Genomic DNA, 112,005 nt, shown 5'->3' on the forward strand with positions numbered 1-112,005 from the left:
CTTCTATAACCGCCAGCGGCGTCACTCGCGCCTTGGCTACGTATCACCAGCATCGTTTGCCGCTGATTTCAGCAAACAGGCGCTGGCGGCTTGAAACGGAAGTGTCCACTATTGACAGTACACCTCACCTGGAAAACCCGGGCGGCATGGTGACGTTTCAGGCTTCAGGCGAAATATTACGAAGTTGGAGATAGACGGCGGAGCTCGGATTACAACGCTCATGCTTGCCGAGATGATCCGGGTGAAGAATAACTTGGTTACGATCCTGGACGGAGGTTGGGGTACATACACAGTTCCAAATCTTCCGTTTAAGGTGGAGTGGCCGGTATTTGCAGTATTTCATACAACCGGCCTTAGAGCCCCTTCGGTTATTGGTTGCGTGATAAGAATCAAAGATCCATCTGGGCATATCGTGCTTCAGCATGACTTCCAATTTGAAAAGTTGGACGACGGAGTCGTTCGAGCTCTATATTCACAGGTTTTGTCGTTTGATGCTAACGTGCTTGGCGCTTGGAATTTGGAGGTCGTTAGTGGCGAGTACGTGCTCGCGACGATGCCGGTTCACGTCTTGCTTGCAGAGTCCATGGATTGAAAGTTCGAATTTGAAATGACGCTCAGGACCAGACGGGGCACTCATCGCTTCAGGAAGTGGCCTGCTAAGCGTAGCGCTTACTCGGCAGAGGTTTTAATGCGCTTTCCGACCATAACTATTGACAATCCCACAGGCTAAGCCATTCGGCTGGTGTGATGACCCTGACACCGCACACCTCTTTGAGTTCGTCCCTCTTGTCATTGATGCGACCATCCGTGGTGATGAAATAGCCGTGACGCGCACCAGCTTCGACAACATGGGTGGCATCTGCAAGGTACTTATCACGATTGCCGTTCCCTATGATGATTTCTTCGACCAACACTCTTTTTCTTTCCTCGTCCGTCGATGGATTTATGGGGAAGGTGAACAGCATGCCGCTTGCCTTGTCCCTCGCCGGTATTGGAGTACCAGGGGCGTCAACTTCGTCTTTGACTGACTTGGGCATGACGAACACCGCTTTACCAGCCTTGTGGAGCGCAGGATGCGGTTTCTATCGAGGTCGTTATCATGCGCAACGAACATGCAGTTATCGAGGTAGTGGACGGTATTCCGCATGTCACCGTGCTTCCCGCGTAGGTCGTGAACGTTCGGATTGCTGATCGGGTCCATTGCGGAGTCCTGGCGGGTTTAAAGGGGTGCTCAATTATGACGCAGATCTGGGCCCATATACGGCGACGGCACCAAGCGGAAAATATCTTGTGGGCATCGCTGGCGCTGCGGTGCTCGGTAGGTGTACGCTGCCTCATTAGATCGAAGGAGGGACTGTGGCGACCTACAAACAAATTCAAGATGATGTACGCGCAAGGAACGGGCGAGTAATCAAGACTTGCTGGATTGCGCATGTGAAGGAGCAGAACGGGATGCACATGCGAGCAGCCCCAAACCGACTCTCCCCGGATGCGAGGGCGCATCCTTGCCCTGCGGAAGTGAGGCCCATGATTGAGGCGTCTATGCGCCGATTGGGTGTGCTGCCTTCAAAATAGCGTACAGAGTAGCGCGACTGATACCGAATTCTGCTGCAAGAGCGGTCTTGTTTTCGCCTGCTCTAGCACGTTCACGCACTGCCGTGGCCTGTACTGGCGACAGCTTGGCACTTCGGCCCATATGCGTACCTGCTGCGCGTGCCTTGGCTTGGCCTTCTACCCTTCGTTCGTTAATCATCGCCAGCTCAAAGGCAGACACAGCACCCAGCATGGTTAGCAGCATCTTGTTCATGGCGTTGTCCTTGTCGCCAGTGAAGGTAAGCTGTTCCTTCTTGAAAGTGATGGCTACACCCTTGTCGGTCAACTGCTGCACCAGTGCCAGCAAATCGGAGGTGTTACGGGCCAGTCGGCTGATTTCGTGAACCACTACGGTGTCGCCGTCGCGGACGTGTGACAGCATCGCCTGCAGGGCTGGACGGTTGGTGTCGCCACCACTGCACTTGTCCGTGAATACCTTGTCCAGTTCGATACCGTCCAACTGACGCACAGTGTTCTGACCTACCGAGCTAACCCGCACATAACCGACCGTCTGACCCTTGCCCATAACTTGCCTCATGTGTGAATGTGTAAGAGAAGTATAAAGAGCTTATCGGAATATGTAAAGAAACTGCAAGATATATACTTTCTGGACACGGTATTATGCGGGTTTGCAGGGAGGCAGCCGAAGTGAATGGAAAGTATGCCTTGTTGGATGCTTGAACGATCTATCAGCACCGATCAGTTCGGGAATTTTTTACGATATGATGGTTGACAATTATATGATTGTCGCTGTAAGATATGATTGCAGTAGATGATATCATGGTTGAGTAAGTTTGATTCGTTAGTCTTGTTAGTCTTTTGTAGTGAGTTTGTTTTATTAGTGAGAGCCTATTCTTATTTATATGATGTTTATACACAGGAGAAAATTATGACTGCCAATAAACTACTTGATGATCGTAAGGCCAGCTTATGAGTTGGCAGAAATGCTAGCTGGATACCTTTTGTAATACTTCAAGGAGTTAAAGATGAATTTATCAAAAAATGAGGCCGTAATTCTTGGGTTACTGGTTGCAGGCGAGCGAGAAATGTACGGTTTGGAAATGGTTAAGAAATCGGATGGGAAATTAAAGCTGGGCACCATATATGTAACACTTAGCAGACTGGAGGATAAGGGATTCTTGAAATCTCGAAAAGAAATGAATGATTCAGTAGTGCCGAGAAGGCTCTATGAGATTACTGGAAGCGGCACGCGTGAAATTCGAGCGTGGACAGCAGCAATGTCTGAATACCAAAACCAACTTTGTGGAGTAGAAAATGACGCAAGGATCGCCCAAGGATGTTGAAGGAAAAAAAGAAATTAATACTGAGTCATTGGACGTTGAACACTATTTTCCAAAAGAAAGGAACGAAAAAGACTCTAGGACGGAAATTTTAAATAGGTATGAAAATTACGTCGTATGGAGCAGCGAAAATTCTAAGCGGGCTGCAAAGGTTTCTAATGAAGCAGCGAAACGTGCTGCGCTGGAATCAGAACTTATCCTACGAAGATATATAAGAAACGTCTTATTTGCACGTAAAAAAGGTGGGGAGGCACCTAAAATTGAGTCGGCTCCGGGCTATCAAATTTTCAAGATGCTCGAAATGGTTTGTAGTAAAAAGACGGTCGAACATGTGATTGAGCCTTTGCATGCGGAGTTCTTGCACGAATATTATCAAGCGTTAGAAGAAAAAAGAAAGTACAAGGCTGCAATTATTAATGTAAAAATGAAGATTTCGCTTGTTTACTGTGTTGTTAGTAGCAAATTCTTCGAAATTGTAGGAAAATGTATCCAAGCTGCTTTTAAAGCAAAGATCGGGAAGTAAAAATTATCTTTCCCGACTATTGTTCCAGTAACCATATTGGAAAACAGCTGATTATAATTAGCGTTATTACAGTCAACAGTCTTTAATTTGACGATATAGATTACTATGTGAAAGGGGCTACATTTTGAGCCCCTTTTGTACATTTGGATTTGGATTTGGATTTGGATTTGGATTTGGATTTGGATTTGGATTTGGATTTGGATTTGGATTTGGATTTGGATTTTTAGATTATGGCGATTTCTTTGTTTATCTCAAAGGCTTACAAGTTTAAATTAATCCCTGGCTCCTTCCAAATCGCCGTATCTATTTTTTCACAAGTCAGCCGTTGTTTGTTGCATATTCGTTTGGATTGCGTTACGCGTCCCGATCAACTTGCAGACGGCACATGGAGCTCAGAGCGAAGGTCACTTCCATCCTTCTGGGTGTTATTTGCTGGAAGTTGATCTCGAAGCCGGCTCGTGCCATCTTGTACGCGTTGTTCAGGTCTTCCAGTACTGAGATATGGCATAACAGGATGCCAAGCTTCACAGGCATGCCTTTCTGGACGCAAAGACAACTTTGAAAGTCAATCGCATGCACCAAAAATTCTTGACAAGTGGAAATTTTTAAGAAATAATGCGCACCTCGCTGACGTTCTCCGATGTTGGCAAGCCTACCTTCCTATAGATCCCCCTTTATGAGCCACTCCCTTTTCGAAGGGATATTTGCGCTTTCAATCGATCAATGCTCCTTCGCACTACCGATTCCGGTCGAGTACGTGTTTTATTCATTTCGAATATGGAGTCACTAATGCAAACGAATCAAAGTCATACTCAAATCCCCCATCAACCAATGCGATGCCTGAAGGTTGGTGACGTAGCTCAGAAATTAGGCATCGGCGTATCCACTGTTTGGCAAAAGCTTAAAGATGATCCAACTTTCCCTCGGAGCTTCCCGCTCTTTGGAAGTGGCAAGGCAACACGCTGGCGAGAAACTGACATTGATAATTTCATCATCTCGCGATTGCAGAGTGCAGCCTTATCTCGCTAAAGATCAAGGAAAGGAAATATCTTGCAAATATCAAAACGAGACAGAGATGCAGATAGGACGCTAGTTAAATGGGCAGTGGAAACGTTCATGGAGGAGTCTAACGGGCAAAAAATTCTGGCCGTGGTTCAAACTCTCAAACAGTGGCGAAAACGCGAAGATAATACGTTGCAGGCACTTACCGAATCCGAAGTCGTCAAGCTGATCCAAGTCGTCAAAAAAGAAATCAATCGAGCAATTTACGATACTGCATATAGGCGCTACAAGAAAATGGCACCACTGCTTTGCAGTCTTGAAGGCCAGGAAAAATACAAATTGCTTCATCTGAATTTGGCCATCGCACTACCTGGCTGGATGACTGAAAAAGAAGGAATGCAGATAGTGGAAGCCACTCTGGGAAATAAGGAATGGTGTAGGCCACGGAGCACGATAAAGAAGGCTTGGACCCCAGAAAAATGGTTCAAATATATGACGAAGGAGCATGGCACTCTTTTACTGGAAGTGTGCCATTTTCCATCTCGCTTGACCCCTTCCAGTTATATCTCACCTAAGTACCTCCAAAACCCCAATCCACAGTACATGCTAGAGCGCTTTAGCAACCCACCATCACGCGAGCAAAAGAGTAAATCGAAGCTTGCGTCTCCACCCACAATACCGGAATCAGCTTGTAGACGCGGTCAGTTGTCCTTGTCTTGATTCCGCACGCAAACATCTGCTGTTGTGCTACGAGTTTAATCCAAAGCAAAGCCGACTCGGCTTGCTTTGGATTTTTGTTGCCTTTTGCTTTGCAATTGCAAGCTCGGGAACGACTTTTCCTTGTTGTAGAGAGATGTTTATTGAGTAGGGCACAATGGCGGTGCTGTCGAAAAACGCCTTGCAAACCGAGTGGAATTTCGGCCTTACCAAACTACGTGAGGACACTTTGTTAGTATGCTACCGCGCCCATATTTATCACCCCCTTCAATCGCTCCGGATAATCAAGCTTTTGCTTTTTACATTCCTTCATGAACAACTGATATTGTTTAAAATTTGGCAAAAGAACAATCGCCTCCTCAATATCGAAATTGAAATCCTGAGGATGCCTCCATTCTCGCTCGTGTGTCCAATCAATGAAATTATCCGTCTTGCCCAACTCCAGGTTTACAATTCTCCAGTACTCTGATTCAGGAAGAATCTTTTTTGCTGCTGTCGTTGGTTCGTACACTACTGGGCGAGCCCCCTTTTCAAAGGCATATGGCTTTGGAAACATCACCCCAGCGCCGTTATAGCGGACCTTCGAATCAGGATTCTGTTTTTTGTACTTTTGTTCATATAGGATGTTTTGCGCAATACCAGTCAATGGTGCATCTTGAAAACAAACTGCTGGGGTTTTTCCCACAATGAATCCGCTAGTGGTTGTACTGGCAATGATCTTTCTATCATTCAGAATTTTAATCAAAAGAATTGCCAAGGAAAGCTTCTCATCTTTTACATTTTTGTTATTTTCGACCCTTGTCAAATGTACGACACATGTCGACAAGTCAGACCGTTCCGCGATTCTGTTCTTCCAAGTATCTTCTTTGATTCCCATCAGTGTATTCCTTTTAGTATGGGGATTCTGAGCGTGGCTGTTGATGTTGGGCAATGATAACTATAACTCAACCATTGCTCGGTGTCAGGAAAAATCCAAGCTGCAACCTCATGAAATTTGTGCGCTTGGGTTGAGCCTGCCTGCTTTCTAGCAATTTATGCAAAAAATATGAATGCAAATAAAAAACGGTGAGCATTTCTGCTCACCGTTTTTCTTTTTAGGGTTCCCCGAACTGCTAGAACTTGTTTAATTCGACTAGGCGCTGTTCAGTAAACTGAATGGTGCATTTCAAGTCTTGTTTGCATGTGGCTTCCTTTTTTCGAATCCAGGCAATTTCAGACTGTTTGAGTTCTGCTCGCCTTTCTGCGGGCAAGCCTTTGATGAGGCCTGCATAGACCCTATTCAATTCCGCATCTACGATATACAGACGCTTATGGTCAGGTTCAGCAGGATCGTCCATTGGTTGAGCATTTCGGGCTGAAAGAATGGCATCCTTCTCCTCGGCTTCGCTGTGGGGTGTTTCTTGAACTGAGGGACGTATCTCTGATATTGGTGCCGGAACTTCGCTGCTTCCTGCAATTTTGACGTCATGAGCATCGTAGCCGCCTGCTTTAACAATGATGGCGGGATTTAACTGGACTTTTTTGGTGTTGGCATCGAAGCCTGCGACGACCGCTTTAACTTTGATCACGCTGCACCCTGGCAGGCTTTCGATCACTTTGCTTTCATCTGGGGTGCGCGACGACAGCAGCACATTGGTATCCGGCTGCGCCATCTGCACCTGTGCTGGTGGCGTTACTCGGTTTGCTAGTTCGTCGCACTTCGTAGAAATATGAAAAGCGCCAGCACCAGCAGGCTTGATGTTATCAACCACCAGATCCCATATGATTACAGTGCCTTTCGCCTTAGTCATAGCATCTAGCACTGCTTTGCTTCGCGCCGCCTGTGGTGCTTCCGTGACTTTTTCAGTACCCGAAAGGCGCATGAAGGCGGCCATTTGATTGTCGGGCGGGGCTGCCCCTAGTTCAGTCAGTTTATTCGCTTCTGGGCCTGTTACGTCGGCTTGTACTAACTTAGCCAATGCTTCCGCACTGGCTCCAGCAGCCACAGTTGCTTGCGGAGCGCCAACGCCGACTGGCGCTTCCACGACAGGCTCGGATGCTTGGTCCTTGGTGCCAAGCATAGAAACTACGCCACCACTACCAATGACCACCAGAACAGCCACGATGGCTATAAGCCATCCCTTACCTCCACCCTTGTGCAAAGTTGCGGATACATCGGTTGTCGCACTTATAGATGGATTCGGCTTCGCACTGGTCAACACCAAAATGCCCCCGATGAACGCCAGTGCCATGAAGATTGCTACAAACGTGCCGCCCAACACTGCACCAAGTACAGCCGAAATTATGAGCCCCCATCCAGCCGGTTTCGCCTTCGAAAACGAAATGGCGGCAAATACGATCACCAAAAATGAAAAGATCACGCCCCCCCAGCCAAGCCCTACTACGGTGCTTGCACGCTCAGCTTGAAATGCCGATGCCACGCCACCGAAGACTAAAGTGACTAGCGCCGCTATGACGGCGAATATACCTGCGATGATGCCGATCACTCCACCCGTTTTGTTCATGTATGACCTCTGTTTCCTGTTGAAAAAATTAGTGTTAATTTCTTCAATTATACGCGGAACATCACCTAATTGAAATTTAGGTGACGTTTGTGCGGTTCTCACTTTGCCTGCCGTCTGGTGAAGTGGCCATTTTTCAGGCCACATCGTTATGACGACAACAAACGCGGTTCTTGGTGACAGGATTAAGCAAATTCGTAAGCAAAAAGGGGTTAGCCAGATCGAAGCAGCAGAAGCCGCTGGTATCGACCCAAAATCATTAAGCCGAATTGAATCGGGAGTCTTCAATCCCTCTGTCGAGACATTGCACGGGCTTGCCGTGGCGCTGGAAGTCGGAATGCAAGACTTCTTCATTACGGAAGAAGCCTGGGCGCGTCTACAGCGAGGTTATGCCCTGGAGTGCATCGCAAAGGCCACGGACATCGAAATCGTGCAGATGGCTGCGGCCCTGGAAGAAATACTGAAGCGTCGTCGATCCAAGAAGCCAAAGACGCAAAAAAATTAGCAAGGTGAACTCAGCCTCACTCTCCCACCCACTTTTACGGATACACATATAAAAATTGATATGAGCAAGCCAGAGTTGAAGACCAGTTTCGTCATCTCGCCATTTGGAGAGCCGTTTGACACATATTTTTCGCACATCATCAAGCCAGCACTGGAGGATTGCGGATTATTTGCGGTTCGCGGCGACAGTCTTTACCGACCAACCACTATTGTTGACGACATATGGCAAGGCATCCGCGACGCCGATCTCTTAGTTGCTGAGCTTACCGATCGGAATCCGAACGTGTTCTATGAACTAGGACTCGCGCACGCAATTTCTAAACCCGTGATCCTGATCTCAAAATCGATCGAAGACGTTCCTTTCGATCTTCGCTCGATTCGGGTTTTGCTCTATGACAAAGACCATCCTGATTGGGGGAACAAACTGCGGGCGGCCTTAACAAAGGCAATCCAAGAAGTGATGACGAATCCTCTGAGTGCAATTCCAACCACTTTTAAATCTCCAATCAAGACCAACGCACCAGAAGAGTCAGAGACGCTCCTTAGACTTGAGACACTGGAGTCGCTAGTTCACAGAATAGCTGACTCCGGTGGGGCGACATACAAGGACGGAGACGTGCTCAATGATGGCCAAGGCGTGAAGCCTTTCAGCCCCAAATTCAAGGCTGGCCAAGAGGTCTACCATCAAAGGTTCGGAACAGGCAAAATCTTGAGAATTGAAGGTGGAAAGAACCCTCGCGCGCAAGTGAACTTCGATCATGCGGGAATGAAAGTACTGGATATGGCCATTGCCAAGATGGAGGCCCTTTCCTAAGAAAGGCCTTTGGCGCTGCAAAGTAAGCCAGGTCACTTTGAATGCAGAATGCTTTGATGTTTGCAACAAACAACAAATGAAAGGACCTCCAGTCTTGTCTAGCAGCATCCCGTACGAATAGGGGTATTACAGGGGGTATTATGGAAAATCGAACTCCATTAATGATCATCAACCATATGATTTTAAAGAACAATTTCACTTAGATTCGGTAGACGCCGTCTCCACCACCGAACAAAATCAAAGGGCTCCAAGCTACGCTTGGGGCCCTTTGTTTTTGTTCGGAGTGTTCGACGAGCGGGAATCGAATCCGCGGACGGCGCAGCCGGACGCGGGGTGGAGCTGGGGTTTCGGGTCGCATGCGGCCCGCCAGCGGAACGACGCCCGCTTGCAAGCGGGCGGCTCTCCGATTCATCTGACTCCAAAATCGCCTTTGGCGATTTTGCGCCAGCGTCATCTATCCAGCAAAAATTCGCCAAGAAAGTTACTTTTCGAAAAATTCTGATTGAATTCTGATTTATCTACAGCCATCCGCAGTTTAGGTCAAAAAACCGGATCGGCCCCACCATGCAGGTCAGTACAGCCCGCACGCTCTCCAATCTAGCAATCTGATCCCCCCTTGCGACCCGTTCAACACCCGACGTCCTAGCACATCCGCATGTTGCCATATCGCTTCCTTTACCAATGAATTCTAAGGGTTGGGAAAAAATAAAAATAGAATCAGAGATGACCACTACTGATAGGAAAACGTGCAGCAACGGGTGCTGCCACTAGCCCCTGCTCATCTGGTAACGTGGTAATGTTGCCTAGGTGTTTCACCAGGTGAAATGCTGAACTTCCGCAATTTAGATGGCTTAGCCAATGAGAACGACTCGGTTATTTGAACGGGATTCTGCTGCAGAACCTCAGCTTCCAAGTTGAAACTATTGCTAAAAAGTACCAATATGTTGCTGGATGAAGTAAGATGGGGCGCTTAGCCATGTAGCGTGAATTTCAACAACGTCCGCCCTTGGCCCACGAACCTACCCCCCCCATGACTGCAACTGCCATCACTCAAGCTTCCACGCCATCGCATCTTCCTTTCCTCAAGTGGGCTGGTGGCAAACGCTGGCTGGCCGAGCATGTACTGAACCTTATTCCTGCGAACTTTTCGACGTACTACGAACCCTTCCTAGGTAGTGGAGCCATCTTTTTCTCCTTGCAGCCGAAGGCCGCAGTGTTGTCCGACTTGAACAGCGAGCTGATTAACGCCTACGTAAGCATTCGGGACGATGCTGAAAAAGTTAGCACCGTTTTGCGTCAACATCATCGGCAACATTCAAAAGATTACTACTACGAAGTCCGAGGCAAGGTCCTCCGAGCGCAGCACACCCGCGCCGCACAATTTATTTATTTGAACAGGACCTGCTGGAACGGACTCTACCGAGTTAATTTAACTGGCAATTTTAATGTTCCGATTGGGACAAAAACTAAAGTCATTTTAGATACGGACAATTTCCCAGCTACAGCTGAACTGTTAAGTCGTGCTGAACTATACTGCCGAGATTTTGAGGAAACTATTAATCTTGCAGGTCAGAACGATGTGATTTTCGCGGATCCTCCCTATACAATTCACCATAATCACAACGGCTTTATAAAATACAACGAAAATATTTTTTCGTGGCAAGACCAAATTCGCCTTCGTGATGCACTTGTAAGAGCGGCCGCACGCGGGGCGAAAATTATCATGACCAATGCCAACCATGAAAGTGTTAGATCGCTTTATGAAATAGGTTTTACGCTTAGCCCTGTATCGAGAATGAGTGTTATTGCTGGTTCTTCTTCAGCCAGAAAGGCTTACGAGGAACTCCTTATCGTCTCGGAATAAAAGCATGAATTTAACAAATTGTCTAAAGATGATATCTAATTTATTTAGGGCAATATTAAGACCGTTTCCACTAATAGGTGGTCTTGCAGATTGCAGCCGAAAAGATCACGCTTCCGCGATAAAGGATTTCTTTTTAACAATTACTTTCTCAACACTGACCTTCTGGGTCACTGTTGTCATCATGAGCGTGCTAGCACTTTACTCGACAGCAACCACGTCGGACATGATTCTGAAAACGGTATCGAACGGCGAACTTTTGACTTTTTCGGTATCGTTTGCTGGCCCCATTCTTCTCGCCGCGATGCAGGATCGAAATGGTAAAAGCCCATTCCCTGGGGCAATTTGGCACGTTTATGCACTATGGGCGTTCGCGATCATCGCGGCAGTAATCTTTGGCCTTTTGAAATTACAAGTGGTAGCCAACCTCAACATTGGCTTAAACATGGACAGAGTACGAAATTGGTCATACTTCGTTTTTGGCCTTGCACTAGTCTTACGCTATACAGCCATCGTGTACCAGAAGATGCTAGGCGCAGCGGATGCTTTAATGCCGAAGCAAGACAAAGAGTTCTCCGATGAGTGGGCTGCACACGCGAAGAAAAAAGGACAAGAATCGTGAAACAACAAAGCATATTGGTGGAAAATTTTGAGGAATCCATCCCTTGCCTCAAGTTGCGACAACCTATTGGTGATTTCTTTATTGCTACTATAGATTCAAAGATTCTGTGCCAAATCACGTACTCAGATGTGCGGCGAATGGCTGATGATCGGCAATTTGAACAATATTTAGGCATTCAACGCCCGCTATCCTTAACACGCGTTAAGGAAATTGGGCAGTATGTAAATACTGTGGATGCATGCTTCCCAACTGCAATTATCCTCGCTATTGACGGACGATACGTTGAGTATATTGAGGCCGAGAATAGGTTGATATTGCGCAATTTTACCGATAGTGAAGAAGAAAATATTGAACTAACACGCATTGCCCAAGTTCTTGATGGCCAACATCGTATCGCCGGCTTGCAAGAATTCACGGGTGAGCAATTTGATGTAAATGTCAGCATATTCGTTGACATGGATGTTGAAAGCCAGGCATACATCTTCTCAACTGTAAATTTAGCGCAGACCAAGGTCAATAAAAGCTTGGTATATGACCTCTTTGAATTATCAAAAGCTCGCAGCCCACAAAAAACATGCCATCAAATTGCAGTTGCGTTGAATGCGTATGAAGAAAGTCCATTTTATTCAAAAATAAAACGCCTGGGCACTGCGACGCAAGGGAAGTTTAAAGAAACCCTTACGCAGGCCACATTCGTAGAGGCTTTAATAGGGTATCTTACGGAGGACAAAGTAGCTGACCGAGATTTGTATCGTAGGCGTGGCACGCCAAAATTTGATGAATCGAAAGCCAATAAACTAATTTTCAGATCTTTTTTTATTAAAAACAAAGATCTAGAAATCACCGACATACTTGCGAACTATTTCGGGGCTGTAGCAGAACGTTGGCCAACGGCTTGGGTTAATGGTGGTGACGGTTTAATTTTGAATAAAACAAATGGATTCCGTGCCTTGATGAGATTCCTTAAGCCGTCTTATATAAGTTTGCGCTGGAAAAATGAAATTCCTTCGAAATCTGATTTTTTATCCATCTTTAAAAAAATAGATATCAACGATGAGGAATTTACTACTACGCGCTTTAATCCAGGAACTAGCGGCGAGTCGAATCTTTATAGAACATTCATGTCTCATTCCGGTTTTGAAGCTAACCACAAACTTTTATAGACCTCATGGATAACTATGACTAACTGTCCGGGCGAGCATTGCTCGGACAGTTATGGTACCCCGAAAAACCACCCCAGCTCTGGCATGATGTCAATGACCCGATTCTGACTTGATTCCGATGATCACACACAGCTTGTTTGCCGAGCAGGAGCGTGAAGCGAAGCTCAACGAGCTTGGCGATACGCTGCGGGTGTTGGAGCAGCATGTCGACTTTACTGCGCTGGCCGCAGCGGTCGATGCGGCCGCGCCACGCCCCGGGCGTGAGCGTGGTGGCCGCCCACCGTTCCCGACAGAACAGATGGTGCGCGTGTTGCTGATTCAGCAGCTCTTCGATTTAAGCGATGAGCAAATGGAATTCCAATTGCTCGACCGCCTCAGCTTTCAACGCTTTGTCGGGCTGCTGCGCCACAGCAGCCCGATTCCCGACCGGACCACGATCTGGACTTTTAAGGAGCGGTTGATTCAAGCTGGCGCCAGCGAAAGCATTTTTGACGCGGTCAACCGCCAGTGGTCGAAATACGGCTATATGGCGCGCGGCGGGCAGATGATCGACGCGAGCATCGTACAGACACCCAAGGAGTCGATCAGCAAGGGGGGGGAAGCCATCGTGAGCGAGAACGCGATGCCGGCCGACTTGCAGCCTGCGAAGCGGCGCCAGAAAGACATTGAGGCCCGCTCGGCCAAGAAACAAGGCAAGTCCTACTCCGGCTACAAGCTCTCGGCCAATGCCGACAAGCACCACAAGTTCATTCGCAAGATCAAGGTCAGCACCGCCAGCGAGCACGACACCCAGCACTTTGAGGCAGTGATTGATCCGGGCAACACCAGCCGCGAAATCTATGCTGACAAGGGCTATGTTGCCGGCGAGCGTGAAGCACGGCTCAAGGGCCGAGGCTGGCGCATGTATATCCAGCGCAAAGGCAGCAAGGACAAACCGCTGTCCGAGGCGCAGGAACGGCATAACAAGCGTATCGCCAAACCGCGTGCCCGTGTCGAGCACGTCTTCGCTGGCCTGGCGCAATTGGGCGGCAAGGTACTACGCACGATTGGCCTGGCGCACGCCACGTTGCACCTGAACTGGAAAACCGCTACCGACAACTTGCAGCGCTTTACCTACCTAAAGGAGGCCGGAATCGTGGCGTTTTGACGCCCGAGGTCCGCCCGAACCGCAGAAAATGGCCAGCGCGGGCCGTCGAACGGCCGTAAAGCTGGCACGCCCAAGAGCTGAAACACCGCTTACGCCGAGACTTTTTCAGCACGCGCTCTCGAATCTCCGGCTATTCGAGGTGCCCCTTAGATCAGCGTGCCACTTCTCTAACAATCCAGTACATAACTGCAAGTACTCTGTATGGCTGGCGATGTCGCAGGCCAAAAAATCGAGAAACTGACCAAGTACCGGGTCGTGTTCGTCAACCGGCTCGGCGCGCGACAGCACGACCTCGGTTTCCGGTATCGTGGTTTGGTAGCGGTCAGTCAGCGTGGATTCGACTTGGAGAATGGCAGCCATGGCGCATTCCGGTAAAATGGGTGGGGATGCCTCATGTGGTAATTCAATCACCTTGCTCCATCAATACAAGTGCATTGCCTGCAATGGTTGCCATCCTGTTCAAGAACTCGGATGGCGAATGATCGAAGTGCTGGCAACGGGCAGGAGAAATGCATGTATCACTATACCGATGGCGGCCTGCGCAACGTTTGGCTCAAGAACGGCTACACCGAGCACAACACGCCCTATGGACAAGGTGTTTCCTTCCACAACCTGGACGGCTTGGCGGCGGCGATCTGCCGCGCCTTGTGCGACAAGCCGGGAAAGCTGACTGGTACGGAATTCCGCTTCATCCGCACAACGCTGCTCTTATCTCAAAAATCGCTGGGCAAGCTGTTCGGCTACACCGAACAGGCCGTAGCCAAATGGGAAAAATATGGAAAAGTACCCAAGCTGGTGGACGCCGCGCTACGGCTGGTTTTCATCGAGCGACATGATGGAACCAGCAAGAGCGCGACGGCGGTTGGCTTGTTGACCGCCATAGACCGCATCGCGAAAGCCAGAATCATTGTCACGGAATCGAATTCCAAATGGACATCAACCATTGAGCTGGAAGCGGATGAGCGGGATCTGGCCTACGCATGAAACTCAATCTTCACGCGCCTGGAAACTGCGCGTCAAGCTAACCGACAAGGTACGTCCCAAGCCCGACCGACGAGCCGACACATACGCCCGTCCCTGACCGTCCGCAAAAAAACTCATACTGAATGCGTTACACTATCCCTCAATCGATATCGCACCAGGAGAGCACCATGAGCGAGCACGTCATCGACGTGATCCCCATCAGTGAAGCTCAGGTCAGGCTTACCGAACTCGCTGCGGACATAGTCAACCACGGCACGGAAAAGTTACTGACCAAGAACGGTAACGCCTACGTGGCGTTGGTTGATGCCCGCAAGCTCGACTACTACCATGCGCTTGAAGCCGAGCACGCGGGGTTGGTCCTTGTCCAAGGCGCCCTTGAGGGTCTGGAGGATCTGGCAGCTGGCCGTGTACTTGATGAAGCTGAGCTTGACCAGATCCTTTCGGTCCAGCCGCGCAAGATGGCCTAAGCCAGCGTGTCGCTACCGGCCAACGCGCGCTTCTACGACCTCGCCTAGAAACTGCGCGTCAAGCTAACCGACAAAGTCCGCCCCCGCCCCGCGAAGTACGACGTCGCATCCTTGTAGCTGGCCGATTGCGGATAGTAGCCGACGTACTGGCGGTCGCCCAGGTTCTCGATCCCCACACCCAGCTTGCCCCATTCAAAATCGTAGCTGCCCGCCAGGTCCGCCAGCGTATAGCCCTTGAAATGCTCCTCCAGGTTGCTGGTGCCGACCGTGCGGCCGATATTGATATCGCGGTCGAACAGCGTGGTCGCCTGCAGGCGCAGATTCGCCTTGGGCAAGAAGCGCCAGTTGGCGCCGGCCACCAGCTTGTCCGGGCCTTGCGAGCGCGCCCCCAGTGCCACGTCCATCGGTGCGCCAGCGGCGGTGGCGGTCTTGCCCATGGTGCGGGCGTACGAACCAAACGCCGACAACTGCTTCGACGTGCGCAGCTCGCCCGACACTTCCCAGCCGCGCACCGTGGTCGGCACGCGATCGAGCTGGCCGATGCCGGCGGCATTCACGCGCAGCACGCCACCCAGCTTGGAACGCGAATCGTAGACCGACGCGCTCAGGCTGCCCATGGCACCGCGCCAGTTCACGCCAATCTCATTGTTGCGGGTGACGATAGGTTCCATGTCGAACAGCGTCGCGACCGACTGGCCGGGCAGTTTCACGGCGCGCAGCACCAGGCCCACGTCCGGCAAGCCGAAGCCTTCCGCGCTGGAAACGAAGGCCGACCAGTTCGGACTGAAACGCCACACCGCGCCGATATTCTTCACGTTCTTGGTGAACGAACGCTGGCCGCCTTGCACCACGCGGCTGTTGTAGGCGGCCAGCGTGGTGTAGGTATCGACATCCAGTTTCGCATCTTCATGGCGGACGCCGCCGCGCACGGTCAGCGGCCCGATTTCATATTCGAGCTGCGTGAACGGGGCGATAGACGTGAAGTCCAGGGTCGGCACCCAGGTACGTCCCGTGCCGGCCAGCCACTGCTTGGTGCGATCGCGCAGGTAATCCAGGCCGGCCGTGAATTCCAGGCCCGTGACCAGGGTATCGGGCCGCACGTAGGTCAGCTTGGCGCCGTATTTGTCGGCCACCACTTCGGACTGGTCGTACAGGGTGTCTTTCGGCGCGATCGCGATGTCCTGGAATGTCGACGTGTTGGTGGCACCATACAAGGAGGCGAAGTCCTGCTTGAAAATCTGCGCGTTGAAGCTGCCGCCCAGCAAGTCGCTGTGCCGGTATTCGAGGCTGCTGGTTTCCACCTTGTTGCGCGGCGGCGCGCCCGGCGGCGTGCCCGCCGTGGAACTGGTGGGTATGCCTGCGGCAAAGTCGGCCTTGACCGGCGCATAGTCGCCATCGCCTTCCATGCGGAAACGGTTGATGGTCAGCTGCAGGCGCTGGTCGCCAAAATTCCGGCCGACCTTGAGGAACAGGTCGCTGCCCTGGGAATCCATGGTGTCGCCCTGCACCGTTTCGATGCCGAGCGCGCGGCCACTGCCGTCGTAGCCCAGGCCACGCTGCTGGATGCCGCCGAAAGCCAGCAAGTCGAAATCGCCCGCTTTGTGCTGCAAGGTGTAGCCGGTCTTCCAGTCCAGGCTGTCGCCGCGCAACTGGGAGGACATGCGCATGTTGACCGACTGGGTGGTGCCATCCGTTTTCGGCGACTTGGTGATGTAGTTGATAATGCCGCCAGTGGCGCCCATGCCCTGCATGGCCGAGGCGCCATTGATCACTTCCACCCGCTCGATGATGGCGGTATCGGCCACATAGCCTTCGCGCATGCCGCCGCGCAGTGGGTTGGTTTGCGGTACGCCGTCCAGCAGGATCAGCGCGTTGCGGCCGCGCAGCGATTCGCCGGTCGAGCTCATTTTCTGGCGGCTGGGCGCGTAGCCGGGGATGTAGGTGGCCAGCGCCGCCGACGGATCATCCGCCAGCAGGTATTGCGCTTCCAGTTCTTTTTGCGAAATCACGCTGATGGCGCCGGGTATCCTGTCCACGCTCTTGCTGTTACGGGTCGCCGTCACGACCACTTCCTTGATCGGCTCGTCGGCGCTTTGCGCCAGCGCCGCGCCACCGGACAAGGCGAGACAAGCCAGTGCCACGGCACGGGCCAGGGGATTCAGCGTGGTCATACAGTCACTCCTAAACAATAAGATACAAAATGGAACGCAAATGATAATCATTATCATTTATAATAACAAGCACTTTTCATTACTTCCAAGAAAATATGTTGACTGGTTTGCTGCGTGCGCGGCTGCGCACTATTCACCTGTATGTGTCCCTGCTCTTCGGCGCGATCTTCGTCACGGCCGGCCTGACCGGCGTGCTGATCGCCTGGACCGATGAACTTGATGGCGCGCTGAACCCTGGCCTGCTGCGCTCGCGCGGCGCGGCCGGCAACCATGACGTGGCGCCTACGCCGGCCCAGGCGCAGGCCGCCGTCGAACGCCTGATGGATGCGCCCGGCTACGGCAAGCCCACGATGCTCAAGCTGCCTTATGCGGCGGACGACGTCTACGTGGCCTGGTACCGCAAGCCCAACAAGGACAAGGGCAGCTTAGCCACCAGCACATCGCGCCAGGTCATGCTGGACCGCTACACGCTGGACATCCTGGGCGAACGCAACTACGGCGAATTCGGCCTGTCGCGCGAACTGTTGATGCCGTCCCTGTTCCACCTGCACCGCTACCTGTACGCGGGAGACGTCGGCAAGACCGTGACCGGCATCAGCGGCCTGCTGCTGACAATCACATCGCTGCTGGGCCTGGTGCTGTGGTGGCCGAAGCACACGCTGGCCAGCCTGCGCAAGGCCTTGAGCGTACGGGGCGCGCCCACTTCGCGCCAGTTCCACTTCAGCTTGCACCGCACGGCCGGTTTTTTCATGACGCCCGTACTGGCCGTGCTGGGCTTTACCGGCTTGGCAATGAACCTGCCCGATTGGGTGCGCCCGGCGGTGGCCGCGGTGGCGACGCTGGAACATGAAGGCAAGGCCGCCAATGGGCCGGCCGAGGGCCGCAAGACGATCAGCGTGGCAGAAGCAATGGACATCGCCCAGCAGCGCGTGCCGCAAGGCCGCCTGACACGCCTGTCGCTCGGCTCGGCCAAGGCACCCTACGAAATCCGCCTGCGCCAGCCGGACGAAATCCGCGAGGGCGACGGCAGCACCCGCGTCAGCGTGGACGCCTACAGTGGCGCGGTACTGCGGGTGCGCGACCCGCTGAAGGCCGCGTCCGGCGACACCTTCTTCAACTGGCAATTTCCGCTACATACCGGCGAAGCCTTCGGCTTGGTGGGGCGGTTGCTGGTGTCCTTCTGCGGACTGGCGCCGCTCGCCTTCATGATCACCGGTCTGGTGCTGTGGCTGGGGCGCCGCAAGCAACGCCCCAGCGGCGCCACCTTGAGAAACAATGCACCGCAGCCGACACCCAAGCGCATATAATCTTGCAACGTTGCACCAGTCATTTCCGCAACCTGTACCGTCTGGAAGAACCGCATGCATGCCACCGCCCGCGCCCTGCCCGCCCGCCGCCATTCACGTCTGCCTCTGGAGCTCCGTCCATGATTCACCCAAAATTATTCGAACGCGTGCTGGGCCTGGCCAACCTGGGGTTGGTGGTGCTCGATTCCAGCCAGAACATCGTGCTGTGGAACCAGTGGATGGCCAGTCACTCGGGCTGGTCCGCCAGCCGCGTGCAAGGCAATGAACTGTTCGACCTGATCCCGGAACTGCGCGGCCAGCGCCTGGAACAAGCCGTGCACACGGCCCTGGTCAACAACCTGCCCACCCAGTTGCCGCAGGCGCTGAACCGCACCCCGTTCGCGCTCTACCCCACCGGTACCTGGGGCGGCGAACGCATGGAACAAGGCGTGTCCGTCACGCCCTTCACGGAAGGCAAGGAGCGCTATTGCCTGATCGAAGTGAGCGACGTCAGCACCACCGTGGGCCGCGAGCGCCAGTTGCGCGGCCAGGCTGAAGCCTTGCGCGCCCAATCCTATGTGGACGGACTGACGGGCATCGCCAACCGCCGCCATTTCGACGTGGCGCTGGACCGCGAACTGCGGCGCGCCCACCGCAACGGTAATGAACTGTCGCTGCTGCTGATGGACATCGATTCCTTCAAGGCCTACAACGACCACTTTGGCCACCAGCAGGGCGACGCCTGCCTGAGCCTCGTGGCCGAAGCGTTCGCCGGCATGCTGCAGCGCCCGGCCGACCTGGCGGCCCGCTACGGCGGCGAGGAATTCGCGGCCGTGCTGCCGGACACGGGGCTGGTGCAAGCCCAGCAGCACGCGGAAGCCATCCGCGCTTGCATCGCCGCGCTGGCCATTACGCACGCGCCGGCAGCCGTGCGTAACCACGTGACCATGAGCATCGGCGTGGCCAGCTTCGACAAGACCCGCCTGGCCGACGCGGAAAGCCTGCTGGGCGCGGCTGACCGGGCGCTGTACGCGGCCAAGCACGCCGGCCGCGATTGTGTGGTGGTGGACAGCGTACAAGACGCGGCCGCCTGACGCGGCACGCAACCGCCTGCGGCGGCACAACAACCTGCCGCACGCAGCCGCCCCCACCACGCCAGTCCTGAGTCACTTGGGATATCAGGGTCAGGTGGAAATGAATGCCACCTCCGGTATCGCGCTCTCGTAGCGCGCGGTGGCGTCCTTGAGCGTCAACTGGCGCAGTTCGACCAACAATTCCAGTCCTTCCAGCCGGGCGTCCACGGCCTGCGCCTTGGCCAGCCGGGCGGCGATATCATGCGTCCGCAATAAATTGGTGGCGATGGCGGCCGCCAGCGAGCACAGGCTGGCCACCGCGCACAGGATGCGCCAGCTGGGACTGTTCTCACCGGCCGAGCCCAACGCTTGCGTCAGCCGCAAACCGCCCACGGCCGGCGCGGCCGTCAGCATGGCGGCCAGCGCGCTGGCGATGATGCCCGTGTTGGTGAGCCCGGCGCCGCGCGCGCTGGCCTTGTGATTGAACGCGGCGATCTGGGCCCGCTTCTCGTGCAACCGCTTGGCCAGCGCGTCCCAGCCATCCCGCTCCGTCGCCGTCGCCATGTGCCCTCCCGTCGCCGCCATGCGGCACTTGAGGATTAGACCGGCGAACCGGGTCGACGTTCCGCGCCGTGACGCTGGATGCGGCGTTATGCGGCCGCCTGCACAGCCAGCCGGTACACCGTCGTTTGCTGGTACAGCTGGCCCGGCCGCAGCACCACCGCGCGCGCGGCCGGGCTGTTGATCTGGTTGGGAAACGCTTGCGCCTCCAGGCAAAAGCCGTCGTGGATCGCATACGGCCGCCCCGCCCGGCCCGGCACGCCAGCCAGGAAATTACCGGTATAGAACTGCAAGCCCGCCTCGGTGGTGCTGACCGTCAATTCACGGCCCGACGCCGGGTCGCACACCCAGGCCACCTCGCGCAAATCACCCGCCGGCCCCAGGCAATAACAATGATCGAAGCCGCCACCTTGCGCCAGTTGCGGCTCAGGCCACCCCAGCCGCGCACCGATGGGCGCGGCCCGGCGGAAATCGAAGGCGCTGCCCGCCACCGGCGCCGGCTGGCCCAACGGTATGCGCTGGCCATCGACGGGCAGATAGCGGTCGGCGGCGATGCGCATCAAATGATCGCCGATGCCGGCCACGCCGCCATTCAAGTTGAAATAGCCGTGCGAGCTCAGGCTCACCGGCGTGGGTGCGTCGGTACTGGCCTGGTAATCGATGCGCAGACTGCCATCGTCGTCCAGCCGGTAGCGCACCCGCAGCTCCAGGTTGCCCGGATAGCCACCCTCGCCGTCCGGCGACACATGGCGCAGCAGCAAGCCGCCGTCCTCCGGCTCGGCCTGCCAACGGGCCAGATGCAGGCCGATCCGGCCGCCGTGCAAATGATGCTCTCCCTCGTTGCGCTCAAGCTGGTGGCGCACGCCGTCGAGCGTGAAGCCGGCGCCGGCGATCCGGTTGGCGCAGCGTCCGATCAAGGCGCCGAAATACGGTGCGTTGGCGGCGTAACCCTGCTCGTCGGGAAAGCCCAGCAACACGTCGGCGACCTTGTGGTAGCGGTCGGGCGCGCGCCAGGAACGCAGCGTGCCGCCGAGCGCACTGATGGTCACGCGCATGCCGGCCGCGTTGCGCAAGGTGTACAGGTGGGGAGAAGAAGTCATGGGCATGCGCTCAGGAAGGCGTGGTGACTAAAGCGACGGGCGCGACGGCGGCATCGATGGCGGGCGCTGCTGCGGCGGCAGCGACGGCGGCGGCAGATGCTGCTGCGGCATCGGCCGCAGCGCGCTCCTGGTACTCGCGCGGCGTGCAGCCCAGCTCACGCTTGAACACGGCGTGCAGATACTGCACCGTGGTGAAGCCGCAGCGGACGGCCACGTCGGCGATATTGCCCGGTTCGCGCGCCAGGATGGCCTTGGCCGCGTCGAGCTTGAAATGGAGGATCTCATCGTGCACGCTGCGTCCCAGCTCCTGGCGGAAACGTGCCTCCAGTGACGAGCGCGACACGCCCACGTAATCGGCCACCTGGTCAGTCTTGATGCCCTGACAGGCGTACTGGCGGATGAAATGGCGCGCCTGCATCACCTGCGGGTGGTGGCCAGGCTGGTGGCTGCTCGATGCCAGCACGTTCAGGCCGGCCGGCGGCACCAGGATGCGGGTACCGTCCAGCCGCGCGCCGTTCAGCATCTGGTGCAGCAGGTGGGCGGCGGTGCGGCCCATTTCGTGGGTGCCCTGGATCACCGAACTGAGCGGGATACGGGTGAGCATCCGGGCCAGCGGGTCGTTGTCGATGCCGATCAGGGCCACCTGCTCGGGCACGGCGATGCCGGCGCGCATGCACGCCTGCATCAGCTGGCGCGCCCGCGCGTCGCTGACGGCGATGATGCCGATCGGTTTGGGCAGGCTGTGCAGCCAGGCGATCTGCTGCTCGACCGCCTCGTCCCACGACGGCGCGCTGGTGCTCACGCCACGGTACACCAGCGGCGTGATGTGGTCGCGCCGCATCAGCGCGCAAAACGCTTGCTCGCGCTGCTGGGCCCAGCGGTTGACGTCCGCCTCCGGCAGGCTGAAGCAGGCGAAGCGGCTCAAGCCGGCCTCGATCAGGTGGTCGTAGGCCAGCTTGATCAGCTTGAAATTATCGGTCGCCACATACGGCACCCGCGCCGGATAGCCTGCCTCGTCCTGGTAGGAGCCGCCCACCGCCACCACCGGCAGCGTGCTGCGCGCCAGCGCCTCGCACACGGCCGGATCGTCGAAGTCGGCGATGATGCCGTCGCCGCGCCAGCGCTCGATACCAGGCAGGCGGCAGCGGAAATCCTCCTCCAGGTACAAGTCCCAGGACACCCGCGTGCTGTTCAGGTAAGCGCCGATGCCGGCGATAATCTCGCGGTCATAGATCTTGTTGCCGTTAAACAGCAAGGCGATCTTGTGCTCGGTCGGCAGCTTCATCTTCCTCTCCCGGTGACGCCTGGCGGCGGGTCAGCGGCGGGCCGTCCGCGTACTGACGTCGACCCATACCGCGAGCGTGAGAATACCGCCTTTGACGATCATCTGCCAGTAAGTGTCAACGTCGAGCATCGACATGCCGTTGTCGAGGCTGGCCATGACCAGCGCCCCGATCAGCGCGCCATACACGGTGCCGGCGCCGCCGCGCATCGAGGTGCCGCCGATGAAGCAGGCGGCGATCGCATCCAGTTCGCTGAACGTGCCGGCGGACGGCGAACCGGCCGCCAGCCGTCCCGTGTTGATCAGCCCGGCCAGTGCGCACATCAGGCCCATGATGCCGAAAATCCACAGCTTGACGGCGCGCACGTCGACACCGGACAAGCGGGTCGCCTCCATATTGCTGCCCACGGCGTAGATGCGGCGCCCGAACACGGTTTGCGTGGTCACATAGGTGAACAGGCCCAGCAGCGCCAGCAACAGCAGCACCGGCAGCGGTATCCCCTCGTAACGGTTAAGGGTGCGCACGAACACGAACAGCAATGCGCCCGCCAGCAACACGCGGGCCACGTCGCGCCACAGCGGCGTTTGCGCCAGCCCGTGCAGCGCGCGGCCGGCCCGCTGATGCCACGCCAGTACGGCGGCCAGCGCGAACAAGGCCCAACCCAGCAACACCCCCGGCAAGGCCGGCAGGTACGCCTGGCCCAGTTGCACCAGGCCGTTCGACACGGGCGCCACCGTGATGCCGCCCGTCACGCCCAACAGCACGCCACGGTAGACCAGCATGCCGCCCAGGCCGACGATGAACGAAGGGATGCCACGGTAGGCGCTCAGGTAGCCATTGAACAGCCCCAGCAGCAAGCCGCAGCCCAGCACCAGCGCCAGGTTCAGCGGCAGCGGCCAATGGCGGCCCACGTCGAGCACGGCGGCCACCCCGCCAAGCAGCCCCAGCAGGGAACCCACCGACAGGTCGATCTCGCCGGCGATAATCACCAGCACCATGCCGCAGGCCAGCACGCCAGTGACCGACATCTGCCGCAGCAGATTGGACAGATTGCGCGGCGAGACGAAGCCGCCCTCCGTCTGCCAGTAGAAAAAGCCCCAGATCACGGCGATCGCGATCCCCAGCGCCAGCATCTTGTACTGGCTGAATAACTGCTTGATATTGACATTGCTCATGCCGCCACTCCCCTTGCCTCGTCGCCCTGCGCCTGGTCCAGCGCGGCGGCCAGTACCATTTCCTGCGTCAAGTCCTGATTGATAAATTCGCCGCGCAAGCGGCCTTCGCCCATCACCAGCACGCGGTCCGACACGCCCAGCACCTCGGCCAGCTCGGACGACACCATGATGATCGCCACGCCCTGCGCGGCCAGTTCCAGCATCAGCTTGTAAATTTCGTATTTGGCCCCCACGTCCACCCCGCGCGTGGGCTCATCGAGGATCAGCACCCGTGGGCGGGTCAGCAGCATCTTGGCCAGCACCGCCTTTTGCTGGTTGCCGCCGGACAGGCTGGTGATCGGCAAGGCCGGACTGGCCGTCTTCAGCGCCAGCCGGGAAATCTGATCGCGCACGGCGCCGCCCTCGGCGTTGGCGTCGATCCGGCTGGCACGGGCGTAGCGTCCCAGCACCGCCAGCGTGATGTTCTGGCCCACTTCCAGGTCGGGCACGATGCCGTGCTGCTTGCGGTCCTCCGGCACCAGCGCCAGGCCGGCGCGGATCGCCTTCAGCGGCGTGCCGCAATCGATAGCCTGGCCGTCCAGCCACACCTGCGCCTCGCAGCGCCCCGGATAGGCGCCGAACAGCGCCGACACCAGCTCGGTGCGGCCGGCGCCGACCAGCCCGGCCACGCCCAGGATTTCGCCGCGGCGCAGCGTGAACGACACGTCATCGACGCGCTTGCGGCGCGGATTATCGACGTCGTAGCAAGTCACGTTGCGTGCCTCGAACACCGTTTCACCGGGCGTGTGGTGCGCCGGTGGATACATCTGGCTCATCTCGCGCCCCACCATCTGGGCGATGATGCGCTCCACGTTCATGTCGCGCATGGGCGTGGTGGCGATATGCTGGCCGTCGCGGATGACGACGATGGTGTCGCAGATGGCCGCCACCTCGTCGAGCTTGTGCGAGATGTAGATGCAGGTGACGCCCTTGGCCTTGAGCGCGGCGATGATATCGAGCAGCACGGCGATTTCCGCCGCCGTCAGCGACGACGATGGTTCGTCCAGGATCAGCAGGCTGGCGTTCTTGTTCAGGGCCTTGGCGATCTCCACCAATTGCTGGTGGCCACCGCCGTACTGCATCACCGGCAGCGCCACGTTGATGTCGGGGATGCGCAGTTCGCGCAGCAGCTCGTCGGCGCGGCGGTACATGGCCGGATAGTTCATCCGTCCGCCCGGCAGCGTCAGCTCGCGGCCCATGAAGATATTCTCGGCCACCGACAGCTGCGGCACCAGCATCAACTCCTGGTGGATGATGACGATGCCGGCCGCCTCGGTGTCGCGGATCGATTTGGCGCGCAGCGGCTGGCCGCGCCACAATATCTCGCCGTCCCAGCTGCCATACGGGTAGACGCCGGACAGCACTTTCATCAGGGTCGACTTGCCGGCGCCGTTCTCGCCGCACAAGCCGATGCACTCGCCGGGCTTGACCTTGATGTCTATGCCATTGAGCGCGCGGACACCGCCAAACTGCTTGACGATGCCCTTCATTTCAAGCAAATAATCGGACATGCTGACTCTCGTGGAATGCTTGGAATTCGTGGAATTCGAGGACGCGCGGACGTGAGCACGCGTGGGCGTGAGCACGCGCGGATGCGGGCACGCGGCGGCGGCGCACGCCACTGCTCACGCCCGCCCGCGCGGCGGCGCGGCGGCCATTGGCACGCCGGCGCCTCCCGCAACTTCGCTTATTGCGCGCTGATCTGGTCCTTGGTATAGAAACCGTCTTCCACCAGCAGGTTGATATTGGCCTTGGTCAGCGGGGTGGGCTTGAGCAGCACGGTGCTGACCTGCTTCAGGCCATTGTCGTAATGGGCGTTGTAGCCCGGCTTCTCGCTGCGCGCCAGTTGCACGGCCAGCTTGGCCGCTTCCGCCGCGATGGTCTTCAGTGGCTTGTAGACCGTCATCGCCTGGGTGCCGGCGATGACGCGCTTGACCGCCGCCAGGTCGGCGTCCTGGCCCGACACCGGCACCTTGCCGCTCAGTTTTTGCGCGGCCAACGCCTGGATCGCGCCGCCGGCCGTGCCGTCGTTGGAGGCGACGATGGCGTCGATCTTGTTGTCGTTGGCCGTCAGCGCGTTCTCGACGATGGACAACGCTTCCGACGCGCTCCAGTCCTTCACCCATTGCTGGCCGACGATCTTGATGTCGCCCTTGTCGATCAACGGTTTCAGCACCTTCATCTGGCCTTCCCGCAGCATCTTGGCGTTGTTGTCGGTCGGCGCTCCGCCCAACAGATAGTAATTACCCTTAGGCCGCACTTTGCTCACGCCCTCGGCCTGCATTTCGCCGACCTTCTCGTTGTCGAAGGAGATATAGGCGTCGATGTCGGCGTTGAGGATCAAGCGGTCATACGACAGCACCTTGATGCCGGCTTTCTTGGCTTCCTTGACGGTGTTGTTGAGCACCGTGGCATTGAACGGCACGATCACCAGCACGTCCACGCCGCGCGAGATCAGGTTCTCGATCTGCGCGATCTGGCGCTGTTCGCTGGCGTCGGCCGATTGCACGTACACCTTGGCGCCCAGCTTCTCGGCCGAGGCGATGAAGAAGTCGCGGTCGCGCGTCCAGCGCTCCACACGCAGGTCGTCGATCGAAAAGCCGATCTTCGGATGTTGGGCGTCGGCGCTGGCGCCACCGCTGGCGCAGGCCATCAGGATGGTCATGGCGGACATGATGGCGGTGCTGAGTATCTTCTTCATTGCAGGTCTCCTTTAGGTTTTTTTTGGAACTACGGATGCGACGGGTGAAGCAAGAAAATAGTGGCTGACGTCGGCGGTATCTAACGTCAGCGGTGGCTGACATCGGCGGTGGACGACATCAATGGTTATGCCGCGGCAGGGTCTGCCCCACCGCGCGGTACTGCAAGGCCAGCTCAAGGCAGGCCCCGCTGTCGAGCTGCCCCACCGTGGCGCGGTAGATCTCCTGCCACGGGGTCTGGCTGGCGGGCGGCGGCGGCGCCGGTTCGCTGCGGCGGCGGGCCAGTTCGGCCTCGTCGACCAGCATGTCGCAACGGCCCTGGTTCAGGTCGACCCGGATGCGGTCGCCCGTGCGCAGCAAGGCCAGGCCGCCGCCGGCCGCGCTCTCGGGCGAAGCGTTCAGGATCGACGGACTGTCCGAGGTGCCGGACTGGCGGCCATCGCCCAGGGTGGGCAAATTCATCACGCCGCGCCTGACCAGCGCATCCGGCGGCTGCATGTTGACCACCTCGGCCGAGCCGGGCCAGCCGAGCGGGCCGGCGCCGCGCATCACCAGCATGCAATGCTCATCGATGGCCAGCGCCGGATCGTTGATGCGGGCGTGGTAGTCGGCCGAGCCGTCGAACACCACGGCGCGCGCCTCGAATACCCCCTCGCTACCCGGTGTGCTCAGGTAACGGGCGCGGAACTCGCCGGAAATGACACTGGTCTTCATGATCGCGAAATCAAACAGATTGCCGCGCAGCGCCAGGAAACCGGCCCGTTGCCGCAGCGGCTCCGCGTACGGCCGCACCATCTCACGGTCGCCGCTGGCGCGGCCGGCCAGGTTGTCGGCCATGCTGGCGCCGGTGACCGTGGGGCGCGCGGCGCGCAATCGGCCCGCCTGCAACAGCTCCCACATCACGGCCGGCACGCCGCCGGCGCGGTGGAAGCGCTCGCCCAGGTATTTGCCGGCCGGCTGCATGTTCAGCAGCAGCGGCACGTCATAGCCATATTCCATCCAGTCGTCCGCATGCAGTTCCACGCCGGCGTGGCGCGCCATGGCCGTCAAATGGGGCTGCGCGTTGGTGGAGCCGCCGATGGCGGCGTTGACGACGATGGCGTCGAGGAAGGCGTCGCGCGTCAGGATCGCCGACGGACGCAGGTCGATGCGCGCCATCTCGACGATGCGCCGCCCCGTCTCGTAGGCGATCTGGCCCCGTTCGCGGTAAGGCGCGGGGATGGCCGCGCAACCGGTCAGCGACATGCCCAGCGCCTCGGCCAGCGCGTTCATCGTGGAGGCCGTGCCCATGGTGTTGCAGTGGCCGGCCGAGGGCGCCGACGCGGCCGCGATGTCGAGGAATTGTTCCCCATCGATGGCGCCGGCCGCCAACTGCCGCCGGCCCTTCCAGATGGCCGCGCCCGAGCCCACCAGTTCGCCGTCCAGCCAGCCGTCCAGCATCGGTCCGCCCGACAGCACGATGGCCGGCAGGTCAACCGTGGCGGCGGCCATCAACTGGGCCGGCGTGGTCTTGTCGCAACCGGTGGTCAGCACCACGGCGTCGATCGGATAGCCGTGCAGGATTTCCACCAGCCCCAGGTAGGCCAGGTTGCGGTCCAGCGCGGCCGTCGGCCGGCGGCAATTCTCGAAGATCGGATGCAACGGGAATTCCATCGGAATGCCGCCCGCGTCGCGGATGCCGTCGCGCACCCGCTTGGCCAGCTCCAGGTGGATGCGATTGCAGGGACTGAGGTCGCTGCCGCTCTGGGCGATGCCGATGATGGGCCGGCCCGAGCGCAGTTCCGCCGCCGTGACACCATAATTCATGAACCGTTCCAGATACAGCGCGGTCAGGTCGATATGGTCCGGATTGTCGAACCAGTCCTGCGAGCGGTAGCGCCGCGGGGCGGGGCTGTCGGCGCGCATGGCCTGGTCCTGGTTCGGGTCCTGCTTGTCGTCGCTACGCATGGCGTGGTCCTTGTGATCAGGCGCCATACCAGCCGGCATCGACAAAATAATTGCGGCCGGTGCAGCGGGCGGCATTGTCCGAGGCGAGGAACAGCGCCAGCGCCGCCACGTCCTCCGGCTCGACCCGCTGGGGCAGGCACTGGCCGGCCAGGATCAGTTGTTCGGCCTCCGGCGTGTGCCACAACTCGGTCTGGCGCGGGGTGCGCACGGCGCCCGGGATGATGCAATTGACGCGCACATTGTGTGGCCCCAGGTCGCGCGCCAGGCCGTGGGTCAGGCCCTCGATGCCGGCCTTGGCCGTCATGTACAGCGCCAGCCGCGCCTGCGCCAGGTGCCAGGAGATCGAGCCGAGATTGATGATCGCCCCGCCGCCCGCCTCACGCATGCCCGGCGCCACCGCCTGGGCGCAAAAGAACTGGTGGCGCAGGTTGACGGCCATGCGCTGGTCCCAGTAGGCCGGCGTGACGTCGCTGATCTGGTGGCGATCGTCGTTGGCGGCGTTGTTGATCAACACATCGATCGGGCCGATGGCGCTTTCGATGGCACCGAAGGTGCGGGACAGCTCGTCGAGGTCGGTCAGGTCGCAATGCATGAACTGCGGCGCGCAGGCCGCGTTGGCCAGGCGCGCGGCCAGCGCGCGCGCGGGGGCGTCGGCGATATCGAGGAACACCACCTGGGCGCCCTGCCCGGCGAACGCTTCGACGATGGCAGAACCGATGCCGGTGCCGCCACCGGTGATGACGACGCGCTTGCGCGCCAGGCTGGGGTAAGTTGCGTAAATCATTGCACTCTTTCGTGTCGGGTTACTGATCGGCTTACCGATCTGATTATTGGGAGGGGGAGACGGGCAAGCCGCGCCGCGCCAGGCTGGCGTACAGCGCGCGCACGCCCTCGGTCCACGGCGGAATGGCGTCGCTGCGTTGCACGTGGTTGACCAGCGCGCCCAGCGAGGCGGTGGCGATGGTGACCCGGTCGCCCAGGTGATGAGTGAAACCGCCGCCTTGGGCGTCGCGGTCCTGGATCGGCGAGAACATGGTGCCGAGGAACAGCATGAAGCCGTCCGGGTATTGATGGTGGCGGCCCAGCACCTGGTTCACCAGGTCCAGTGGATCGCGGCTGATCTCGCGCATGTGGCTGGCGCCGGCGAGGCGGAAATCATCGTCGGCCCCTTCGATGAGCAGGCTCACTTCGGCGGCCCGGATGGTGTCGAGCGTGAACTGCTCGTCGAACAGGCGGATGAAGGGACCGATGGCGCAGGAACCGTTATTGTCCTTGGCTTTGCCCAGCAACAGCGCGCTGCGGCCCTCGATGTCGCGCAGGTTGACGTCGTTGCCCAGCGTCGCGCCCAGCACGCGGCCATCGCCGCTCACCGCCAGCACGATCTCCGGTTCCGGGTTGTTCCACTGCGAATCCGGATGCAGGCCCACGTCCGCGCCGCAGCCCACCGCCGACATGGGCTGTGCCTTGGTGAACACCTCGGCGTCGGGGCCGATCCCCACTTCCATGTACTGCGACCAGGCGCCGCGCCGCTGCAGCTCACTTTTCAATCGCAGCGCCGCGTCCGAGCCCGGCCGCAGCGCCGACAGGTCGCTGCCCAAGGTCTGGCGCAGCGCGGCCCGCAACGCGGTGGCACGGGCCGGGTCGCCGCCGGCCTGCTCTTCGATCACCCGTTCCAGCAGGCTGACGGCGAAGGTGACGCCGCACGCCTTGACCGCCTGCAGGTCGCACGGCGCCAGCAAGCGCGGCACTCCTGCCGCGGGCGACGCCTGCAACGTGGCGTCGAGCAGCGCCAGTACCGGGCCGAGCGCTTCGCCAGGAGCGTGCCTGGCCAATGCCAGCGGATCCGGGCTGGCCAGCAGGTCGGCCATGGTGGGCGCCGCCGCCGTGATGTCGAACACCTCGCCGCCGCGCACCGCCACCACACAAGGCCCCTGCACGGCGCCACCACGCCAGACCCGGCCAACCAGGACGGCATCATGGGCATCGACAGGGAGCAAGGCGGTGGCGGCGAGTGTTTTCATAATCTTTCGCGGATGCGGATAAGGGGGAAAAGGCACCTGTTGGTGCAAGGAACTGGAGCGATTCTGCCCGCCAGCCACACCCGCCGCAATTATGAAATTCACCAATCCTGCTCATGATTATTGGGGGCGCGAAGCGCATGGCAAGGCATGCCCTGCCCCCGTCCCGGCGCCGCCGCGCGGCACGCCGGGGTGAGCCCAGCCGAGCGGCCGGGCCGATGTTGCATACCGTTACGCAGGATGCGGCGCGTGGGTGTCCGACACGTACAGGCCGTTGGCGGAGATGCGGTTGCGCCCGGCCGACTTGGCCACGTACAGGGCCTTGTCAGCCGCCTCCACCAGCAGCGTGGGCGGCGGTTGCTCCTGCTCAGCCAGGCCGGCTTCCGGCTCGGCCGCGCGGCAACTGGCCGACACCACGCCGATGCTCACCGTCACCAGCGGCCAGCCGGGCGTGCCGTGATGGGGAATGCCCAGGTCGGCCACCGCCAGCCGCATGCGCTGGGCCAGCAGTTCGGCGTCCGCCAGGCTGGTCTGCGGCAGCAGCGCGACGAATTCCTCGCCGCCATAGCGCGCCACCATGTCGCCAGCCCGGTGCGAGGCGCCAGCCAGCGCCCGGGCCACCGCGCGCAAACAACTGTCGCCGGCCACATGGCCATGGGTATCGTTGTAGGTCTTGAAGTAATCGACATCGATCATGAGCAGCGCCAGCGGCGCATGGCCGCGCAGGGCACGGCGCCATTCCTGCTGCAGCTCGGCGTCGAAGGCGCGCCGGTTGGTGATGCCCGTCAGGCCATCGGTGAGGTTGATGCGGCGCAGCCGTTCCATCATGTCCAGCAGGCTGCTGTACATCATGCCACTCTCGGCCAGCAACACCATGAGCACGAAACTGGCCGCCAGCAGGCCATAGAGCCGGCCCACATAAAAACCCACGTCGAAGCGCCCACCGTTGAGCATGGCCGACAACGCCACATCGACCACCCACACCCACATCACCACCATCAGCCATAAGTCCAGCAGCGAGCGCGCGCCGCAGCACCACAGCACCACCAGCGCCAGCAGGCTCAAACACCAGACCACGCCCACCACGGACAGCATGACGGGCGTGTAATGGTCGGCCACCATGAGCGGCGGCAGGATCGCATGGAAGCGCGTCACCACCAGCGCCAGCGCGGCCACGGTGGCCAGCACCAGCAGCGCGCCCAGCACGATCAGCAGGCTGGTGCAGCGGGTGGGCACCACTTCGTCCAGCGTGCTGCGCCGGAGCAGCGCATAGGCGATCACGAACAGGGGAAAGCCGCCGTGCCACAGCATGTACAGCCAGGCCGTCGTCTGGGGCCCGGCGCCCAGCATGCCGCCGGTATCGAACACGCCCGGGAAGGTCAGCAGGTGGATACTGGCGATCAAGGCCGTAAACAGGTAGCCGCACGCCAGCACGTAGAGCGAGCGGACGTGGAAGGAATGGAACTGGCCAAACAGCAGCGAGGCCGTGATGAGGTCGCAGATCACCAGCGCCGACTCATAGGCGGGAATGAAGGCCCATACGCGCGGCAACTGCATTTTCGCGAACGGCACCGCTGCCAGGAAGATCAGTACCGACAGGATCACCACCCCGTAGGCCAGGCGCCGCTGGTGCGGTCCGGCCGCGATCGTGGACAGGAAAACCTGTTGTTCTCGTTGTAGTCGGTCCGCCATGAGCCACCCCGCCTAGCCGTCGCGGCTGTCGCCAGCCTGAGCAACAAGTCGCCACTAGCAACTTGCATGCGACAAGTGTAACAAGGTCGATGGGGTTTGCGGCAAACCTTTTGCTGCGGGGCGGATCAAGCCGCCACAACGCACAACAAGTTCAGTTCTGGCGGCTGTGGAAAGCCTTGTTGGCGATCTTCCAGCCATCGGCTGTTTTCAGCAGCACAAAGTAGTCGGTGAAGGTCGCGGCGCCATGCGCCAGCGTGACGCGGGCACAGGCCGACAGGCCGGCCACGTCGATCCAGTCCACCGTGCGGCGGCGTAGCGCCTCGTCAGCCGCCGGCACGCCCTTGAAGCGTTCGCAATAGACGTCCAGCGGCCAGGACGTAAACACGCCCTCGCGCATAGCCTCGATGTGGGCGCTGGGCAGGAACGCTTGCCGCATGTGAGCGGCGTCGTCACGCGCATGGCCGAGGAAATACTGTTCAATAGGAGCCAGCACTTCGGCTTGTTCTGCGGTCAACGCGGCCATGGCGGCAGGTGGAATCAAAGTCATTGTTGCGGTTTTGACGCGCCCAACGGCGGCGGTGGCGAGATATCCCTCTCACCATCTTTGCTTTACATCAAGCCATCGCCTGATGTCGTCTGGCACATTTACCTTTCTGTTTTACAGGTGATGCGCATGAAGATGCTTTACCCGATTCTGTCTGACAAAAAACGCTTTCTTTGCTATCCGGAAAGCTATATGCGGTTACTTATACGGTGCATCGGGACCGGTCGCTATGGTCTGCCATTTCCCCTCTTGAGACCATGCCCATCGCCCAATAAGCACTATAAGCGTATAGAAATGAAATTTTCGCGCCGAACATACGCAAAAAAACCGTGCCGCGGTGCTTCATGTTAAATCAATTGAATATAGGAATTTTAAATAGTCATCAGGAAATAAACCAGCCAACACCAGGGAAGATGGGTTATTGAGAATACTCAATCAAGATGGCGGTACGATTACAAAAAACAAGCTCTGCGTCTCTATTCACATGATAGTATTTACAGCATAAGTTTAAGCTATTAATAATAAAAACAATCAACAAAATTAACGTAACTAAATAAAAATTATAAAATACATCAGACATGCGTTTGTTTAATGGAATAACAATTACCTATGATGAACATAGGCGAAGGCTGTCGCGCACATTGAAGCAGGCAATAAAGATGAAAGGAGGATATAGCCACCAGACTATCTAATAAAGATACTCGATAGCCAGTTTATCTCAAGAAACTTAAATGATGAAAATAATACTTTAATTCGTATTATTTTTTGCTAAATTGAATTGTCGAGCTCGATTTGCGGCGCATGCTTTCCGTATCGCAATTTAGCTTGGTTGTTGACCAGTAATATATTAAAAATAAGAGGGAACTAAAATGCACAAGATGATTTTCCAGAAAACGGCCGGCAGCCTGCTGCTTGCAGCCGGATTGATCGCCGCACCGTTGAGCGCCCACGCTTCCCTGACGTTCCAGGGCGTGACTTTCACCTTCACGCAATCAGCGGCCAACGTGCTGACGTTGGAAATCGACGCCGCCGGTCGTACGGGTGATTGGGCCACGGCAACGAATATCGGTTTGATCCAAGTGAAGGATATTGGCTCGTTCACCACCGCCGCCCTGTCGGGCGAAGCTGGACCACCAAACACCACAGCGGCCTCGCTGTGGACTTTCTCGCCGAATGAACTGAATGCCAACGGTTGCGATGGCGGCAGCAGCGGCGCGCAGCGCGCCTGCTTCTTCGCCCCCGATACGTCCAAACGGATCGGACTGGCCGACGACATGATCTTCCACTTCACCTACACCGGCGGCACGCAGAACTTCAGCGATCCGCATCTGAAGCTGGGCTTCTACAATGGCAATGGGGAAGACAAGGTCGGCAGCCTGCTGTCGATGAACATCCCGCTCAACCCAGTTCCGGAACCAGAAACCTGGGGCATGTTCATGATGGGCCTGGGCATCCTGGCCTTCCTGGCACGGCCGAGGAAAACTTGACAGGCGCGGCGGGCTGCCAGCCTGGCGACTTCCAACCCGTCCAGCAACCTACAGCCCGGGCCGACAACCCGGGCTTGCTTTTGCGCTCTTCCAACATGACGGCCGGCGTGGACGGTTGATTGGCGGCCCGGGCATGGACTGCATTAAAATGCTGTCCATCTTTGATTTCAACGCCGCCGCCATGCAGACTGTTCCCGCCTCCGATCCCGCCAGCCCGAAGAAACGGGGCCGTCCGCTCAAAGGGACGGGTGGCAACCTGCGGGCCGAGCTGATCGAAAAGTCGGCCCAGTTGTTCCGCGAACGCGGTTACGACAACACCACCGTGCGCGACATCGCCGCCGCCACCGGCATCCAGGCCGGCAGCTGGTTCTACCACTTCAAATCCAAGCAGGAAATCCTGGCCGCCATCATGGAACAGGGCGTGGCGCAATCGCTGGCCCAGATCGAGGCGATCGCGGCCCAGGAACTGCCGCCGCGCGCCATGCTGCGGCAACTGGTGGAAGTGCACCTGCACACGCTGCTGGCGCCGGACCACCATTTCATCCCCGTGCTGCTGTATGAGGCACGCTCGCTGGACGAGTCATCGCGCGCCCGCATCCTGGCGCTCACGGACCGTTACGAAGCCGTGTGGGATGACGCGATCGCGCGGCTGCACCAGTCGGGCGAATGGACATTGCCAACGCGCTTCGACCGCTTGTTCATGTTCGGCGCGCTGAACTGGACCGTGCAGTGGTACAAGGCCGATGGCGCGGCCGACATCGCGCAACTGGCCGACGCGGCCATCCAATTCATCCTGCGCACGCCGGAAAGTTAATCCTCGCGCAGCACCCTGGGCGTCTGCGCCAGGTGGAAGCCATCGAACGGCGTGTTGGGATTGCGCAGGGCCGGCATCGGCATGCCCGGCCGCACATTGGGGCGGCCGCCGTCCACCCGCAAGGTGGTGCCCGTGATGAACGCGGCCGCCTCCGACAGCAGGAACACGATGGCGGCCGAGATTTCCGCCTCCGTGCCGAAGCGCTTGAGCGGCACCGTCTGCGGGAAGGCCAGGATGGTCTGTTTCATCGAGGGCGGATAGGCGTCCATGCCGGATGAAGCCACGTAGCCGGGCGCCACCGCGTTCACCCGCACCCCGTATTGCGCCCATTCGAAGGCGGCCGTTTCCGTGAAATTGACCATGCCGGCCCGCGCCGCGCCGGAGTGGCCCATATTGGGCATGCCGCCCCACATGTCGGCCACGATGTTGACCACCGCCCCGCCGCGCGCCTGCATGGCCTGGTTCAGGCATTCGCGCGCCATCAGGAAGCCGCCCGTCAAATTGGTCTGCAGCACGGCTTCCCAGCCCTTGAGCGAAATATCCTTGAGCGGGGCCGGGAACTGGCCGCCGGCGTTGTTGACCAGGCCGTCGATGCGGCCATGGGCCGCCACGATGGCCGCCACCAGCGCCTGCACGGCCGCCTCGTCGCGGATGTTGCAGGGCCAGGCCTGCGCCACGCCGCCCACCGCCGCGATCTCCCCGCACACCCGCGCCAGCTTGTCCGGATCGCGCCCCACCAGCGCCACCGTGGCGCCCAGCGCCGCCAATTCGTGCGCCGTGCAGCGGCCGATGCCGCTGCCGCCGCCCGTCACGATGATGAGCTGATCCTTGAACAGGCCGGGCTGGAAGACGGAACGGTACATGGCGACTCCTGGAGGGTGGATCATGAATAATAAAGCAATTGATTGATTTAATGCAAGATGGCAACGCAAGCAACGGCGGTTTCAGGCAAAATGGCCACATTCTGACCAAAGGACGCATCACCATGATCTATGAAATCGCCGAGCTGTACATCAAACCCGAAGCCCACGCCGCGTTCCAGGCCGCCGTGGCCCAGGCCGTCCCCATCTTCCAGGCCGCCAAAGGCTGTGTGTCGATGCGGCTGGACCGCGACATCGAAGTGCCCGACACCTATCACCTGGTGGTGGGCTGGACCACGCTGGACAACCACACGGTCGATTTCCGCGGCAGCCAGGGTTTCCTGGACTGGCGCGGCCTGGTCGGCGGCCATTTCGCGCTGCCCCCCAAGGTCGAGCATTTCGAAACCGTCGTCGCGGGTTTCAGCAAGTAAGCCGACCTATAGCGCCGGATGGTGAAACACCTGGCGCAGGTAGGCCAGGAACGTCTCATCCTTGCACAAGGTCTTGCCAGGCGCATCGGATAACTTGGCCACCGACTGGCCATTGCAGGCCACCAGCTTCATGACGATGTTCAACGGCGTGAGTCCCACGTCGTTGGTCAAATGGGTGCCGATGCCAAAGCCCGTCATGATGCGGTCGGCGAAATGCCGGTACAGGCCCAGCGCCTTGTCCAGGTCCAGCGCGTCCGAGAACACGAGACGCTTGCTGTTGCTGTCGATGCGCAGCGCCCCATAGTGGGCCAGCGCCTTCTCGCCCCACACGACGGGGTCGCCCGAATCGTGGCGCAGGCCGTCGAACAACTTGGCGAAATACAGGTCGAAATCGTCCAGGAAGGCATCCATGCCCACCACGTCCGTCAGCGCGATGCCCAGGTCGCCCCGGTATTCCTGCACCCAATCCTCCAGCGCCGCCTTCTGGAAATCGCGCAGCCGCACGCCGAACGCCTGGAACGATTGCATGTATTCGCGGGCCATGGTGCCGATCGGCACCAGCCCGAATTTCCTGGCCTGGTAGACGTTGGAGGTGCCCTTGAAATACTGCGGCACTTCCGTGGCCAGCTTGAACACCACCTCGTCATGCCAGGCGGCCGAAAAACGGCGCCGCAGGCCGAAGTCGGAAAACTCGAACGGATGGCGCAGCGCCGGCTGCTGGCTGAACGCCTTGAGCCGCGCGATCTTGGCGGCCAGCCGCTGCCGGCCCTCCACCAGGGCGTCGTCGCGCTCGAAGCGGCGGAAATACAATTCGTTGACGATGTAGAGCACGAAGATCTCGAACGCCATCACGTGCACTTGCGGCCCGGCCGCGTGGATCAGCAGCCGGTCGCCCTCCGTGCTCACCTGAATGAATTTGCGCTGGAAGCGGAACACGGTGAGGAAGTCGACGAAGTCGCTTTTCATGTAGCGCAGCGTGCGCAGGAAATCGAGCTCGTCCGGCGCGAACGCCAGCGTGCACAGATGATCCAGTTCGCGCTCCACCTCTTCCTTCAATTCGGCCAGCGGGAACACGGGCGTATTGCGGCAGACGAATTCGTACTCGGTGTGGGAATTCGGATGGCCATGCAGCAGCGCCTGCCACATGGTGAATTTATACAGGTCGGTTTCCAGCAGACTGCGGACGATGGGCATCATCGGGTGTTTCCAAAAAGAAGATCTCCCTGCATCTTACGCCACGCAGGACGCCTGCCCCAGCGCCCCGCGTTAAACGGCAAGGCGGCGCATGCGATGGACAAGGCGGGTCCGCGCGGTTAGCATCGACGGATTCGTACACTCAACGTCGATAGCATCGACTTCCTGGATATGCGCGACCCTGGCCTCCCCTCGCTTGAACAACTGCGCGTTTTCATCGCCGTCATCGACCATGGCGGCTTCGCCCATGCGGCGCGGGCGCTGCACCGTACCCAGTCGGTGATCAGCTACACCATCGCCAACCTGGAGGAACAGTTGAACGTGGTGCTGCTCGACCGCAGCAAGCGCAAGCCGGTGCTGACGGAAGCGGGCAAGGCGCTGCTGGCCGACGCGCGCGCCGTCTCGTTCAAGGTCGACAGCATGCGCTCGCGCGCCAAGGCGTTGTCGTCCGGGCTGGAGGCGGAAGTGTCGCTGGCGGTGGAAGTGGTGTTCCCCACCTGCACGCTGGTGCAGATCTTGCACGCCTTCCAGCGTGAATTCCCGACCGTGGCGCTGCGGCTGCGCATGGAAGCGCTGGGCGCCATCGCGGAACTGGTGCTGAACGGCGAGTGCCACGTGGGCATCAGCGGCTGGATGCCCAACCTGCCCGACACCATCGAGCGCCAGCACCTGGGCCATGTGACCATGGTGCCGGTAGCCTCGCCGTTGCATCCGCTGGGCCAGCTCAAGGGCAAGATCAGCAGCGCCGAATTGCGCGAACACACGCAGCTGGTGGTGACGGACCGCAGCCAGCTCACCAAGGGCCAGGACTTCGGCGTGGTCGCGCTGCGCGACTGGCGCCTGGGCGACCTGGGCGCCAAGCACGCGCTGCTGCGCAGTGGCATAGGCTGGGGCAATCTGCCGGAACACCTGGTCCAGGACGAACTGGCGTCGGGGCAGCTGGTGCGGCTGGACGTGGCCGAAGGCGGCGCCCACCAGTTCCCCCTGTTCGTGATCCATCGCGGCGACCGCGAGCCGGGGCCGGCCGGCAAATGGCTGATGCGGCAATTCCTGGCGGCCCAGCCGTCCGACGCGCCCATCACCGACAGCGACTGGCGGCCCGGACCGGCGCCCACCTGAGCGGCCGCTAGCGCAGCCCGGCCGTGCGCATCCTGGCCCGCAGGCGCCGGATCTCGTCGGACAGGTCGACCACCAGCGCGGCCACGTCGTCGTTGGCGTCGAAATCGCACTCGACCTGGCGCAGCCGGCGCGCCCGCACCAGATCCACGCTGGTGAAGCGCCAGGCCGCGCTTTCCTCGGGCGCGCCTTCGAGCAGGATGCCGGTGCGCACCCGCTGCACCACCCAGTCCGGCTCCACGGCGCACGCCTGCGCCAGTTCGTCCAGCGTCAGCGCCACGTCATCGAGCAGCACGCCGCTGAGGTTGTTGTTCTGCCCCATCGCCTATCCTCCCCGTGGATTGAATGCCAGTTCGCGCGCCATCGCCTGGTACAGCTCGCGCGCTTTGGCGCTGTCGGCCGGCGGCAGCACCACTTCCAGCAGCAGATACAGGTCGCCGGCCGGATTGCCGGGAATGCCGCGCCCGCGCAGGCGCAGCTTGCGCCCCGCCTGCGAACCGGCCGGCACCGTCACCGTCACCTTGCCCGACGGCGTGGGCAGGTTGATCTCCGCCCCCAGCGCCGCCTCCCACGGCGCCACCGGCACCGTCTCGTACACGTCGCGCCCATCGACCCGGTAGCGCGCGTCGGGCGTGAACTGCAGCTCCAGGTACAGGTCGCCCGGCCCCGCCACGCCCGGCTGGCCCTGGCCGCTCAGCCGCAGTTGCTGGCCGGCCGTCACGCCCTTGGGTATGTTGACGCTCAGCGTGCGCTCGCGCGTGACGATGCGGTTGTGCGCGTCATGCTCCTGGACGGTCAGCGTGATGTGGCGGGTGGCGCCCTGATAGCTGTCGGCCAGGTCGATGGCGATGCTGGCGTGGCTATCCTCGCCCCGGGACGGCGCGGCACGCCGGCGGCCGCCCAGGTGGGCGAACAGGTCGGCGAAGAAGTCGCTCGTGCCCGCGCCCGCGCCGCCGTTGCCGAATCCGTTGCCGCTGAAATCGCCGGCGCCGTAGGTGCGGCTCCAGTCCGGCGGCGGCCGGAATTCCTGGCCGGCGCGGTAATGGTGGCCCTGGCCCAGCTCGTCGTAGGCGGCGCGTTTTTCCGTATCGCCCAACACGCCGTAGGCTTCGTTCAGTTCCTGGGTTTTCTTCTGCGCATCGGGCTCCTTGCTGACGTCGGGATGGTATTTGCGCACCAGCTTGCGGTACGCCTTCTTGATCTCATCCTCGGTGGCCGTCTTCTTCACGCCCAGCGTCTGATAGTAATCCTTGTATTCCACGGTTCACACTCCCGGTGGTTGGCAGCAGCACAGGCTAGCATACTCCAATCGCTGGCGATTTCGCTCGGCCGTATCAAGCCGCGATGCAGATCAATGCGGCGCAGGCAAGACCCTGGCTTTCCCAGTAAAATCGATGGTTTCCCCATTTTGGTGCATCCATGCCTTATTCCTTCACCCTGCCCAACATCCGCACCGAAGCGGCCGCCCTGTGGCGCCTGGCCTGGCCGGTCCTGGTGGGGCAGTTGGCCTCGGTGGGCATGGGCGTGGCCGACGTGGCCATGACGGGCCACGCCAGCGCCGACGAACTGGCCGCCGTGTCGCTGGGCGCCTCGGTCTGGTCGATCGTCATCGTCACCGTGATGGGCATCATGATGGCCATTAACAGCATCGTGGCCCACGACGTGGGTGGCGATGAACTGGGCAAGATTCCGCACGTGGTGCGCCAGTCCCTGTGGAAGGCGCTGGGCGTGGGCTTACTGGCGGCCGCACTGGCCAACCTGGCCACGCTGCTGTTCGACCACCTGTACCTGACGCCGCATGTGCAGGCGCAGGCGTCGCGCTTCGTGCATGTGATCAGCATCGGCCTGCCGGCGTTCGCCGCCTACCGCGCGCTGTACGGCTACAGCACCAGCATCAACAACACCAAGCCGGTGATGGTGATCGCCATCCTGGGCCTGTGCTTCAACGTGCTGGTCAACTGGCTGCTCATCTTCGGCAACCTGGGCTTCCCGGCGCTGGGCGGCGTGGGCTGCGCCGTGGCCACGGGCCTGTGCATGTGGCTGATGCTGGGCGCCATGCTGCTGTGGATGCGCTTCGCCCCCGCCTACCGCGCCACCTATCCGTTCACCCATTGGGAATGGCCGCACTGGCCGGAGATCCGCCACATGCTGCGTCTGGGCCTGCCGATCGGCATCACCCACTTCGCGGAAGTGAGCGTGTTCGGCTCGGTCAGCCTGCTGATCGCCCGCTACGGCGTGGTGCAGGTGTCGGCGCACCAGATCGCGCTCAATTTCGCCTCGCTGGTGTTCATGGTGCCGCTCAGCTTCGGCATCGGCCTGATCACGCGCGTCGGCCACGCCATGGGCGAAGGCAATCCCGAACGGGCCCGCTTCGTGGCGTGGGTCGGGGTGGCGATGTCGCTTTCGTTCGCCATCGTGTCGGCGCTGTTCATCACGGTATTCCGCCAGCAGATCGCGCAAGCCTACACCTCCGATCCGGAGGTGCAGCAACTGTGCGCCCACCTGCTGCTGTTCGCCGCCCTGTTCCAGTTGTCCGACGCCACCCAGGTGGCCACCTCGTGCGCCATCCGCGGCTACAAGGTGACCCGTTCCCCCATGCAGATACAACTGCTGTCATTCTGGGGCTTCGCGCTGCCGCTCGGCTATGTGCTGGGCATGGCGCCGGCCGGACTGCCATGGGTACCGGCCGCGCCGATGGCGGCCGACGGTTTCTGGATCGGGCTGGTGGTGGGGCTGACCATCGCGGCCGCGCTGCTGAGCTGGTCGCTGAACCGGCTGTCGCTGCAGCGCGCGCGCCAGGCGCTGCGCTAGCGGCGGGCTAGCTCCACTGCTTGCCGAGCGCATCCAGCCCGGCCTGCTGCAAATCGGCCGGCGTCATGGCGATGCGGAACTGGCAGGCAGCCTGGAATTGCAGGAACCACGGCTCGGCCAGGGCGGGAATCTGCGATTCGCGCTCGACCTGCACCACCAGCACGGCGCCCCGGTGTCCGTTCTGCTCCGTGAAATACACGGTTTCCGGCTTGCACTGCTCCAGTATCCGGCCGATGATGCGGCCGGCTGTGCCCTCGCGCACGGCCGTATTGAAGGGTTCCAGCGGCAATTCGACGTTCATCAGCATACGCATGATTGTTCTCCCTCGTGGTCTATCGGGGTACCAGGAGCGGCCCGCTGCGGGCGGCCGCGGATGTCGTGCTACAGGCCGTGGCGGGCGGCCGTGTTGAGAAAGCCGCGCCAGCGGCTGACCTTGCCATCATGGACCGTGAACACGTGCGCCCATTCCGTGGCGAACTCGCGCCCGGTCTCGACGGCCGTCGAACGCTCCCACCCCAGCACGGTGACATGCTCGCCCGCCTCGATGAACTCGCGCGGCTCGAAGGCGTGGATGGTATCCGTTTGCGGGATGGCGGCGAAAAAGGCCCCCACCTCCTCGCGGTTGCGGCGCTTGCCCGCGACGGGCATGCCCGGCGATGCCACATATTCCCAGTCCACCGTATCGGCCACCAGGGCCAGGATGGCGGGCACGTCGGCCCGTCCGAACGCGGCATAGATTTGTTGCACCACTTCGACGGCTTTGCCCATGACAATCTCCTTGCGCGGGGTGTGCTGCAATCCAGTCTAGCAGCAGCGCGCGCAAAAGCCAGCAGTCAGTACCAGCAGCCAGTACTGCTGGCTCGCTATCGCCGCCGTACTCTGGTATCGTCTTGCGCTAAGCAAATCACCATGAGACTCCCATGCGTTTTATCCTGTGCTTCCTCGCCGCCCTCGCAGCCGTGCCGGCCACCGCCGAACAGCTGACGCTGGACCGCATCCACGCCGATCCGGCGTTGAGCGGGCCTGGCGTGCGCAATTTGAAAGTGTCGCCCGACGGCGCCCGTGTCACCTTCCTGCGCGGCCGCGCCGACAACCAGTTCCAGCTCGACCTGTGGGAATACAACCTGAAGGACAAGAGCGCCCACCGGCTGGTCGACTCCCAGATCCTGGTGCCCGAGGAAAACCTGTCGGCCGCCGAGAAGGCCCGCCGCGAGCGCGAGCGCGTGGCCAGTCTGAAGGGCATCCTCAACTACAGCTGGTCGCCCGATGGCAAGCAGTTGCTGGTGCCCATCGCCGGCAACCTGTACCTGATCGACGTCAGCCAGCCTGACCAGGCACGCCTGGTCGCCTCGGGCAATGTGTTCGATCCCAAGATTTCGCCGCGCGGGCGCTATGTGTCCTTCGTGCGCGACCAGAATCTGTTCGTGATCGAGCTGGCCACCGGCAAGGAACGCCAACTGACCATCGATGGTGGTGGCACCCTCCACAACGGCGAGGCTGAATTCGTGGCGCAGGAAGAAATGGGCCAGACCACCGGCTACTACTGGGCGCCGGACGACAGCGCCATCGCCTACAAGCGCTACGACGAATCGCCCGTGCCCGTGGCGCGCCGCTTCGAAATCTTCGCCGACCGCACCGACGTGGTCGAGCAGCGCTACCCGGCCGCCGGCAATCCCAACGTGCTGGTGCAGCTGATGATCGTGTCGCCCGCCACGGGTGAGCAGCGCAAGGTGGAGCTGGGCGCCAATCCCGACATCTACCTGGTGCGCGCCGACTGGAGCGCAAGCGCCAAGACCTTGCTGTACCAGCGCCAGAGCCGCGACCAGAAGACGCTGGAACTGGTGTCGGTCGACGCGGCCACGCTGGACCAGCGCGTGCTGGTGACGGAAACCTCGGCCACCTGGGTCGGCATCCACGACGACCTGCGCTTCCTGGCCAACGACGCCGGCTTCATCTGGTCGTCCGAACGCAGCGGCCGCAATCACCTGTACCTGTACGACATGGCGGGCAAGCTGCTGCACCCGATTTCCAGCGGTGCCTGGGGCATCGACAACCTGCTGGCGGTGGACGAAAAAGCGGGCAAGGTCTACGTGTCGTCCAACCGCGACGCCGTGATCGACCGCCAGACCTACGCGCTGGCCCTGGACGGCAGCACGGCCGACCATCCGCAACGCATCACCCAGGCCGATGGCTGGCACGACGCCGCCTTCTCGCGCAACGGCGAAGTATTCGTCGACACCTGGTCGGACCCGGACACGCCGCCGCAAGTGAGCATCCGCCGTCCCGACGGCAGCATGCTGGCCTGGCTGGAACACAATGAGCTGAACGCCAGCCATCCGTACGCACGCTACAGAGGCGCCCACTTGCGCACGGAATACGGCACGCTCAAGGCCAAGGATGGCCAGACTCTGCACTATTCGCTGGTCAAGCCGGCCAACTTCAACCAGTTCAAGAAATACCCGGTCTACCTGTCCACCTACGGCGGCCCGCACGCCCAGCATGTGGCGCGCAAGTGGGGCAACCTGTTCGACCAGTACATGGCGCAGCAAGGCTTCGTCGTGTTCCGGCTCGATAACCGCGGCTCGTTCCGGCGCGAGCGCGCGTTCACGGACGCCATCTACCGCCAACTGGGCAAGGTCGAAGTGGAAGACCAGCTGACGGGCATCGCCTGGCTGGGCCAGCAAGGCTATGTGGACGCCAAGCGCATCGGCGTATTCGGCTGGAGCTACGGCGGCTTCATGACGCTGCGCCTGCTGGCGGCCGCGTCGGACAAGATCGCGCTGGGCGTGTCGGTGGCGCCGGTGACGGACTGGTCGCTGTACGACACCCACTACACGGAACAGTTCATGAGCACGCCCAAGGATAACGCCGACGGTTATCGCGACAGCGGCGTGTATGCGCATCTGGACGGCTTGAAATCGCCGCTGCTGCTGATGCACGGCATGGCCGACGACAATGTGCTGTTCACCAACACCACGCGCATGATCGACGCGCTGGTCAACCGCAATGTGCACTTCGAACTGATGACCTATCCGGGCGGCAAACACGGCATGTCCAGCCGCGCCCAGCAACGCCACGTGTATGGCAACATCGAAGCGTTCTTCAAGAAGCACCTGCTGAACGGCAAATAAGCCGTCCTGCGCCGCCCGGCCAACGCTGTTCAGGCCGGGTGGCTATCCCCTCCCCCGCCCCGCCCCCGTCTGAACGGGCTCTTCAGACATACAGTTTGATAGTCCACAAATGCCATTTCATCAATTCCATGAATAATGCGGACAGCGGGACGATTCCGTCCCGCCTCATTCATTGTCTGGAGGAATTATGGCTATCGACGTATATCTGCACATAGACGGCATCCGTGGCGAATCGGCGGACGACCGGCACAAGGACTGGATCGAATGCAAGTCGGTCAACTGGGGCGTGACCCAACCCAAGTCGGCCACCGCATCGACCGGCGGCGGCCACACGGCCGAGCGCTGCGAACACCAGGACATCGTGCTGTCCAAGCTGGCCGACCTGGCCTCGCCCGTGCTGCTGCAAACCTGCGCGTCCGGCAAGACCATCCCGAAAGCGAAATTCGAATTCATGCGCGCCGACGGCCAGGGCGAGCGCGTCAAGTATTACGAGATCGAACTGGAGAACGTGCTGATCGGTGCCGTCACCCCCAGCGTGCACGAAGGCGACATCCTGGGCGAGAGCGTGGCGCTCAAGTTCTCCAAGGTCAAGTGGCGCTACATGCAGCAAAAAATCACCGGCGGGGCCGGCGGCAATACGGCCGGTGGCTGGGACTTGTCCACCAACCGCATCGCCGCCTGAGCCACGGCCACCCCTGATGTGCGAACAGCCGCGAGCGCGGCTGTTTTTTATGCGGGGGCCAGCGTTATTGCCGGTTGCCGCGGTCCTTCATCATGTCGTCCGCAGCCTGGCGGGCATCACCCACACTCTTTTCCAGCTTGCCTTCAGCCTGTTTGTTCAAGCCTTTGACCTGCTGCTGAGTACTGCCGACCACCTTGCCGACTTCCTGCTGGATCTTGCCAGTGACTTCCTTGGCTTTCCCTTTGACCTGGTCCTTGTTCATCGTGCACTCCTTGGTTGTGGATAGGCGCTAAACACGTGCTCGTGTCTTAGAAGTCGTTCCAACAAGCCCATGGCGTCGTTGTGGCGCCTTGCCGTGCAGGCGCACTGTCTTCGGCGCCACGCCTGGCCATGGTTATTTTGAAACGACTTCTTAGCGGTCCCCATGCTATGCCCGCCATGCGGGCAACTCGGTGCGCTGGCGTACAGAAGCGGGCAATTCCTCAGGACGCCGGTTTGCGCCACACGCTGGCCAGCCACGGCTGCTGCTCGCGCGGCAGTCCGGGCGGGCGGTAGTAATGCTCGACAGGAAGGAAGCCAGCCGCCGTCAGGTGCCGTTCCCAGGTGGGGTAGTCGTAGTAGCTGCCGTAGCGGGGGCCGTTCCAGCCTTCCTCGTTGTGGCCGCGCGGGTTGGAACTGAACAGCACGCCGCCCGGTTTGAGCCCGTCGAACAAGGTCCGCAGCACGGATGCCAAGGCCGCACTGGGCACGTGGAACAAGGAGGCGTTGGCGTACACGCCATCGAAATAACTGGCCGGCAAATCGAGCGCAAGAAAATCCTGCTGCCACACGGTGCAGCCACTCCACGCGCGCGCCATCTCGGCGAAGCGGGGGCAACCATCGATACCGATGGCTTCATGGCCCAGCTCGGTAAAAGTCTTGAGGTCGCGGCCCGGTCCGCAGCCGAGATCGAGAATGCGTAACGGCGCGGTGGCGGCGATGGCGCGCAACAGGGCGCCGATGTTCTGGCTGACATCGTGATCGATGGTGCCGGCGAAGAATTGCTCGGCGGTGCTCTCGTAGTGCTGCAGCGTGCGCTGCGTGATCTGCTCCAGCTGCGCGCGTTGCCCTGCCTGATTCTCCATGCCGTCCCCGTAGGCGCGGGCGCCACACCGCGTGGCGCCCTGCCGTGCTACTTTACCAGACCCGGACTTACCAGACCCGGGCTTACCAGACCTGGGCTTACCAGACCCTTACCCGCTGTTCCGGCGCCAGGTACAGCGTCTGCCCCGGCTGCACGTTGAAGGCTTTGTACCACGCGTCCATATTGCGCACGGTGGCGGTGCGCCACTTGTCGGGCGCATGGCCGTCGGTCAGGATGGCGCGGCGCAAGGCCGGTTCGCGCTCCTTCTCGCGCCAGCTCATCGCGTAGCCGGTGAAGAATTGCTGCTCGGCGTCGGCCACGGGCGCCTTGCCCGCCATCGAGGCCAGGTAGGCGTCATGCGCCGCCGCCAGGCCGGCCAGGTCGGCCAGGTTTTCACTCAGCGTCTGCTGGCCGTTGATGGCCAGGTCGGGGAACGGTTTGTAGGCCGAGTACTGGGCCGCCAATGCCGCCGAGGCCGTCTTGAAGTGGGCGCCATCGGCCGCCGTCCACCAGTCGCGCAGCAAGCCCTTGGCATCGAATTGCGCGCCCTGGTCGTCGAAGCTGTGGCTGATCTCGTGGCCGATGGTGGCGCCAATGCCGCCGTAGTTCATGGCGTCGCTGGCGTTCGGGTCGAAGTATGGCGGTTGCAGGATGGCGGCCGGGAAGTTGATCGCGTTCTGCATCGGCATGTTGACCGCGTTCACCAACTGGGCCGGCATGCACCATTCGGCGCGGTCGACCGGCTGCTTGAGCTTGGCCAACTGGCGCTGCGTCTCCGCCAGTTCGGCGCGCTGCATATTGCCCAGCGCATCGCCGGGCGTCACTTGCAGGCTGTCGTAGCTGGCCCATTTTTCCGGATAGCCCACACCCACGTACAAGGTCTTGAGCTTGGCGTGCGCTTCCCGCTTGGTGGCGGGCGCCATCCAGTCCAGCTGGTCAATGCGGGCGTGGAAGGCGTCCACGATCTTGACCACCATCTGCTGCAGGCGTTGCTTGGATTCAGGCGGGAAATACCGCGCCACATAGACTTTACCCAGCGCATCGGGCATGGCCGCGTTGACGGCTGCCAGGCTGCGCTTCCAGCGGACGGACTGCTGCGGCGTGCCGTTCAGCGTGCGGCCGTAGAAATCGAAATGCTGCTCGGCCAGCGCCTTGGGCAAGGCGCTGTGCGCGTGGTTGATGCGGTGGAAGGCGAGGAAATCCTTCCACGTTTCCAACGGCATGCCCTGCACCAGCTTGGCCGTGCCGGTAATGGCGGTCGGATGCCAGACGATAAACTTCTGCTGGCCGCCCAGGCCCGCGCTCTGGAAATACGCCTTCCAGTCCAGACCCGGCGCCTTGCGCGCGAAGTCGGCCGCGCGCCACTGGTTGTTGGCTTTCAAGACGTCGGCCGAATCCTCGCGGTTGGCGTGCGACTGGGCGATCTTGCGCTCCAGGTCGAACACGCGGGCCGCGCGCGCGTCCGCATCGTCCATGCCGGCCAGGCGCAGGGTGGCGGCGATGTGGGCCAGGTATTTGCCGCGCAGCGCCGCCATCGACGGCGTGTCGTCCAGGTAGTAGGCGCGGTCGGGCATGCCCAGGCCGCCTTGCAGCAGGTATGGCGTGTAGTGGGTGGCGTCCGTCAAGCCCTGGGCCACCCACAGGCCGAACAGGTTCTCGGTGAAGAAGTTGGTGGCGTTGAGCGGATCGACGTCGGCCCGCAGCGTGGCGCCCAGCGCGCGGGTGAGCGCGGCCTTGTCCTTGATGGCGGCGATCTCCTTGAGCTGGGCTTGCAGCGGCGCCAGGCCGCGCGCTTCGATGCCGTCCTCATCCATGAAGGTGCGGTAGTAGGCCACGATCTTTTTCGCCTCGGCGCTGGCGGCCGGATCGGCGGCCAGGCCATCGATCAGCGTGACGATGCGCGCGTTGGTGTCCTCGACCAGCGCCGCACCCACGCCCCAGCTGCTGCGGTCGGCGGGAATCTCGACCGACTTGAGCCAGTCGCCGTTGACGTAATCGAAGAAGTCGTCGCCGGGCAGCGTGGCCACCGGGGCGGCGGCCGCGGCGGCGACCGGCGCAGTATCGTCCGGCGCGTCCGGCGCGGCGTGGGCGGGCGCCAGCGCGAAGGCGGCGCCGCACAGGGCCAGGCTGAGGGCGGTCTTGCGGGCGGCGAGGCGCAGCGGTCGGGAATGAGCTTGCATGGTTGTCCTTTTATGGTGGATCTGGATGTGGAGTCGGCGTGATGGGCCAGCGTCCACTGTAGCGCCAGCGCCATGCCAGCGCGCCCGGAATGCGACGAACTGCAGGATCGCCGGCATGGATGGTAAAAAAACACAGCCACACAGCATCAGCACAAAAGATACGCTAGAGCATCAAAATGTCTTTTTTGATCGGGGGAATCGCTATATAGTGCACTGGTAGCGCGAAACCAATGAGGAGAAGAAAATGAAGCTTGATGCCCTGTTCCAGAATCCGACTGCATTGCCCACCGCGCCCAAGGTCGTGGAAGAGCTGATCAGCAGTTTTGACAAAGCCAGCGTCTCGACCGAAGAGATCGCGAAAAAACTGTCCACGGATCCTGTGTTGAGCGCCAAGCTGCTGCGTCTGGCCAACTCGGCCTACTACCACGTGTCGCGCAGCATCGGCACGGTGGAGGACGCGGTGCTGATGCTGGGCTTTGTGACCGTGCGTACACTGGTCATCAGCTCCGGCCTGGTCAGCGGGTTCAAGACCGTGCCCGGCCTGGACCTCAAGCAATTCTGGCGTTACAGCCTGCACACGGCCGTGTCGGCCAAATGGATCGCCAAGCAGACCGGCGAAAACACCGACCTGGCCTTCACCATCGGCATGATGCACGCCATCGGCCAACTGGTGATCCACTCGGCCATGCCGGAACAGGCGCTGGCGCTGGACAAGGTGGCCGGCCCCATGGACGCGCGCCGCCTCGACGCGGAACAGGCCTCGCTGGGCTACACCTTCGCCGATGTGGGCGCGGAACTGGCGCGGCGCTGGAAATTCCCCAACACGTTCTCGGAAACCATCAGCGCCTTCCCCGACCCGCTCAACCACACGCCGCCCAACCGCCTGGCCGCCGTGGTGCACCTGGCCGCCTGGCGTGCCCGTGTCGACCAGAACAAGCTCAGCGATGACGAAATCGCCAGCTGCTATCCGACCGAGATGGCCGAGGCCCTGGGCCTGGACGACGGCGACCTGATCGACAAGATGCCGCCGCCCGACGAGCTGAGCGCCGGCCTGGAAGAACTGGTCAAGTAAGCAAAAAAGCAAGATCGCCAGCAGAATCACCCGCGGCCGCCGTCCATTTCTTGGGCAGGCGGCCGTTTTTCATGGTGCCCCGCCCCAGTTTTGAGAATATTTTCGATTTTTCGCAAAATATTTTCAAAAAACCCTAAAGTTATTTCCAGGGCTGACGTTACCCAAGACAAGCGGTAGTCTTTTTCCACTTTTCAGGGTACGCCATGACCTCCTCCGAAGTCCTCTCGATGTACGAAAATATTGCCGGACTGAGCAACCAGATGGTGGCCGCCGCCCGTACCAGCGACTGGGATAGCCTGAACCGCCTGGAAAGCCAGTGCGCCGTGGCCGCCCGCCCCGCCGCCAGCGACATGCCCGCCCTGAGCGGTGCACCGCGCCAGCGCAAGATCGACCTGCTCAAGCAAATCCTGGCCAACGACCGCGCCATCCGCGACGTGACGGAACCATGGATGAACCAGATGCCCGGCATGAGCGCCCCGCGCCAGTAAGCACGCCGACCGGCATTCTTGCCCAAATTGAAATAAAGCGCCTGCGGGCGCTTTTTTTATGCCGAAAACTGAAATCGGGGGTACGTCCCCAACTTCCGATTGCCGAATTGGGGACGTACCCCGATTTTGCAGGACGTAAAAAAAACCCGGCTGCGCGGTGGCGGCAAGCCGGGTTTTTCGGGAATTGGTGGAGAGCGAACACCAGGTATCTCCTGGCGTCGCCCCGCTTCCGGTTGCATCCGGAGTCCGCGCACACATTGCCGGGGCGCGGACCGCTTCCAAGCCAAGTCGTTTCATCAACGCTCATTCTGGGTGCGCGCCACACTATCGTTGGTGGCTGCGCCAGATCATGGCCTGTTTTTTTGTAGTATTTACACTACGGGATTAGTATAGCTCAGTTCTCCCAAGCATGTATACGGGGATCCGACTTTCGCTGTTAGGCTTGATCTAAAGCATCTTTTTCCGGCTGTGCGTCTTCCGGGACGGCTGCTTCCCCCTTCTTCCTGCGCCAGCCCTGCCAGATTTTCAGTGGTCCGCGTGCCTGGCCGCCCTGCTTGCGGCGGCGCAGCCAGTAATAGCCACCGCCCGCCAGCGCCAGCAGCACGGCGCCCCCGGCGGCGGCCAGGGTCGTCACGTCCGGCCCCGTTTCCACCGGTGCTTCCTTCTTGTACTTGAGCTTGGTCGACGCGGGACGGCTGGCGCCGGCCCTGGGCGGCACATGGGCGCGCAAGGGCTTGGTGTCGGACCCGAGCTGGCTGTCAGGCGCCGATTTGCCGTCGGGCGCCGATTTTCCATCCAGCGCGGTCTGCAATACTTTGACCTTGTTCTCCAGCGCCACCAGTTTTTCCGTCAGGGCGGTGCTGCGACGATCGAGCACTGCGCATTCCCTGGCGCTGACGCGGGCGGCCTGGGGCGCGCAGGCCGCCTCGGACCGCCCGTGCACCGCCGGCGGCACGGCGGGCGAACGGTGCCGGGCGTTGGACGATGCACTTGCGTCGCCGTGCGTGCCCGCCGCCGTGCCGCTCTCGGTCGCCTCGACCGCCTCGGCGGCACTGGCCGTGCGCGGCGGCCGGGCGGCAGCAGGAGCAGAACCAACAGCGGCAGCGGCGGACGGACGGGCGGCGCGCGGCCTGGCCGTCCGCAGCGCCGTTTCGGCCGCCGCCTCCAGTTCCGCGACCGTTGTGCCAGCCGGCGGCGTGGCGGCCACCACAGGCGCCGGCGGCGGCGCGGGATGCGGATCGGGCTGCAGCCACAGCGTGGCGGCGCGCACATCGGTGCGCCCCGGCACGCCCAGCTCCAGGAACAGGTGGACGTAATTGGCGTCGATCGCCTTGAGCGTGGTGATGTGCAGGAACTGGCGCTGGTCGCGCCGCACCACGGACAGGTGGACGGTGGCCAGCGCGGGATTCATGGTGATGCTGGCGCCCTGGTAGACATCCACCGGCGCCAGCCGCACCTGCAGGCCATGCAGCTCATCCGGCGTGAGCGACACCAGCTCGATATCGGCCGCCAGTTGCTGGCCGATGTAGGAGCGCACGCTCGCCTCGCCCAGTTCCGCCGCCTGGGCGTCCGGTGCCAGCGACGCCGCACAGGCGAGCGCGCACAAGGTGGATACGAGTCGGGATTTGCGCTGCATGTTCAAGTCGGTGATGGCCTATGCTGAAGTGTAATGACTATAACGGCTGAAATTCGCCGATTTGTAGCCCTGCATCAATTTTGCCATTCCGCGCTACACTTTTGTCATCCCATCCCAACGGAGCACAGACCATGAGCAGCCGAACCGAACGCGACAGCTTTGGCCCCATCGATGTGCCGGCCGAGCACTTGTGGGGCGCCCAGACCCAACGCTCGCTGGAGCATTTCCGCATTTCCAGCGAACGCATGCCGCCCGAACTGATCGCGGCGCTGGCCAGCGTCAAGCGCGCCGCCGCCCGCGTCAACGTGGCGCTGGGCCAGCTGGACCCGGCCATGGCCGACGCCATCGTGGCCGCCGCCGAGGAAGTACTGGCCGGCCGCCACGCCACGGAATTCCCGCTGGCCGTCTGGCAGACGGGCTCGGGCACCCAGACCAATATGAACATGAACGAAGTGCTGGCCAACCGCGGCTCGGAACTGATGGGCGGCACGCGGGGCGAACAGCGCCTGCTGCACCCGAACGACGACGTCAACCGTGGCCAGTCCTCGAACGATATCTTCCCCACCGCCATCCATGTGGCGGCGGCGCAAGCCCTGGTGCACGCCGTGCAGCCAGCCCTGCGCCAGTTGCGCGCCACGCTGCACGCCAAGGCGGGCGATTTCGACGGCATCGTCAAGATCGGCCGCACCCACTTGCAGGACGCCACCCCGCTCACGTTGGGCCAGGAGTTTTCCGGCTACGTGGCACAGCTCGACTTCGCGGAACAGGCCATCGCCGCCGCCCTGCCCGGCCTGCTGCAACTGGCGGCCGGCGGCACGGCCGTGGGCACCGGCTTGAACGCCCATCCCGAGTATGCCGTGCGCATCGCGGCCGAACTGGAACAGGCGCTGGGCCTGCCATTCCGCACGGCCGGCAACAAGTTCGCCGCGCTGGCCGGCCATGAGGCGCTGGTCTCGGCCCACGGCGCGCTCAAGACATTGGCCACGGCCTTGATGAAAATCGCCAACGACGTGCGCTGGATGGCGTCCGGCCCCCGTTCCGGCCTGGGCGAGCTCACCATTCCGGAAAACGAACCGGGCAGCTCCATCATGCCGGGCAAGGTCAATCCCACCCAATGCGAAGCGCTCACCATGCTGTGCTGCCAGGTGTTTGGCAACGACGTGGCGATCACGCTGGGCGGCGCGTCGGGCAATTTCGAACTGAATGTGTACAAGCCGTTAATCGCGCATAACTTCCTGCAAAGCGCACGATTGCTGGCCGACGGCATGGCCAGCTTCGAGCAGCACTGCGCGCGCGGCATCGCGCCGGACCGGGCCCGTATCGCGGAACTGATGGAACGCTCCCTGATGCTGGTGACGGCGCTGGCGCCCCACATCGGCTATGACCGCGCGGCCCAGATCGCCAAGCAAGCCCAGCACGAAGGAACCACGCTCAGGCAAGCGGCGCTGGCGCTGGGCTATGTGACGGCGCAGCAATTCGACCAGTGGATCGTGCCGCTGGACATGACGCACCCCGGCGCCACCGGATAATCACGCGCTAGAAACCGCGCACATAGCGCACGCCCAGCATCCAGTCGGGCTTGGCCGTGGCGTCATGACCGGGGTTGACGCGCAACATCATCGCGCCCGTCACCCGGCCCTGGCGGGCATCCGGCCCCACGCCCGTGCTGTAGGTCATTTCCAGGTCGCGTTCGGTGGCCGTTGGATGCAGGTTCAAGGGCTGGGTCACGTCGCCCAGCGCGCCCGTCAGCGGCGATTGCAGGGCCGGCCCGCCCAGCGCCATGGCGCCCGAGCGCACCTTGGCCGGCATCGAGAAGGTCAGGCCGAAGCGGTCATCCTTGCGCCACAATCGCTTGGCCGAATAGCCGAAGCTGTAGGCCACGGTGCGCACTTCCGACACTTGCGCCAGCAGGCTGTCGGTCGCGCCCAGCCCCGCCGTGCGGCCGGATGAGGCCATCGCAACCAGCGAACTGGAGGGCGAGAGCGCATAACCGACCGACAGCGAAGTGAAGGTGGTAGTGGGATTGGTGGTGAACGCCAGCGCCTGCACCAGCTGGCTGCCCAGCATGGAGCCGTTCTCGCGCAGCACACCGACGCTGACGATACCGACCGCCCGCCCCATCTTCTGCTCGAATTCGGCACTGCTGAGGAAACGCTTGCTGCGGTCGTTGATGGCCTGGCCGAACGGGTCCGTCAGCACGGTGCCCTGGCCCGACAATGCGCCGAAACGCAAGCGCCCGCCATCGCCGGCCACGATGCTGACGCCGGCATGGCTGGCGTCACGCACCATGCCGTAATACGGCGCGTTGAAGCGGTCGGCGGCGGCGATTTCCAGCGGCGTCAGGCCGGACGCTTCCAGCCCGAAAAAGCGTCCGCTCATGCCGCCCGCCCCTACCCCGACCACGGTGCCGCGCCCATCGCGCCGGGCGGCGGCCAGTGCGCTGCCATCGGCCAGGTAGCTCAGCGACAGGCCGCTACCCTGGCGCTCCAGCATGGCAGCCTGGCGGTCCATGGTGGCGAACCACTGCGCCGACGCTCCCCATAGGGGCGCGGGCGGCGCGGTGGCGCGACTGGTATCGGAGGGAGGAAGGCTGGACGATTCCGGTGGGGCGGCCCGTGCCGGCCCAGTGGCCAGCAACACGGCGGCGAACGAGACGGCAAACGCGAACGGTTTCATGATACTTCTCGCTGACGAGCACTGCGCGATGCAGTTAATTCAGCATAGCAATCAATTTTCCACGGGGCAATATAAAAACGACATCACGCTTGCGGTAAACTACGTCCCCGTCGATTTGACGCTACACTAGCCGGTGGCACAGCGCACCCGCTAGTCATCATGGTAACAGAGGATAAAAATGCAGAAGGTAAGTTTTGAATTGAACGGCGAATTTGTTGAGCTAAACCAGTTGTTAAAACTGGTGGGCCTGTGCGACAGCGGCGGTGCCGGCAAAATGATGGTGGCCAGCGGCGCCGTCAAGGTGGACGGCAAGCCGGAATCGCGCAAGACGGCCAAGATCCGCGCCGGCCAGCGTGTCAAAGTGGGCGATATTGAAATCAGCGTGCTCGCCGTTTGATGTCAACCTGGATTTTGCTCTTGCGTTCGAGCAATAACCTTCTAAGCTGAAAGCATGGCCGGACATCTTTGATCCGGCGCACGCCGCTGCCTGGCCCGCTTGTTATATTGGGCTGACCGCATCGCGGCCAGATCAACCGAGCACAAGGGGAACGCCATGGACGGCCCTGAGCACCACACACACACCCAGGAGAGGTTGATCGGCGACCTGCGGCAAGTGATCGAAAACGCCGAAGAACTACTGAAGAATACGGATCAGTACGACAGCGCCCTGTACCAGAGCGCCCGGGCCAGGCTGGCCCAGGCGCTGCACACGGCCACGGAAGAACTGGCCCGCTTCGAGGATGCCCAGTTGCTGCGCATGATAGCGGCCAGCAACGCGGCCAGTGCGGCCCAGGGCGACAACACTGGCGAGGCGCGGGTGCTGCGCGCTTTCAACCCACGCTGACCCGCGGCCCCCGTCTTTTTATATCAATCACTTACTTGCCGGCGCGCTTTTCTTCAATCACTTCATCGACTGAGAAGCGGCCTGGTCCGAACGCGGCCAGTACCAGCAGCAGCAAGCCCCAGTACAGATGGTCGTTGAGGGCGGCCGGGCAGTCGTAGCTGAACAGAACCGGGTAGGAAATAACGGCCATCACGTTGACGGCCAGCAAACCCAGCGCCGCCTGGCGCGTGAACAGGCCGGCGAACAGCAGCACCGGGAACAACAGTTCCCCCCCAGCCCCCATCCAGGCCGCCAGCTCCGGTGGCAGCACCGGCACCTTGTATTCGTCGTGGAACAAGGCCAGCGTGGTGGCCCAGTCACCCACCTTGATCATGCCGGCCTTGAAGAACTGGCTGCCCACGTAGAAGCGCAACGCCAGGTTCAGCAAGGAACCGCCCCACTCCGTCAGGTTGGCGTCGAAACGGGAGAATTGCTGGTGCAGCCCAAGTATCGTTTTCATCATGTTGTTCTCGTTCATTGATAAAGAGAGGGACAACCTCGCCAGTGGCGAGGCGGGTACTGCTGTTGCGCTTACTGCAAGTGTTACATTGAATGGACGTAAAAATCAACCTCCCGTATCGACGATCACATGCTGTTCCAGCCATAGGCCCAATTGGCCACCGATATCGAATGCCTCGTCCAGCCCGAACGCGGCATCGAGTGCCGCGCCGAACGTGGCGCCAGCCGCCAGTTGGGCCAGCGCGGCGTGCGCGGCCGGGCTGAGCGGCAACAGCCGGGTCTGCCACTGGGGCCGCAGCACGATGCCGTAACTGGCCTGTTCCATTTCATCCGGAAAATCCTGTCCCGCGCCGGGCTGATGCGCCAGCCACAACGGCACTACGGCCCACGGTGAGGCGTGCAGGCTGCAGGCCGGATGCAGCGTCATGGTGGACGTTTCCAGCCGCTCCGGCGACAGCGCCGCCAGTTGCGCGGCGGTGACAGCCTCGGCGGCCGGGGCGTAGTGGGCGCGGTGCATGGCCCACTCCAGCCGCGCCAGGTCCGGCAGATACGGCAACTGCGCCGCATGGGGGAAGCCAGCCAGGAAGGTGGCGAAGCGGGCGCCAAAGCGGTTCAGGTCGGCACTGCCGGACGGTTCGGCAAGACCATAGGCCCGGCTCAAGCCGCCGAAGAATTCCTCGCCGACCAGCATGCGGATCACCGGATAGGCGTTGGCCAGGGTCTTGTCCCAGGTCGCCGTCAGGTTGCCCCGGTACAGGCCGAAACGGCGGCCATCCTGCCCGGCCCGAAAACGGGCTTGCACGGTGGCCTCCTGGGCCGGGTCGAACAGCGCAGCGGCGAACTCGCCCTGGATCAGCGTGGACACGGAGGCCGCGGTGGACATGGCATCGCCCTCAGGCCCGGCCGCCGCCGTGGCGGCCACCGTCGGCCGGGCCGGCGGCGCGAACGCGGCCGAGCTGGCGGGCGCATCCGGCGCCAGCCGGTCGGCCAGCGCGCGGGCCTTGTCCGCCTCGCCCAGCAACACTTCCAGCGCAGGAAGATCGGTATCCCACTCGATCAGCGTGGCCACGCGGCCGAAGCGGCGCAGCGCCGCCTCATACAGCTGCCAGACCGGCTCGGCCACCGTGTCGCCATGGTGGTCGATCACGGCCAGCGGCGTGACCAAATGCCCGGCCAGGTGGATTTCGCCCACGGTACCGGGCGCGATGGCGGCCATGGCCTGCAACGCGTCCTCGCCGTGATTGCACTGATTGACGTATAGATTGTTGATATCGAGCAGCAGACCGCAGCCCGTGCGCGCCGCCAGCGCGGCCAGGAATTCCATCTCGCTCATGGCGTCGGCCTGGAAACGCACATAGGTCGACACGTTTTCCAGCAGGATCTGGCGTTGCAGCTTGTCCTGCACCCGCTGCACCCGCTGGCACAGCAAGTCCAGCGCGGCCTGGTCCAGCGTCACCGGCAACAGGTCGTTGAGCTGGCGGTCGGCCACGGCGCCCCAGCACAAGTGCTCGGACACCAGCGCCGGTTCCGTGCGCCGCACCAGGCTGGCCACGCGCTCCAGGTGATCGGTGGAAAAGCCGCGCGCCGAGCCCAGGCCCAGCCCCACGCCATGCAGGCTGAGCGGGTAATCGCGCCGCAATTGCGTCAGCACATGCCAGTCCCAGCCGGCCTGGTCGAGATAATTCTCCGTGTGCACTTCCAGCCAGCCGACGGCCGGCCGCTGTTCGAGAAACTGGCGGTAGTGCGGCGCCCGCAAGCCCACGCCCACGTCCAGCGCGACCGTGGCGGCGGGATGGTAACGGGGGGTGGACATGGGCGCTCCGCGACGGTCAGTGTGGATTACTTGGCAGGCGCGGCGGTCTTGCCGCCCATTTTTTCGCATGTGCCCTTGGCCACGTATTTCCACTCGGCGGCGCCGTTATCGACCTTGGACTGGCCGGCGCAGGAGTGGGCGCCATTGGCGGCGGCGCAATCGTTCTGGCCAGCCTTGGCGATGCCGAAGCACTTCTCTTTGTCGCCGGCGGCTGGCATAGCGGCGGCGCTGGCCGTGCTGGCGGCGGCGCACACGGTGGCGAGGGCGGCGGCGATCAGGGCTTGACGTTTGTTCATGGTAAATCTCCTTGTAGGAAAAAATATGGGGTAACAATCAATTGAGTGCGACGGCTATCGTCTGCATCTGGACGGTAGTCGCTCCACCGGGCGCGAACCTTACACGCTTTTTTTATTTTTTACTCAATTGGCGGGGAAAGAATAGCGCAATCCGATACGGAAGACGAAATAAAATCGTCAGCCAGGGTAACGCGGCGCTAGCAAGCAGTGTGGCGGCGGGAAAAACGGGGAGGAAATAGCGAAGGGGCCGCGCGCGGCCCCGCGACGCGCCCGCGGGCGCGCGATGACATGAGCGGCGACAACCGCTCAGGCGGTGGTGTTGATCGTGTTACCCAGGTGCGAAGGCAGATTCGGCGTGGAGGGCACGGGTGGAATCGCTTCGATCAGCGCAGCGGCGCTGGAGGCCTGGATGTCCTGGGCCTTTTTCAACACGGCAACGCCGACCGCCTGCTTGGTGCCGGTGTCCGCGATCGTAGTTGATGCTTGAGCAATACCTGTGACGTCCATGTGACTCTCCAATAAGGCGTATCACTCTCTTTTACGGACGCCGCCCACGGAACTTTAGCCCCACCGCACAAATATTTAGCTGCCCGGGGGCAGTCAGCAGCCCGTGTAGCGGCGCAGCCAGGCCAGTACGGTGGCCGGCTGATTCAGGTCCAGCCAGGCGAGGCCGGGGCGCAGGCCGTCCGGCGCCGGCACGTCGGCCGCCACCGCGATCACGTGGCCATCGTCCGGATACAGCGGGGCATTGCCGGACGAAGGCCGGTACACTTCCAGCTTGGCGATCGGGTAGGACTTGAACCCTTCCAGCAAAGTCAGGTCGGCCGGCGACAGCCGGGCCAGCTGATCTTCCAGCGCCGGCTCCGGCGCGCCGCGCAGTTCGCGCACGATGGCGTAGCGGTACGGCGAGGCCACCATCACTTCGGCCGCGCCGGCGCGGCGCAGGCGGGCGCTGTCCTTGTGGGGCGGTTCCAGCTCCAGGTCATGGTGGCTATGCTTGATGACGTTGACTTTCAGCCCGGCCTCGGCCAGTTGCGCCACCAGCCACTCCAGCAAGGTAGTCTTGCCACTGCCGGAACGCCCCACCACCCCCAGCACCTTGGGTGCCCGCGCCAGCCCCACCGAATCGCCCTGCATAGTCATCCGCCCCGCATTGTTGTCGTGCCGCCATTATACGCACGGCGGCCAACGACGACGGGCTCACACTTTCTTGCGGAACACCGCGTTGCGCTTGCGCCGGCCCACCAGGCAAATCATGCCCATGCCGGCCAGCAGCATGCCGTAGCCGGGCGCTTCCGGCACCGGCGACAGGGTTTGCGCCATGTAACTGGCACCGATGCGGGCCAGGTCTGCGTCCGTCACGCCGAATACGAAGAACTTGTTGTCGCCACTGTCGGTGCTGAAATCGTTGTCGTTGGCCACGTACAGGGTGTGGGTCAGCACGCCACCGCGCATGATGTCGGCGCCGAACGCCAGCCCTTCGATCTTGGCCGGGATCTGTTTGGCGCTGTAGCCGTTGGCCACCAGCACCGGCACCAGGTCCAGGAACAGTTGCTTGTTCAGCGCGGGCGTGCCGGCGTTGATGGCGGCCAGCCCGCTCACGTCCGTGGCGCCGGCCAGGTCCACCATGTACAACTGCTTGTTGACGGCCTTGCTGCCATCGCCCAAACCCTTGCCGTCGCGCTCGTCGACCAGGAACTGGTGGTCGTTCAGTGCCACGATCTCGCTCACGCCGGTGCCGGTACTGAGCTGGTAGGCGTATTCATGGGTGGCCTTGGTGGCGAGGTCGATGGTCACGATGCGCAGCGTGCCCTTGGCGTCCTGCGCCAGGTTGGCCTGCATGGCGCCCACCAGGGTCTTGCCGTCGGGCGTGATGGCCAGCCCTTCCATGCCCTTGTTGGCGATGCGGCCGCTGGCGTTGCCGGCGATCTCGGCGTCGCCGCTGGCCGACAGGTGGGACACGGCCAGCGTGCCCGGCAGCGCATAACTGTTGATGCGCTGGCCAGTGGCGCGGTCGAACTGGTAGACATAGGGGCCGTATTCGTCGGAGACGTACACGCTCTTGCCGTCGCGCGAAACGCGCACCGCTTCCGGGTCGAGGCGGCCATTGTTCGGGTTGGCGCTCGTCTGCGATGGATCGAAGTTGTCGGAACGGCCCGTGAAGTAGTAATGGCCGGCGCTGTTGAGCGTGGGTGCGCCGCCGCCCAGCGCGTAGCCGCCACCCGTACCCAGCGCGCCGCTGCCGTAGCTGAGCGAGGTGGAACTCGACAACAGCGTGGTGGCGCTCAGCGTGGGCGTGAGCGTGTAGGCCAGGCCGGGGCCGGCATTGGCCGTCAACGTCATGTTGATGGTCTGGAAGCGGTTGATATAGGAGGTGGTGTTGTCCACCAGCGGGTTGTAGACGCTGGCGTTGGGGCCACGGTCCGGCGTGGCGATGAAGGTATTGCCGCCGGCATAAGCCAGGCCGGAACCGAGGCCGCCCAGCAGATTGCCGGCCACGCCATTTTCCAGCGGCCCGGCCGTGGCTGACGACAGGTCCGAACCCAGCCCGCTCAGGCTGCCCACGGCGATCAACTCCACGGCATGGGCACGCGGCATGGAGAATGCAGCGGCGATCAGCAGCGGCATCAGCTTCAGGTGTTTCATGATATTTCCCGGCATAGTTAACTATGCGGTAAAAATATCATTACGGCATGACATAATGATGACATGATGACCACATCGTACGGCGCCAGGCGGCGCCAGCCCGCGTCAGTATGGCACGCGGTAGCGGTAGCCCTTGAAGGTGAACACAGCGGCCTTGGGTTGCAGTTTGTCGAGCACCAGGCCGGGCGCGACTTCCTCGCCCTCGTGGCGCAACACCTTGTCGATCAGCAGCAGACGGTCGGCCGGATTGTGAGAATAGATGTAGCCGCCGACGGTGATGGGTGGGATCGCGCGTTGTATGGGCTCGGGCAGATCGCGCAAGTTCTGGAGCGGCTCCTCCGGCGCCGGTGGCGCGGAAGCGGCGGCCACTGGTACGGATCGCCCCGGCTTGGCGGCCACCTCCGGTGCGGCGGCGCGCTGGTGCGGTAGCGCCTCCGGGGCTGGCGCTGGCATGGCAGCGGCCACGCGCACTGCTGCCGGGGAATGCGGCGCGGACTGCGGCGCGGCGACGGCGACGGCCGGGGTTGGAGCCGGGGCTAACCGCGCGGCGACGGTTTGGGCCGGCGTGGCGACAGGCTGGGCCTGAGTGGTCGGCGCGGCCGCCGCTGGCAACTGCGCCACAGGCGCAACAGCCGCAACCACCGCAGGCGTCCCCGGCGGCGCTGGCGCCACGCCTGGCGCGACCGGCGGTGCCGGACGCAACACCAGCGCCAGCAAGCCCGCCGTCGCCAATCCCAGGGCCCCCAGCGCCAGCGGCAGCGCCTTGTTGCGCAGCCCCGCCCCGGCGGCCGGCGCGGCGGCGATGGCGGGCGCATGGATGGTGGGCAAATCGCCCAACTGGCGTTCCGCCTGCGCCTTTTTCAGTGCTTCCAGGATGTAGGACATGTATGATCGGCTGGCCCGGCCGGCCCGATGAAAAGTGGTCGATCCCGCGATTGTACGGCCTGCGGCCCCGAATTTCATCCCGCCGCAAATATTACATCATATTGTGATATATTCACTTTCCCCATATCACTTTCGTTCCCCGGCCTCATGTCACCCCGTTCCCACGAACTCAGCAAGAGCGACTTCGAGACGCTCTCCAATTTCCGCTACCAGATGCGGCGCTTCGAACACTTTTCCGAATCGGCCGCGCGCGCGGCCGGCATCACCCCGCTGCAATACCTGCTGATGCTGCACGTGAAAGGCTTTCCCGGCCGCGAGTGGGCCAGCATCGGCGAGCTGGCTGAACGGTTGCAGTCGCAACAGCATGGCGTGGTGGCGCTGGTGTCGCGCTGCGAGGCGGCCGGACTGGTGGAGCGGCGCGTGAGCACGGTCGACAAGCGCCAGGTGGAAGTGCATCTGCTGCCCCATGGCGAGGCGCTGCTGGTCAAGCTGGCCGACCTGCACCGGGCCGAGCTGCAATCGCTGGAAGGCAAGTTTACGGTACCGGTGATCGACTGGGAAACGCCATGAGCCGGCGCGACTTCGCGGGCGACCTGCGCCTGATTTTCCGCAGCGCCATGCCGGCGCGCTTCAAAACGCGCCAGCCGTAAGCGGCGGTACGCGACTGGCGATCAGCGACCAGTGACCTGCGACCGACGGTCTACAGTCTATGCCCAATGGTCAGCGGGGTGGATTCAGGCGCGGTTCCCGCGCCCCGGCCAACTGGTGCAGGCGGATGAAGGTTTTCGGGCCGGCCACGCCGTCGGCCTTAAGATGCTGGGCCGCCTGGAACTCGCGCAGGCGGCGCATCAGGGCCGCGTCCAGCGCCTGGTTCTCGACCGGCTTTTTCAGCCCGTACAACTGGGACAGGTGTTTGGCCAGCCAGTCCACGTCCGGGCCATGGTCGCCGTCCGTTACCTCGTCGCGCCAGCTACGCGGGGCGCGCCAGAACGTGACGTAACTGCCATCGTAGCGGGCCGCCAGCGCAGCGAGACTGAGGTGCTGGGACTTGCCATCGACCGCGAGGGTGGCGCCGCTGGCATCCAGCGCCGTCAGCAAGACATAGCGCGGGCTGGCCGGATCATCATGCAGCGTGAGCACGGCGGGACGGTCGAGCTGGCGCAATTCCTCCACACCGCCGCGCGTTTGCAGGCAGCGCAAATTCAGCTTGGCCGCCACCTGGCAAGGTTCGCCAGGCGGCAGCGTCTGCCCCCACAATGCGGCCAACTGGCGCAGCAACGGCTCGGGCCGCGCACCACCATCGCTGGCCGGCGCGCTGGACGCGGCGGCGACGGTGACGGACGGGGCCCCGGTCGCAGACGCGGCGACGGTTGCGGATGGAACGACACCAGCGGTGACGGTTGCGGAGGAAGCAATGCCGGAGGCAACGGTGGCGGAGGGAACGACACCGGCCGGCGCCGCGCTGGCGACGACGGGCGCCCTGGCGGCACCGGCCACAGGCGCGGGAACCGTGCGGCTGATCGCCCCTGATACCTTTTTGGTATCACGCTCCGGCAACCACTGCCAGGCCGCCGCGCTGATGGCCACCCCGGCCAGCGCGCCCGCCGCCAGGCCGGCGCCCCACTGCGGCCAAGTCCGGCGCCCCGCGCCCGCCCCGTTGACCGGCGCGGCGAACACTTCGCCCGCCGCCCGCCGCAAGATGGCCGGCGTAACCTGGGGCTGGTTCTCCACGTACGCGCCCAGCAGGGCCCGGTCGCACAGCAGGTTGATGCGGCGCGGCACACCCTTGGCCAGCTTGTGCACCCGCCCCATCAGGCGGCGCGGGAATGGCGAACGGGCCGTCGCGCCGGCCACGGCCAGCCGGTGTTCGATATAGCTGCCTGTTTCCGCCTCCGTCAGCGGCCCCAGGTGGTAGCGCGCGATGACGCGCTGGGCCAGTTGTTCCAGCTCCGGGCGCGCCAGCATGGTGCGCAGTTCCGGCTGGCCGATCAGGATAATCTGCAACAGCTTGCGTTCGTTCGTTTCCAGGTTGGTCAGCAGGCGCAACTGCTCCAGCACGTCGGCCGACAGGTTCTGCGCCTCGTCGATCACCAGTACGTTGTTGTTGCCCTGGCCATGGCTGTCGAGCAGATAGCGGTTGACCGCGTCCACATACCCTTTGACGGTGACGGCGCCCGCGCCTGGTGGCGCCAGCGTGATGCCGAACTCGTCGCACACGGACAGCAGCAACTCCTCCACCGACAGCTTGGGATTGAAGATGTAGGCCAGCTTGCAGTTGGCGGGAATCTGCTCCATGAAGCAGCGGCAGACGGTGGTCTTGCCGGCGCCGATCTCCCCGGTCAGCAGCACGAAGCCGCCGCCGCTGCCCACGCCATACAGCAGGTGAGCCAGCGCCTCGCGGTGGCGCTCGCTCATGAACAGGTAACGCGGATCGGGCGCGATGGAGAACGGCGCTTGCTTCAGGCTGAAAAATTGCGTGTACATGAAACCCCTGGGTGGCGTTCAGCGCTGGCGCACGGCCTTGGGCTGGACCGGGGGCAGCGGCTGGAACTTGGCGCAGTATATCTTGGACTTGCGGTCGAAATAGACGATGCGGCTGGCCGGTTTGGCTTCGCGCACCGGGAATGCCGAACTGTCGATTTTCGCATACTGCATGCCCACTTGCGCGGCGATGGCCTGTTCCAGCTGTTCCGGGGTGGTTTCGGCCACGGCGCCCGCGAACACGAAGGTGCTGGTGTCGTCGCTGACCATCACTTCGGAAATTTCCACGCCCCACAAGGTGGCGCCGTCCGACTTGAACCAATAGGCGCCGCCGTCGTGCTTATAGGCGGGGCCGAAGGCGTTCAACAGGTAGTCGTAGAAATATTTGTTGTCGACGGCGTCGCGGCACAACAAGGCGTTGCCAACGATGGTGCCAAAGGTGGTGGGCACGGCCGCCTGGGCGCCGGTGCCGGCCAGCGCCAGCGCGAACAGCGGCATCAGCGGCAGCGCCAACAGTGACGCAAACAGCCGTGCACGGCAGCCCCGCCGCCGGCGCGCGGCGATGTTCAAGCCAGCCGGCATGCTATAGCTTCGACATCCAGGCCCGGTTGGCCATGATGCGTGCCTTGGCTGTGGCGGGGAGCGCCTCATAACAGCCGGGATATTGCTTCAATGCACTTTCGCGCACTTCCTTCTGCAGCCCATTGATCAGAAAAATATACAGTACCCCGCCATCATCGGTCTTCCTGGTTCCCATATATTTGATCATGCTAACTCCCTTCACCCGATCAGCGGCCCGTGCGGTGGCCGCCTCCTTGCTGGCATTATGACATTGCGCCTTGAATTCACATACTGTTTCACCATCGGTACAGGGTAGATATCGGCTCCCCAATGTATAAACTGTAGCGTATGACGCAGTGTTGATCGGGCGCAGGCATGGTCGATAGTTCAAACATTCAGGTTCGACAACGTCTATTATGAAAATCTAGTATCCAGTGCCAGGCCGGTATGCTCTAATGAAAAGTGACCTGACGACGTAGCACTTCGTGGAGAGGGTAATGAATCGCCACATCACAGCGGCTGTTTTGACGCTGTCCCTGCTTGGTTCGGCCACCGCCGTGGCAGGGGATGCTATCGTGCTCGACAACAATAGCGACGCCACGCCCCAGGCGCCGCGCGGCTTCATCGAACTCGAAGATCCCATGCACACGCTGCAACCCTATCTGGCCGACGACATGATGTTGCCGCGCCAGCAAGCCGCGTATTGGGTCCAGCCCCGGTTGACAGCGGCCAAGGTGCAGTCGAGCGCCGAGCGCCCATCCAATGGCAAGAAGGAAGCGCGCCTGGCCGCGCTCAAGACCAAGTACTCCGACCTGCCGGAACCGCCCATGGCCTCCATGTTGCTGATCGGCCTGATCCTGCTATTTCTCACCGTGCAAGAGGAAAAGGACGAGAAGTTCTCCGAGGAGTAAGGCCCGCGCCACCCTGTGCACCGCTCAGGCGCTCTTTTCCGCAGTTGATCCCGACAATACGTGCATCCGTCTTTTTCCGCTCGCGGCGCGCCGGCCGATGGCTTATCTTTTCGCCATCCCCACTGCCTCCGAGAACCACCATGAATGCACTGATCTACCGTAGCACCCTGGCCGCGGCGCTGACGCTGGCCAACGCGTCCTTGCCGGCCGCCGCCAGCCAGCCCGACAACACCGTCGGCACGGAAACCCGCGCCCTTACCCCGTTCAGTGCCATCGCCGTGGAAGGGCCGTGGCATGTGGTGGTCACGGCCCAGGGTGAGCGGCCGCTGGAACTGAGCGGCCCGCGCAAGGAAATGGCCAACGTCGAGACGGTCGTGACGGGCGATACCCTGATCGTGCGGCCGCTGCAACGCAAGGGCTGGCACTTCTCGTTCAGCTGGAGCAAACCGGCGCCACTGACGGTGCACATCACGGCGCCCCATCTGCTCAGCCTGAAGGCCAGCGGCAGCGGTGACGTGGAACTGGAACAATTTCATGGCCAGCAACTGGCGCTGTCCACGTCCGGCTCCGGTGACTTGCGCGCCAGCGGCGATGCGCGCGAACTGACCGTGCGTACCGGCGGCAGTGGCAACGTCAACCTGCGGGCCATGATGGCCGGCAAGCTCAATTTGCGCATGAGCGGCTCGGGCGATGTGTCGGCCGGCGGCGTCGAACAGGATCTGAACGCCGAGCTGAACGGCTCCGGCGACCTGGACCTGAACGATGTACGCGGCGGGCGCGTCAACGCCGCGCTGCACGGTTCCGGCACCATGCACGTGCGCGGCGGCAGCAGGGAATTGCGGGCCGAGCTGTTCGGATCGGGCGACCTGGAAGCGTGTGAACTGCAGGCGCAAGCCGTGACGGCCGTGCTGCGCGGTTCAGGGGACGCCTGTGTGGCCGGCGCCACCCGCCAGTTCGAGGCCGAAGTGCACGGCTCGGGCGACCTCACCGCCAGCGCCAATTGCGAGCAGGTCAAGCTGACCATGAACGGTTCTGGCCAGGTCACGCTGGCCGGCAAGACGGACAAGCTCCATGCCCAGTTGAGCGGCTCGGGCGACCTCAACGCCCGCCAACTGTCGGCCGGCCAGGCCGAGGTAGTGGTGCGCGGCCCCGGCACCGCCATGGTCAACGTCAAGACGGCCGACAAGGCGCGTTTGCTGACCTTCGACCGCAGTGGCACGTACGAACGGGCCCACTGAAAACCATGGGGGACGTCACACGCTCATCCTGTGTGACGTCCCCCATGGTGGTGCCCATCGCTTAGTCGAAGCAGAGGCGCTTCTTGGTGGCGGCGATCAGCTTGGCGTCGTACGGGTACAGGTTTTCGATGAACAGCAGTTCGCTTTCATCCGGTTCATCCAGGCACATGGCCAGCATCACCGGGCCATCCTCCATGCGGCCCAGGAAATGCTTGGGCCAGCGGTTCTTGCGGTGCGCCCGCAACACTTCCATGCCGAGCTTGGCCAGCGGCGCCTTCACGCCGGCCGCCAGCGCCTCGCGCTGCCATTCATCCCAATAGTCGTTCTGTGCTGCCTTGTTCATGCGTGTTTCCTGAAGCGAAAAACGCCAGTGTACTCCCCCTCCACGCCAAGCTACCACAACAAGACCAGGTGGCATTCAACCACGCAAAAAACCATACCATTTACGAAAACCATCAAAACCATACAAAACAATGACTTACACAAGCAATCAAGCCAAATAAAGGCAGTCCACTTCAAAAGTACTCAATACCAGTTAAATACCTGTTGACAAGCTGGTTTTGCAAACATATAGTGCCCACAACTCCCCGGTTCGCAGGCGGTATGCAAGCCCGGCCGGGATAGCACAACAGCGTGGGCAACCTCAAACGATTATGATCGAATACTTCATCGGTGTGGATGGCGGCGGCAGCGGCACCCGGGTGCGCCTGGCGAACCGCGCTGGACGCGAACTGGCCGAAGGCGCCAGCGGCCCGTCCGGCCTGCTGCACGGCATAGACCGCGCCTGGGCCGCCGTGGAGGACGCAGCCGCGCAGGCGTTTCGCGCCGCCGGCCTGGCCATCCCGGAAAAACAGCAGGTCGCCATCGGCCTGGGCCTGGCGGGCGTGCATAACAAGCAGTGGGCGGCCCAGTTCGTGGCCGCCAATCCCGGCTACGCCAAGGTAGCGCTGGAGACCGACGCCGGCACCACGCTGCTGGGCGCGCACCTGGGCGAACCGGGCGCCATCATCGCGCTCGGCACAGGCAGCGTGGGCGAAGTGATGCTGGCCGACGGCAGCCGCTACGAAGTGGGCGGCTGGGGCTTCCCGTCCGGCGACGAGGCGGGCGGCGCGTGGATCGGCTTGCGCGCCGTGAACCACATCCAGCAAGTGATCGACGGTCGCGCCACCGGCAGCCCGTTCGCCAGCGCCGTGATCGAGGCCTGCGGCGGCACGCGCGACGCGATCCAGGTGTGGCTGGCCGGCGCCACCCAGACCCAGTACGCGCAACTGGCGCGGCTGGTGCTGCACCACGCCGACACGGACGCCGGCGCCGATCCCACCGCGCGCGCCATCCTGCTCGAAGCGGGCCGCCAGGTGGCCCTGATCGCGCACGCGCTCGACGCCGGCGCCAGCCTGCCGGTCGCGCTGTGCGGCGGCCTGGCCGCGCCACTGCGCCCTTACCTGCCGCAGGCTTTATTGGCGCGGGTGGTGGCGCCGCAAGGCGATTCGGCCGCCGGCGCCCTGCGCCTGATCCAACAACATTGGAAGGAGTAGCCAGTGCTTGCACAGTTGAGCGATTTCAGGCCCGACGCCAACAGCGATACCCCGCTCTATATGCAGTTGGCCAACAAGCTGTCCGACGGTATCGCCAGCGGCGACTGGCGCGCCAACGAGGCGCTGCCGTCCGAGCGCGTGCTGTCGGACATGCTGACCATCTCGCGGGTGACGGCGCGCAAGGCGATCGACATGCTGTGCGAACGCGGCATGCTGACCCGCAAGCGCGGCTCGGGCACCTACATCACGCCCAAGCTGGAACAGCCGCTGTCGCGCCTGACGAGCTTTTCCGAAGAGCTGAGCCAGCGCGGCTTCACGGCCGGCTCGCGCTGGCTGCAGCGCGAGATCGGCGTGGCCTCGCCGCAGGAACTGCTGTCGCTGGGCCTGTCGCCCAACATGCCGGTGGCGCGCCTGAAACGCTTGCGCACGGCCGACGACGTGGTGATGGCGATCGAAACGACCACCATCCCGGCCGCCTACATGCCCAACCCGCACAGCGTGGCAGACTCGCTGTACGGCTACCTCGAGGCGAACGGCGCGGTGCCGATGCGTGCGTTGCAGCACATCCGCGCCGTCAACGCCAACGCCGAGCAGGCACGCCTGGCCAACATTCCCGCGGGTGCCGCCATGCTGCACATCACCCGCGTCAGTTATCTCGACAACGGCGCCGCGGTGGAACTGACCCACTCGTTCTGCCGTAGTGATTATTATGAATTCGTAGCGGAGTCACGCAGATGAGCGGTGCAATCAAAGGCAATATCCTGACCTCGGCGGGCTGGGTTCGCGGCGAGATCGCGTTCTCGGACCGTATCGGCGCCATCCACGGCGCCACCACCGATCCGGCCAACAACGATGACGCTTACATCATCCCCGGCTTTATCGACCTGCACGTGCATGGCGGCGCCGGCAAGGATGTGATGGAAGGCGGCGACGCCGTCCACGCCATCGCCGCCATCCACGCCAGGCACGGCACCACCAGCCTGCTGGCCACCACCATGACGGCGCCACCGGAAGACATCGACCTGGCGCTGAAAGCCATCGGCGAGGCGTGCGCCAACCGCCGCCCCGGCTGCGCGCGGGTGCTGGGCGCGCACCTGGAAGGCCCGTACATCAACTCCGGCAAGCTCGGTGCCCAGCCCAACTACGCGCGCGCCGCCAAGCTGGCCGACGTGCAGCGGCTGGCCGCCTTCGCCCCGCTCAAGCTGATCACCGTGGCGCCGGAAATCGCCGGCCACCTGCAACTGGTGCGCGAGCTGGCCGACGCCGGCATGCGGGTGCAGATCGGCCACACGCTCGGTTCCTACGAGGACGGCGTGGCGGCGCTGGAGCACGGCGCGGCCGGCTTCACCCACCTGTTCAACGCCATGAGCGGCCTGCATCACCGCGAGCCGGGCATGGTGGGCGCGGCCCTGGCCCATGCGCAATACGCGGAACTGATCCCGGACCTGCTGCACGTGCATCCGGGCGCCATCAAGGTGGCGCTGCGCGCCATCCCCCACCTGTACTGCGTGACCGATTCGACGGCCGCCACCGGCATGCCGGACGGCGAGTACATGCTGGGCCGGCACACGGTGCAAAAGTGCATGGGCGGCGTGCGCCTGCCTGACGGCACGCTGGCCGGCAGCACCCTCACCATGGACCAGGCGCTGCGCAACCTGGTGGGACTGGGGCTGGACCTGGCCGACGCCTCGGCCCGCGTCTCCACCTATGCGGCCGACTACCTGGGCTTGGAGGAACGGGGCCGGCTGGCGCCCGGCGCCTTCGCCGACATGGTGGTGCTGGACCGCGACCTGAATCTCAAAGCCGTTTATATCGAAGGAGAACTGTTGTGACCTCAATGATGCTCAAAGAAGCGCTGTCGGCCGCCGACTGCGTGGCCCTGCAACTGGCCAGCGACACCGACCGTTACGCGGAGCTGGGCCGCAAATTGAGGAGCACGTCCTTCTCGACCGCGCTGACCATCGCGCGCGGCAGCTCCGACCACGCCTGCTCGTACGCCGCCTACCTGATCATGGCGCGCCTGGGCCGGGTGGTGGCGTCGCTGCCGATGTCGCTCGTCACGCTCAACAAGTCGCCGCTGATCACGCGCGACACGCTGGCCATCTCCATCTCGCAGTCGGGCCAGAGCCCGGACGTGGTGGAACCGATCCGCTACTTCCGCGATGGCGGCGCCACCACCGTGGCGCTGGTAAACGACATCGACTCGCCGCTGGCCCACGCGGCCGAATGGGCCATGCCACTGCGCGCCGGTAAAGAGCAAAGCGTGGCCGCCACCAAGAGCTTCATCACCAGCCTGGTGGCCAGCGCCCGCATGGTGGCCCAGTGGCAGAACGATCCGGAGTTGCTGGCCGGCCTGGCGGCGCTGCCCGATTCGCTGCGCGACGCCACCCGCGAGGACTGGTCGCAGGCGATCGACATCCTGGCACCGGCCCGCAACATCATGGTGGTGGGACGCGGCATCAGCTTCCCGGTGGCGCTGGAAGCGGGCCTGAAGTTCAAGGAAACGTCGGCCCTGCAGGCGGAAGCGTTCAGCGGCGCCGAGATCAAGCACGGCCCGATGGCGCTGATCGAGGAAGGCTATCCGCTGCTGATCTTCGCCACCCGCGGCCCGACCCAGGCCAGCCTGTTGCAACTGGCGGCCGAGATGCGCGGCCGTGGCGCGCGCGTGATCCTGGCGGCGCCGGCCGACGTGGCCGGGCGTGACCTGACCCTGCCCACCGCCGCCACCCCGGACCTCGACCCCATCGTCGCGATCCAGGCCTTCTACGTGATGGCGGCCAAGCTGGCGGCGGCGCGCGGCATGGACCCGGACAGCCCGCGCCACCTGAGCAAGGTCACCAAGACCAACTAAGGCCAAGCACGGCCAACTCAGTCTACTCCGCCCACTCCGCCCGCCACCCTTCCGCGCCCACCATGAAGATCAAGTTACTGCTGACAGCATGGCTGGCGTTGGGCGGGTGCGCGGCAAGCGCGGCGCACGCAGCGCAGGTGGCGGGAGCACTCCCACCGCCGCAAAAAATCGAATTCTGGACCTTCAGCATGAAGCCCAGGTTCACGCCCTACTTCGAGGCGCTGGCGCGCCGCTACGAAGCCGACAATCCCGGCGTCAAGCTGGAATGGGTGGACTTCCCGTGGGACGTGATCCAGACCAAACTGGTCACGCGCATCGTGGCCGGCACGCCACCGGCGCTGGTCAACCTGAACGTGCCGTGGGCCGAGGAATTCGCGCGCGACGGCCTGCTGGCCCCCGTTGACGCACTGCTGGCCGACGCCCGCTCGCGCTACCTGCCCGCCGCCATGCAGGACCTGACCTTCGGCGGCAAGACCTATGGCTTCCCGCTGTACAGCAACGTGGCCGTCATCGCCTACAACCGGCAACTGTTCCAGGCGGCCGGCATCACGCAGCCGCCGCGCGACCTGGATCAACAACTGGACACCGCGCGCCGCGTGGCGGCCCGCACCGGCAAGGCCGGGTTGTGCCCCGCCCTGTCGAAGATCGACGGCCTGATGATGCAGCAGGGACTGGACGTGATCCGCGACGGCCGCGCCGTCTTCAATTCGCCGCGCCACGTGGCGCTGGTGCGCAAGCTGGCCGACACCTACCGCGCCGGCGGCCTGCTCAAGGACAGCCTGTTCGCCGAAGATAACTTCCCGGCCGCGATCGACGCCTACAAGGGCGGCCGCCTGGCCATGCTGCTGGCGCCGCCCACGGCGCTCAAGCGTATCGAGGCCGACGCCGCCGACATCTACGCCGTCACCGACGTGGCGCCCGCACCGCTGGGGCCAACGGGCATCGCCGACGGCGGCTGGCTGATCCACTTCGCCGTCCCCAACAACGTCGATCCCGCGCTGCTGCCGGCGGTGGGCAAGTTCGCCCGCTACCTTACCAACGACGAGAACGAACTGGCGTTCGCGCGCCAGGCCAGCGTCTACCCGGCCAGCGCGCGCGCCGCCAACGACGCCTTCTTCACCACCGTGCCGCCCGGCGCGGGCGCGTCGGAAAAAGCCGTCGCCGCCGGCGCCGTCTCCATGCCGCACGCGCACACGCTGTACGTGGCCGGCGTGACGGATTACGACGAACTGCGGCGCTACCTGGTCAAGGCGGTGGAAGCCGGCGTGACAGGCAAGCAGGACATCCAGCAGGCGCTGGACCAGGCGGTGGCGATCTGGAACCGCAAACTGGCCGCGCAGCGGAGGCACTGACATGACGCGACGCTCCCTCGCCGCCTGGCTGTTCCTGGCGCCCGCGCTGGCGCTGCTGGCCGTATTCTCGTTCTGGCCGGTGGCCTTCGGTTCCTGGCTGGCGTTCACCGACTACAGCCTGATCCGCCCCACCCACTGGGTCGGGCTGGACAATTTCCGCACCATCTTCGACAACGAGATGTTCGTCACCGGCTTGAAAAATTCGCTGCTGTTCCTGCTGATCGTGCCCTGCGTGCAGGTGGGCGCGCTGGGCCTGGCCGTGCTGGTCAACAACCGCCTGCCCGGCATCCGCTGGTTCCGCGCCGCCTTCTACGTGCCGGTGGTGACGACCGTGTCGGTGGTGGGCATCATGTGGGGCTTCATGTTCCACGAACAGGGCGCGCTCAATTACGTGCTGCTGGCCATGCACCTGGTGGGCGCGCCCGTCGGATGGCTGTCGAACGACACGCTGGCGCTGTTCTCCATCATGTTCGTCACGCTGTGGCGCGGACTGGGTTGGTACATGGTGATGTACCTGGCCGCGCTGCAGGCAGTGCCAGCCGACATGCAGGAAGCGGCCATCCTGGACGGCGCCACGCGCTGGCAGCGCTTCTGGAAAATCACCGTACCTATGCTGCGCCCCACCATCATGGTATGCACCATCCTGTCCGTGCTGGCCGCGCTCAAGGCTTACCAGGAAGTGGACGTGCTGACCCAGGGCGGCCCCATGAACTCCACCTTCACCGGGCTGTATTACGCCTACGACCAGGGCCTCAAGCACCTCAAGCTGCCGCGCGCGCTGGCCGCCAGCTTCGTCGTCTCGCTGTGCTGCGTGGGCATCGCCGTGCTGTGCCTGCGCTACATTAAGCCCCGGAGCAAGGTATGAAGATGCGTATGCAAACCATGCTCCACTACGCCCTGCTGTGCGCACTGGCCCTGCTGTGCATATTCCCGTTCTGGTGGACGCTGGTGACGGCCTTGTCCACCGAGGGCAACATCTTCGCGTTTCCGCCCACGTTCTGGCCGCGCGCGCCGTCGCTGGCCAATTTCGCCGAAGCGTTCCGCGCCATTCCCATGCTGGCCTTCTTCCGCAACTCTATCCTCATCGCCGCCTGCACCGTGTTCTGGAAGCTGACCTTGTGCTCGATGGCGGCCTACCCGCTGGCGCGCATGCGCTTCCGCGGCCGCCAGCTGGTGTTGGTGCTGATCCTGGCCACGCTGGTGCTGCCGTCGGAGGTGAACTTCCTGGTCAACTTCATCACCGTGACCAAATTGAGCCTGGTCGATACCTACACCGGCGTGATCCTGCCCAACATGGTGACGGCCGTCGCCATTCTGCTGCTCAAGCAGGCGTTCGAGGAAGTGCCGCAAGACCTGATCGACGCGGCCCGCGTGGACGGCGCCACGGAATGGACCATCTTCAGCCGCGTCATGCTGCCGCTGATCGCGCCGTGGCTGGCCACGGTGGGCATCCTGACGGTGGTGGAATCCTGGAACGAGTACATCTGGCCCTCGATCGTGATGAGCAAGCCGGATGATTTCCCCCTGTCGGTCGGCGTGCTGTATTTGCGCGGCACCTTCGGCAGCAGCACCCGCGTGATCGCGGCCGGGACCGTGCTGACCATCCTGCCCATGCTGGCAGCCTTCCTCTTTACCCAACGATTCTTCATGCGCGGCATGGACGGAGCAGTCAAATGAATATGACCTTGAACGAACTGAGAAAAACCGCCGGACAGCTGATCATGATCCGCTTCCCCGGCCCCGTGCTCGATGCCGCCACGGCCCGCTTTATCCAGGCCAACGGCATCCGCGCCGTGTGTCTGTTCCGGGGCAATATGACGGACTCCCAACAACTGGCCACGCTGACGGCCGAACTGCGCGCGCTGATGGGGCCGGAATCGCTGATCGCCATCGACCAGGAAGGCGGCGCCGTGGTCCGTTCGACCTGGGTGCCCGCACCGCCAGCGGCCATGGGCCTGGGCGCGGCCGACGACACCAGCCTGGCCGAGCGCACCGGTGCCGCCGTGGCGCGCGCCGTCAAGGCGCTGGGTTTCAACTGGAACTTCGCGCCCGTGCTGGACCTGAACAACAACCCGCACAACCCCGTCATCGCGGAGCGCTCGTTCGGCGCCGGACCGCAACGGGCGGCCGAACTGGGCATGGCCTGGATGGCCGGCAGCCACGGAGAAGGCGTGGCCTGCTGCGTCAAGCACTTCCCCGGCCACGGCGACACCCACGTCGATTCGCACCGCGACCTGCCCACCGTGGACAAACCGCTGTCACAGCTGGAGCAGTTCGAGTTCGCCCCGTTCCGGCTGGCGGCCGACCAGGCGCCGGCCATCATGACGGCCCACATCGTCTACCCGGCGCTCGATCCTGATTATCCGGCCACCATGTCGCGCCGCATCCTGCACCAGCTGCTGCGCGAGGAATGGAACTACCAGGGCGTGATCATCACGGACGGCATGGATATGCACGCCATCGCCGGCCGCTACGGCGTGGGCAAGGCCGCCGTGCGCGCGCTGGTGGCCGGCGCCGACATGGTGATGGCGCTGGGCACGCCGGAAACGCAGGAAGAGACGCTCAGCGCCATCGCCGACGCGCTGGCCTCGGGCGCCTTGTCGATGGAGGAAGTACAGGCCCGGCTGGCGCGCCTGGCCAAACTGGCGCTGAGCTATCCATGCCAGCCGCGCGCCTACCTGGAAGACGCGGCCGACCGCGCGGTCATGGCCGAAGGCTGGCGCCGCGCCCTGAGCGCGCGCGGCAATCCGCAGCGCCCGCCCGCCGGCAGCAAGGTGCGCCTGGTGATGCGCCAGGACGTGGTGAGCGACGGCGTGTCCGAAGCGGGCGTGCCGGCCGCCACGGTGGCCGCATCGCTGGGCAAGCTGTTCGACGTGGAGCTGGTCACGTTCGACGACGCCGAAACGTTCGACTGGGCCGCGCTGCCGCAGGACGGCCGCTACACCATGCTGGCCTCGACCTCGCGCCTGCGCTACGGCCCGCACGCGCGCGCCAGCTGGCGCCCCGACCTGCACCTGGCGCTGTGGAACCCGTACCAGGCACTCGACATCGCCGCGCCCGCGCTGATGACCTACGGCTTCGCCGCGCCGGCGCTGGAAGCGGTCAACGCGTGGCTGTCGGGCGCGCTCGAAGCGACCGGCCGCGTGCCGGTGCCCGGCTTCGCCTGAACGCGCCGCCATCACAACAACAAGCCTCAACAAGAGACAACAAGAGACAACCATGGCCCACACCCAACCTCACGTCCGCAATCCCAAGCTCTGGGTACCCAGCCTGTACCTGGCGCAGGGCTTGCCGTTCTTCGCCGTGGCCATCGTGGCCAACCAGATGTTCAAGAGCATGGGCGTGCCCAACGACGAGATCAATCACTGGACCGCGCTGATCGGCTTCGCCTGGGTGTTCAAGCCATTGTGGAGTCCCTTCCTGGAACTGGCCAGCAGCAAGAAGCTGGTGGTGGTGGGCTTCCAGCTGCTGGGCGGCCTGTGCCTGGGCGGGGTGGCGCTGGCGCTGCACGCGCCGTTCTGGTTCGCCGCCTGCATCGCCATGCTGGCCCTGGTGGCCATCGCCTCGGCCACCCACGACATCGCCTGCGACGGCCTGTACATCGCCAGCCTGACGGAAAAGGGCCAGGCCGCCTACGCGGGATGGACCGGCACCTTCTTCAACGCCGGCAAGTTCTTCACCACGGGCGCCCTGCTGCTGCTGGCCGGCCGCCTGGAAAAGAGCATCGGCGTGGTGCCGGCGTGGACCGCCTGTTTCGCCATCCTGGCGGCCATCATGGTGGCGCTGGCCCTGTATAACAGCTGGGTGCTGCCGCCGGCCAGGAACACGGCCGGCGCCGACACCAACGCGGCCGCCATCGCCCGCACGCTGTGGCAGGTGATCGTCGAATACTTCCGCAAGCCCGGCATCTGGGTGTCCATCCTGTTCATCATCCTGTTCCGCGCCGGCGAGGCGCAGGTGCAGTCGATCGGCCCCCTGTTCCTGCGCGAGGCGCGCAACCTGGGCGGGCTCGGCCTGAGCACGACGGAAGTGGGGGCCGTGTACGGCACGGTGGGCACGGTGGCCTTCATCGTCGGCAGCGTGGCCGGCGGCTACTTCACCTCGTGGCTCAGCCTCAAGCGCGCCATCCTGTGGCTGATCCTGGCGCTGAACCTGCCCAACCTGGCATTCTACTTCCTGGCCACCTGGCTGCCCACCGACCTGACCGTGATCGGCGCGGCGCTCAGCCTGGAGATGTTCGGCTATGGTTTCGGCTTCGTCGGCCTGATCCTGTACATGATGCAGGTGGTCGCGCCGGGCAAGTACCAGACCGCCCATTACGCCTTCTCGACCGGCATCATGCAGCTCGGCTTCGTGCTGTTCAAGCTGGTGAGCGGCGACATCCAGATCGCACTGGGCTACCAGCACTTCTTCGTGTGGGTCATGCTCAGCGCCCTCCCCGTGGCCGTGCTGTCGCAACTGATCCCCATGAGCGCCCGGCCACAGCCCGATGCGCATTCCGATGCGCAGCCGGACGGCCAGTCCGCGCGCGCGGCCACGGCGGAATAAGCCCATGGCCAGCGTCAGCCTGCAAGGCATCGCCAAGCGCTACGACCAGCACGCCGTGATCCACGGCGTGGACCTGGAGGTGGCCGACGGCGAATTCATGGTGTTCGTGGGGCCATCCGGCTGCGGCAAGTCCACCCTGCTGCGCATGATTGCCGGGCTGGAGGAGATCAGCGCGGGCCAGCTGAAAATCGGCGAGCGCGTAGCCAACGACGTGCCGCCGGCCCAGCGCAAGCTGGCCATGGTGTTCCAGTCCTACGCGCTGTATCCGCACATGACGGTGTATGAAAACATGGCGTTCGCGCTCAAGCTGGCCGGCCAGCCGGCGGCAACCGTGCGAACCGCCGTGGAACGGGCGGCCGACATCCTGCGCATCACGCCGCTGCTGCGACGCCGGCCCAAGGAGCTGTCGGGCGGCCAGCGCCAGCGGGTCGCGATCGGGCGCGCCATCGTGCGCACGCCGGAACTGTTTTTGTTCGACGAACCGCTATCCAACCTGGACGCCAGCCTGCGGGTGCAGATGCGGGTGGAACTGAGCCGCCTGCACCGGGAACTGGGCACCACCATGATCTACGTGACCCACGACCAGGTGGAGGCGATGACGCTGGGCCAGCGCATAGCCGTCTTCAACGGCGGGCGCATCGAACAGGTGGGCACGCCGCATGAACTGTATAACGCGCCCTGCAATCTGTTCGTGGCCGGCTTCCTCGGCACACCGAAGATGAACTTCATCCCGGGCGAAATCATCGCCGCCGGCGCGAACCATGCGAGCGTGCGGCTGCCCGATGGCGCCGTCGTCGAGGTGGCCGCCGATGGTGGCGCGCTGCGGCGCGGCGATGCCGTCACTGTGGGCGTGCGCGCCGAGCACCTGGCGCTGCGCGCGCCCGGCGCGGGCGCGGGTGCGGACACTAACGGCGCCACTGTGACGGTGGGCCATATCGAATACCTGGGCGACCAGTCCATCGTGTACGCCACGCTGGCCGGCGCGCCGGACATGATCGCGGTACGCCAGCCGGCCGAGGCGGCGCTGCCGCTGGCCGGCACCCGCGCCAGCATCGTGCTGCCGCCCGCGCGCTGCCTGCTGTTCGGCGCCGACGGACGTGCCTTGCCGCGCCTCGCAGCGGCCAGCGAGGGGCAAGCGGCACGCACGGATGAAATGGCGGCGGCCAGCCAATTTATGTAACAATACGCGCGTTTGACCAGACCGCCCTTCTCCCGCTCGTTCACGAGTGGCAGAATACGCGGTTTGTCCCACCCTTACCGTGACGGCGCGGCGCCAACCGCTGCACCTCCATTGTCTTTGATTGAAGGATTTACAATGTCCCAATTTCGTTTCGCCCGTATTAGCCTGATCCTGGCCGCTATCGGCCTGAACGCAGCGCCGGCCATGCTTGGCATGACGGCCGTCCACGCCGAAGAAAAGGCCGCACCCGCACCCGAAGCGCCGAAGGACACGGTACGTCCTGAAATCTTCAAGCTGATCGATCCGGCCCAGATCAAGGATCTGATGGCGGCAAAAAACTACACGGAAGTGATGAACCGCGTGGACCAGTCGGCGGCCATGCCCAACCTGACCCCATTCGAAGCGTTCGTGCTGAACCAGATGCGCGTGCAGGTCGGCTCCGCCACCAGCAACAACGCGCTGATGCTGCCGGCGCTGGAAGCGATGATCGAGTCGGGCCGCCTGGCGCCCAAGGACAAGATGAGCTTCCTCGAAGCCACCGGCAACACCTACTACACGGCCAAGGACTTCGACAAGGCCATCACCTGGTTCACCCGCTTCCAGACCGAATCGGGCGACCTGACCAAAGTGCGCCCGCAGCTGCTGCGCGCCTACTTCTTCAAGAACGACTACGCCACCGTCAAAACGGAAGTGCTGAAGGACGTGGCGGCCGCCGAGAAGGCCGGCATCGCGCCCACCTCCGACGAGCTGGCCCTGCTGGGCAACGTGGGCATCAAGAGCAAGGACAACGCGCTGTACCTGCAAGCGGTGGAATACCTGGTCAAATACTATCCGACCGAAGCCTACTGGTTCGATCTGCTCAACCGCACCCGCGGCAAGCCCAATTACAACCAGCGCTTCGACCTGGACGTGCTGCGCATGAAGCAGGTGGTGGTGCCGGGCCGCATGGAAGCGGACGACTACGCCGACCTGGCCGGACTGGCGCTGCTGGGCGGCTTCTACACGGAAGCGAAGAACGCGCTGGACAAGGGCTTCGCTGCCGGCCAGATGGGCACCGGCGCGGACGCGGCCAAGCACAAGAAGCTGCGCGACCAGGCCAACAAGGGCGCCGCCGACGATGCCAAGAACATCGGCAGCGGCGAAGCGTCGGCCGCCAAGTCCAAGGATGGCGTGGGCCTGGTCAACCTGGGTTATGCCTATGTCACCATGGGCCAGTTCGACCACGGCCTGGAGCTGATGAACAAGGGTATCGCCAAGGGCGTGCTGAAAAATCCGGACGACGCCAAGCTGCGCCTGGGCTACGCCTACGTGATGGCCGGCCGCAAGGATGAAGGCCTGAAGACGCTGGAAACCGTGACCGGCAACGACGGCCGCGGCGACCTGGCCCGCTACTGGACCATGTGGGCCAAGAACCCGTCCGCACCTGCGGCCGCGGCGGCAAAATAAAGCGTTCGGCCGGCCGTACACGGGCCATCGCCGACCAGCCAGACGGTGCAAGCCGTCTGGCTTTTTTTCGTCCTTGATTATTGTCGCTCCAGGCGCACGGCCAAACCGAACGCCCGCGCATAAGCCCCGCTCGGCGTGCGTGGCAAGCCGCTGCAAGTGGCTTCGGCGCCGCCGGCCGGCGCCGCGCACGGCGTATCGCGGTCCAGCGACCAGAAATGCAGGCCGGCCAGCTTCATGCGCTGCGCGCCCCGCGCCACCGTGCGCGCGTCGGCCAGGGTGAACACGTTTTCCCGCACGTCGTTCACGCCGATCATGGCCGTCAGTTCGATCTGCTCATACGGCACGCCATATTTGCGGTGCACATTGCGCGCCGCCTGGATGGCCGACAGTCCCATCTGGCAGCGCCCCGCGCGCACCACGCAGGCGGCCCGGCTGGCGGGACCATAATCCATCACCATCAGGTTCAGCGCATAGTCGCGCAAGCCACTGCGGCGCGCCGCCGCGAGCACGGCCACGCCGGTGTCGTTCAGGCTGCGCAGGCTGCCGTCCGAGGCGGCGTGGGTGGGTACCGTCAAACTGAACCGCAGCGCCGGACGGCGCACCTGCACCGAAGCGGCTGCGCCCAACAGCGCGTCGATCTGCTGCGCGCTCTGGCCGGCCTCGATGTCGAAATCAACGCCGGCCAGGTGTGGCGAGTCGTAGCGGGCGATGAAGCGTTCCATGCCTTCGGCGCTGGCGCAGGTGAACATGGCGCCCTGGCCGCCGGTGGAAATCAGGTAGGAGATACCGGCCCGGTCGAACGCGGCCACGTTGGCGTCGGCCACGTCCTGGCCGCGCTGCGCACCCCACTGCTCGTCGCCACATTCGCCGCTGGCGAAGGCCCAGGTCAGCGCCTGCCGCCCGAACGGGCTGGTGGCGCCGTTGATATAGGGCGTGCGCACGCCATCCGGTGCGGCCGTGATGGCGTTGGTGGCCGGGTCATTCCACATCGCCAGGTGTTTGTAAGGGCTGTAGACAAAGGGCGGCGCGGCCTGCGCCCATGGCGCGCCCGCTGCCAGCGCCGCCGTCGCCATGATGAGGGCCTCGGCCCGTGTTATGTGATGTGCCATCTCAAATCGCATTCATGAAAAAAGCCCGCTGCCGGCAAGTTGTGCTTGCGCGGCGCGGGCTGGGTGCCGCTACAGCCAGGCGTAGCCGCCTGGCATGTCAAGGTACGGATCAGTACTTGATGCGCACACCACCGTACACGGTCTTGCCGTTCTTGTACACGCCGGCGATCTGGGTAGTATCGGTCTTGTACACGGTCAGCAGCGGATCGTTCAGGTTCTGCGCTTCCAGCGTGAACATGACCGACTTGTTGAGCGTGTAGTTGAGCGCGATGTTCAGCGAGCCGTTGGCGCTCTGGAAGTAGTCGGCGCCGCCGCGGTTGCCCAGCTTGTAGGTGGAACGACGGCTGTAGCCGATACGGGCGCTGAAGCGGTCATCCTCGTAGAAGGCGCCGAGGTTGTAGGAGTTCTTCGACGTGCCGTATAGCGTGCAGTCCTCGCCCGCCTTCCCGTTGCAGGTACCTTCGGCCAGCTTGCCGGTCTGTTTGCCGTCGGCGTAGGTGTAGTTGGCGTTCACGCCGACGCCGCCCCAGATGTTCTGCTCATACGCCAGGTCCACGCCTTTCAGCTTGCCGTCGGTGTTGACCGGCGACGAGATGTCGTAGTTCGAGACCACGCCGCCATGGGAGGCGTCGGCGTACGGCAGGATGCTGTGGCCGTAGGCGATCACGCCATCGAGCTTGCTGGCGAAGATACCGGCCGACAGCAGGGCCTTGGGCGCGAAGTACCACTCGGCGCTGAAGTCGATGTTGTTGCTGCGGATAGGCTTCAGGTACGGGTTGCTGCCCACGCCGTTGTGCTCCGTGTCGCGCAGGTCGTTGCCGGCCAGCTGGCCGAAGTCGGGACGCGACATGCCGCGGTTCAGGGCGAAGCGGCCCACCAGGTTCTGCGCCAGGTCGGCACGCAGGTTCAGGCTAGGCAGCACGTCGTTGAAGCTCTGCTCGTACTCTGGCTTACCGCCCGGCAGGAAGGCGTGGATATCCATCTTGGTGCGCACGAAACGCACGCCCACGTTGCCGCTGATGGCGTCCGTCGGCTGCAGGTTGGCCATCACGTAGGCGGCCGTCGCATCTTCCTTGATGTTGAATTCCTGCTGCGTGGCGTGGGTGTTGAAGGTAGCGTACTTGGCGACCCACGAGGCGACGTAGTCATTGCTGATCTTGAACGGATTGAAGCCCGGCGTCGGATTGACAGGCAGGTTGCCGTACCAGTTGCTGCCGTAGTTGCCGATCGCGCTGTCAGGAATCTGCGCCTCGTCGGTGGCGCCGGCGCCCAGCACCATGTTCAGCTTGGTCAGGTCGCGCTCATGCTTGGCCATGCGCACGCCGAACTGGATCGAGGGCACCATATCCGAGGCCAGCTTGAATTCGCCGTCCACCTGGCCATAGTTTTCCTTGTCGGACGAGGAGCTGTAACCACCCCAGCCGCCGATGCCGCCGCCGGCGCGCACGAACTTGTCGCCGCCAGGCACGTTAAGCACAAAGATGCCGTCCGGGGTCAGCGAATAGCCGGCACCCTGGTTCCAGCCGCTCAGCACCTCGAAGCCGACGTCGGTGGTCTTGCCGCTGCCGCTGGTGTGACCCAGCTTGCCGTTCAGGGTCAGGTCCTTGTTGACCACCCATTTGCCGTCGAAGTTGAGGAACTTGGAATCGGTCTTGGCGTCCGGACGGGCCGCCACGTCTTCCACCACCGACCAGGCGCCGGCCGAATTGGCGCCGAAGGCGTCCTTACCGTAGAACACGGACGTGATGGTGTTGCCCACCACGGTCGCTGGCTGGGTGGGCTTGACGGCGTTGCCGTTCCAGCCCGGGCCATTGACGGCGTTGATGGTGTCGGCCATGTAGTTGGTGTTGTAGTTCTTCGCGTCCACGGTCGACATGAAGCCCGACAGGTCCAGCGTCACGTTGGCAGCCGGTTTCCATTGCGCTTCCAGGTAGCCGCCCTGGCGCTTGCGCTCCTGTTCGAACAGCACGGCGCCGCTCAACAGGCTGATGTTCTTGTTGGCCAGCGCCGGATCAGGGTAGTTGGCGCCCGTCTTGTCCCACCACACGCCTTCGGAACCCGCGCGCTGCAGCTTACGGGTTTGCGAGAACACCTGGCCCAGGATGCCGAACTTGTTGTCGTCGCTCTTCCAGTTGATCAGGGCCGAGATGGCGGGATCGGTGGACTTGGCGGCGGTCGAATAGGCCGCTTCCACGGAAGCGGAAGTGGTCAGCTTGTCGCGAAATTCCAGCGGCTTGCGGGTCTGGATATCGACCGTGCCGGCCGCGCCGCCTTCGAGCAAGTCGGCCTGCGCGGACTTGTGTACCACGATGCGGCCCACCAGGTCCGATGGCAGCAGGGTGTAGGACACGCTGCGGCCACCGTTGGCGATATTGGGGCCATACCAGTCGCCACTGGAGACAGTGTGGCCGTTGAGGGTGGTCAAGGTCATTTGCGACAGCATGCCGCGCATCTGCACGTGCTCGTTCTCGCCGAACGAACCTTCGGCCGAACCGGCGCTGGTGGTGGTCACACCGGCCACGCGCGACAGCGAGTCGGCCACGTTCTTGTCCGGCATTTTGCCGATATCCTCGGCCGTGATCACTTCCACCATCGATTCCGAATTCTTCTTCTGGTTCAGCGACTGCTGCAGCGAGGCGCGGATACCCGTCACCACCACCACTTCGCCTTGCTGCTTGACATCCTGCGCGCAGGCCGGCATGGCCACGCTCATGGCCAGCAGCGCCACGGCCGACGCGATCGGCGTCAAGTGGCTGGAGCCCTGCTTCAGAATCCGGTGCGTCATTGCGGTATTGCCCTTCATATAGTCCCCCTTGATTGCGGCCTGACAGCGCAAGCCTGTTAGCGTTCTTTTCCATCAGCACCCGCTGCGATCGCCACCGCGATCTTGGGCAAGAGCCTCTTTACAACCACTTACAAAACCAATTGAACGCCAATATACCGCAATCCAATACCAGAACACTACCAGTTTCACTGTTTTTTTCACCTGTTGTGGATGACACACAGACCACTTTATGTATTTTTTTACAATTTCCATGGGCGTGTCACTGGGGAGTAGCTAAATACCACGACCATACCAACGGCCCAGCCTTTTTGGTATGATCGGACCACACACAGACCAGCAAGGCCGCGCCCGGTGCGCAGCCCGCCACGGGAGATCCCATCGTATGACCACGCTAGCCCAGCTCATGCACAATTTGGGGCAGCACAGCAGCCAGCCCCTGTACCAGCAACTGCAGCGCGCTTTGCGCGAAGCGATCGACAAGCGCCTGTTCGGGCCAGACGAGGCGCTGCCGGCCGAACGCCAGCTGGCGGCCGACCTGGCTATCTCGCGCATCACGGTCCGCAAAGCCATCGACGGCCTGGTGGAGGAAGGGTTGCTGGTGCGCCGGCCCGGCTCGGGCAACTTCATCAATACCCGCATAGAAAAGAACTTCGCCAAGCTGACCTCGTTCTCGGAGGACATGCGGGCGCGCGGGCGCGCGCCGCGCAGCGTGTGGCTCAAACGATCGGAAGGGACGGTGACGCCGGAGGAAGCGTTGCGGCTGCGGCTCAGTCCGGGCGCCCCCGTGTACCGCTTCCACCGCATCCGTTATGCGGACGAGATACCGATGTGCCTGGAATACGCGACCATCGTCGCCACCGCCCTGCCCTCGCTGGAGGCGGTGCAGGTATCGATGTACGAGGCGCTGGAGCAGGCTGGCAACCGCCCGGTGCGGGCGCTACAACGGCTGAGCGCGCTGCTGCTCAACGCCGAGCAGGCCGAACTGCTGGAAGCGAAGCCGGGCGACGCCGGCCTGGCCGTCGAGCGGCTGGGCTTTTTACGTGACGGCCGGGCGGTGGAATTCTGCCGCTCCATCTTCCGCGGCGACCTGTACGACTTCGTGGCCGAACTCAACACGGCCTGACCACGCCGGCAAACGGCAGCGGGGACGTCACACAAATCGTGTCACGTCCCCGCGGTGCTTGAGCGCCGGTCTTGATTACGGCCTGGCTGGTGCCGCCGCTGCGGCGGCCTTGGCATCATCGCCGGCCGTCACAACGCTCAACTTGGCCGGATCGATGAATTTGCGGAACGCGGCGTTGACCTGCTCCACCGTGAGCGCCTTGAGCTTGTTCTCGAACGCCAGGCTCCACGCGTAGCTGCGGCCCAGGTACAGGTTGCGCGACCAGCCGGACGCCAGCACCTCATCCTTGGAGCGGTTCTGCACGCGCTGTTGCAGCATGCCTGACTTGGCGCCGGCCAGTTCGGCCGCCGTGAAGCCATCCTTGAGCGCCCGATTCAACTCGTCGCGGATGGCCGCTTCCAGCTTGACCAGGTTCTGCGGCGCGGCGATGGCGCCCATGCCGAAAGCGCCGGCCCGGTCGATCTCGCCGGCGCCGATGCCGGAGCCGCCGCCATACGACAAGCCATCCTTCTGGCGGATGCGGTCCATCAGGCGCGACTTCAAGGCGCCGCCACCGAAGATGTAGTTGGCCACTTCCAGCGCCGGATAATCGGCATCATCGACGTTCAGGTCCAGGTTCAGGCGCGCTTCGTAGCTGCCGTTTTCCTTGTCCGGCGTGTTGATGTGCCGGTGCAGCGCCGGCTTGTCGGCGTTGGTGCTGGTGATGCGCGCGTAGGCCACCTGGCTGTTCCAGCCGCCAAAGCTGTCGGCGATGCTCTTGCCGGCCGCGGCCGGATCAAAATCGCCCACGATGGCCAGCTCGCCATGCGAGGCGCCGTAATACTGGCGGTGGAAGGCCACCACGTCTTCCAGCTTGAGCGCGCGGATTTCGGCCAGTTGTTCATCCACCGTCTGCACGGCGCGCGGGTCACCCTTCGGATAGTGGTTGTAGTACTCGGCCATGGCCTGGTGCGCCAGCGATTGCGGTTCGTTGCGCGACGCTTCGATCGCCACGATCCACTGCTGGCGCATCTGCTCGAATTCAGCGGCCGGGAAACTGGCTTCCTTGAGCACATGGCTCACGAGACGCAGCGCCTGGTCCAGGTTGGGGCGGGTGGTGTCGAAGTGGTACAAGCTGCCCGAGATTTTCAGCTTGGCGAAGGCGTCGGCCAGCTCCGTGCGGCTGTACTGGCTGGTGCCGCGCATCAGCATGTCGTTGGCGGCCGTCATGATGGTGCTCTTGCCGAACAGGTTATGCTCGTCGCCCCAGTGCAGGTGCAGGTCCACGGAGACGGCCTCGCCCCGGTTCTTCTTGGGCAGCATGGCCACCTTCAGCCCGGCGATGGTCTCGATGGTGGTGCGGGCGTCGATGTTGGCCTGGCTGGGGTCGAATGCTTCCGAACTGAGCGTGGCGGCCTTGCCCTTGAAATCCTTCATCACTTCCTGCACGGTGGGCGCCGGTGGAATCTCGGCCCGCTGCGGCGCATCGTCCGGCAGGAATTCGCCGACCGTGCGGTTGTCGCGGCGCAGGTAGCGGGCGGCGGCCGCGCTCACCTGCTCCGGCGTGATGCTGTCGAGCTTGTCGCGGCCTTCAAACAGCAGGCGCCAGTCGCCCAGCGCGATTTCCTCGGACAAGGTTACGCCCACTTTCTGCGGATCGTTCAAGGCTTTCTCGATGCCGTTGGCGAAGTTGCGGCGGGTGCGCTCCATCTCCTCGGCCGTGGGCGGGGTCTTGGCGAAGCTTTCCACGGCGTTGATCAGGGCCTCGCGCACCGGTTCGATCGGCTGGCCAGCCTTGACGACGGCGCCGATCACTTCCAGCCCCGGCGCGTAGCCGGTCTGGCCAAAGCTGAACACTTCCGCGGCCAGGCCCGTTTCCACCAGCGCCTTGTGCAGGCGGCCGGTCGGAGTGTCGCCCAGGATTTCGGACATGAACGACAGCGGGTCGGCATCGGCTTGCAGCGCGGACGGAATCTTGTAGCCCAGCGCGACGACCTGCATGTCGCCCTTGCGCCGCACGGTGAAGCTGCGCTCGCCATCCTGGGTCGGTTCCACGGTCCAGAACGGCGGCAGCTTGCGCTTGGGCTTGGGAATGGCGCCGAACGATTTGCTGATCCAGGCCAGTGTCTGGCTGGGGTCGAACTTGCCGGCCACCAGCAGCACGGCGTTGTCCGGCTGATAGTAAGTGCGGTAGAACGCTTGCAGGTTCTCGATCCGCACATTTTCAATATCGCTGCGGTTGCCGATGGTGGAGCGGCCATAGCTGTGCCAGTCATAGGCGATGCTCTGCATGCGCTTGAGCAGCACCGAGAAAGGCTGGTTCTCGCCCGACTCGTATTCGTTGCGCACCACCGTCATTTCGGAATCGAGATCCTTGCGGGCGACGAAGGAATGGACCATGCGGTCCGCCTCCATGTCCAGCGCCCACTTCAGGTTATCGTTCCCGGCCTGGAACACTTCGTAGTAATTGGTGCGGTCGAACGAGGTGGTGCCGTTGAACTCCATGCCGCGGTCGGCGAATTGCTTGGGTATGCTGCGGTTCTTGGGCGAGCCCTTGAACATCATGTGTTCCAGCAGGTGGGCCATGCCCGTCTCGCCGTAGTTCTCGTGGCGCGAGCCGACCAGGTAGGTGACGTTGACGGTCACGGTGGGCTTGGAGGCGTCCGGGAACAGCAGCACCTTGAGGCCGTTGGGCAAGTGGTATTCCGTGATGCCTTCCACGGACGGCCCCTTGGTGACGCCGGCCGGCAAGGTCTGGGCCCACACGCCTTGCGGGGCCAAAAAGGACAGGCTGCACACCATCAGGCCGCAGACGGCGACGCGCTTCGCAGTTGGAGTCTTCATAAATTCTCTACGGAAATTCAGAAAGAGCCAGCATAACCGCAAGCACGGGGCTGTGGCTGTGCGAAAACGTAAAATATTGTTATCTGCCTGGCGCTGGCGGCAGGATGCAAGCCGCCCTGCCCGCGCCCACGGCCGGGATAGCCGGGATAGGCGGGCGCGGCTTTTTGCAACGACTGCTTAATGGCGCGCCTGCTTCTCGCGTTCCATCTGGCTGGCACTGATGCGCGACAGTTCGCCCATTTCCTGGGCCAGGAATTCGATCAGGTCATCGATGCTGACGATGCCGGACAGGCCGCCCAGGCTGTTGACGACGGGCAGCCGCCGTATGCCCTTGAAGCGCATGCGGTCGATCGTCTCGTAGACGTCGTCCTCCTCGTTGGCCGTCATCAGCTCGGCGCTCATGACGTCGCCCACCAGCAGGCTGGCCGGGTCCAGGCCGAGAGCGATGACGGAGACGACGATGTCGCGGTCGGTGAGGATGCCCACCGGCACCCGCTCACCGTTGGGCTGTTCGACCACGACCAGGTCGCCCACATGATGGTTACGCATCAACAGCGCCGCGTCCTGCACGGTGACGTCGCGCTTGCAATGCACAGTTTGTACGGTACAGATATCGCCGATACGCATGGCCGCTCCCTCCTCCGCAAAGAGGCCAGTGTAGCGCGATCAGGGACGGGTGGGCGTACGCTAGCGGGGCCGCAACAGCGGCCGGCCGATTACTTGGGCTTGGGCTCGGGCTCGGGCACCAGGCAGGCGTCCACCATTTGCAGGTCGTTGTCCTTGGCGAACGAAACGACGAAATGGTAGGCCAGCGGTTCCAGGTCGCGCAGGCGGTTGTTGACCACCACCGATTTGACGCCGTTGATCACGGTCGGGCAAACATAGGGGGAAAACTGCAGGTGGGAATGGCGCCCGCCGCCCGACCCTTCGGGACGGAAACAGGACATGACACCGCACAGGCGCTCGGCCCAGTCACTGGGTCGAAACTGTCTGCCATTGCTGGTGACGCCAAGGATAAAGAACTCGTCGTGCAGTTCTTTCTTGTTGTGAGCTGACTCGGCCATAGGCGGCTTGTTGGTAACAAGGATGCGTGGAAGATCCCGGCATGTGCGCCGGGCTGGCGGTACGATTCTGTAAGAACGTCAGGTATTATATCTTATAGAAGACCTATCCGCATAAACCCTTGATTTAAAACGAGCTTTTCTGGACGGGCGCCAGCAAAGTGCAAGCCCGCACCGGCGCGGTGCGGCCCTGCCCCAAGCAAGCTCCATTGTATGCCGGTTGTCTGGAATTGTAAGAGGCTGGTTCAAAATGGCCGTGGCGAGGCGTGGCGACGAAGACAGTGCGCCTGCACGGCGAGGCGCCACAACGATGCCACGGGCTTTTTGAAACAGCCTCAGCCGAGCCACACTGCGCCGGAAAGTAACAGCAGCAGCAGCATCCACAGCAGCAGCGCGCGCCACACCAGGCCCACCGTGCTTTGCAGCGCGCGTACGTTCGGCTCCTCGCCGGGCAGCACATCCGGCTCCACGTCGGTCGTGTCCACGGTCGACGCGTCGGCCAGCACCACCTTGGCCGCGTTTTCGGCCGGCGTGCCCAGGCGTACGCCCATGGCGCCGCCACCGGCCGACAGGATGATGCCGATCGCCTCATCCTGCCAGCGGTCGGCGAAATTGCGCCACGCGTAGATGGCATCCTCGAAGTTGCCGACCACAGCGAAGGCGACGGCCGTCAGGCGTACAGGAATCCAGTCGATCCAGTAGAAGGCGCGGGAGGCGAACTGGCCGAACGCTTCGTTGCGCATATGCTCCGGTTCGTTCCAGGCGCGCGACAGGTGTTCGGCCACGCGGTACATGACGGCACAGGCCGGGCCCAGCGGCATGAGGAACCAGAAGAACACCCCGAACACGTTGCGGTGGGTAGTGATCAGCGATTTCTCGACGGCGATGCGGGCGATCTCGGAAGTTTCCATACCCACCGTGTCGAGCTTGGTCCATTCAGCCAGCAAGGCGCGGGCCGCAGCCTCGTCGCCCGCGTTCAAGGCCAGTTGAATGGAGGTGAAATAGTGGCTGTAGTGGCGGAAGCCCAGCGTCAGGTAGACGATCAGGATGTTCCAGGCGAAGGCGGCCAACGTCAGGTTGTAGTGCATCAGCACCCAGTAGATCAGGGCCGTGGGCACCATCAGGATCGCCATCATCAGGAACCAGCCCATGCGGCCGTGGCGTGGGTGGCCAGCGTTGAACCAGGTTTCCATCCGCATCGCCAGACTCTTGATCTCGGCGTAGATCGGGTTATCCGCACGCAGCGGTTTCATCTGTTCGATCAGTAGCGCGCAGAGAATGGAAAGAAAAGTCATCAAACGTCCTTTTTGTCACAATGCCGTAATGCCCGCTACGATAACGCAGTGCAGTGCCGGAATCAAACTTATTGCAATATTGCTCGTCCGGGTCAGGCGCGCAGGAAGTGGAACAGGTTGCGCAACATGCCCGCCGTGGCGCCCCAGATGAAGAAGCGCTCGTACGGCATGGCGTAGAAAGTGCGCGCGCCGCCCGGCAGTTGCACGGACAGGCGCTGGTGGTGGCGGCCATCCATCAGGAATTGCAGCGGCACTTCGAAGATTTCATCCACTTCGGACGGATCGGCCGTCAGTTCGAACGGCGGCAGTACCAATCCCACCACGGGCGTGACGCGGTAACCGGTGCCCGTGAAATAGTCGGGCAAGGCGCCCAGCACGTCCACATGGCGCCGGTGCAGGCCGATCTCCTCCTCCGATTCGCGCAAGGCCGTGGCGATGGGGTCGGCGTCGTAATCCTCCGCGCGGCCACCGGGGAAGCTGATCTGGCCGGCGTGGTCGGTCAAATGGGCGGTGCGCTGGGTCAGCAGCAGGGTCAAGCCCTGCTCGCGCTGCACCAGCGGCACCAGCACCGAGGCGGGCGTGGGCCGGGGGCGCGGTACGATCGCCTCCTGCACCGTTTCCGGCGTCCACACGGGCGGGGCGGCGAAACGCTCACGCAGCCACTGGGGCGACAGGCGCTCGGACGCGACGGCCGGTTCGCCGGCCACGCTATCGATGGGCAGTTGCTGGGGGTCGAACGGAAGCTGGGCCAAAAATCTTACCTCCACATGCAAAAAAGGGGCACCAGCGGCGCCCCTTCCATCCAAACACAAACGCGATTAAGCGCTTGCTTTCGCCGCTGCTGGGCGACGGTTTGGCAGTTTTTCCTTGATACGTGCCGATTTACCGGAACGATCACGCAGGTAGTACAGTTTAGCGCGACGTACGTCACCGCGGCGTTTCACTTCGATCGAAGCGATCAGCGGCGAGTACAGCTGGAAGGTACGCTCGACGCCTTCGCCGGACGAGATTTTACGAACGATGAAGTTCGAGTTCAGGCCACGGTTGCGACGGGAAATCACGACGCCTTCGTATGCCTGGGCGCGCTTGCGGGTGCCTTCGACCACGTTAACGTTCACGACCACGGTGTCACCAGGGGCGAATTCAGGAATGCTCTTGCCCAGGCGAGCGATTTCTTCTTGCTCGAGTTGTTGAATCAGATCCATTTTATTACTCCATAAACCATCGTGCTGGCGCGCGATGAGTGCTGTTCAGACACTCGCCCAGTAGAGGATGGGGTTAAACACGCGGGCGACATGCCCGCTAGCTCCTACAAACTGCAGGTTTGCAAACCTGCCAAAAACTTTTCGTCCTGCTTGCTCAGCAATCCTGCCGCGCGAGCCCGGACCAGCAATTCGGGGCGCTTGCGCGCCGTCGCCTCCAGCATGCGCTGGCGGCGCCATTTGACGATCTCGGCGTGATTGCCACCCAACAGCACGGCGGGCACCGTCTCGCCTTCATACGTTTCCGGCCGCGTGTAATGCGGCGAATCGAGCAAGCCATTGACAAAGCTGTCCTCGACGGCCGACGCGTCCGTATTGAGCACGCCGGGCAACTGGCGCACCACGGCATCCATCAGGGCCATGGCCGGCAATTCGCCACCCGACAGCACGAAGTCGCCCAGGCTGATTTCCTCATCGACGCAACGGTCGATCAGGCGCTGGTCGACCGCCTCATAGCGGCCGCACAGGATCACCAGACCCGGTTCGGCTTTGAGCTGCATGACGCGCTCGTGCGTCAACTGCTTGCCCTGGGGCGACATGAACACCACCCGCGGCGCGGGCAGACCGGCCTCGGTCTGGCGCTGCTTGGCGGCATTGAGCGTCGCTTCCAGGGGCTTGGCCAGCATCACCATGCCGGGGCCGCCGCCATAGGGGCGGTCATCCACGGTGCGATGATTGTCGGTCGTGAAATCACGGGGATTCCACAACGTCAGGCCCCACTTCTGTTGTTCGAACGCGCGCCGGGTCACGCCCGACTGCGTCAGCGCGGCAAACATTTCGGGGAACAGGGTCACGACATCAAATTGCATGGCCCGTCCCTTCCGACTGTACCGTGTTGCGCGGGTGAGTCTTAATAGTCCAGGCCCCAGTCGACGGTGATGCGTTTGGCGGCCTTATCCACGGTGATCACAAACTGATCGACAAATGGAATCAGGCGCTCTTGCGCCGCTTCGCCTTCGGGAGCGCTGTCGGCGGCGGCCGGCGTGATGCGCAAGATCGACTGTGGACCATTGCTCATCATGTCGGTGACCTGCCCCAGGTGCTCACCCTGCAAGTTCACTACTTCCAGACCGATCAGATCGGCCCAGTAAAATTCGTCAGCCGACAGCGCCGGGAAACGACTGCGCGGCACCGAAACAGCGGCGCCCTTGAGCGCTTCTGCCACGTTGCGGTCGGTCACTCCCACCAGCTGGGCAACGACGTCGCCGCCATGCAGTTTGACCTGCTTGACGTCCACGTCATGCACATTCGGCTTGTCGAGCCACCAGGTTTTCACCGCCAGCAATGCATCCGCATCTTCCGAGAAAGGTCTTACCCTCACCCAGCCAGCAACGCCATACGCGCCGTAGACAAAGCCCACTTGCGTCAGATCGTCGGGGAGTTTCACCCCGGATGCACTCTTATCGGTCAAACCAGGAACCAGACTTAAGCTGCTTTTTTAGCGGCAGCGACCAGGCGAGCCACGGTCGGCGACAGTTGCGCGCCCACGGATTCCCAGTGCGCCAGACGGTCAGCGGTGATACGGAATGGCACTTCGCCACCGGATGCCATCGGGTTGTAGAAACCGATGCGTTCGATGAAACGGCCATCGCGACGATTGCGCGAATCGGTTGCAACGATGTTGAAGAACGGACGCTTCTTGGCGCCTCCACGAGCTAAACGAATAACGACCATAATATTTCCAAAAAGTGTGCTGAGACGGAAAAAGCCGCAAATTATAGCGCGCCTTGCCACGTAGCAGCAAGCATTAATGCACATAATTGGGCGGTTTGGGGTAATCGGCGATTATCCCCCGTTCCGGCGAAGTGGGCAAGTGCCCTCGATCTTAAAAAAGATCCGCCGGGGGCCGTATTATGACCGATACTGCGTGCATCCCCGCAATTTCTTGGCATCCCCATGACCAATTTGCATCAAACGCAACACCTTTCGCACAAGAATAAAACCATGGCCACGCTGCTGGCCTTCGTGCTGGGCGGCCTGGGCGGCCACCGGCTCTACCTGCGCGGCGCCCGCGACCGCTGGCTGTGGGTTCATCTGGCCAGCCTGCCGGCCGCCGCCCTGGTGGCCGCGGCCGTGCCCGGCGCCGACTGGTTCTACAAGATCTTGCCGATGGTGGTCTCGGCGCTGGTGGGTTTCCTGGAGGCGCTGGTGCTGGGCTTGATGCCGGACGAAAAATGGGACAGTCTCTACAACACCGGATCGGGCCGCGAATCGGCCTCCAACTGGCCGCTGGCCGTACTGCTGGTGGCTACCCTGATGGTGGGCGCCGGTATGCTTATCGCAACAATTTCCCGCCTGTTTGACTTGTTGTACACTGGTGGCGCGTATGGCTGATACACAACTTGAGGAGAACAATATGACGAGTCGCCCCCTGATCCTGGCCCTGACCCTGGCCGGCATGATGAGCAGCGCCTGGGCCCAGGCCCCCGTGAGCGCGAAAGAACAATACGCGATCGACAGCAAGCACGCCGCCACCCGCTATGCGGATGACAAGAAGCTGTGCGCCGACGAAACCGACTCCAGCGCCCGCATGCAGTGCATGCGCGACGCCAAGACCGAATACGACAAGAGCGTGGCGCAAGCCAAGGCCGCGATGAAAGCCTCGCCCGCCAAGGCCGGCGCCTGCATGGCCGATTGCGGCAAAGTGGTCAACGTGACCGTCACTGAGAAAGCCGGTGAAGGCAGCGCGCTGGGCCTGATCGCCGGCGGCGTGGCTGGCGCCCTGCTGGGCAATCAGGTCGGCAGCGGCCACGGCCGCGAACTGGCCACGGTGGCCGGCGCCGCCGGCGGCGCCTATGCCGGCAAGCAGATCGAACAGAAAGCCAAGTCGACCAAGGTCTGGACCGTGGAAGTGCAGTACAACAACGGCCAGCATGCGAGCTTCAACTTCGACCACGATCCCGGCCTGCTGGCTGGCGACCAGATCCGCAACGCCAACGGTACCGTGGTGCGCAACTAAGCACAGGCCAAGCTGCAAAAAAAATCGGGGACAGACCCCAATTTCCGCATGGCGGAAATTGGGGTCTGTCCCCGATTTTTTTTTGCGTGCTCACACGTAGCTGGTGGCCGACTCCAGCAAGGATGGCATACCGCATCGCTCGGGTTCTTGCGCGCAGCAAGGGAGTCCCTGTGCAGCGCACAGCCCGCGCCTGTCACATCGGCAACGGGACATGCCGGGCGCAAAAAACTGATCACTTCGGCAGCATTGTGAAAATACAACAAACTAATTTACATTTAGACTTTTTCGCTGAATTGCGAGCACATGCTCGGTTTTAGCACTTGATTCTGCAATACATTTAAGCGTAGTTCGAATTCCATGGAATAGCAGCCCAGACCAATAATCCCACCAAGGAGACACTGCATGCCTACCCGTATTCGCCACTCGCTACGCACCCTGCTACCTGTTATCGCCCTGCTCGCCCTGGGCGCCGAAGCTTCCGCCAGCACCCTGAACCAGAACGCCTCGTGGACCATCGACCGCGCCAACACCAGCACCAAGTACCGCGTCGTCGCCTACGGCGATTCCATCTACGCCGGCTATAACGGCTCCATCACCAGCGCCGCCAAATACTCGGCGCCGACGGTGGACGCGGAATACATGTCCGCACAATGGGGCGCCGACATCGAGAGCGTGCGCCGCACCAAGTCCGGCGCCGTCGCCTCGGACGTGTACAACAACAAGATCGTGGCCGAGCGTTCCTACATGCAGGCCAGCAATACGCGCGTGGTCACCTTCGAAATGTGCGGTAACGATGGCCTGCAGGCCCGTACCAGCTTCAAGGGCCAGAGCGGCACCTGCGACTACACGGTGCTGAACAACGCCGAGAACAGCTGCAAAACCTACGTGGCGGCAGCCATGGACTACATCAACGCCAACGCCTACCCCGGCGTGAAGCTGAAGGTGATCTCCAACCTGCACTACCCCGGCTACGCGGCCGACAACGTGCAAAGTTCCTGCACCGACGCCACCACCGGCGCCACCGTCAAGATGCAGGACCGCTTCCTCGTGTCGCTGGCACGCATGAACTACATGATGTGCGACACGGCGCGCCAGAAAGGCTTCACCTGCGCCGACAACTTCGCCCAGTACATGGGCGGCGACTACGACAGCAACGGCGACGGCCAGATCGACTCCGAGGCGCTGCGCTACGTGGCCGGTGAAAGCCAGGACAGCTATGTCACCCGCATCACCACCACGCTGCGCTCCACCCTGCGCGACGCCAACACGCACTTCGTCTCGTCCGGCAGCAGCTACGACTACATCCAGTCCGACGACACCCACCCGACCTACACCGGCAGCACCATCACCTCCGGCCTGTTCGGCGACACCACCGGCAGCGGCGCACCGCGCTACACCTCCTTCACCGCCGGCAAGAGCCCGATCTGGAACCAGTACGGCCATGAACGCATGGGCTGGGCCGTATCGACCTTTAATCCGGTATCGCCGTAAGCGCCGCGGGCGGTTCAACGTTGGCTACGCCACGTCAACCTCCCCTCGCCCCGGCCAGCGCCTATCGCAACGGCGCTGGCTGGCGCCGGGGACGCGCGCAAGGCGGCTTCGGCACCACGCAGTGGCTGGTGGTGGCCAGCCTCACCTTGCTGGGCGTGCTGTGGCTGTGGTCCGGTTCCCCCGCTGAACCGGGCGACGGCGCGGCGGCGGCAAGTACGCAAACGCCCGCCACAAACGGCAGGCCGGCCTGGCTGGCGGCCTTCCCCGGCATGTCGTCCGAGCCAGCGCCAGAACAGGCGCCAGCGCGCGCGCCCGAAGGCGACGCCGATCCCACGCGCGACCTGAAAAGCTACATCCCCCGGGGCGCGAACCCCACCATGCCGGAAGTGATCCAGCGCTTGCACGAGCGCGGCATCTTCAGCGGCCTCGGCGCGTTTTCGCCGCCCGGGACCCGCCCGCCGCTGGTCGGCCTGGCCGTGCCGGAAGACTTCGACCTGCCCAAAGGTTACGTGCGCCACCATCAGGTGACGGACGACGGCCAGACCATCGAAGCCATCCTCATGTTCGCGCCTGATTTCCAGCTGGTCGATGCCAGCAACCAGCCGGTCGCCATGCCCAAGGACCGCATCGTGCCGCCGGAACTGGCCCCGCCCGGCCTGCCCCACCGACGCATCACCATCCCCGCCCCACGAGAGCCGGCAAGACCCGGCCAATAGAGACATGACCCTGACCATTCCTGTAAAAATCCGCGTACTGGCAGCGTTGCTTGCCAGCGCGGTGATGTCCGCGCTGTATGCGCGCGGTGGCGCCGGCTGGCTGCTCGGCTTCGTGCTGCTGGTGCCGTGCCTGCGCGCGCTGGACGCCAGCCCTACGCTGACGGGTGCCCTGCTGCGCGGCTGGGCCATGTCGCTCGCCTACACGGCCGGCGCCTTCGCCTGGTTCGGCACCGCCTTCGGCCACTACACCCAGATTGGCGATGCGGCCGGCCTGGCCTTGCTGCTGCTGGCCGCCCCGCTATTCCAGCCGCAGTTCCTCAGCTTTGCGCTGGTGCGCCACGTCACACGCCAGCGGCACGGCGTCGTGCCTGGCGCGCTGGCCGGCGCGGCGGCCTGGGTGGCGACGGAATGGCTGCTGCCCAAATTCCTCGGCGATACGCTCGGCTACGGCCTCTATCCGTCCGTGCTGCTGCGCCAGGGCGCCGCCGTGGTAGGCACGGCGGGCCTGACACTGCTGCTGTTGCTGGCCAACGAAGGCGTGGCGGCGGCGCTGGCGCAACGCGCGGGAGGCTGGCGCGCCAGCCTGCGCCCGCTGGCGCTGGCCGCGCTGGCGCCGCTGCTGCTGGCGGGCTACGGCCAGTTCGCACTGTCGGCCAGTCCCGCGCCGGAAGGCAAGCCACTGCGCATGGGGCTGATCCAATCCAACATCATCGACTACGAACGCCAGCGCCAGGAAAAAGGCACGGCCGCTGTCGTGCGCGAAGTGCTCGACACCCATTTCGCGATGAGCTACGACGCCGTGGTGCGCCAGCATGCGGACGCGGTGTTGTGGTCGGAAACCGTCTACCCCACCACCTTCGGCCATCCCAAGAGCCCAGCGGGCGCCGAGCTGGATCGCGAAATCGTCGGCATCGTCAACGCGGCCGGGGTGCCGTTCGTGTTCGGCACGTATGACCGCGACAGCGCGGGCGAATACAACGCGGCCGCTTTCGTGCAGCCGGGCGCCGGCCTGCTCGGCTTCTATCGCAAGACGCGTTTGTTCCCGCTCACGGAATACGTGCCCGCCTGGCTGGACGGCCCGCTGCTGCGGCGCGCCCTGCCCTGGACCGGCAACTGGCAACCCGGTAACGGCGCCCGCGTGCTGCCGCTGCGGCTGGCCGATGGCCGCGAAATTCCCGTGCTGCCCATGATCTGCTTCGACGACATGGATGCCAGCCTGGCCATCGATGGCGTGCGGCTGGGTGCGCAAGCCATCCTCACCATGTCCAACGATTCCTGGTTCACGGCCGATCCGCTGGGCGCGCGCCTGCACCAGTCGGCGGCCGCGTTCCGCAGTATCGAGACGCGGCTGCCGCAATTTCGCGTCACCAGCAACGGCCACAGCGGCGTGATCGACGCCACCGGCACCGTGCTCGCGGGCACGCGCATGGGCGAACAGGCGCTGGTGATCGCGGCCCTGCCCGTGAACGCACCCGCGCCCACGCTGATGGTGCGCTGGGGCGACTGGGTCGGACGCGTCGCCGTGGCGGCGCTGCTGTTGCTGGCGGCCGTGTCAGCCTTCCCCGCCTGGCGCGCAAGCCATGCCACCGAAGCGGAAGGCGAACCGGCGGGCGATTCAGTGGCCTTCAACCTGGCCGCGGCCTTGCCGGCCAGGGTGGCCGTGCTGTCGCCCGCCGCGCGCGTGGTGACGGGACTGCTGCGCACCTTCTCGCGCGGCAGCCTGCTGTGGATGTGCCTCGCCCTGCTGTTCAACGAAGCGCTGCGCACCAACACGCTGGCGCAGATCCGATTGTTCTCGACGCTGTTCCTGCTGCCGGAAGCGGTTGCGTGGTGCGTGCTGGTATTCTGTTCGGCGCAAGCCATGGTTGTCGACGGCAAGCTGGCACTCACGCGCGGCGGGCGCCGGCGCGAACTGGCGCTGAGCGAGATCGCCGCCGTCCAGTTGTGGCGTTTGCCCATACCCGGTCCGGGCCTGTCGCTGCGGCTGCATACCGGCCGGCGCTGGCGCTACGGCCTGGCGCTGACCAATGCCGATGCCCGCGCCGCCGCGCGCGCCGCCACCGCCGGCCGCCCCGCGCAACAGAGCGTGCGCGCCGTGCTGCAGGTATATGCGCAATCCAACCTGGCGATCCGACGTTCGCGGCTCGACCACCCGCTGCCCAAGTACATCCTGCTGCCGCTGGCGCTGGCGCTGCCGGCGTTCCACCTGTATCAGCACATCGCTTACGGCAGCGCGTTCGGTGAGTACTACAGCTTCGGCTTGAAAGCCTATCTGAGCGCGTTCGCGCTGTGGTGGGCCGCGTGGTCGATCGGCGTGGTGTTGACGGAAGCGCTGCTGCGGGCGGCGATCAGCATCGCCACGCTGTTGACGGCGCTGCTGCGCCCCGCGCGCGCGATCGCCATCCGGCGCTGGCTGGAACGGGCCGGCCATGTCGCGCTCTACCTCGGCATGCCGGGCTGGCTGCTGCTGACCATCTACCGAGCATAGTCAAAAAATTGGGGACGTAACACACAGAATTGTCTTACGTCCCCAATTATGAAAAAACCTGCCGCGGACAATGTCGCGGCAGGTTTCAGTTCAATCCCAGCGTGTGGCGCTGCTTAGAACTGGTCTTCCGTCAGTGCCAGCACGCCGGCGCTGCCTTCGACGATGGCGCTGCGCAGGCCGGAGGATTGCGACAGGATGTGGTCGGCGAAGAAGCGCGCTGTGACGATCTTGGCCTGGTAGAAGCTGGCGTCGCCTTCCTTGGCGTCCAGTTTCTGCTTGGCGATCAGCGCGGCGCGCGCCATCTGCCAGCCTGCCACCACGATACCGGCCAGCTTCAGGTACAGCACGCTGCCCGCGAACACGCCTTTGATGTCGCTCTTCATGTTGTTGACCACGTACTCGACCACGGCTTCCAGGTCCTTGCTGCCAGCGGCCAGGTGCTTGGCGATGGCCTGGAATTCCGCGCCGCCTTGCTCCGCCAGTTGCGCTTCCGTGGCGCGGATCTGGGCGATGATGGCCTTGGCCACGGCGCCGCCGTCACGCACGGTCTTGCGGCCCACCAGGTCGTTGGCCTGGATCGCGGTGGTGCCTTCGTAGATGGTCAGGATCTTGACATCGCGGTAGTGCTGCGCGGCGCCCGTCTCTTCGATGAAGCCCATGCCGCCGTGCACTTGCACGCCGTCGCGGGTCACGTCCTGCGCCATTTCCGTCGACCAGCCCTTGATCAGCGGGACCAGGAATTCATAGGTGGCCAGGTTGGCGGCGCGCACGGCCGCATCCGGATGGTTGTGCGCGATATCGCTCAGGCCCGCGCCCACGTAGGCCAGCGCGCGCGCCGCCTCGATCTGCGAACGCATAGCCATCAGCATGCGGCGCACGTCCGGATGGTGGATGATGGAGACAGGACCGGCCGAACCGGCCAGGTCGCGCGACTGCACGCGGTCCTTGGCGAAGGCCACGGCGCGCTGGTACGAGCGCTCGGCCACGCCGATGCCCTGCAGGCCGACGCCGAAGCGGGCCGCGTTCATCATGATGAACATGTATTCCAGGCCGCGGTTCTCTTCACCGACCAGGGTGCCGATGGCGCCGCCGTTGTCGCCGAATTGCAGCACGGCCGTGGGGCTGGCCTTGATGCCCAGCTTGTGTTCGATCGAGACGCAGTGCGCGTCGTTGCGCGCGCCCAGCGAGCCGTCCGCGTTGACCAGGAACTTGGGCACGATGAACAGCGAGATACCTTTCACGCCCGGAGGCGCGTCCGGCGTGCGGGCCAGCACCAGGTGCACGATGTTCTCGGCCATGTCGTGTTCACCGTACGTGATGAAGATCTTGGTGCCGAACACTTTGTAGGTGCCGTCGCCCTGGGGCACGGCGCGGCTGCGCACGGCGGCCAGGTCGGAACCGGCTTGCGGCTCGGTCAGGTTCATGGTGCCGGTCCATTTGCCCGACACCAGGTTTTCCAGGTAGATGGCTTTCTGCTCGTCGCTGCCGGCCGTCAGCAGCGCTTCGATGGCGCCATCCGTCAGCAGCGGGCACAGGGCGAACGACACGTTCGACGAGTTCAGCATCTCGATGCAAGGGGTAGCCAGCAGCTTGGGCAAGCCCTGGCCGCCGAATTCCACCGGGTGCTGCACGCCCTGCCAGCCAGCTTCACCGAAGGCCTTGAAGGCTTCCTTGAAACCCTTGGTGGTGGTGACCTGGCCATCGTGCCAGTAGCTCGGCTCTTTGTCGCCGGGATTGTTCAGGGGGGCGACCACATTGGCGCAGAACTTCGCGTTCTCTTCCAGCACGGCTTCGGCCGTGTCCGGGGTGGCATCTTCATTGCCAGGCAGTGCGTTCACGGCGGCCAGGTCGGCCAGTTCGTTCATCACGAACAGCATGTCTTTTACGGGGGCTTGATACGGCATCTTCCATTCTCCAAGAAAAAGGCCACGGCGGCCCGGCGTGTGTGCCGGAGCCAGCGTGGCCTGGTGATCCAATCTAGGCGCTAAACGTATCAGCCCAGTTCTGCGACCAGTTGTGGTACCACTTCGAACAGGTCGCCAACGATGCCGTAATCAGCCACGGAGAAGATCGGTGCTTCTGGATCTTTGTTGATGGCGACGATGGTCTTCGAGTCCTTCATGCCAGCCAAGTGCTGGATGGCGCCCGAGATACCGACGGCGATGTACAGGGTCGGCGCGACGATCTTGCCGGTCTGGCCCACTTGCCAGTCGTTCGGCACGTAGCCAGCATCGACGGCGGCGCGCGAAGCACCCATGGCGGCGCCCAGCTTGTCGGCCAGCGGTTCCAGGATCTTGAACGCTTCGCCCGAGCCCATGCCGCGGCCACCGGAAACGATGACTTTGGCGGCGGTCAGTTCAGGACGATCCGACTTGGCCAGTTCGCGGCCCACGAAGGCCGACTTGCCCAGGTCGCCAACGGCGGCCACGGTGTCGATGGCGGCCGAACCGCCGGTGGCGGCAGCGGCGTCAAAGCCGGTGGTACGCACGGTGATGACTTTCACCTTGTCGCCCGACTGCACGGTGGCGATGGCGTTACCGGCGTAGATAGGACGCTCGAAGGTGTCTGGCGAGTCGACCTTGGTGATTTCCGAGATCTGGGCCACGTCCAGCTTGGCGGCCACGCGTGGGGCGATGTTCTTGCCGTAGGCGGTCGCTGGAGCCAGGATGTGGCTGTAGGCGCCGGCCAGGGCCAGTACTTGCTCGGCCACGTTTTCGGCCAGGCCGTCGGCGAAGTGTGGCGCGTCGGCCAGGATCACTTTCGATACGCCGGCGATCTGCGCGGCGGCGGCGGCCGCGGCGGCGGCGTTGGCGCCGGCGACCAGGACGTGCACGTCACCACCGCACTGGGCGGCTGCGGTGACGGTGTGGTGGGTGCTGCCTTTCAGGCTAGCGTTGTCGTGTTCAGCGATAACTAATGCGACCATGATTCTTCCTCAAAAATGTGAACGGCCAGGCCGCGCTTAGATAACTTTGGCTTCGGTGCGCAGTTTTGCGACCAGGGTGGCGACGTCCGGTACCTTGATGCCGGCCGAACGCTTGGCTGGCTCGGCCACTTTCAGGGTCTTCAGACGGGGTGCCACGTCCACGCCCAGGTCTTCCGGCTTGACGGTGTCCAGCGGCTTTTTCTTGGCCTTCATGATGTTCGGCAACGTCACGTAGCGCGGCTCGTTCAGGCGCAGGTCGGTGGTGACGATGGCTGGCAGGGTCAGCGACAGGGTTTCCAGGCCGCCGTCCACTTCACGGGTCACGATGGCTTTGCCGTCTTCCAGCACCACTTTCGAGGCGAAGGTCGCTTGTGGCCAGCCCAGCAGGGCTGCCAGCATCTGGCCGGTCTGGTTGGAGTCGTCGTCGATGGCTTGCTTGCCCAGGATGATCAGCTGTGGCTGTTCCTTGTCGGCCAGCGCCTTGAGCAGCTTGGCCACGCCCAGCGGCTCCAGTTCAACCGCCGTTTCCACCAGGATGCCACGGTCGGCGCCGATGGCCATACCGGTGCGCAGGGTTTCCTGGCACTGGGTCACGCCGCACGACACGGCCACCACTTCGGTGACTTTGCCCGCTTCCTTCAGGCGCACGGCCTCTTCGATCGCGATCTCATCGAATGGGTTCATCGACATTTTGACGTTGGCGATATCGACGCCGCTGCCGTCGGATTTGACGCGCACTTTGACGTTGTAGTCGACCACGCGTTTGACGGGTACCAAGACTTTCATAGCTGTGCCTTTGGGAAAAATAAAGAGTAACGGAACCTAAGTAGGGGAAGATTATAAGAGAAATTTTCCGCCTAAACTAAATTTAAGCACGATCGTGCGATTTTTTGCTAGTACAAAGCATCTAAAAAAGACATTTACTGCTAAAACATTTCCGAGGGAGTAAGCACCGGGTAAGGTTGGCTGGCCCGGTTGCATGGGAAACAACGAATTACTTACGACGCATCAGGAACACGAATTCCCGGCCATTCTGCACATGCGACAGCAAGGCATTGCCAGTCTGCTTGGCAAAAGCCTGGAAATCGCGCACGGAACCGGGGTCGGTGGCCATGATGCGCAACACTTCACCACTCTGGAGCTCGGCCAGTGCCTTCTTGGCCTTCAGGATCGGCAGCGGGCAATTGAGGCCCCGCGCGTCGAGCTCTTTGTGAAATTCCATGATCTCGTGTTCAAGTAGTGTGTCAGTCATTGCCATCCCGCTTCCAAATATTCCGCTGGTTTCAGACATACTACCCCAAAATAGTGCGTTTGACGCGCTGCACCAAAATAGTTCATATACCGTTGTATGCTCACAACGAGAAATTCAGCGTGGTAACGGCCCGCACCGGGGCGCGGGCCGCATAGACGCTTATTATGCCCGTTGTGCCACCCATGCTGCAACGCCCGCAAGCGCACCCGGCAGTGCCGCAGCATCCGTACCGCCCGCCTGCGCCATGTCGGGGCGTCCGCCGCCCTTGCCGCCCACCTGCTGGGCCACAAAGTTGACCAGCTCGCCCGCCTTGACCTTGCTGGTGGCGTCGGCCGTCACGCCGGCGATCAGGCTGACCTTGCCGTCGGCCACGCTGGCCAGCACGATGGCGGCCGTTTTCAGCTTGTCCTTGAGCTTGTCCATGGTTTCGCGCAGGCCGGCCACGTCGGCGCCGTCCAGGGTCGCGGCCAGCACCTTGATGCCGTTCACGTCCACCGCCTGGGTGGCCAGTTCGTCGCCCTGGCCGGCGGCCAGTTTCGATTTCAGGGCCGCCAGCTCCTTCTCCAGCGCCTTGGCGCCGTCCTGCATCTGCACGATGCGGGCCGTCAGTTCGTCCGGAGTCGCCTTCAGGGCGGCGGCCGCTTCCAGCAGACGGCGGTTCATCGCTTGCACCAGCGCCAGCGCGCCCTCGCCCGTCACCGCCTCGATACGGCGGATACCGGCCGCCACGCCACCTTCGGCCACGATCTTGAACAGGCCGATGTCACCGGTGCGGTGCACGTGCACGCCGCCGCACAGCTCTTTGGACGAGCCGATGTCCATCACCCGCACTTCGTCGCCGTACTTCTCGCCGAACAGCGCCATGGCGCCATGCTTGACGGCGTCGTCGAACGACATGTTGTGCGACTGGGTGGCCACGTTGGCCAGGATTTCGCGGTTGACGATGGTTTCCACTTGCGCGATCTGCTCGGCCGTCACGGGAGCGTTGTGGCTGAAGTCGAAGCGGGCCTTGTCAGGATCGACCAGCGAGCCTTTCTGCGCCACATGGGTACCCAGCACTTCGCGCAGGGCCTTGTGCATCAGGTGGGTGGCCGAGTGGTTGCGGATGGTGCGGCCGCGCGAATGCTGGTCCACTTCCGCGCCCACGGCGTCGCCCACTTTCAGCACGCCGGAAGCCAGCACGCCATGGTGGCCGAACACGTCAGCCTGGATCTTGAGGGTGTCTTCCACTTCGAACTTGCCGCCGGCGGCCTGGATCAGACCCTGGTCGCCCACCTGGCCGCCCGACTCAGCGTAGAACGGGGTGGTGTCGAGCACCACGATGCCCTGCTCGCCCGCCTTCAGTTCCGTCACCGCCGCGCCATTGGCGTACAGCGCGATCACTTTCGAATTGTGCTGCAACTGGTCGTAGCCGACGAACTTGTTCTTCTCGCCGCTGTATTCCACGTTGGCGGCCATCTTGAATTTACCGGCGGCGCGCGCGACCTTCTTCTGGTTTTCCATCGCCGCGTGGAAGCCCTCTTCGTCCAGCGTCACATTGCGTTCGCGGCAGATGTCGGCCGTCAGATCCAGCGGGAAGCCGTAGGTGTCGTACAGGGTGAAGGCGGTACCGCCGTCCAGGCGCGACGCGTCCTTGGCCAGCTGCGCTTCCAGGATCTTCATGCCGTGTTCCAGCGTTTCACCGAAGCGCTCTTCTTCCGCTTTCAGCGTCTGGGCCACACGGTCCATGGCTTCCGTCAGTTCCGGATAGGCCGCGCCCATCTCGATGTTGAGGTCGGCCACCAGCTTGTAGAAGAATGGCTTGGTCTGGCCCAGCTTGTGGCCGTGGCGCAGCGCGCGGCGGATGATGCGGCGCAGGACGTAGCCGTGGCCTTCCGAGCCAGGGATGATGCCGTCGACGATCAGGAACGCGGCGGCGCGGATGTGGTCCGCGATCACGCGCAGCGATTTCGATTCCAGGTCGGTGGCGCCGGTTTCGCGCGCGGCGGCCTTGATCAGGTTCTGGAACAGGTCGATTTCGTAGTTGCTGTGCACATGCTGCAGCACGGCGGCCAGGCGCTCCAGGCCCATGCCGGTGTCCACGCATGGCTTCGGCAGCTTGTTCATGTTGCCCGCTTCGTCGCGGTTGAACTGCATGAACACCAGGTTCCAGATTTCGATGAAGCGGTCGCCGTCTTCCTCAGGCGAACCGGGAGGACCACCCCAGATGTCCGCGCCGTGGTCGTAGAAGATTTCCGTGCAAGGACCGCAAGGGCCGATGTCGGCCATCTGCCAGAAGTTGTCCGACGCGTAGCGCGAACCCTTGTTGTCGCCGATGCGGATGATGCGCTCTTTCGGCACGCCGATCTCGTTGGCCCAGATGTCGTACGCCTCGTCATCCTCGAAGTAGACGGTGACGGTCAGCTTGTCGGCAGGCAGCTGATAAACCTTGGTCAGCAGTTCCCACGCGTAGTTGATGGCGTCGCGCTTGAAGTAGTCGCCGAAGCTGAAGTTGCCCAGCATTTCGAAGAAGGTGTGGTGGCGGGCCGTGTAGCCCACGTTTTCCAGGTCGTTGTGCTTGCCGCCGGCGCGCACGCAGCGCTGCACGGTGGTCGCGCGCGAGTAGGGGCGCGTGTCGAGGCCGAGGAACACGTCCTTGAATTGCACCATGCCGCTGTTGGTCAACAACATGGTCGGGTCGTTGCCAGGCACCAATGGACTGGAACGGACGATCGAATGACCCTTGGATTCAAAAAACTTGAGGAATTTGTCGCGGATTTCAGATGATTTCATGTCGGTTGGCAGTGGTGGCTGGCATGTGCAAAGGGTTGATTATACGTGAAGAAATGGCCGGCAAATACCTGCCGGTGTTGGCGATGGCCTCTAGGCGGGCTGGATAGCCCGCTCAGGCGAAGGCTGGCCCGATCAGGTCGATGCGGTCGGTGCAGAAGCCGTCCACGCCCCAGGCCAGGATTTCCCGCGCCCGTTCGGGGCTGTTGACGGTGTAGCAGAACAGCCCCAGCCCCGCCGCCTTGACGGCCAGCGCCAGCGCCGGCGTCAGGTGCTTGTGGTTGGTGTGGATGGCGACGGCGCCCAGCGCGGCGGCCTGGGCTTGCCAGTCGTCGGGCATGGAGTCGAACAGGCAGCCGCGCGGCAGGGCCGGCACGGCGTCGCGCGCGGCGGCCAGCGCCGCCATGCTAAATGAGGACAACAGCGGCAGCCCGGCCGGGTCGCCGGCCGCCAGCGCATCGGTGAACAGGTCGCGCGTGGCCTCGGCCACCCAGCGCCCGGTGGCCGCGTCAAAACCGGCCGCCGGTTTGATCTCGATGTTCATCCAGATGCGCTGCGCCTGGCAGTACTCGGCGAACTGGGTGAAAGTCGGCACCGGCTCGCCCCGGAATTCCGGTCCGAACCAGGCGCCCGCGTCCAGCCGCGCCAGGTCGGCCGCGTCGGTCGTGGGCACGCTGCCCAGGCCGGGTACGGTGCGGCCGAACTGTTCATCGTGCATCACCATGCCGACGCCGTCGCGCGCCAGCATGACGTCGAATTCCACGGCCCGGAAGCCGTAAGCCAGGCCGCAGCGCAAGGCGGCGATGGTGTTTTCCGGCGCCAGCGTGCCGCCGCCCCGGTGCGCAACGATTTTAGGATAAGGCCACATGGCAACCGCCTCGAAAAGATTGTTCTTTTCAACCTTACCATGCTTGCCTTGGGCACGGCGGAAAATGACCGTGCCGCTACCACGCCAAAGGATTTCCTTGTCAAAAATGCACCATATTGGTGCGCTTTTACGCCGCCAATATTAATGCAACTGGTGTTTCAGCTCCGACAATTCATGGTGCATGTGATTGACGGCGCTTTTCATTTGCTGCGTCAGGTCGGCGCCGCTGCTGCATACGCGCTTGGCGCGGTCGCCCAGTTGTTCCAGGTCGTCCACCATTTGACGGATGCGGCGCTCATCGTTGGACTGGATCACGTTCTTCGCCATGTCGGCCTGCTTGTCCAGGCGCTCAATGCAGTCGCGCAGTTCGCCCGGCACGTTGCGCTCGGCCGAGCACGCTTGTGACGCCTGGCCTATCGCATGTTCCACACTGCTGAACCGCCGTTGAATTTCATTCGCTTGCAGCATGATGGTTTCCTCCAAAGTAAGTCGCACGCACAATGCGCACGTCACCATTGGAGGCGCGAGCGGGTAGGCTGGTTCCATCATGGCGTTTGAGCCGGCACAAGCACGCCTATGGCGGCCTACGCTACAACGCAGGACTCGCATCAGCCGCCGCACGCGGGCAAGGTCAGCGCCTGCAACACCTCGCCCCGCTCCGACTGCACAAAGGCACTCACGCCCAGCTTGCCTGCGACGGCGCCTGACGGCAACGGCAGCGTGCGGGTGACGGTCGCCATGTTGACACCGGCTTTGTCACCTGACGACAAGGGCACAGGCGCCAGCCAGGTGCGCACCACGTGGTCGTGACGCAACAGGCGGCCGCTGTTTTCTCCGGCCGTTACCTTGCTGGCCAGCCCGCTTTCCACCAGCGCCACAAACAGCTTGCCAGCGTGGGCCGCGCTGGCGTTGACTTCCACCGGCAAGCCCGCCGCACTCGCCTGCCCCAGCGTGATGCGGATCTCGGCCTGCGCCGGCTGGGCGTTGATGCGCTTGACGGCGGCCGGTACACCGCCCGACCAGCGGTCCACGCCGCCGCGCAGTTCCTGCCCGGCCACAAACAGTTCCGGGGTATAGACGGTGCGCGAACCAGCTAGCTTCGTCAGCCAACGCTGGCGCTCGCTGTAGGCTGCTTGCGAGAACGGGTCTTTCCAGCCGATGTCGTTCCAGTAATCGACGTGCAACGCCAGCAGCACGGCCTGCGCCGGGGTGACGCCCGCCGCGCGCAAGCCGCTGATGTACTGGTCGGCCGGCGGGCAACTGCTGCAGCCTTCCGACGTGTACAACTCCAGCAGCGCGACCCGGTAGGCGGGGCTATGGGCACTGCAACTATTGGCGGCCAACACGGGCGCGACGTTCAGCGCTGCGGCGGCGCTCAGGCTCAGGATCAACTGTTTCATGGCGTCTCCAATTGGTACGATATGTCCTGTTGGTCGGGCGGCCGGGGCCAACCTGACAGTACCTTGCGAAAAATTATTACAAACGCAAAACATATCGAAAAACTAAGTTACCATGCTCAACCTCTTCCATCCACTCCTATCGCATGGACGACCTCGCATCGCGCGCTGCCCGCCACTGGCCTGGCTTGTTGCTGACAGCGCTGATCCACATCGCACTGCTGTACGCCATGTGGCGCCAACTGCCCGACCGGCCCGCAAGCCGGGTGGCCGATGGGCGCCCTGCCATCCAATGGCTGTTGCCGCTCGCGCCGCATGCGGCCCCCGCGCAACTCGTGCCGCAGCGCCCCGCGTCCCGCACCGCCGTCGCGGTGACGAGCACACCCGCACCCGCACAACCTGAGCGGCCCATCGCGACCGCATCGCCAACAACGCCAGTCCAGCCGCAGGCGATCACGCCGCCCGAACAGGCGCCGCCGGAGCCGGACTTCGGTCCGGCACGCCCCAGCGCGGCCGACATCATGCGCCGCGCGCGAAGCGACATCGCCGGCATCGACCAGCAGTTGCGCAAGGAGTTTCCATTACAGGGAAATGCGTCACCACCGGACGGCGTGCAGGCCCGGCTGGCACGCGGCATCAACGCCGCGCATGAGGCGGTCGGCCCCAAGTGGTATGAGGGTGCGAAGATAGTGGAGCTGAGCCAGCCCGACAGCAAGAAACGCGTCTACAAGATCATGACGGCGCTGGTCACGTATTGCTTCACCCAGTACGAAGACGGGCGCAAGGCTTATACCAGCTGCCCAGGCTAGCGTCACGTACGCGCCACGTCTGCACAATCCGGCGCTAGCGCCACGTTTGCTCAGCCCGCCGCCAGTGCCGTCGCGGTTGGCGCCAGCGGCGTCACCTGGCGCAGGCGCAGCGCGATCAGCAGCGCCACGCCGAGTGCAGCGCCCAGGACAGCCACCACGCCCGGCCAGCCGCCCCGCGCCCACACCACGCCGGTGGCGGAACCGATCACGCTGGAACCCATATAGTAGAAGAACAGGTACAGCGCGGAAGCGAGCGCCCGTGGCGCGGTGGCGCGCCGGCCCACCCAGCTGCTGGCCACGGAATGGGTGGCGAAAAAGCCGAATGAGAACAGCGCCACACCGGCCACGATCAGCGGCAGCGCTTGGGACAAGGTCAACAGCAAGCCGGCCAGCATCAGCGCCATCACGCGCCACAGTACGCCACGCCGCCCCAGCCGGTCGGCCAGTCGTCCCGCCCACACGGAACTGTAGATGCCCAGCAGGTACAGCAGGGAGATGAAACCCACCGTGGTCTGGCTGAGCCCATACGGCGCCGCCAGCAGCCGATAGGCGATGTAATTGTACAGGCTGACGAAGCTGCCCATCAGCAGGAAGGCCAGCGCGAACAGCAGCGGCAAGCCGGCATCCGTCAGGTGCAGGCGGCAGCCATCGCGCATGGCGCGCCAGCCGCTGCGCGCGGGGGCGAAGTGGCGCGAGGCGGGCAGGCTGCGCCAGAAATCCCAGGCCGCCGCCAGGCCGGCCACGCCCATCACGGCCAGCGCCACCCGCCACGAGAAATAATCACTCAGCAGCGACGTGAGTAAGCGCCCGCTCATGCCGCCGAACGCGCTGCCGCTGATGTACAGCCCCATGGACAGGCCCAGCGATGCCGGTTCGATTTCCTCGCCCAGGTAAGCCATGGCGACGGCCGGCATGCCGCCCAGCGCCAGCCCCAGCATGGCGCGCAGCACCAGCAGTTGCGGATAGTTCTGGGCCAGCGCGCACAGTACGGTGAGCGCGGCCGCCAGCGCCATGGCCGTCACCATCATCGGCTTGCGGCCCAGCCGCTCGGACAGGGCGCTGGAGGCCAGCAGCGAAAACGCCAGCGCGGCCGTCGACAACGACAGCGTCAGGCTGCTTTGCGCCGGAGTGAGCGCAAACTGGTGCGATAACACGGGCATCAACGGTTGTACGCAATACAACAGCGCGAAACTGGAAAAGCCGCCGAAGAACAGCGCCCGGTTGGTGCGCCGGAAGGCCGGCGTGCCGCCGGCGATGCGGGAAGAATCAGAGGCGGCTGCTGCTGGGGCGGAGGCGGAGGCGGACATGATGGCCTTGAGCTGGAACAATGCATCCATCTTAGGATTGCTCATTCATATAGTCCAATATATATTTAAGGCGTTACTAATATATAGAAACGATTACTGGAATGGAATTACGCCACCTGCGCTACTTCGTCGCCGTCGCCGAGGAACTCAGTTTCACGCGTGCGGCGCAGCGCCTGCACATCGGCCAGCCGCCGCTGAGCCAGCAGATCCAGGCGCTGGAAGCGCAAGTGGGCGCGCGCCTGCTGGAACGCAGCAAGCGCTGGGTACGCCTGACGGAAGCGGGCAAGCTGTTCCTCGACGATGCGCGCCGCGTGCTGGCCCTGTCCGAGCAAGCCGTGGAGACGGCGCGCCGGGCCCAGCGCGGCGAGGCGGGCGAACTGCGCATCGGCTTCACCTTCTCGACCCCGTTCACGCCGCTGTTCGCCACCGTCATCAACCGCTACCGGCAACGCTATCCGGGCGTCACGCTCACACTGCATGAAATGGCCACCCTGCCCCAGATCGAAGCGCTGCCGGCGCGCACGCTGGACCTGGGCTTCGTGCGCCCGCCCGAAGTGGCCGTGCTGGACGCGGTGCGCATGACCACCCTGCGCGAAGACCCGCTGCTGCTGGTGCTGCCAGTCGGCCATCCGCTGGCGCAGCGCGAGGTGGTGGCCGCGCGCGAGCTGCAAGGGCTGCCGTTCGTGATGTATCCGCCCACGGCGGGCACCGGCATCTATCACCAGATTTTGCGTCTGTGCCGGGCGGCCGGGTTCGAGCCGCAGGTGGCCATGGAGGCGGGCGAGGTGTCGTCCATTATCGGACTGGTGGCGGCCGGTTGCGGCATCTCCATCCTGCCCGGTTCCTTCAACAGCATCCAGCTGGAAGGCGTGTGCTACCGCGCGCTGGCCGAACCGGAGGCCACCACCACGCTGCTGCTGGCGCAGCGCAAGGATGAAACTTCACCACTGGTGGAAGCGTTTGTGGCGCTGGCGCTGGCGGCCGCGCAGGAGGAGCAGGGGCGCGCATAAAAAAGGCCAGCCGTCCCGCGTTGGCGGAAGGGCTGGCCGTGCGCTCGGGCACCCGCGCGATCGCACGATCAGGCGTAGTCGGCGTCCAGTTCGGAGCCGGCGTAGTTTTCCAGTTCCGAGAACAGCGTCTTCATGGCCGTGCGGCCACGGATGTGCTGCAGCACCGTGCAGCTGTTGCGGTAGCTCGCGATACGATCCAGCAGCACGGGATGGTGCTGCACCGGCACGGCGGCCACCAGCGCCGCCCAGCCTTCCTCAAAGTCCGGCTTGTTCTTGCGTACCGATTTGACGAAGCGTTCGAACTCCTTCTGCCCGGTGCGCGCCACCACCCTGCCCCCGCCTTCGACGGCGAAGATGATGGCCAGCGCGATCACGCCTTCCGCATTCAGGTCGGCGTCGCTGACGGGGCCTTCGCTGTTGTGGCGGCGCAGCCAGCCCGCCAGACGCACGATGGCTTGCGCCTCCTTGCGCTGCTTGAGCTGTTGGGCATAGCGCTCGTAGCCGGACCAGTTCTGGTTCGGGTCGGCCTGGCAGATATCGATGAACAGTTCACGCAAGCGCCGCTGGGCATACACCGGGTCCTGGTCGTACTCGCCCACCAGCGCGTCCTCGGGCAGCGCGGACAGTTCGCGGATCAGGCGGAAACCCGCCTGGAACGCGTGTTCGGCGCCATGCTCGACCAGGAAGTCCAGCGCGGCCTGGTCGCCCTCGTGCAGCAGCACGCTGTCCAGGCCCAGCGAAACGCCGCCCACCGTCAGCTGCAGCGCTTTCTGGATGCCGTCGGCCGTGCGGTCGTTGGTGAACTTCTCGGCCACCATGGCCGTGATGCCCGTCAGCTCGTCGGCCAGGTTGAGGGCGGCGTCCGGCCGGGGGTCGGTCGCCAGTTGCTTGATGGCGCGGGTCAGCCGCGGCAGGGTTTCTACAACAATTGCAGGCAGCATGTATCAGGCTTCCATCACGAGAAAATGCCGGTGCCGATGCT

112 protein-coding genes (1 of these 112 only partly in view) are annotated in these 112,005 nt (G+C 63.0%); 49 read left to right on the plus strand and 63 right to left on the minus strand.

The annotated features are described in order from the left end of the window. Positions 1–220: 220 nt before the first annotated feature. On the plus strand, positions 221–592 hold the full coding sequence (locus H3H39_RS20285) for a hypothetical protein (protein WP_182155924.1): 372 nt from the start codon (positions 221–223) through the stop codon (positions 590–592). Positions 593–707: 115 nt separating this feature from the next. Here the strand turns inward: H3H39_RS20285 and H3H39_RS20290 are convergent, their stop codons facing one another. Beyond that, positions 708–965 (minus strand): PIN domain-containing protein, encoded by a 258-nt coding sequence (locus tag H3H39_RS20290; RefSeq protein WP_182155926.1) that lies wholly within the window; start codon positions 963–965, stop codon positions 708–710. Between the two features lie 575 nt (positions 966–1,540). After that, on the minus strand, positions 1,541–2,119 hold the full coding sequence (locus H3H39_RS20295) for a recombinase family protein (RefSeq protein ID WP_182155928.1): 579 nt from the start codon (positions 2,117–2,119) through the stop codon (positions 1,541–1,543). A gap of 460 nt (positions 2,120–2,579) precedes the next feature. Here H3H39_RS20295 and H3H39_RS20300 point away from each other — a divergent pair, with 460 nt between their 5' ends. The 4 genes from H3H39_RS20300 to H3H39_RS20315 all read left to right on the plus strand — a co-directional run bounded on the left by H3H39_RS20300 (position 2,580) and on the right by H3H39_RS20315 (position 5,139). After that, entirely contained in the window at positions 2,580–2,897 is a 318-nt protein-coding gene (locus H3H39_RS20300; RefSeq protein ID WP_182155930.1) for a PadR family transcriptional regulator, read from the plus strand. Next, the gene (locus H3H39_RS20305; RefSeq protein WP_182155931.1) at positions 2,869–3,417 is read left to right on the plus strand and encodes a hypothetical protein; all 549 of its coding nucleotides are present in this window, start codon (positions 2,869–2,871) and stop codon (positions 3,415–3,417) included. The genes H3H39_RS20300 and H3H39_RS20305 overlap by 29 nt, the downstream gene beginning before the upstream one ends. A 789-nt stretch (positions 3,418–4,206) precedes the next feature. Then, positions 4,207–4,446 carry a helix-turn-helix transcriptional regulator gene (locus tag H3H39_RS20310; protein ID WP_182155933.1) on the plus strand — a complete coding sequence of 80 codons (240 nt, stop codon included), beginning with the start codon at positions 4,207–4,209 and terminating at the stop codon, positions 4,444–4,446. A gap of 87 nt (positions 4,447–4,533) precedes the next feature. After that, on the plus strand, positions 4,534–5,139 hold the full coding sequence (locus H3H39_RS20315) for a hypothetical protein (RefSeq protein ID WP_182155935.1): 606 nt from the start codon (positions 4,534–4,536) through the stop codon (positions 5,137–5,139). A gap of 229 nt (positions 5,140–5,368) precedes the next feature. Here the strand turns inward: H3H39_RS20315 and H3H39_RS20320 are convergent, their stop codons facing one another. Both H3H39_RS20320 and H3H39_RS28615 read right to left on the minus strand, forming a co-directional pair. Continuing rightward, complete coding sequence (locus tag H3H39_RS20320) at positions 5,369–6,013, minus strand: DUF2971 domain-containing protein (protein WP_182155937.1); 645 nt, start codon at positions 6,011–6,013, stop codon at positions 5,369–5,371. Positions 6,014–6,248: 235 nt separating this feature from the next. After that, positions 6,249–7,640 (minus strand): lysozyme inhibitor LprI family protein, encoded by a 1,392-nt coding sequence (locus H3H39_RS28615; protein WP_182155939.1) that lies wholly within the window; start codon positions 7,638–7,640, stop codon positions 6,249–6,251. Between the two features lie 148 nt (positions 7,641–7,788). Here H3H39_RS28615 and H3H39_RS20330 point away from each other — a divergent pair, with 148 nt between their 5' ends. From H3H39_RS20330 to H3H39_RS20355, 6 genes are all read left to right on the plus strand, one after another. Then, positions 7,789–8,142 (plus strand): helix-turn-helix domain-containing protein, encoded by a 354-nt coding sequence (locus H3H39_RS20330; RefSeq protein WP_182155941.1) that lies wholly within the window; start codon positions 7,789–7,791, stop codon positions 8,140–8,142. 60 nt (positions 8,143–8,202) lie between these two features. Further along, positions 8,203–8,955, plus strand: a complete 753-nt coding sequence (locus tag H3H39_RS20335; RefSeq protein WP_182155943.1) for a TIR domain-containing protein — start codon at positions 8,203–8,205, stop codon at positions 8,953–8,955. A 1,030-nt stretch (positions 8,956–9,985) separates the two neighbouring features. Beyond that, positions 9,986–10,819 carry a DNA adenine methylase gene (locus H3H39_RS20340; RefSeq protein WP_182155945.1) on the plus strand — a complete coding sequence of 278 codons (834 nt, stop codon included), beginning with the start codon at positions 9,986–9,988 and terminating at the stop codon, positions 10,817–10,819. Positions 10,820–10,823: 4 nt separating this feature from the next. Then, positions 10,824–11,438 carry a hypothetical protein gene (locus H3H39_RS20345; RefSeq protein ID WP_182155947.1) on the plus strand — a complete coding sequence of 205 codons (615 nt, stop codon included), beginning with the start codon at positions 10,824–10,826 and terminating at the stop codon, positions 11,436–11,438. Then, on the plus strand, positions 11,435–12,601 hold the full coding sequence (locus H3H39_RS20350) for a DGQHR domain-containing protein (protein ID WP_311196946.1): 1,167 nt from the start codon (positions 11,435–11,437) through the stop codon (positions 12,599–12,601). The genes H3H39_RS20345 and H3H39_RS20350 overlap by 4 nt, the downstream gene beginning before the upstream one ends. A 118-nt stretch (positions 12,602–12,719) precedes the next feature. After that, positions 12,720–13,748: an IS5 family transposase gene (locus tag H3H39_RS20355; protein WP_182156327.1), complete on the plus strand. Its 1,029-nt coding sequence runs from the start codon at positions 12,720–12,722 to the stop codon at positions 13,746–13,748. A gap of 105 nt (positions 13,749–13,853) precedes the next feature. Here the strand turns inward: H3H39_RS20355 and H3H39_RS20360 are convergent, their stop codons facing one another. Beyond that, on the minus strand, positions 13,854–14,108 hold the full coding sequence (locus tag H3H39_RS20360) for an AbrB/MazE/SpoVT family DNA-binding domain-containing protein (RefSeq protein ID WP_182155949.1): 255 nt from the start codon (positions 14,106–14,108) through the stop codon (positions 13,854–13,856). A 153-nt stretch (positions 14,109–14,261) separates the two neighbouring features. Here H3H39_RS20360 and H3H39_RS20365 point away from each other — a divergent pair, with 153 nt between their 5' ends. Both H3H39_RS20365 and H3H39_RS20370 read left to right on the plus strand, forming a co-directional pair. Next, the gene (locus H3H39_RS20365; RefSeq protein WP_182155951.1) at positions 14,262–14,732 is read left to right on the plus strand and encodes a hypothetical protein; all 471 of its coding nucleotides are present in this window, start codon (positions 14,262–14,264) and stop codon (positions 14,730–14,732) included. 167 nt (positions 14,733–14,899) lie between these two features. Then, positions 14,900–15,199: a type II toxin-antitoxin system Phd/YefM family antitoxin gene (locus tag H3H39_RS20370; RefSeq protein ID WP_182155953.1), complete on the plus strand. Its 300-nt coding sequence runs from the start codon at positions 14,900–14,902 to the stop codon at positions 15,197–15,199. Between the two features lie 44 nt (positions 15,200–15,243). On the opposite strand, the gene H3H39_RS20375 is transcribed toward H3H39_RS20370, so the two are convergent. Further along, positions 15,244–17,370: a TonB-dependent receptor gene (locus H3H39_RS20375; RefSeq protein WP_229218158.1), complete on the minus strand. Its 2,127-nt coding sequence runs from the start codon at positions 17,368–17,370 to the stop codon at positions 15,244–15,246. 95 nt (positions 17,371–17,465) lie between these two features. Between H3H39_RS20375 and H3H39_RS20380 the strand changes: the two genes are divergently transcribed. Both H3H39_RS20380 and H3H39_RS20385 read left to right on the plus strand, forming a co-directional pair. Further along, complete coding sequence (locus H3H39_RS20380; protein ID WP_182155955.1) at positions 17,466–18,677, plus strand: PepSY-associated TM helix domain-containing protein; 1,212 nt, start codon at positions 17,466–17,468, stop codon at positions 18,675–18,677. A gap of 119 nt (positions 18,678–18,796) precedes the next feature. Continuing rightward, entirely contained in the window at positions 18,797–19,750 is a 954-nt protein-coding gene (locus tag H3H39_RS20385) for a sensor domain-containing diguanylate cyclase (RefSeq protein ID WP_182155957.1), read from the plus strand. 90 nt (positions 19,751–19,840) lie between these two features. Here H3H39_RS20385 and H3H39_RS20390 read toward each other — a convergent pair whose 3' ends face one another. The 11 genes from H3H39_RS20390 to H3H39_RS20440 all read right to left on the minus strand — a co-directional run bounded on the left by H3H39_RS20390 (position 19,841) and on the right by H3H39_RS20440 (position 32,790). Then, the gene (locus H3H39_RS20390) at positions 19,841–20,293 is read right to left on the minus strand and encodes a hypothetical protein (protein WP_182155959.1); all 453 of its coding nucleotides are present in this window, start codon (positions 20,291–20,293) and stop codon (positions 19,841–19,843) included. 86 nt (positions 20,294–20,379) lie between these two features. Beyond that, entirely contained in the window at positions 20,380–21,390 is a 1,011-nt protein-coding gene (locus H3H39_RS20395) for an aldose epimerase family protein (RefSeq protein ID WP_229218159.1), read from the minus strand. A gap of 10 nt (positions 21,391–21,400) precedes the next feature. Beyond that, a complete protein-coding gene (locus H3H39_RS20400; RefSeq protein WP_182155963.1) occupies positions 21,401–22,675 on the minus strand; it encodes a XylR family transcriptional regulator in 1,275 nt (424 codons plus the stop codon). Between the two features lie 30 nt (positions 22,676–22,705). After that, entirely contained in the window at positions 22,706–23,848 is a 1,143-nt protein-coding gene (locus H3H39_RS20405) for a sugar ABC transporter permease (protein WP_182155965.1), read from the minus strand. Further along, positions 23,845–25,398, minus strand: coding sequence for a D-xylose ABC transporter ATP-binding protein (xylG, locus tag H3H39_RS20410; RefSeq protein WP_182155967.1), 1,554 nt, complete (start codon positions 25,396–25,398; stop codon positions 23,845–23,847). Before xylG ends, H3H39_RS20405 begins: the two co-directional genes overlap by 4 nt. A 176-nt stretch (positions 25,399–25,574) precedes the next feature. Next, positions 25,575–26,561: a D-xylose ABC transporter substrate-binding protein gene (gene xylF / locus H3H39_RS20415; protein ID WP_375540449.1), complete on the minus strand. Its 987-nt coding sequence runs from the start codon at positions 26,559–26,561 to the stop codon at positions 25,575–25,577. Positions 26,562–26,706: 145 nt separating this feature from the next. Then, the gene (locus H3H39_RS20420; RefSeq protein WP_182156331.1) at positions 26,707–28,491 is read right to left on the minus strand and encodes an IlvD/Edd family dehydratase; all 1,785 of its coding nucleotides are present in this window, start codon (positions 28,489–28,491) and stop codon (positions 26,707–26,709) included. 58 nt (positions 28,492–28,549) lie between these two features. Further along, positions 28,550–29,317 (minus strand): D-xylose 1-dehydrogenase, encoded by a 768-nt coding sequence (gene xylB / locus H3H39_RS20425; RefSeq protein WP_182155971.1) that lies wholly within the window; start codon positions 29,315–29,317, stop codon positions 28,550–28,552. Between the two features lie 43 nt (positions 29,318–29,360). Then, positions 29,361–30,554 carry a fumarylacetoacetate hydrolase family protein gene (locus H3H39_RS20430; RefSeq protein WP_182155973.1) on the minus strand — a complete coding sequence of 398 codons (1,194 nt, stop codon included), beginning with the start codon at positions 30,552–30,554 and terminating at the stop codon, positions 29,361–29,363. A 228-nt stretch (positions 30,555–30,782) separates the two neighbouring features. Beyond that, a complete protein-coding gene (locus H3H39_RS20435) occupies positions 30,783–32,243 on the minus strand; it encodes a GGDEF domain-containing protein (protein WP_311196947.1) in 1,461 nt (486 codons plus the stop codon). A gap of 151 nt (positions 32,244–32,394) precedes the next feature. Next, entirely contained in the window at positions 32,395–32,790 is a 396-nt protein-coding gene (locus tag H3H39_RS20440; RefSeq protein WP_229218160.1) for a nuclear transport factor 2 family protein, read from the minus strand. An 866-nt stretch (positions 32,791–33,656) separates the two neighbouring features. On the opposite strand from H3H39_RS20440, the gene H3H39_RS20445 reads away from it, so the two are divergent. Next, positions 33,657–34,274 carry a PEP-CTERM sorting domain-containing protein gene (locus H3H39_RS20445; protein WP_182155975.1) on the plus strand — a complete coding sequence of 206 codons (618 nt, stop codon included), beginning with the start codon at positions 33,657–33,659 and terminating at the stop codon, positions 34,272–34,274. A gap of 181 nt (positions 34,275–34,455) precedes the next feature. Further along, the gene (locus H3H39_RS20450; protein WP_182156336.1) at positions 34,456–35,088 is read left to right on the plus strand and encodes a TetR/AcrR family transcriptional regulator; all 633 of its coding nucleotides are present in this window, start codon (positions 34,456–34,458) and stop codon (positions 35,086–35,088) included. Here the strand turns inward: H3H39_RS20450 and H3H39_RS20455 are convergent. Then, positions 35,085–35,951, minus strand: a complete 867-nt coding sequence (locus tag H3H39_RS20455; RefSeq protein WP_182155977.1) for an SDR family oxidoreductase — start codon at positions 35,949–35,951, stop codon at positions 35,085–35,087. The genes H3H39_RS20450 and H3H39_RS20455 overlap by 4 nt on opposite strands. A 122-nt stretch (positions 35,952–36,073) precedes the next feature. Between H3H39_RS20455 and H3H39_RS20460 the strand changes: the two genes are divergently transcribed. Beyond that, on the plus strand, positions 36,074–36,379 hold the full coding sequence (locus tag H3H39_RS20460) for an antibiotic biosynthesis monooxygenase family protein (RefSeq protein ID WP_182155979.1): 306 nt from the start codon (positions 36,074–36,076) through the stop codon (positions 36,377–36,379). Positions 36,380–36,385: 6 nt separating this feature from the next. On the opposite strand, the gene pncB is transcribed toward H3H39_RS20460, so the two are convergent. After that, the gene (gene pncB, locus H3H39_RS20465; protein ID WP_182155981.1) at positions 36,386–37,576 is read right to left on the minus strand and encodes a nicotinate phosphoribosyltransferase; all 1,191 of its coding nucleotides are present in this window, start codon (positions 37,574–37,576) and stop codon (positions 36,386–36,388) included. Between the two features lie 168 nt (positions 37,577–37,744). Between pncB and H3H39_RS20470 the strand changes: the two genes are divergently transcribed. Then, positions 37,745–38,692, plus strand: a complete 948-nt coding sequence (locus tag H3H39_RS20470) for a LysR family transcriptional regulator (protein WP_182155983.1) — start codon at positions 37,745–37,747, stop codon at positions 38,690–38,692. Between the two features lie 7 nt (positions 38,693–38,699). Here the strand turns inward: H3H39_RS20470 and H3H39_RS20475 are convergent, their stop codons facing one another. Both H3H39_RS20475 and H3H39_RS20480 read right to left on the minus strand, forming a co-directional pair. Further along, positions 38,700–39,011, minus strand: coding sequence for a chaperone modulator CbpM (locus H3H39_RS20475; RefSeq protein WP_182155985.1), 312 nt, complete (start codon positions 39,009–39,011; stop codon positions 38,700–38,702). Positions 39,012–39,014: 3 nt separating this feature from the next. Beyond that, positions 39,015–39,950 carry a DnaJ C-terminal domain-containing protein gene (locus H3H39_RS20480; protein ID WP_182155987.1) on the minus strand — a complete coding sequence of 312 codons (936 nt, stop codon included), beginning with the start codon at positions 39,948–39,950 and terminating at the stop codon, positions 39,015–39,017. A gap of 158 nt (positions 39,951–40,108) precedes the next feature. On the opposite strand from H3H39_RS20480, the gene H3H39_RS20485 reads away from it, so the two are divergent. After that, a complete protein-coding gene (locus tag H3H39_RS20485) occupies positions 40,109–41,500 on the plus strand; it encodes an MATE family efflux transporter (RefSeq protein WP_182155989.1) in 1,392 nt (463 codons plus the stop codon). Positions 41,501–41,507: 7 nt separating this feature from the next. Here H3H39_RS20485 and H3H39_RS20490 read toward each other — a convergent pair whose 3' ends face one another. Together H3H39_RS20490 and H3H39_RS20495 are read right to left on the minus strand one after the other, a co-directional pair. Then, positions 41,508–41,813 carry a panthothenate synthetase gene (locus H3H39_RS20490; RefSeq protein ID WP_182155990.1) on the minus strand — a complete coding sequence of 102 codons (306 nt, stop codon included), beginning with the start codon at positions 41,811–41,813 and terminating at the stop codon, positions 41,508–41,510. Between the two features lie 68 nt (positions 41,814–41,881). Beyond that, positions 41,882–42,268: a nuclear transport factor 2 family protein gene (locus H3H39_RS20495; RefSeq protein WP_182155992.1), complete on the minus strand. Its 387-nt coding sequence runs from the start codon at positions 42,266–42,268 to the stop codon at positions 41,882–41,884. 152 nt (positions 42,269–42,420) lie between these two features. Between H3H39_RS20495 and H3H39_RS20500 the strand changes: the two genes are divergently transcribed. Both H3H39_RS20500 and H3H39_RS20505 read left to right on the plus strand, forming a co-directional pair. Beyond that, on the plus strand, positions 42,421–44,631 hold the full coding sequence (locus tag H3H39_RS20500) for a S9 family peptidase (RefSeq protein ID WP_182155994.1): 2,211 nt from the start codon (positions 42,421–42,423) through the stop codon (positions 44,629–44,631). 187 nt (positions 44,632–44,818) lie between these two features. Continuing rightward, a complete protein-coding gene (locus H3H39_RS20505) occupies positions 44,819–45,313 on the plus strand; it encodes an Hcp family type VI secretion system effector (RefSeq protein WP_182155996.1) in 495 nt (164 codons plus the stop codon). A gap of 64 nt (positions 45,314–45,377) precedes the next feature. On the opposite strand, the gene H3H39_RS20510 is transcribed toward H3H39_RS20505, so the two are convergent. The 3 genes from H3H39_RS20510 to H3H39_RS20520 all read right to left on the minus strand — a co-directional run bounded on the left by H3H39_RS20510 (position 45,378) and on the right by H3H39_RS20520 (position 48,616). Continuing rightward, positions 45,378–45,575 carry a CsbD family protein gene (locus H3H39_RS20510; protein WP_182155998.1) on the minus strand — a complete coding sequence of 66 codons (198 nt, stop codon included), beginning with the start codon at positions 45,573–45,575 and terminating at the stop codon, positions 45,378–45,380. 220 nt (positions 45,576–45,795) lie between these two features. Continuing rightward, complete coding sequence (locus H3H39_RS20515; protein WP_182156000.1) at positions 45,796–46,437, minus strand: class I SAM-dependent methyltransferase; 642 nt, start codon at positions 46,435–46,437, stop codon at positions 45,796–45,798. Between the two features lie 97 nt (positions 46,438–46,534). Further along, positions 46,535–48,616, minus strand: a complete 2,082-nt coding sequence (locus H3H39_RS20520) for a M13 family metallopeptidase (RefSeq protein WP_182156002.1) — start codon at positions 48,614–48,616, stop codon at positions 46,535–46,537. Positions 48,617–48,860: 244 nt separating this feature from the next. Between H3H39_RS20520 and H3H39_RS20525 the strand changes: the two genes are divergently transcribed. After that, positions 48,861–49,688, plus strand: a complete 828-nt coding sequence (locus H3H39_RS20525) for an HDOD domain-containing protein (RefSeq protein WP_182156004.1) — start codon at positions 48,861–48,863, stop codon at positions 49,686–49,688. Between the two features lie 26 nt (positions 49,689–49,714). Here the strand turns inward: H3H39_RS20525 and H3H39_RS20530 are convergent, their stop codons facing one another. Beyond that, positions 49,715–49,876 (minus strand): hypothetical protein, encoded by a 162-nt coding sequence (locus H3H39_RS20530; RefSeq protein ID WP_182156006.1) that lies wholly within the window; start codon positions 49,874–49,876, stop codon positions 49,715–49,717. 15 nt (positions 49,877–49,891) lie between these two features. On the opposite strand from H3H39_RS20530, the gene H3H39_RS20535 reads away from it, so the two are divergent. Further along, complete coding sequence (locus H3H39_RS20535) at positions 49,892–50,176, plus strand: flagellar protein FliT (protein WP_182156008.1); 285 nt, start codon at positions 49,892–49,894, stop codon at positions 50,174–50,176. A 436-nt stretch (positions 50,177–50,612) separates the two neighbouring features. On the opposite strand, the gene H3H39_RS20540 is transcribed toward H3H39_RS20535, so the two are convergent. Beyond that, positions 50,613–51,812 carry a FimV/HubP-related protein gene (locus H3H39_RS20540; RefSeq protein WP_182156010.1) on the minus strand — a complete coding sequence of 400 codons (1,200 nt, stop codon included), beginning with the start codon at positions 51,810–51,812 and terminating at the stop codon, positions 50,613–50,615. Positions 51,813–51,943: 131 nt separating this feature from the next. On the opposite strand from H3H39_RS20540, the gene fumC reads away from it, so the two are divergent. After that, on the plus strand, positions 51,944–53,341 hold the full coding sequence (gene fumC, locus H3H39_RS20545) for a class II fumarate hydratase (RefSeq protein ID WP_182156012.1): 1,398 nt from the start codon (positions 51,944–51,946) through the stop codon (positions 53,339–53,341). A gap of 7 nt (positions 53,342–53,348) precedes the next feature. Here the strand turns inward: fumC and H3H39_RS20550 are convergent, their stop codons facing one another. After that, positions 53,349–54,488, minus strand: coding sequence for a hypothetical protein (locus H3H39_RS20550; protein WP_182156014.1), 1,140 nt, complete (start codon positions 54,486–54,488; stop codon positions 53,349–53,351). A 178-nt stretch (positions 54,489–54,666) separates the two neighbouring features. Between H3H39_RS20550 and H3H39_RS20555 the strand changes: the two genes are divergently transcribed. Both H3H39_RS20555 and H3H39_RS20560 read left to right on the plus strand, forming a co-directional pair. Beyond that, entirely contained in the window at positions 54,667–54,885 is a 219-nt protein-coding gene (locus tag H3H39_RS20555) for an RNA-binding S4 domain-containing protein (RefSeq protein WP_182156016.1), read from the plus strand. A gap of 156 nt (positions 54,886–55,041) precedes the next feature. Next, positions 55,042–55,332 (plus strand): DUF883 domain-containing protein, encoded by a 291-nt coding sequence (locus H3H39_RS20560; RefSeq protein ID WP_182156017.1) that lies wholly within the window; start codon positions 55,042–55,044, stop codon positions 55,330–55,332. Positions 55,333–55,363: 31 nt separating this feature from the next. Here H3H39_RS20560 and H3H39_RS20565 read toward each other — a convergent pair whose 3' ends face one another. The 7 genes from H3H39_RS20565 to H3H39_RS20595 form a co-directional block, all read right to left on the minus strand. Next, a complete protein-coding gene (locus tag H3H39_RS20565) occupies positions 55,364–55,834 on the minus strand; it encodes a DoxX family protein (RefSeq protein ID WP_311196949.1) in 471 nt (156 codons plus the stop codon). A gap of 102 nt (positions 55,835–55,936) precedes the next feature. Continuing rightward, on the minus strand, positions 55,937–57,643 hold the full coding sequence (gene bufB / locus H3H39_RS20570) for an MNIO family bufferin maturase (RefSeq protein ID WP_182156019.1): 1,707 nt from the start codon (positions 57,641–57,643) through the stop codon (positions 55,937–55,939). 26 nt (positions 57,644–57,669) lie between these two features. Beyond that, positions 57,670–57,939 carry a BufA1 family periplasmic bufferin-type metallophore gene (locus H3H39_RS20575; RefSeq protein ID WP_182156021.1) on the minus strand — a complete coding sequence of 90 codons (270 nt, stop codon included), beginning with the start codon at positions 57,937–57,939 and terminating at the stop codon, positions 57,670–57,672. A 306-nt stretch (positions 57,940–58,245) separates the two neighbouring features. Beyond that, positions 58,246–58,446, minus strand: a complete 201-nt coding sequence (locus H3H39_RS20580; RefSeq protein ID WP_182156023.1) for a YjfB family protein — start codon at positions 58,444–58,446, stop codon at positions 58,246–58,248. A gap of 93 nt (positions 58,447–58,539) precedes the next feature. Continuing rightward, positions 58,540–59,076 carry a molybdopterin-guanine dinucleotide biosynthesis protein B gene (gene mobB / locus H3H39_RS20585; RefSeq protein WP_182156025.1) on the minus strand — a complete coding sequence of 179 codons (537 nt, stop codon included), beginning with the start codon at positions 59,074–59,076 and terminating at the stop codon, positions 58,540–58,542. Between the two features lie 63 nt (positions 59,077–59,139). Then, the gene (locus H3H39_RS20590) at positions 59,140–60,585 is read right to left on the minus strand and encodes an esterase-like activity of phytase family protein (RefSeq protein ID WP_182156027.1); all 1,446 of its coding nucleotides are present in this window, start codon (positions 60,583–60,585) and stop codon (positions 59,140–59,142) included. A gap of 105 nt (positions 60,586–60,690) precedes the next feature. Beyond that, positions 60,691–61,470: a general secretion pathway protein GspB gene (locus tag H3H39_RS20595; RefSeq protein ID WP_182156030.1), complete on the minus strand. Its 780-nt coding sequence runs from the start codon at positions 61,468–61,470 to the stop codon at positions 60,691–60,693. Positions 61,471–61,617: 147 nt separating this feature from the next. Here H3H39_RS20595 and H3H39_RS20600 point away from each other — a divergent pair, with 147 nt between their 5' ends. After that, positions 61,618–62,040, plus strand: a complete 423-nt coding sequence (locus H3H39_RS20600) for a MarR family winged helix-turn-helix transcriptional regulator (RefSeq protein ID WP_182156032.1) — start codon at positions 61,618–61,620, stop codon at positions 62,038–62,040. A gap of 150 nt (positions 62,041–62,190) precedes the next feature. On the opposite strand, the gene H3H39_RS20605 is transcribed toward H3H39_RS20600, so the two are convergent. Genes H3H39_RS20605 through H3H39_RS20615 form a run of 3 tightly spaced genes read right to left on the minus strand, consistent with a single transcriptional unit; the run spans position 62,191 to position 64,720 of the window. Next, positions 62,191–63,954, minus strand: coding sequence for an ExeA family protein (locus tag H3H39_RS20605; protein ID WP_182156034.1), 1,764 nt, complete (start codon positions 63,952–63,954; stop codon positions 62,191–62,193). 18 nt (positions 63,955–63,972) lie between these two features. Then, on the minus strand, positions 63,973–64,533 hold the full coding sequence (locus tag H3H39_RS20610) for a hypothetical protein (RefSeq protein ID WP_229218161.1): 561 nt from the start codon (positions 64,531–64,533) through the stop codon (positions 63,973–63,975). Between the two features lies 1 nt (position 64,534). Continuing rightward, a complete protein-coding gene (locus tag H3H39_RS20615) occupies positions 64,535–64,720 on the minus strand; it encodes a hypothetical protein (RefSeq protein WP_182156036.1) in 186 nt (61 codons plus the stop codon). 289 nt (positions 64,721–65,009) lie between these two features. Here H3H39_RS20615 and H3H39_RS20620 point away from each other — a divergent pair, with 289 nt between their 5' ends. Then, positions 65,010–65,423, plus strand: a complete 414-nt coding sequence (locus H3H39_RS20620; protein ID WP_182156038.1) for a hypothetical protein — start codon at positions 65,010–65,012, stop codon at positions 65,421–65,423. Positions 65,424–65,563: 140 nt separating this feature from the next. Beyond that, a complete protein-coding gene (locus H3H39_RS20625) occupies positions 65,564–66,661 on the plus strand; it encodes a GIN domain-containing protein (protein ID WP_182156039.1) in 1,098 nt (365 codons plus the stop codon). A gap of 61 nt (positions 66,662–66,722) precedes the next feature. Here H3H39_RS20625 and H3H39_RS20630 read toward each other — a convergent pair whose 3' ends face one another. Then, a complete protein-coding gene (locus tag H3H39_RS20630; RefSeq protein WP_182156041.1) occupies positions 66,723–67,004 on the minus strand; it encodes a hypothetical protein in 282 nt (93 codons plus the stop codon). 310 nt (positions 67,005–67,314) lie between these two features. On the opposite strand from H3H39_RS20630, the gene H3H39_RS20635 reads away from it, so the two are divergent. From H3H39_RS20635 to H3H39_RS20685, 11 genes are all read left to right on the plus strand, one after another. Beyond that, entirely contained in the window at positions 67,315–68,196 is an 882-nt protein-coding gene (locus tag H3H39_RS20635; protein ID WP_182156043.1) for a glucosamine kinase nucleotide-binding domain-containing protein, read from the plus strand. A gap of 3 nt (positions 68,197–68,199) precedes the next feature. Next, positions 68,200–68,934, plus strand: a complete 735-nt coding sequence (locus tag H3H39_RS20640; RefSeq protein ID WP_182156045.1) for a GntR family transcriptional regulator — start codon at positions 68,200–68,202, stop codon at positions 68,932–68,934. Further along, a complete protein-coding gene (gene nagA / locus H3H39_RS20645; RefSeq protein WP_182156047.1) occupies positions 68,931–70,028 on the plus strand; it encodes an N-acetylglucosamine-6-phosphate deacetylase in 1,098 nt (365 codons plus the stop codon). The genes H3H39_RS20640 and nagA overlap by 4 nt, the downstream gene beginning before the upstream one ends. Before the next feature lie 5 nt (positions 70,029–70,033). Further along, positions 70,034–71,047: an SIS domain-containing protein gene (locus H3H39_RS20650; protein WP_182156342.1), complete on the plus strand. Its 1,014-nt coding sequence runs from the start codon at positions 70,034–70,036 to the stop codon at positions 71,045–71,047. 62 nt (positions 71,048–71,109) lie between these two features. Further along, positions 71,110–72,399 carry an ABC transporter substrate-binding protein gene (locus H3H39_RS20655; protein WP_182156049.1) on the plus strand — a complete coding sequence of 430 codons (1,290 nt, stop codon included), beginning with the start codon at positions 71,110–71,112 and terminating at the stop codon, positions 72,397–72,399. A gap of 1 nt (position 72,400) precedes the next feature. Further along, entirely contained in the window at positions 72,401–73,264 is an 864-nt protein-coding gene (locus H3H39_RS20660) for a carbohydrate ABC transporter permease (protein ID WP_182156051.1), read from the plus strand. Positions 73,265–73,272: 8 nt separating this feature from the next. After that, positions 73,273–74,076, plus strand: a complete 804-nt coding sequence (locus H3H39_RS20665; RefSeq protein ID WP_229218162.1) for a carbohydrate ABC transporter permease — start codon at positions 73,273–73,275, stop codon at positions 74,074–74,076. Then, the gene (gene nagZ / locus H3H39_RS20670; protein ID WP_220461627.1) at positions 74,073–75,566 is read left to right on the plus strand and encodes a beta-N-acetylhexosaminidase; all 1,494 of its coding nucleotides are present in this window, start codon (positions 74,073–74,075) and stop codon (positions 75,564–75,566) included. The genes H3H39_RS20665 and nagZ overlap by 4 nt, the downstream gene beginning before the upstream one ends. 52 nt (positions 75,567–75,618) lie before the next feature. Beyond that, on the plus strand, positions 75,619–76,947 hold the full coding sequence (locus H3H39_RS20675; RefSeq protein ID WP_182156055.1) for an MFS transporter: 1,329 nt from the start codon (positions 75,619–75,621) through the stop codon (positions 76,945–76,947). Between the two features lie 4 nt (positions 76,948–76,951). Then, on the plus strand, positions 76,952–78,127 hold the full coding sequence (locus H3H39_RS20680) for an ABC transporter ATP-binding protein (protein ID WP_182156057.1): 1,176 nt from the start codon (positions 76,952–76,954) through the stop codon (positions 78,125–78,127). Positions 78,128–78,262: 135 nt separating this feature from the next. Next, entirely contained in the window at positions 78,263–79,573 is a 1,311-nt protein-coding gene (locus H3H39_RS20685; RefSeq protein WP_182156059.1) for a tetratricopeptide repeat protein, read from the plus strand. Positions 79,574–79,650: 77 nt separating this feature from the next. On the opposite strand, the gene H3H39_RS20690 is transcribed toward H3H39_RS20685, so the two are convergent. From H3H39_RS20690 to H3H39_RS20700, 3 genes are all read right to left on the minus strand, one after another. Next, positions 79,651–80,682, minus strand: a complete 1,032-nt coding sequence (locus H3H39_RS20690; RefSeq protein ID WP_182156061.1) for a glycoside hydrolase family 18 protein — start codon at positions 80,680–80,682, stop codon at positions 79,651–79,653. A 109-nt stretch (positions 80,683–80,791) separates the two neighbouring features. Further along, positions 80,792–83,467: a TonB-dependent receptor gene (locus H3H39_RS20695; RefSeq protein WP_182156063.1), complete on the minus strand. Its 2,676-nt coding sequence runs from the start codon at positions 83,465–83,467 to the stop codon at positions 80,792–80,794. 72 nt (positions 83,468–83,539) lie between these two features. Beyond that, positions 83,540–83,719, minus strand: a complete 180-nt coding sequence (locus H3H39_RS20700; protein ID WP_182156065.1) for a hypothetical protein — start codon at positions 83,717–83,719, stop codon at positions 83,540–83,542. A gap of 130 nt (positions 83,720–83,849) precedes the next feature. Here H3H39_RS20700 and H3H39_RS20705 point away from each other — a divergent pair, with 130 nt between their 5' ends. Then, positions 83,850–84,590: a GntR family transcriptional regulator gene (locus H3H39_RS20705; protein ID WP_182156067.1), complete on the plus strand. Its 741-nt coding sequence runs from the start codon at positions 83,850–83,852 to the stop codon at positions 84,588–84,590. A gap of 75 nt (positions 84,591–84,665) precedes the next feature. On the opposite strand, the gene H3H39_RS20710 is transcribed toward H3H39_RS20705, so the two are convergent. The 9 genes from H3H39_RS20710 to rpsP form a co-directional block, all read right to left on the minus strand. Then, the gene (locus H3H39_RS20710; protein ID WP_182156069.1) at positions 84,666–87,413 is read right to left on the minus strand and encodes a M16 family metallopeptidase; all 2,748 of its coding nucleotides are present in this window, start codon (positions 87,411–87,413) and stop codon (positions 84,666–84,668) included. 177 nt (positions 87,414–87,590) lie between these two features. Next, a complete protein-coding gene (locus H3H39_RS20715) occupies positions 87,591–88,040 on the minus strand; it encodes a CBS domain-containing protein (protein WP_182156071.1) in 450 nt (149 codons plus the stop codon). An 89-nt stretch (positions 88,041–88,129) separates the two neighbouring features. Beyond that, on the minus strand, positions 88,130–88,477 hold the full coding sequence (locus tag H3H39_RS20720) for a DUF3579 domain-containing protein (RefSeq protein WP_182156073.1): 348 nt from the start codon (positions 88,475–88,477) through the stop codon (positions 88,130–88,132). Positions 88,478–88,809: 332 nt separating this feature from the next. Further along, positions 88,810–89,769: a CobD/CbiB family protein gene (locus H3H39_RS20725; protein ID WP_182156075.1), complete on the minus strand. Its 960-nt coding sequence runs from the start codon at positions 89,767–89,769 to the stop codon at positions 88,810–88,812. A gap of 92 nt (positions 89,770–89,861) precedes the next feature. After that, a complete protein-coding gene (locus tag H3H39_RS20730; protein WP_182156077.1) occupies positions 89,862–90,521 on the minus strand; it encodes a CoA pyrophosphatase in 660 nt (219 codons plus the stop codon). 66 nt (positions 90,522–90,587) lie between these two features. Continuing rightward, on the minus strand, positions 90,588–90,974 hold the full coding sequence (rplS, locus tag H3H39_RS20735; protein WP_182156079.1) for a 50S ribosomal protein L19: 387 nt from the start codon (positions 90,972–90,974) through the stop codon (positions 90,588–90,590). A 104-nt stretch (positions 90,975–91,078) separates the two neighbouring features. Continuing rightward, entirely contained in the window at positions 91,079–91,840 is a 762-nt protein-coding gene (gene trmD / locus H3H39_RS20740) for a tRNA (guanosine(37)-N1)-methyltransferase TrmD (protein WP_182156081.1), read from the minus strand. Positions 91,841–91,881: 41 nt separating this feature from the next. Next, entirely contained in the window at positions 91,882–92,418 is a 537-nt protein-coding gene (gene rimM / locus H3H39_RS20745; RefSeq protein ID WP_182156083.1) for a ribosome maturation factor RimM, read from the minus strand. Between the two features lie 38 nt (positions 92,419–92,456). Beyond that, positions 92,457–92,705, minus strand: coding sequence for a 30S ribosomal protein S16 (rpsP, locus tag H3H39_RS20750; RefSeq protein WP_182156085.1), 249 nt, complete (start codon positions 92,703–92,705; stop codon positions 92,457–92,459). A gap of 270 nt (positions 92,706–92,975) precedes the next feature. On the opposite strand from rpsP, the gene H3H39_RS20755 reads away from it, so the two are divergent. The 5 genes from H3H39_RS20755 (at position 92,976) to lnt (ending at position 98,685) form a co-directional block, all read left to right on the plus strand. Beyond that, positions 92,976–93,365, plus strand: a complete 390-nt coding sequence (locus H3H39_RS20755) for a hypothetical protein (protein ID WP_375540446.1) — start codon at positions 92,976–92,978, stop codon at positions 93,363–93,365. Positions 93,366–93,387: 22 nt separating this feature from the next. Further along, the gene (locus tag H3H39_RS20760; protein WP_182156089.1) at positions 93,388–93,990 is read left to right on the plus strand and encodes a glycine zipper 2TM domain-containing protein; all 603 of its coding nucleotides are present in this window, start codon (positions 93,388–93,390) and stop codon (positions 93,988–93,990) included. A gap of 402 nt (positions 93,991–94,392) precedes the next feature. Beyond that, positions 94,393–95,481, plus strand: coding sequence for an SGNH/GDSL hydrolase family protein (locus H3H39_RS20765; RefSeq protein WP_182156091.1), 1,089 nt, complete (start codon positions 94,393–94,395; stop codon positions 95,479–95,481). Between the two features lie 20 nt (positions 95,482–95,501). Beyond that, positions 95,502–96,197: a hypothetical protein gene (locus H3H39_RS28035; protein WP_229218163.1), complete on the plus strand. Its 696-nt coding sequence runs from the start codon at positions 95,502–95,504 to the stop codon at positions 96,195–96,197. Positions 96,198–96,201: 4 nt separating this feature from the next. After that, positions 96,202–98,685 (plus strand): apolipoprotein N-acyltransferase, encoded by a 2,484-nt coding sequence (gene lnt, locus H3H39_RS20775; protein WP_182156093.1) that lies wholly within the window; start codon positions 96,202–96,204, stop codon positions 98,683–98,685. 113 nt (positions 98,686–98,798) lie between these two features. Here lnt and H3H39_RS20780 read toward each other — a convergent pair whose 3' ends face one another. From H3H39_RS20780 to H3H39_RS20815, 8 genes are all read right to left on the minus strand, one after another. Beyond that, positions 98,799–100,589: an acyl-CoA dehydrogenase gene (locus tag H3H39_RS20780; protein WP_182156095.1), complete on the minus strand. Its 1,791-nt coding sequence runs from the start codon at positions 100,587–100,589 to the stop codon at positions 98,799–98,801. An 89-nt stretch (positions 100,590–100,678) separates the two neighbouring features. Beyond that, on the minus strand, positions 100,679–101,611 hold the full coding sequence (locus H3H39_RS20785) for an electron transfer flavoprotein subunit alpha/FixB family protein (RefSeq protein WP_182156111.1): 933 nt from the start codon (positions 101,609–101,611) through the stop codon (positions 100,679–100,681). Between the two features lie 36 nt (positions 101,612–101,647). Continuing rightward, positions 101,648–102,397 (minus strand): electron transfer flavoprotein subunit beta/FixA family protein, encoded by a 750-nt coding sequence (locus H3H39_RS20790; protein ID WP_182156113.1) that lies wholly within the window; start codon positions 102,395–102,397, stop codon positions 101,648–101,650. A 208-nt stretch (positions 102,398–102,605) separates the two neighbouring features. Beyond that, a complete protein-coding gene (locus H3H39_RS20795; RefSeq protein WP_182156115.1) occupies positions 102,606–102,833 on the minus strand; it encodes a sulfurtransferase TusA family protein in 228 nt (75 codons plus the stop codon). 192 nt (positions 102,834–103,025) lie between these two features. Continuing rightward, on the minus strand, positions 103,026–105,635 hold the full coding sequence (alaS, locus tag H3H39_RS20800) for an alanine--tRNA ligase (RefSeq protein WP_182156117.1): 2,610 nt from the start codon (positions 105,633–105,635) through the stop codon (positions 103,026–103,028). Positions 105,636–105,747: 112 nt separating this feature from the next. After that, positions 105,748–106,500 (minus strand): glycerophosphodiester phosphodiesterase, encoded by a 753-nt coding sequence (gene ugpQ / locus H3H39_RS20805; RefSeq protein WP_182156118.1) that lies wholly within the window; start codon positions 106,498–106,500, stop codon positions 105,748–105,750. Between the two features lie 141 nt (positions 106,501–106,641). Continuing rightward, positions 106,642–106,968, minus strand: a complete 327-nt coding sequence (locus H3H39_RS20810; protein ID WP_182156120.1) for a hypothetical protein — start codon at positions 106,966–106,968, stop codon at positions 106,642–106,644. Between the two features lie 140 nt (positions 106,969–107,108). Further along, the gene (locus tag H3H39_RS20815) at positions 107,109–107,900 is read right to left on the minus strand and encodes a DUF1223 domain-containing protein (protein ID WP_182156122.1); all 792 of its coding nucleotides are present in this window, start codon (positions 107,898–107,900) and stop codon (positions 107,109–107,111) included. 143 nt (positions 107,901–108,043) lie between these two features. On the opposite strand from H3H39_RS20815, the gene H3H39_RS20820 reads away from it, so the two are divergent. Next, the gene (locus H3H39_RS20820) at positions 108,044–108,706 is read left to right on the plus strand and encodes a hypothetical protein (RefSeq protein WP_182156124.1); all 663 of its coding nucleotides are present in this window, start codon (positions 108,044–108,046) and stop codon (positions 108,704–108,706) included. Positions 108,707–108,756: 50 nt separating this feature from the next. Here H3H39_RS20820 and H3H39_RS20825 read toward each other — a convergent pair whose 3' ends face one another. Beyond that, positions 108,757–110,013 (minus strand): MFS transporter, encoded by a 1,257-nt coding sequence (locus H3H39_RS20825; protein WP_182156346.1) that lies wholly within the window; start codon positions 110,011–110,013, stop codon positions 108,757–108,759. 101 nt (positions 110,014–110,114) lie between these two features. Between H3H39_RS20825 and H3H39_RS20830 the strand changes: the two genes are divergently transcribed. After that, the gene (locus H3H39_RS20830; protein ID WP_182156126.1) at positions 110,115–111,023 is read left to right on the plus strand and encodes a LysR substrate-binding domain-containing protein; all 909 of its coding nucleotides are present in this window, start codon (positions 110,115–110,117) and stop codon (positions 111,021–111,023) included. 68 nt (positions 111,024–111,091) lie between these two features. On the opposite strand, the gene H3H39_RS20835 is transcribed toward H3H39_RS20830, so the two are convergent. Both H3H39_RS20835 and H3H39_RS20840 read right to left on the minus strand, forming a co-directional pair. After that, positions 111,092–111,964 carry a hypothetical protein gene (locus H3H39_RS20835; RefSeq protein ID WP_182156128.1) on the minus strand — a complete coding sequence of 291 codons (873 nt, stop codon included), beginning with the start codon at positions 111,962–111,964 and terminating at the stop codon, positions 111,092–111,094. Between the two features lie 14 nt (positions 111,965–111,978). Continuing rightward, a protein-coding gene (locus H3H39_RS20840; RefSeq protein WP_182156130.1) for a hypothetical protein crosses the window boundary here: on the minus strand, positions 111,979–112,005 show its end. 750 nt of this gene lie beyond the right edge of the window; only the last 27 of its 777 coding nucleotides appear in the window; the start codon falls outside the window, past its right edge; its stop codon occupies positions 111,979–111,981.

Source organism: Rugamonas apoptosis (genome assembly GCF_014042355.1).
GTDB classification, from domain to species: domain Bacteria; phylum Pseudomonadota; class Gammaproteobacteria; order Burkholderiales; family Burkholderiaceae_D; genus Rugamonas; species Rugamonas apoptosis.

Excerpts from the sequence above, each read along its gene's own strand:
- H3H39_RS20285 (WP_182155924.1), top strand. The coding sequence starts at position 221 with ATGCTTGCCGAGATGATCCGGGTGAAGAATAACTTGGTTACGATCCTG.
- H3H39_RS20290 (WP_182155926.1), bottom strand. The coding sequence starts at position 965 with ATGCTGTTCACCTTCCCCATAAATCCATCGACGGACGAGGAAAGAAAA.
- H3H39_RS20295 (WP_182155928.1), bottom strand. The coding sequence starts at position 2,119 with ATGGGCAAGGGTCAGACGGTCGGTTATGTGCGGGTTAGCTCGGTAGGT.
- H3H39_RS20300 (WP_182155930.1), top strand. The coding sequence starts at position 2,580 with ATGAATTTATCAAAAAATGAGGCCGTAATTCTTGGGTTACTGGTTGCA.
- H3H39_RS20305 (WP_182155931.1), top strand. The coding sequence starts at position 2,869 with ATGACGCAAGGATCGCCCAAGGATGTTGAAGGAAAAAAAGAAATTAAT.
- H3H39_RS20310 (WP_182155933.1), top strand. The coding sequence starts at position 4,207 with ATGCAAACGAATCAAAGTCATACTCAAATCCCCCATCAACCAATGCGA.
- H3H39_RS20315 (WP_182155935.1), top strand. The coding sequence starts at position 4,534 with ATGGAGGAGTCTAACGGGCAAAAAATTCTGGCCGTGGTTCAAACTCTC.
- H3H39_RS20320 (WP_182155937.1), bottom strand. The coding sequence starts at position 6,013 with ATGGGAATCAAAGAAGATACTTGGAAGAACAGAATCGCGGAACGGTCT.
- H3H39_RS28615 (WP_182155939.1), bottom strand. The coding sequence starts at position 7,640 with ATGAACAAAACGGGTGGAGTGATCGGCATCATCGCAGGTATATTCGCC.
- H3H39_RS20330 (WP_182155941.1), top strand. The coding sequence starts at position 7,789 with ATGACGACAACAAACGCGGTTCTTGGTGACAGGATTAAGCAAATTCGT.
- H3H39_RS20335 (WP_182155943.1), top strand. The coding sequence starts at position 8,203 with ATGAGCAAGCCAGAGTTGAAGACCAGTTTCGTCATCTCGCCATTTGGA.
- H3H39_RS20340 (WP_182155945.1), top strand. The coding sequence starts at position 9,986 with ATGACTGCAACTGCCATCACTCAAGCTTCCACGCCATCGCATCTTCCT.
- H3H39_RS20345 (WP_182155947.1), top strand. The coding sequence starts at position 10,824 with ATGAATTTAACAAATTGTCTAAAGATGATATCTAATTTATTTAGGGCA.
- H3H39_RS20355 (WP_182156327.1), top strand. The coding sequence starts at position 12,720 with ATGATCACACACAGCTTGTTTGCCGAGCAGGAGCGTGAAGCGAAGCTC.
- H3H39_RS20360 (WP_182155949.1), bottom strand. The coding sequence starts at position 14,108 with ATGGCTGCCATTCTCCAAGTCGAATCCACGCTGACTGACCGCTACCAA.
- H3H39_RS20365 (WP_182155951.1), top strand. The coding sequence starts at position 14,262 with ATGTATCACTATACCGATGGCGGCCTGCGCAACGTTTGGCTCAAGAAC.
- H3H39_RS20370 (WP_182155953.1), top strand. The coding sequence starts at position 14,900 with ATGAGCGAGCACGTCATCGACGTGATCCCCATCAGTGAAGCTCAGGTC.
- H3H39_RS20375 (WP_229218158.1), bottom strand. The coding sequence starts at position 17,370 with ATGACCACGCTGAATCCCCTGGCCCGTGCCGTGGCACTGGCTTGTCTC.
- H3H39_RS20380 (WP_182155955.1), top strand. The coding sequence starts at position 17,466 with ATGTTGACTGGTTTGCTGCGTGCGCGGCTGCGCACTATTCACCTGTAT.
- H3H39_RS20385 (WP_182155957.1), top strand. The coding sequence starts at position 18,797 with ATGATTCACCCAAAATTATTCGAACGCGTGCTGGGCCTGGCCAACCTG.
- H3H39_RS20390 (WP_182155959.1), bottom strand. The coding sequence starts at position 20,293 with ATGGCGACGGCGACGGAGCGGGATGGCTGGGACGCGCTGGCCAAGCGG.
- H3H39_RS20395 (WP_229218159.1), bottom strand. The coding sequence starts at position 21,390 with ATGACTTCTTCTCCCCACCTGTACACCTTGCGCAACGCGGCCGGCATG.
- H3H39_RS20400 (WP_182155963.1), bottom strand. The coding sequence starts at position 22,675 with ATGAAGCTGCCGACCGAGCACAAGATCGCCTTGCTGTTTAACGGCAAC.
- H3H39_RS20405 (WP_182155965.1), bottom strand. The coding sequence starts at position 23,848 with ATGAGCAATGTCAATATCAAGCAGTTATTCAGCCAGTACAAGATGCTG.
- xylG (WP_182155967.1), bottom strand. The coding sequence starts at position 25,398 with ATGTCCGATTATTTGCTTGAAATGAAGGGCATCGTCAAGCAGTTTGGC.
- xylF (WP_375540449.1), bottom strand. The coding sequence starts at position 26,561 with ATGTCCGCCATGACCATCCTGATGGCCTGCGCCAGCGGTGGCGCCAGC.
- H3H39_RS20420 (WP_182156331.1), bottom strand. The coding sequence starts at position 28,491 with ATGCGCGCCGACAGCCCCGCCCCGCGGCGCTACCGCTCGCAGGACTGG.
- xylB (WP_182155971.1), bottom strand. The coding sequence starts at position 29,317 with ATGATTTACGCAACTTACCCCAGCCTGGCGCGCAAGCGCGTCGTCATC.
- H3H39_RS20430 (WP_182155973.1), bottom strand. The coding sequence starts at position 30,554 with ATGAAAACACTCGCCGCCACCGCCTTGCTCCCTGTCGATGCCCATGAT.
- H3H39_RS20435 (WP_311196947.1), bottom strand. The coding sequence starts at position 32,243 with ATGGCGGACCGACTACAACGAGAACAACAGGTTTTCCTGTCCACGATC.
- H3H39_RS20440 (WP_229218160.1), bottom strand. The coding sequence starts at position 32,790 with ATGACTTTGATTCCACCTGCCGCCATGGCCGCGTTGACCGCAGAACAA.
- H3H39_RS20445 (WP_182155975.1), top strand. The coding sequence starts at position 33,657 with ATGCACAAGATGATTTTCCAGAAAACGGCCGGCAGCCTGCTGCTTGCA.
- H3H39_RS20450 (WP_182156336.1), top strand. The coding sequence starts at position 34,456 with ATGCAGACTGTTCCCGCCTCCGATCCCGCCAGCCCGAAGAAACGGGGC.
- H3H39_RS20455 (WP_182155977.1), bottom strand. The coding sequence starts at position 35,951 with ATGTACCGTTCCGTCTTCCAGCCCGGCCTGTTCAAGGATCAGCTCATC.
- H3H39_RS20460 (WP_182155979.1), top strand. The coding sequence starts at position 36,074 with ATGATCTATGAAATCGCCGAGCTGTACATCAAACCCGAAGCCCACGCC.
- pncB (WP_182155981.1), bottom strand. The coding sequence starts at position 37,576 with ATGATGCCCATCGTCCGCAGTCTGCTGGAAACCGACCTGTATAAATTC.
- H3H39_RS20470 (WP_182155983.1), top strand. The coding sequence starts at position 37,745 with ATGCGCGACCCTGGCCTCCCCTCGCTTGAACAACTGCGCGTTTTCATC.
- H3H39_RS20475 (WP_182155985.1), bottom strand. The coding sequence starts at position 39,011 with ATGGGGCAGAACAACAACCTCAGCGGCGTGCTGCTCGATGACGTGGCG.
- H3H39_RS20485 (WP_182155989.1), top strand. The coding sequence starts at position 40,109 with ATGCCTTATTCCTTCACCCTGCCCAACATCCGCACCGAAGCGGCCGCC.
- H3H39_RS20490 (WP_182155990.1), bottom strand. The coding sequence starts at position 41,813 with ATGCGTATGCTGATGAACGTCGAATTGCCGCTGGAACCCTTCAATACG.
- H3H39_RS20495 (WP_182155992.1), bottom strand. The coding sequence starts at position 42,268 with ATGGGCAAAGCCGTCGAAGTGGTGCAACAAATCTATGCCGCGTTCGGA.
- H3H39_RS20500 (WP_182155994.1), top strand. The coding sequence starts at position 42,421 with ATGCGTTTTATCCTGTGCTTCCTCGCCGCCCTCGCAGCCGTGCCGGCC.
- H3H39_RS20505 (WP_182155996.1), top strand. The coding sequence starts at position 44,819 with ATGGCTATCGACGTATATCTGCACATAGACGGCATCCGTGGCGAATCG.
- H3H39_RS20510 (WP_182155998.1), bottom strand. The coding sequence starts at position 45,575 with ATGAACAAGGACCAGGTCAAAGGGAAAGCCAAGGAAGTCACTGGCAAG.
- H3H39_RS20515 (WP_182156000.1), bottom strand. The coding sequence starts at position 46,437 with ATGGAGAATCAGGCAGGGCAACGCGCGCAGCTGGAGCAGATCACGCAG.
- H3H39_RS20520 (WP_182156002.1), bottom strand. The coding sequence starts at position 48,616 with ATGCAAGCTCATTCCCGACCGCTGCGCCTCGCCGCCCGCAAGACCGCC.
- H3H39_RS20525 (WP_182156004.1), top strand. The coding sequence starts at position 48,861 with ATGAAGCTTGATGCCCTGTTCCAGAATCCGACTGCATTGCCCACCGCG.
- H3H39_RS20535 (WP_182156008.1), top strand. The coding sequence starts at position 49,892 with ATGACCTCCTCCGAAGTCCTCTCGATGTACGAAAATATTGCCGGACTG.
- H3H39_RS20540 (WP_182156010.1), bottom strand. The coding sequence starts at position 51,812 with ATGCAGCGCAAATCCCGACTCGTATCCACCTTGTGCGCGCTCGCCTGT.
- fumC (WP_182156012.1), top strand. The coding sequence starts at position 51,944 with ATGAGCAGCCGAACCGAACGCGACAGCTTTGGCCCCATCGATGTGCCG.
- H3H39_RS20550 (WP_182156014.1), bottom strand. The coding sequence starts at position 54,488 with ATGAAACCGTTCGCGTTTGCCGTCTCGTTCGCCGCCGTGTTGCTGGCC.
- H3H39_RS20555 (WP_182156016.1), top strand. The coding sequence starts at position 54,667 with ATGCAGAAGGTAAGTTTTGAATTGAACGGCGAATTTGTTGAGCTAAAC.
- H3H39_RS20560 (WP_182156017.1), top strand. The coding sequence starts at position 55,042 with ATGGACGGCCCTGAGCACCACACACACACCCAGGAGAGGTTGATCGGC.
- H3H39_RS20565 (WP_311196949.1), bottom strand. The coding sequence starts at position 55,834 with ATGATGAAAACGATACTTGGGCTGCACCAGCAATTCTCCCGTTTCGAC.
- bufB (WP_182156019.1), bottom strand. The coding sequence starts at position 57,643 with ATGTCCACCCCCCGTTACCATCCCGCCGCCACGGTCGCGCTGGACGTG.
- H3H39_RS20575 (WP_182156021.1), bottom strand. The coding sequence starts at position 57,939 with ATGAACAAACGTCAAGCCCTGATCGCCGCCGCCCTCGCCACCGTGTGC.
- H3H39_RS20580 (WP_182156023.1), bottom strand. The coding sequence starts at position 58,446 with ATGGACGTCACAGGTATTGCTCAAGCATCAACTACGATCGCGGACACC.
- mobB (WP_182156025.1), bottom strand. The coding sequence starts at position 59,076 with ATGCAGGGCGATTCGGTGGGGCTGGCGCGGGCACCCAAGGTGCTGGGG.
- H3H39_RS20590 (WP_182156027.1), bottom strand. The coding sequence starts at position 60,585 with ATGAAACACCTGAAGCTGATGCCGCTGCTGATCGCCGCTGCATTCTCC.
- H3H39_RS20595 (WP_182156030.1), bottom strand. The coding sequence starts at position 61,470 with ATGTCCTACATCCTGGAAGCACTGAAAAAGGCGCAGGCGGAACGCCAG.
- H3H39_RS20600 (WP_182156032.1), top strand. The coding sequence starts at position 61,618 with ATGTCACCCCGTTCCCACGAACTCAGCAAGAGCGACTTCGAGACGCTC.
- H3H39_RS20605 (WP_182156034.1), bottom strand. The coding sequence starts at position 63,954 with ATGTACACGCAATTTTTCAGCCTGAAGCAAGCGCCGTTCTCCATCGCG.
- H3H39_RS20610 (WP_229218161.1), bottom strand. The coding sequence starts at position 64,533 with ATGCCGGCTGGCTTGAACATCGCCGCGCGCCGGCGGCGGGGCTGCCGT.
- H3H39_RS20615 (WP_182156036.1), bottom strand. The coding sequence starts at position 64,720 with ATGATCAAATATATGGGAACCAGGAAGACCGATGATGGCGGGGTACTG.
- H3H39_RS20620 (WP_182156038.1), top strand. The coding sequence starts at position 65,010 with ATGAATCGCCACATCACAGCGGCTGTTTTGACGCTGTCCCTGCTTGGT.
- H3H39_RS20625 (WP_182156039.1), top strand. The coding sequence starts at position 65,564 with ATGAATGCACTGATCTACCGTAGCACCCTGGCCGCGGCGCTGACGCTG.
- H3H39_RS20630 (WP_182156041.1), bottom strand. The coding sequence starts at position 67,004 with ATGAACAAGGCAGCACAGAACGACTATTGGGATGAATGGCAGCGCGAG.
- H3H39_RS20635 (WP_182156043.1), top strand. The coding sequence starts at position 67,315 with ATGATCGAATACTTCATCGGTGTGGATGGCGGCGGCAGCGGCACCCGG.
- nagA (WP_182156047.1), top strand. The coding sequence starts at position 68,931 with ATGAGCGGTGCAATCAAAGGCAATATCCTGACCTCGGCGGGCTGGGTT.
- H3H39_RS20650 (WP_182156342.1), top strand. The coding sequence starts at position 70,034 with ATGATGCTCAAAGAAGCGCTGTCGGCCGCCGACTGCGTGGCCCTGCAA.
- H3H39_RS20655 (WP_182156049.1), top strand. The coding sequence starts at position 71,110 with ATGAAGATCAAGTTACTGCTGACAGCATGGCTGGCGTTGGGCGGGTGC.
- H3H39_RS20660 (WP_182156051.1), top strand. The coding sequence starts at position 72,401 with ATGACGCGACGCTCCCTCGCCGCCTGGCTGTTCCTGGCGCCCGCGCTG.
- H3H39_RS20665 (WP_229218162.1), top strand. The coding sequence starts at position 73,273 with ATGCAAACCATGCTCCACTACGCCCTGCTGTGCGCACTGGCCCTGCTG.
- nagZ (WP_220461627.1), top strand. The coding sequence starts at position 74,073 with ATGAATATGACCTTGAACGAACTGAGAAAAACCGCCGGACAGCTGATC.
- H3H39_RS20675 (WP_182156055.1), top strand. The coding sequence starts at position 75,619 with ATGGCCCACACCCAACCTCACGTCCGCAATCCCAAGCTCTGGGTACCC.
- H3H39_RS20680 (WP_182156057.1), top strand. The coding sequence starts at position 76,952 with ATGGCCAGCGTCAGCCTGCAAGGCATCGCCAAGCGCTACGACCAGCAC.
- H3H39_RS20685 (WP_182156059.1), top strand. The coding sequence starts at position 78,263 with ATGTCCCAATTTCGTTTCGCCCGTATTAGCCTGATCCTGGCCGCTATC.
- H3H39_RS20690 (WP_182156061.1), bottom strand. The coding sequence starts at position 80,682 with ATGGCACATCACATAACACGGGCCGAGGCCCTCATCATGGCGACGGCG.
- H3H39_RS20695 (WP_182156063.1), bottom strand. The coding sequence starts at position 83,467 with ATGACGCACCGGATTCTGAAGCAGGGCTCCAGCCACTTGACGCCGATC.
- H3H39_RS20700 (WP_182156065.1), bottom strand. The coding sequence starts at position 83,719 with ATGGAAATTGTAAAAAAATACATAAAGTGGTCTGTGTGTCATCCACAA.
- H3H39_RS20705 (WP_182156067.1), top strand. The coding sequence starts at position 83,850 with ATGACCACGCTAGCCCAGCTCATGCACAATTTGGGGCAGCACAGCAGC.
- H3H39_RS20710 (WP_182156069.1), bottom strand. The coding sequence starts at position 87,413 with ATGAAGACTCCAACTGCGAAGCGCGTCGCCGTCTGCGGCCTGATGGTG.
- H3H39_RS20715 (WP_182156071.1), bottom strand. The coding sequence starts at position 88,040 with ATGCGTATCGGCGATATCTGTACCGTACAAACTGTGCATTGCAAGCGC.
- H3H39_RS20720 (WP_182156073.1), bottom strand. The coding sequence starts at position 88,477 with ATGGCCGAGTCAGCTCACAACAAGAAAGAACTGCACGACGAGTTCTTT.
- H3H39_RS20725 (WP_182156075.1), bottom strand. The coding sequence starts at position 89,769 with ATGACTTTTCTTTCCATTCTCTGCGCGCTACTGATCGAACAGATGAAA.
- rplS (WP_182156079.1), bottom strand. The coding sequence starts at position 90,974 with ATGGATCTGATTCAACAACTCGAGCAAGAAGAAATCGCTCGCCTGGGC.
- trmD (WP_182156081.1), bottom strand. The coding sequence starts at position 91,840 with ATGCAATTTGATGTCGTGACCCTGTTCCCCGAAATGTTTGCCGCGCTG.
- rpsP (WP_182156085.1), bottom strand. The coding sequence starts at position 92,705 with ATGGTCGTTATTCGTTTAGCTCGTGGAGGCGCCAAGAAGCGTCCGTTC.
- H3H39_RS20755 (WP_375540446.1), top strand. The coding sequence starts at position 92,976 with ATGGCCACGCTGCTGGCCTTCGTGCTGGGCGGCCTGGGCGGCCACCGG.
- H3H39_RS20760 (WP_182156089.1), top strand. The coding sequence starts at position 93,388 with ATGACGAGTCGCCCCCTGATCCTGGCCCTGACCCTGGCCGGCATGATG.
- H3H39_RS20765 (WP_182156091.1), top strand. The coding sequence starts at position 94,393 with ATGCCTACCCGTATTCGCCACTCGCTACGCACCCTGCTACCTGTTATC.
- lnt (WP_182156093.1), top strand. The coding sequence starts at position 96,202 with ATGACCCTGACCATTCCTGTAAAAATCCGCGTACTGGCAGCGTTGCTT.
- H3H39_RS20780 (WP_182156095.1), bottom strand. The coding sequence starts at position 100,589 with ATGCCGTATCAAGCCCCCGTAAAAGACATGCTGTTCGTGATGAACGAA.
- H3H39_RS20785 (WP_182156111.1), bottom strand. The coding sequence starts at position 101,611 with ATGGTCGCATTAGTTATCGCTGAACACGACAACGCTAGCCTGAAAGGC.
- H3H39_RS20790 (WP_182156113.1), bottom strand. The coding sequence starts at position 102,397 with ATGAAAGTCTTGGTACCCGTCAAACGCGTGGTCGACTACAACGTCAAA.
- H3H39_RS20795 (WP_182156115.1), bottom strand. The coding sequence starts at position 102,833 with ATGGAATTTCACAAAGAGCTCGACGCGCGGGGCCTCAATTGCCCGCTG.
- alaS (WP_182156117.1), bottom strand. The coding sequence starts at position 105,635 with ATGAAATCATCTGAAATCCGCGACAAATTCCTCAAGTTTTTTGAATCC.
- ugpQ (WP_182156118.1), bottom strand. The coding sequence starts at position 106,500 with ATGTGGCCTTATCCTAAAATCGTTGCGCACCGGGGCGGCGGCACGCTG.
- H3H39_RS20810 (WP_182156120.1), bottom strand. The coding sequence starts at position 106,968 with ATGCTGCAAGCGAATGAAATTCAACGGCGGTTCAGCAGTGTGGAACAT.
- H3H39_RS20815 (WP_182156122.1), bottom strand. The coding sequence starts at position 107,900 with ATGAAACAGTTGATCCTGAGCCTGAGCGCCGCCGCAGCGCTGAACGTC.
- H3H39_RS20820 (WP_182156124.1), top strand. The coding sequence starts at position 108,044 with ATGGACGACCTCGCATCGCGCGCTGCCCGCCACTGGCCTGGCTTGTTG.
- H3H39_RS20825 (WP_182156346.1), bottom strand. The coding sequence starts at position 110,013 with ATGTCCGCCTCCGCCTCCGCCCCAGCAGCAGCCGCCTCTGATTCTTCC.
- H3H39_RS20830 (WP_182156126.1), top strand. The coding sequence starts at position 110,115 with ATGGAATTACGCCACCTGCGCTACTTCGTCGCCGTCGCCGAGGAACTC.
- H3H39_RS20835 (WP_182156128.1), bottom strand. The coding sequence starts at position 111,964 with ATGCTGCCTGCAATTGTTGTAGAAACCCTGCCGCGGCTGACCCGCGCC.